Origin of the sequence: Paraburkholderia fungorum (assembly GCF_003610895.1) — a bacterium.
Classification (GTDB): domain Bacteria; phylum Pseudomonadota; class Gammaproteobacteria; order Burkholderiales; family Burkholderiaceae; genus Paraburkholderia; species Paraburkholderia fungorum_B.
The window spans coordinates 1-114,451 of record NZ_MCAS01000009.1 but is presented as its reverse complement, the minus strand read 5'-3'; the positions used below and the strand labels follow the sequence as shown (position 1 = coordinate 114,451).

The 114,451-nt window shown below is 62.9% G+C and carries 109 protein-coding genes and 5 tRNA genes (1 of these 114 cut by a window edge); 48 read left to right on the top strand and 66 right to left on the bottom strand.

Going from position 1 to position 114,451, the window contains the following annotated elements; genetic code table 11:
• On the top strand, positions 1–28 hold the 3' end of the coding sequence (locus BCY88_RS10735) for an ABC transporter ATP-binding protein (protein WP_120344226.1). 1,850 nt of this gene lie to the left of the window's left edge; the window shows 28 of its 1,878 coding nt (coding positions 1,851–1,878); the start codon falls outside the window, past its left edge; it ends in the stop codon at positions 26–28.
• 103 nt (positions 29–131) lie between these two features.
• On the opposite strand, the gene BCY88_RS10730 is transcribed toward BCY88_RS10735, so the two are convergent.
• From BCY88_RS10730 to BCY88_RS10720, 3 genes are all read right to left on the bottom strand, one after another.
• On the bottom strand, positions 132–596 hold the full coding sequence (locus tag BCY88_RS10730) for a DUF2214 family protein (protein ID WP_120344225.1): 465 nt from the start codon (positions 594–596) through the stop codon (positions 132–134).
• 158 nt (positions 597–754) lie between these two features.
• On the bottom strand, positions 755–1,609 hold the full coding sequence (locus BCY88_RS10725) for a hypothetical protein (RefSeq protein WP_120344294.1): 855 nt from the start codon (positions 1,607–1,609) through the stop codon (positions 755–757).
• A gap of 278 nt (positions 1,610–1,887) precedes the next feature.
• Positions 1,888–2,952: a glycosyltransferase family 4 protein gene (locus BCY88_RS10720; RefSeq protein WP_120344224.1), complete on the bottom strand. Its 1,065-nt coding sequence runs from the start codon at positions 2,950–2,952 to the stop codon at positions 1,888–1,890.
• A gap of 695 nt (positions 2,953–3,647) precedes the next feature.
• On the opposite strand from BCY88_RS10720, the gene BCY88_RS10715 reads away from it, so the two are divergent.
• The gene (locus tag BCY88_RS10715) at positions 3,648–5,483 is read left to right on the top strand and encodes an ABC transporter ATP-binding protein (RefSeq protein ID WP_120344293.1); all 1,836 of its coding nucleotides are present in this window, start codon (positions 3,648–3,650) and stop codon (positions 5,481–5,483) included.
• A 113-nt stretch (positions 5,484–5,596) separates the two neighbouring features.
• On the opposite strand, the gene otsA is transcribed toward BCY88_RS10715, so the two are convergent.
• Entirely contained in the window at positions 5,597–7,057 is a 1,461-nt protein-coding gene (gene otsA, locus BCY88_RS10710; protein WP_120344223.1) for an alpha,alpha-trehalose-phosphate synthase (UDP-forming), read from the bottom strand.
• Positions 7,058–7,112: 55 nt separating this feature from the next.
• Positions 7,113–7,862: a trehalose-phosphatase gene (gene otsB / locus BCY88_RS10705; RefSeq protein WP_120344222.1), complete on the bottom strand. Its 750-nt coding sequence runs from the start codon at positions 7,860–7,862 to the stop codon at positions 7,113–7,115.
• A 473-nt stretch (positions 7,863–8,335) separates the two neighbouring features.
• On the opposite strand from otsB, the gene BCY88_RS10700 reads away from it, so the two are divergent.
• Genes BCY88_RS10700 through BCY88_RS10690 form a run of 3 tightly spaced genes read left to right on the top strand, consistent with a single transcriptional unit; the run spans position 8,336 to position 10,279 of the window.
• Positions 8,336–8,905, top strand: coding sequence for an SCO family protein (locus BCY88_RS10700; protein WP_120344221.1), 570 nt, complete (start codon positions 8,336–8,338; stop codon positions 8,903–8,905).
• A gap of 18 nt (positions 8,906–8,923) precedes the next feature.
• Entirely contained in the window at positions 8,924–9,385 is a 462-nt protein-coding gene (locus BCY88_RS10695) for a copper chaperone PCu(A)C (RefSeq protein WP_120344220.1), read from the top strand.
• A gap of 9 nt (positions 9,386–9,394) precedes the next feature.
• The gene (locus BCY88_RS10690) at positions 9,395–10,279 is read left to right on the top strand and encodes a cytochrome c oxidase assembly protein (protein WP_120344219.1); all 885 of its coding nucleotides are present in this window, start codon (positions 9,395–9,397) and stop codon (positions 10,277–10,279) included.
• Positions 10,280–10,367: 88 nt separating this feature from the next.
• Here the strand turns inward: BCY88_RS10690 and BCY88_RS10685 are convergent, their stop codons facing one another.
• The 9 genes from BCY88_RS10685 to uvrC all read right to left on the bottom strand — a co-directional run bounded on the left by BCY88_RS10685 (position 10,368) and on the right by uvrC (position 17,280).
• The gene (locus BCY88_RS10685; protein ID WP_120344292.1) at positions 10,368–10,874 is read right to left on the bottom strand and encodes a GNAT family N-acetyltransferase; all 507 of its coding nucleotides are present in this window, start codon (positions 10,872–10,874) and stop codon (positions 10,368–10,370) included.
• A 94-nt stretch (positions 10,875–10,968) separates the two neighbouring features.
• Positions 10,969–11,727, bottom strand: coding sequence for a TraB/GumN family protein (locus BCY88_RS10680; protein ID WP_120344218.1), 759 nt, complete (start codon positions 11,725–11,727; stop codon positions 10,969–10,971).
• A 55-nt stretch (positions 11,728–11,782) separates the two neighbouring features.
• Positions 11,783–12,187, bottom strand: coding sequence for a hypothetical protein (locus BCY88_RS10675; RefSeq protein ID WP_120344217.1), 405 nt, complete (start codon positions 12,185–12,187; stop codon positions 11,783–11,785).
• Positions 12,188–12,290: 103 nt separating this feature from the next.
• Complete coding sequence (locus tag BCY88_RS10670) at positions 12,291–13,025, bottom strand: hypothetical protein (protein ID WP_120344216.1); 735 nt, start codon at positions 13,023–13,025, stop codon at positions 12,291–12,293.
• A gap of 616 nt (positions 13,026–13,641) precedes the next feature.
• Positions 13,642–13,715 (bottom strand) — tRNA-Cys (locus BCY88_RS10665).
• A gap of 104 nt (positions 13,716–13,819) precedes the next feature.
• Positions 13,820–13,895, bottom strand: a tRNA-Gly gene (locus BCY88_RS10660).
• A 62-nt stretch (positions 13,896–13,957) separates the two neighbouring features.
• Positions 13,958–14,033, bottom strand: a tRNA-Gly gene (locus BCY88_RS10655).
• A 234-nt stretch (positions 14,034–14,267) separates the two neighbouring features.
• On the bottom strand, positions 14,268–14,861 hold the full coding sequence (pgsA, locus tag BCY88_RS10650) for a CDP-diacylglycerol--glycerol-3-phosphate 3-phosphatidyltransferase (protein ID WP_028199185.1): 594 nt from the start codon (positions 14,859–14,861) through the stop codon (positions 14,268–14,270).
• Between the two features lie 187 nt (positions 14,862–15,048).
• Positions 15,049–17,280 carry an excinuclease ABC subunit UvrC gene (uvrC, locus tag BCY88_RS10645; RefSeq protein ID WP_120344215.1) on the bottom strand — a complete coding sequence of 744 codons (2,232 nt, stop codon included), beginning with the start codon at positions 17,278–17,280 and terminating at the stop codon, positions 15,049–15,051.
• Positions 17,281–17,577: 297 nt separating this feature from the next.
• Here uvrC and earP point away from each other — a divergent pair, with 297 nt between their 5' ends.
• The 3 genes from earP (at position 17,578) to BCY88_RS10630 (ending at position 21,653) form a co-directional block, all read left to right on the top strand.
• On the top strand, positions 17,578–18,771 hold the full coding sequence (gene earP / locus BCY88_RS10640; protein WP_120344214.1) for an elongation factor P maturation arginine rhamnosyltransferase EarP: 1,194 nt from the start codon (positions 17,578–17,580) through the stop codon (positions 18,769–18,771).
• A gap of 278 nt (positions 18,772–19,049) precedes the next feature.
• Entirely contained in the window at positions 19,050–19,607 is a 558-nt protein-coding gene (gene efp, locus BCY88_RS10635) for an elongation factor P (protein ID WP_120344213.1), read from the top strand.
• A gap of 663 nt (positions 19,608–20,270) precedes the next feature.
• A complete protein-coding gene (locus tag BCY88_RS10630; RefSeq protein WP_120344212.1) occupies positions 20,271–21,653 on the top strand; it encodes a sigma-54-dependent transcriptional regulator in 1,383 nt (460 codons plus the stop codon).
• A gap of 150 nt (positions 21,654–21,803) precedes the next feature.
• On the opposite strand, the gene nagZ is transcribed toward BCY88_RS10630, so the two are convergent.
• From nagZ to BCY88_RS10515, 22 genes are all read right to left on the bottom strand, one after another.
• Positions 21,804–22,832, bottom strand: coding sequence for a beta-N-acetylhexosaminidase (gene nagZ / locus BCY88_RS10625; protein WP_120344211.1), 1,029 nt, complete (start codon positions 22,830–22,832; stop codon positions 21,804–21,806).
• A 70-nt stretch (positions 22,833–22,902) separates the two neighbouring features.
• Positions 22,903–23,346, bottom strand: coding sequence for a holo-ACP synthase (gene acpS / locus BCY88_RS10620; protein WP_120344291.1), 444 nt, complete (start codon positions 23,344–23,346; stop codon positions 22,903–22,905).
• 16 nt (positions 23,347–23,362) lie between these two features.
• The gene (pdxJ, locus tag BCY88_RS10615) at positions 23,363–24,127 is read right to left on the bottom strand and encodes a pyridoxine 5'-phosphate synthase (RefSeq protein ID WP_120344210.1); all 765 of its coding nucleotides are present in this window, start codon (positions 24,125–24,127) and stop codon (positions 23,363–23,365) included.
• On the bottom strand, positions 24,124–25,053 hold the full coding sequence (gene recO / locus BCY88_RS10610) for a DNA repair protein RecO (protein WP_120344209.1): 930 nt from the start codon (positions 25,051–25,053) through the stop codon (positions 24,124–24,126). The genes pdxJ and recO overlap by 4 nt, the downstream gene beginning before the upstream one ends.
• Complete coding sequence (gene era, locus BCY88_RS10605; protein WP_120344208.1) at positions 25,040–25,939, bottom strand: GTPase Era; 900 nt, start codon at positions 25,937–25,939, stop codon at positions 25,040–25,042. Before era ends, recO begins: the two co-directional genes overlap by 14 nt.
• A 55-nt stretch (positions 25,940–25,994) precedes the next feature.
• Complete coding sequence (gene rnc / locus BCY88_RS10600; protein WP_120344207.1) at positions 25,995–27,287, bottom strand: ribonuclease III; 1,293 nt, start codon at positions 27,285–27,287, stop codon at positions 25,995–25,997.
• Positions 27,288–27,461: 174 nt separating this feature from the next.
• A complete protein-coding gene (gene lepB, locus BCY88_RS10595; RefSeq protein WP_120344206.1) occupies positions 27,462–28,355 on the bottom strand; it encodes a signal peptidase I in 894 nt (297 codons plus the stop codon).
• Between the two features lie 18 nt (positions 28,356–28,373).
• Positions 28,374–30,167 (bottom strand): translation elongation factor 4, encoded by a 1,794-nt coding sequence (lepA, locus tag BCY88_RS10590; protein ID WP_120344205.1) that lies wholly within the window; start codon positions 30,165–30,167, stop codon positions 28,374–28,376.
• A gap of 234 nt (positions 30,168–30,401) precedes the next feature.
• Complete coding sequence (locus BCY88_RS10585; RefSeq protein WP_120344204.1) at positions 30,402–30,680, bottom strand: glutaredoxin family protein; 279 nt, start codon at positions 30,678–30,680, stop codon at positions 30,402–30,404.
• Positions 30,677–32,194, bottom strand: a complete 1,518-nt coding sequence (locus tag BCY88_RS10580; protein ID WP_120344203.1) for a DegQ family serine endoprotease — start codon at positions 32,192–32,194, stop codon at positions 30,677–30,679. The genes BCY88_RS10585 and BCY88_RS10580 overlap by 4 nt, the downstream gene beginning before the upstream one ends.
• A gap of 37 nt (positions 32,195–32,231) precedes the next feature.
• Positions 32,232–33,275: a MucB/RseB C-terminal domain-containing protein gene (locus BCY88_RS10575; RefSeq protein ID WP_120344290.1), complete on the bottom strand. Its 1,044-nt coding sequence runs from the start codon at positions 33,273–33,275 to the stop codon at positions 32,232–32,234.
• A gap of 4 nt (positions 33,276–33,279) precedes the next feature.
• On the bottom strand, positions 33,280–33,906 hold the full coding sequence (locus BCY88_RS10570; RefSeq protein ID WP_120344289.1) for a sigma-E factor negative regulatory protein: 627 nt from the start codon (positions 33,904–33,906) through the stop codon (positions 33,280–33,282).
• 82 nt (positions 33,907–33,988) lie between these two features.
• The gene (gene rpoE, locus BCY88_RS10565) at positions 33,989–34,588 is read right to left on the bottom strand and encodes an RNA polymerase sigma factor RpoE (protein ID WP_006051939.1); all 600 of its coding nucleotides are present in this window, start codon (positions 34,586–34,588) and stop codon (positions 33,989–33,991) included.
• Positions 34,589–34,689: 101 nt separating this feature from the next.
• A complete protein-coding gene (locus tag BCY88_RS10560) occupies positions 34,690–35,121 on the bottom strand; it encodes a protein YgfX (protein ID WP_310796116.1) in 432 nt (143 codons plus the stop codon).
• 69 nt (positions 35,122–35,190) lie between these two features.
• Positions 35,191–36,429, bottom strand: coding sequence for a beta-ketoacyl-ACP synthase II (fabF, locus tag BCY88_RS10555; protein ID WP_120344202.1), 1,239 nt, complete (start codon positions 36,427–36,429; stop codon positions 35,191–35,193).
• Between the two features lie 329 nt (positions 36,430–36,758).
• Positions 36,759–36,998 (bottom strand): acyl carrier protein, encoded by a 240-nt coding sequence (gene acpP / locus BCY88_RS10550; RefSeq protein ID WP_004197638.1) that lies wholly within the window; start codon positions 36,996–36,998, stop codon positions 36,759–36,761.
• A 151-nt stretch (positions 36,999–37,149) separates the two neighbouring features.
• Positions 37,150–37,899 (bottom strand): 3-oxoacyl-ACP reductase FabG, encoded by a 750-nt coding sequence (gene fabG / locus BCY88_RS10545; RefSeq protein WP_120344201.1) that lies wholly within the window; start codon positions 37,897–37,899, stop codon positions 37,150–37,152.
• Between the two features lie 105 nt (positions 37,900–38,004).
• On the bottom strand, positions 38,005–38,940 hold the full coding sequence (gene fabD, locus BCY88_RS10540; protein ID WP_120344200.1) for an ACP S-malonyltransferase: 936 nt from the start codon (positions 38,938–38,940) through the stop codon (positions 38,005–38,007).
• Positions 38,941–39,051: 111 nt separating this feature from the next.
• Positions 39,052–40,041, bottom strand: a complete 990-nt coding sequence (locus tag BCY88_RS10535) for a beta-ketoacyl-ACP synthase III (protein ID WP_120344199.1) — start codon at positions 40,039–40,041, stop codon at positions 39,052–39,054.
• Entirely contained in the window at positions 40,041–41,147 is a 1,107-nt protein-coding gene (gene plsX / locus BCY88_RS10530) for a phosphate acyltransferase PlsX (RefSeq protein WP_120344198.1), read from the bottom strand. The genes BCY88_RS10535 and plsX overlap by 1 nt, the downstream gene beginning before the upstream one ends.
• A 172-nt stretch (positions 41,148–41,319) precedes the next feature.
• Entirely contained in the window at positions 41,320–41,499 is a 180-nt protein-coding gene (rpmF, locus tag BCY88_RS10520) for a 50S ribosomal protein L32 (RefSeq protein ID WP_120344197.1), read from the bottom strand.
• A 101-nt stretch (positions 41,500–41,600) separates the two neighbouring features.
• On the bottom strand, positions 41,601–42,245 hold the full coding sequence (locus tag BCY88_RS10515) for a YceD family protein (protein ID WP_120344196.1): 645 nt from the start codon (positions 42,243–42,245) through the stop codon (positions 41,601–41,603).
• Between the two features lie 234 nt (positions 42,246–42,479).
• Between BCY88_RS10515 and BCY88_RS10510 the strand changes: the two genes are divergently transcribed.
• Positions 42,480–43,097, top strand: a complete 618-nt coding sequence (locus BCY88_RS10510; RefSeq protein ID WP_120344195.1) for a Maf-like protein — start codon at positions 42,480–42,482, stop codon at positions 43,095–43,097.
• A complete protein-coding gene (locus BCY88_RS10505; protein ID WP_120344194.1) occupies positions 43,094–43,813 on the top strand; it encodes an SAM-dependent methyltransferase in 720 nt (239 codons plus the stop codon). The genes BCY88_RS10510 and BCY88_RS10505 overlap by 4 nt, the downstream gene beginning before the upstream one ends.
• Before the next feature lie 108 nt (positions 43,814–43,921).
• Here BCY88_RS10505 and BCY88_RS10500 read toward each other — a convergent pair whose 3' ends face one another.
• Genes BCY88_RS10500 through BCY88_RS10485 form a run of 4 tightly spaced genes read right to left on the bottom strand, consistent with a single transcriptional unit; the run spans position 43,922 to position 47,047 of the window.
• The gene (locus BCY88_RS10500; RefSeq protein ID WP_120344193.1) at positions 43,922–44,926 is read right to left on the bottom strand and encodes a S49 family peptidase; all 1,005 of its coding nucleotides are present in this window, start codon (positions 44,924–44,926) and stop codon (positions 43,922–43,924) included.
• A gap of 33 nt (positions 44,927–44,959) precedes the next feature.
• Complete coding sequence (locus tag BCY88_RS10495; protein ID WP_120344192.1) at positions 44,960–45,352, bottom strand: Rieske (2Fe-2S) protein; 393 nt, start codon at positions 45,350–45,352, stop codon at positions 44,960–44,962.
• A gap of 8 nt (positions 45,353–45,360) precedes the next feature.
• Positions 45,361–46,020, bottom strand: a complete 660-nt coding sequence (locus BCY88_RS10490; protein WP_120344191.1) for an HAD-IIIA family hydrolase — start codon at positions 46,018–46,020, stop codon at positions 45,361–45,363.
• The gene (locus BCY88_RS10485) at positions 46,013–47,047 is read right to left on the bottom strand and encodes an RluA family pseudouridine synthase (RefSeq protein WP_120344190.1); all 1,035 of its coding nucleotides are present in this window, start codon (positions 47,045–47,047) and stop codon (positions 46,013–46,015) included. The genes BCY88_RS10490 and BCY88_RS10485 overlap by 8 nt, the downstream gene beginning before the upstream one ends.
• 735 nt (positions 47,048–47,782) lie before the next feature.
• Here BCY88_RS10485 and BCY88_RS10480 point away from each other — a divergent pair.
• From BCY88_RS10480 to BCY88_RS10455, 6 genes are all read left to right on the top strand, one after another.
• Positions 47,783–51,130, top strand: a complete 3,348-nt coding sequence (locus tag BCY88_RS10480) for an Rne/Rng family ribonuclease (protein ID WP_120344189.1) — start codon at positions 47,783–47,785, stop codon at positions 51,128–51,130.
• A gap of 231 nt (positions 51,131–51,361) precedes the next feature.
• Positions 51,362–52,471: a GTP 3',8-cyclase MoaA gene (gene moaA, locus BCY88_RS10475; RefSeq protein ID WP_120344286.1), complete on the top strand. Its 1,110-nt coding sequence runs from the start codon at positions 51,362–51,364 to the stop codon at positions 52,469–52,471.
• Positions 52,472–52,484: 13 nt separating this feature from the next.
• Entirely contained in the window at positions 52,485–53,099 is a 615-nt protein-coding gene (gene mobA, locus BCY88_RS10470) for a molybdenum cofactor guanylyltransferase MobA (protein WP_120344188.1), read from the top strand.
• A 77-nt stretch (positions 53,100–53,176) separates the two neighbouring features.
• Positions 53,177–54,478 carry a molybdopterin molybdotransferase MoeA gene (moeA, locus tag BCY88_RS10465; RefSeq protein ID WP_120344187.1) on the top strand — a complete coding sequence of 434 codons (1,302 nt, stop codon included), beginning with the start codon at positions 53,177–53,179 and terminating at the stop codon, positions 54,476–54,478.
• A gap of 111 nt (positions 54,479–54,589) precedes the next feature.
• The gene (locus tag BCY88_RS10460) at positions 54,590–54,865 is read left to right on the top strand and encodes a hypothetical protein (RefSeq protein ID WP_054036190.1); all 276 of its coding nucleotides are present in this window, start codon (positions 54,590–54,592) and stop codon (positions 54,863–54,865) included.
• On the top strand, positions 54,865–55,353 hold the full coding sequence (locus tag BCY88_RS10455; protein ID WP_120344186.1) for a GNAT family N-acetyltransferase: 489 nt from the start codon (positions 54,865–54,867) through the stop codon (positions 55,351–55,353). Before BCY88_RS10460 ends, BCY88_RS10455 begins: the two co-directional genes overlap by 1 nt.
• Before the next feature lie 53 nt (positions 55,354–55,406).
• On the opposite strand, the gene BCY88_RS10450 is transcribed toward BCY88_RS10455, so the two are convergent.
• The 5 genes from BCY88_RS10450 to pncB all read right to left on the bottom strand — a co-directional run bounded on the left by BCY88_RS10450 (position 55,407) and on the right by pncB (position 61,445).
• Positions 55,407–56,855: a DNA recombination protein RmuC gene (locus tag BCY88_RS10450; protein ID WP_120344185.1), complete on the bottom strand. Its 1,449-nt coding sequence runs from the start codon at positions 56,853–56,855 to the stop codon at positions 55,407–55,409.
• The gene (locus BCY88_RS10445) at positions 56,852–57,841 is read right to left on the bottom strand and encodes a 2-hydroxyacid dehydrogenase (protein WP_120344184.1); all 990 of its coding nucleotides are present in this window, start codon (positions 57,839–57,841) and stop codon (positions 56,852–56,854) included. Before BCY88_RS10445 ends, BCY88_RS10450 begins: the two co-directional genes overlap by 4 nt.
• A gap of 67 nt (positions 57,842–57,908) precedes the next feature.
• Complete coding sequence (locus BCY88_RS10440) at positions 57,909–59,336, bottom strand: sodium:proton antiporter (protein ID WP_120344183.1); 1,428 nt, start codon at positions 59,334–59,336, stop codon at positions 57,909–57,911.
• Between the two features lie 75 nt (positions 59,337–59,411).
• Positions 59,412–60,074, bottom strand: a complete 663-nt coding sequence (locus BCY88_RS10435; protein WP_120344182.1) for a LutC/YkgG family protein — start codon at positions 60,072–60,074, stop codon at positions 59,412–59,414.
• A 171-nt stretch (positions 60,075–60,245) separates the two neighbouring features.
• The gene (gene pncB / locus BCY88_RS10430) at positions 60,246–61,445 is read right to left on the bottom strand and encodes a nicotinate phosphoribosyltransferase (protein WP_120344181.1); all 1,200 of its coding nucleotides are present in this window, start codon (positions 61,443–61,445) and stop codon (positions 60,246–60,248) included.
• Between the two features lie 279 nt (positions 61,446–61,724).
• Between pncB and fdxA the strand changes: the two genes are divergently transcribed.
• The 8 genes from fdxA to BCY88_RS10385 all read left to right on the top strand — a co-directional run bounded on the left by fdxA (position 61,725) and on the right by BCY88_RS10385 (position 66,486).
• Positions 61,725–62,048 (top strand): ferredoxin FdxA, encoded by a 324-nt coding sequence (gene fdxA, locus BCY88_RS10420; protein ID WP_020069367.1) that lies wholly within the window; start codon positions 61,725–61,727, stop codon positions 62,046–62,048.
• 117 nt (positions 62,049–62,165) lie between these two features.
• A tRNA-Asn gene (locus BCY88_RS10415) sits at positions 62,166–62,241 on the top strand.
• Between the two features lie 62 nt (positions 62,242–62,303).
• Positions 62,304–62,379: transfer RNA gene (locus BCY88_RS10410), tRNA-Asn, on the top strand.
• A gap of 314 nt (positions 62,380–62,693) precedes the next feature.
• Positions 62,694–63,170 (top strand): CreA family protein, encoded by a 477-nt coding sequence (locus BCY88_RS10405; RefSeq protein WP_120344180.1) that lies wholly within the window; start codon positions 62,694–62,696, stop codon positions 63,168–63,170.
• A gap of 129 nt (positions 63,171–63,299) precedes the next feature.
• Positions 63,300–64,127, top strand: coding sequence for a helix-turn-helix transcriptional regulator (locus tag BCY88_RS10400; RefSeq protein WP_120344179.1), 828 nt, complete (start codon positions 63,300–63,302; stop codon positions 64,125–64,127).
• Between the two features lie 182 nt (positions 64,128–64,309).
• On the top strand, positions 64,310–65,149 hold the full coding sequence (locus BCY88_RS10395) for an AzlC family ABC transporter permease (RefSeq protein ID WP_259461363.1): 840 nt from the start codon (positions 64,310–64,312) through the stop codon (positions 65,147–65,149).
• Positions 65,146–65,469, top strand: a complete 324-nt coding sequence (locus BCY88_RS10390) for an AzlD domain-containing protein (protein ID WP_120344178.1) — start codon at positions 65,146–65,148, stop codon at positions 65,467–65,469. The genes BCY88_RS10395 and BCY88_RS10390 overlap by 4 nt, the downstream gene beginning before the upstream one ends.
• Before the next feature lie 246 nt (positions 65,470–65,715).
• Positions 65,716–66,486 carry a DUF4088 family protein gene (locus BCY88_RS10385; protein WP_120344177.1) on the top strand — a complete coding sequence of 257 codons (771 nt, stop codon included), beginning with the start codon at positions 65,716–65,718 and terminating at the stop codon, positions 66,484–66,486.
• 17 nt (positions 66,487–66,503) lie between these two features.
• Here BCY88_RS10385 and BCY88_RS10380 read toward each other — a convergent pair whose 3' ends face one another.
• Positions 66,504–68,717 (bottom strand): ATP-dependent helicase, encoded by a 2,214-nt coding sequence (locus BCY88_RS10380; RefSeq protein WP_120344176.1) that lies wholly within the window; start codon positions 68,715–68,717, stop codon positions 66,504–66,506.
• Positions 68,718–68,852: 135 nt separating this feature from the next.
• Positions 68,853–69,308, bottom strand: coding sequence for a hypothetical protein (locus BCY88_RS10375; RefSeq protein ID WP_120344175.1), 456 nt, complete (start codon positions 69,306–69,308; stop codon positions 68,853–68,855).
• Between the two features lie 316 nt (positions 69,309–69,624).
• Here BCY88_RS10375 and BCY88_RS10370 point away from each other — a divergent pair, with 316 nt between their 5' ends.
• The 5 genes from BCY88_RS10370 (at position 69,625) to fumC (ending at position 76,222) form a co-directional block, all read left to right on the top strand.
• On the top strand, positions 69,625–69,843 hold the full coding sequence (locus BCY88_RS10370; RefSeq protein ID WP_011489423.1) for an RNA-binding S4 domain-containing protein: 219 nt from the start codon (positions 69,625–69,627) through the stop codon (positions 69,841–69,843).
• A 257-nt stretch (positions 69,844–70,100) separates the two neighbouring features.
• Entirely contained in the window at positions 70,101–71,513 is a 1,413-nt protein-coding gene (locus BCY88_RS10365) for an MATE family efflux transporter (protein ID WP_120344174.1), read from the top strand.
• A gap of 307 nt (positions 71,514–71,820) precedes the next feature.
• Positions 71,821–72,780 (top strand): ketopantoate/pantoate/pantothenate transporter PanS, encoded by a 960-nt coding sequence (gene panS / locus BCY88_RS10360; RefSeq protein ID WP_120344173.1) that lies wholly within the window; start codon positions 71,821–71,823, stop codon positions 72,778–72,780.
• 411 nt (positions 72,781–73,191) lie between these two features.
• Positions 73,192–74,778, top strand: coding sequence for a phospholipase D family protein (locus BCY88_RS10355; RefSeq protein ID WP_120344172.1), 1,587 nt, complete (start codon positions 73,192–73,194; stop codon positions 74,776–74,778).
• A gap of 43 nt (positions 74,779–74,821) precedes the next feature.
• Positions 74,822–76,222 (top strand): class II fumarate hydratase, encoded by a 1,401-nt coding sequence (fumC, locus tag BCY88_RS10350; RefSeq protein ID WP_120344171.1) that lies wholly within the window; start codon positions 74,822–74,824, stop codon positions 76,220–76,222.
• Positions 76,223–76,320: 98 nt separating this feature from the next.
• On the opposite strand, the gene BCY88_RS10345 is transcribed toward fumC, so the two are convergent.
• The 4 genes from BCY88_RS10345 to BCY88_RS39815 all read right to left on the bottom strand — a co-directional run bounded on the left by BCY88_RS10345 (position 76,321) and on the right by BCY88_RS39815 (position 79,600).
• Positions 76,321–76,827 carry an acyl-CoA thioesterase gene (locus BCY88_RS10345; RefSeq protein ID WP_120344170.1) on the bottom strand — a complete coding sequence of 169 codons (507 nt, stop codon included), beginning with the start codon at positions 76,825–76,827 and terminating at the stop codon, positions 76,321–76,323.
• Positions 76,828–76,956: 129 nt separating this feature from the next.
• Positions 76,957–78,000, bottom strand: coding sequence for a GlxA family transcriptional regulator (locus BCY88_RS10340; RefSeq protein ID WP_120344169.1), 1,044 nt, complete (start codon positions 77,998–78,000; stop codon positions 76,957–76,959).
• Entirely contained in the window at positions 78,000–79,310 is a 1,311-nt protein-coding gene (locus BCY88_RS10335) for an MFS transporter (protein ID WP_120344168.1), read from the bottom strand. The genes BCY88_RS10340 and BCY88_RS10335 overlap by 1 nt, the downstream gene beginning before the upstream one ends.
• A 137-nt stretch (positions 79,311–79,447) precedes the next feature.
• On the bottom strand, positions 79,448–79,600 hold the full coding sequence (locus BCY88_RS39815; RefSeq protein WP_183081333.1) for a hypothetical protein: 153 nt from the start codon (positions 79,598–79,600) through the stop codon (positions 79,448–79,450).
• A gap of 255 nt (positions 79,601–79,855) precedes the next feature.
• On the opposite strand from BCY88_RS39815, the gene BCY88_RS10330 reads away from it, so the two are divergent.
• Together BCY88_RS10330 and BCY88_RS10325 are read left to right on the top strand one after the other, a co-directional pair.
• Entirely contained in the window at positions 79,856–80,569 is a 714-nt protein-coding gene (locus BCY88_RS10330; RefSeq protein ID WP_120344167.1) for an ArsR/SmtB family transcription factor, read from the top strand.
• Between the two features lie 183 nt (positions 80,570–80,752).
• The gene (locus tag BCY88_RS10325; protein ID WP_120344166.1) at positions 80,753–83,182 is read left to right on the top strand and encodes a DUF6600 domain-containing protein; all 2,430 of its coding nucleotides are present in this window, start codon (positions 80,753–80,755) and stop codon (positions 83,180–83,182) included.
• A 137-nt stretch (positions 83,183–83,319) separates the two neighbouring features.
• Here the strand turns inward: BCY88_RS10325 and BCY88_RS10320 are convergent, their stop codons facing one another.
• Positions 83,320–84,291: a thymidylate synthase gene (locus BCY88_RS10320; RefSeq protein ID WP_120344165.1), complete on the bottom strand. Its 972-nt coding sequence runs from the start codon at positions 84,289–84,291 to the stop codon at positions 83,320–83,322.
• 140 nt (positions 84,292–84,431) lie between these two features.
• A complete protein-coding gene (locus BCY88_RS10315) occupies positions 84,432–85,826 on the bottom strand; it encodes a sigma-54 dependent transcriptional regulator (protein ID WP_120344164.1) in 1,395 nt (464 codons plus the stop codon).
• A 536-nt stretch (positions 85,827–86,362) separates the two neighbouring features.
• Here BCY88_RS10315 and BCY88_RS10310 point away from each other — a divergent pair.
• From BCY88_RS10310 to BCY88_RS10270, 9 genes are all read left to right on the top strand, one after another.
• Positions 86,363–86,914 carry a hypothetical protein gene (locus BCY88_RS10310; protein WP_120344163.1) on the top strand — a complete coding sequence of 184 codons (552 nt, stop codon included), beginning with the start codon at positions 86,363–86,365 and terminating at the stop codon, positions 86,912–86,914.
• A 62-nt stretch (positions 86,915–86,976) separates the two neighbouring features.
• Entirely contained in the window at positions 86,977–87,456 is a 480-nt protein-coding gene (locus BCY88_RS10305; RefSeq protein WP_120344162.1) for a hypothetical protein, read from the top strand.
• Entirely contained in the window at positions 87,453–88,103 is a 651-nt protein-coding gene (locus tag BCY88_RS10300; RefSeq protein ID WP_120344161.1) for a hypothetical protein, read from the top strand. The genes BCY88_RS10305 and BCY88_RS10300 overlap by 4 nt, the downstream gene beginning before the upstream one ends.
• Positions 88,104–88,132: 29 nt before the next feature.
• Positions 88,133–89,521 carry a hypothetical protein gene (locus tag BCY88_RS10295; RefSeq protein ID WP_120344160.1) on the top strand — a complete coding sequence of 463 codons (1,389 nt, stop codon included), beginning with the start codon at positions 88,133–88,135 and terminating at the stop codon, positions 89,519–89,521.
• 191 nt (positions 89,522–89,712) lie between these two features.
• Positions 89,713–90,327 carry a C39 family peptidase gene (locus tag BCY88_RS10290; RefSeq protein ID WP_259461362.1) on the top strand — a complete coding sequence of 205 codons (615 nt, stop codon included), beginning with the start codon at positions 89,713–89,715 and terminating at the stop codon, positions 90,325–90,327.
• 6 nt (positions 90,328–90,333) lie between these two features.
• Positions 90,334–91,134, top strand: a complete 801-nt coding sequence (locus BCY88_RS10285) for a peptidase C39 (protein ID WP_120344158.1) — start codon at positions 90,334–90,336, stop codon at positions 91,132–91,134.
• Between the two features lie 112 nt (positions 91,135–91,246).
• On the top strand, positions 91,247–92,686 hold the full coding sequence (locus tag BCY88_RS10280) for a hypothetical protein (RefSeq protein WP_259461361.1): 1,440 nt from the start codon (positions 91,247–91,249) through the stop codon (positions 92,684–92,686).
• Positions 92,687–92,710: 24 nt separating this feature from the next.
• A complete protein-coding gene (locus BCY88_RS10275; protein WP_259461360.1) occupies positions 92,711–94,321 on the top strand; it encodes a sigma-54 dependent transcriptional regulator in 1,611 nt (536 codons plus the stop codon).
• Positions 94,322–94,518: 197 nt separating this feature from the next.
• Entirely contained in the window at positions 94,519–95,019 is a 501-nt protein-coding gene (locus BCY88_RS10270; protein WP_120344156.1) for a dihydrofolate reductase, read from the top strand.
• A gap of 168 nt (positions 95,020–95,187) precedes the next feature.
• Here BCY88_RS10270 and pmbA read toward each other — a convergent pair whose 3' ends face one another.
• Positions 95,188–96,558, bottom strand: a complete 1,371-nt coding sequence (pmbA, locus tag BCY88_RS10265) for a metalloprotease PmbA (protein WP_074282596.1) — start codon at positions 96,556–96,558, stop codon at positions 95,188–95,190.
• Between the two features lie 351 nt (positions 96,559–96,909).
• Between pmbA and yjgA the strand changes: the two genes are divergently transcribed.
• Positions 96,910–97,521 carry a ribosome biogenesis factor YjgA gene (gene yjgA / locus BCY88_RS10260; protein ID WP_120344284.1) on the top strand — a complete coding sequence of 204 codons (612 nt, stop codon included), beginning with the start codon at positions 96,910–96,912 and terminating at the stop codon, positions 97,519–97,521.
• Positions 97,502–98,182 (top strand): molybdopterin adenylyltransferase, encoded by a 681-nt coding sequence (gene mog / locus BCY88_RS10255; RefSeq protein ID WP_120344155.1) that lies wholly within the window; start codon positions 97,502–97,504, stop codon positions 98,180–98,182. The genes yjgA and mog overlap by 20 nt, the downstream gene beginning before the upstream one ends.
• Positions 98,183–98,285: 103 nt before the next feature.
• On the opposite strand, the gene orn is transcribed toward mog, so the two are convergent.
• Positions 98,286–98,894: an oligoribonuclease gene (orn, locus tag BCY88_RS10250; protein WP_120344154.1), complete on the bottom strand. Its 609-nt coding sequence runs from the start codon at positions 98,892–98,894 to the stop codon at positions 98,286–98,288.
• Positions 98,895–99,063: 169 nt separating this feature from the next.
• Between orn and BCY88_RS10245 the strand changes: the two genes are divergently transcribed.
• The 3 genes from BCY88_RS10245 to BCY88_RS10235 are packed head-to-tail and all read left to right on the top strand — an operon-like array spanning position 99,064 to position 101,612.
• Positions 99,064–100,323 carry a M48 family metallopeptidase gene (locus BCY88_RS10245; RefSeq protein WP_120344153.1) on the top strand — a complete coding sequence of 420 codons (1,260 nt, stop codon included), beginning with the start codon at positions 99,064–99,066 and terminating at the stop codon, positions 100,321–100,323.
• Entirely contained in the window at positions 100,320–101,261 is a 942-nt protein-coding gene (rsgA, locus tag BCY88_RS10240; RefSeq protein WP_120344152.1) for a ribosome small subunit-dependent GTPase A, read from the top strand. Before BCY88_RS10245 ends, rsgA begins: the two co-directional genes overlap by 4 nt.
• Before the next feature lie 30 nt (positions 101,262–101,291).
• On the top strand, positions 101,292–101,612 hold the full coding sequence (locus BCY88_RS10235; RefSeq protein WP_120344151.1) for a putative signal transducing protein: 321 nt from the start codon (positions 101,292–101,294) through the stop codon (positions 101,610–101,612).
• 109 nt (positions 101,613–101,721) lie between these two features.
• On the opposite strand, the gene BCY88_RS10230 is transcribed toward BCY88_RS10235, so the two are convergent.
• The 6 genes from BCY88_RS10230 to rpsP all read right to left on the bottom strand — a co-directional run bounded on the left by BCY88_RS10230 (position 101,722) and on the right by rpsP (position 106,028).
• The gene (locus BCY88_RS10230) at positions 101,722–102,660 is read right to left on the bottom strand and encodes a CobD/CbiB family protein (RefSeq protein WP_120344150.1); all 939 of its coding nucleotides are present in this window, start codon (positions 102,658–102,660) and stop codon (positions 101,722–101,724) included.
• A 114-nt stretch (positions 102,661–102,774) separates the two neighbouring features.
• Positions 102,775–103,491 carry a CoA pyrophosphatase gene (locus BCY88_RS10225; RefSeq protein ID WP_120344149.1) on the bottom strand — a complete coding sequence of 239 codons (717 nt, stop codon included), beginning with the start codon at positions 103,489–103,491 and terminating at the stop codon, positions 102,775–102,777.
• Positions 103,492–103,584: 93 nt separating this feature from the next.
• Positions 103,585–103,974 (bottom strand): 50S ribosomal protein L19, encoded by a 390-nt coding sequence (gene rplS / locus BCY88_RS10220; RefSeq protein WP_012433948.1) that lies wholly within the window; start codon positions 103,972–103,974, stop codon positions 103,585–103,587.
• A gap of 155 nt (positions 103,975–104,129) precedes the next feature.
• Positions 104,130–104,897, bottom strand: coding sequence for a tRNA (guanosine(37)-N1)-methyltransferase TrmD (gene trmD / locus BCY88_RS10215; RefSeq protein ID WP_120344148.1), 768 nt, complete (start codon positions 104,895–104,897; stop codon positions 104,130–104,132).
• 24 nt (positions 104,898–104,921) lie between these two features.
• Entirely contained in the window at positions 104,922–105,656 is a 735-nt protein-coding gene (gene rimM, locus BCY88_RS10210; RefSeq protein WP_120344147.1) for a ribosome maturation factor RimM, read from the bottom strand.
• A gap of 117 nt (positions 105,657–105,773) precedes the next feature.
• Positions 105,774–106,028, bottom strand: a complete 255-nt coding sequence (rpsP, locus tag BCY88_RS10205) for a 30S ribosomal protein S16 (protein ID WP_006050280.1) — start codon at positions 106,026–106,028, stop codon at positions 105,774–105,776.
• A gap of 172 nt (positions 106,029–106,200) precedes the next feature.
• Between rpsP and BCY88_RS10200 the strand changes: the two genes are divergently transcribed.
• Positions 106,201–107,403 (top strand): PQQ-dependent sugar dehydrogenase, encoded by a 1,203-nt coding sequence (locus BCY88_RS10200; RefSeq protein WP_120344146.1) that lies wholly within the window; start codon positions 106,201–106,203, stop codon positions 107,401–107,403.
• Between the two features lie 119 nt (positions 107,404–107,522).
• On the top strand, positions 107,523–107,990 hold the full coding sequence (locus BCY88_RS10195) for an NINE protein (protein WP_120344145.1): 468 nt from the start codon (positions 107,523–107,525) through the stop codon (positions 107,988–107,990).
• Positions 107,991–108,006: 16 nt separating this feature from the next.
• Here the strand turns inward: BCY88_RS10195 and BCY88_RS10190 are convergent, their stop codons facing one another.
• Positions 108,007–109,149, bottom strand: coding sequence for a PA0069 family radical SAM protein (locus tag BCY88_RS10190; RefSeq protein ID WP_120344144.1), 1,143 nt, complete (start codon positions 109,147–109,149; stop codon positions 108,007–108,009).
• Positions 109,150–109,249: 100 nt separating this feature from the next.
• The gene (locus BCY88_RS10185; protein WP_054036112.1) at positions 109,250–109,738 is read right to left on the bottom strand and encodes an Lrp/AsnC ligand binding domain-containing protein; all 489 of its coding nucleotides are present in this window, start codon (positions 109,736–109,738) and stop codon (positions 109,250–109,252) included.
• Positions 109,739–109,898: 160 nt separating this feature from the next.
• Between BCY88_RS10185 and BCY88_RS10180 the strand changes: the two genes are divergently transcribed.
• Complete coding sequence (locus BCY88_RS10180) at positions 109,899–111,185, top strand: D-amino acid dehydrogenase (RefSeq protein WP_120344143.1); 1,287 nt, start codon at positions 109,899–109,901, stop codon at positions 111,183–111,185.
• Between the two features lie 159 nt (positions 111,186–111,344).
• Here the strand turns inward: BCY88_RS10180 and BCY88_RS10175 are convergent, their stop codons facing one another.
• The 3 genes from BCY88_RS10175 to BCY88_RS10165 all read right to left on the bottom strand — a co-directional run.
• Entirely contained in the window at positions 111,345–113,135 is a 1,791-nt protein-coding gene (locus tag BCY88_RS10175) for an acyl-CoA dehydrogenase (RefSeq protein WP_120344142.1), read from the bottom strand.
• A 103-nt stretch (positions 113,136–113,238) separates the two neighbouring features.
• Complete coding sequence (locus BCY88_RS10170; protein WP_120344141.1) at positions 113,239–114,174, bottom strand: electron transfer flavoprotein subunit alpha/FixB family protein; 936 nt, start codon at positions 114,172–114,174, stop codon at positions 113,239–113,241.
• A gap of 13 nt (positions 114,175–114,187) precedes the next feature.
• The coding region (locus tag BCY88_RS10165) for an electron transfer flavoprotein subunit beta/FixA family protein (RefSeq protein WP_404935684.1) at positions 114,188–114,451 on the bottom strand (264 nt) is incomplete at its 5' end.

Below are 114,451 nucleotides of genomic sequence, written 5' to 3'. Positions count from 1 at the left end.
TGATTCAAGCCTGGTGGTCGAGAAGTAAATTGCGGAGAAGCGTGCGGAACGTCATGCGCAAGGCGCCGGTAACAGGCGTTTTCCGCTGGCGTGACGCACGCCCCTGCAAACATCAGCTCAACGCGCCGCGGCTAAACCACGCCCGTGGGCAGCCCAATACCGCGCGCCATGCCGCTAGCCGCAAACACCATCAACACCAGCAGCACGGTCTGGATCACGCTGAAACGCGCATACGTACGCGCTTTCTTCAAGTCGGGCGGAGCGCCGTTTCTGATCGCGGCACGCCAGCGCATCAAGCCGAGCATCGTCGGCACTTCAAGGATGAGGATCAGCACGAGCAGCGTCATCTTGGCGTGAAAAAGCGGCTCGTGAAGGTAATAGTCGGCGCCCTTTTCGAAACCACCGAAGGCGCGCATCAGACCGGTGACGATCAACACCAACGCTGAAAGGCCCCACCGGGCGTCGGAGCGAAATACGGATCGCAAAGCAGCGGGCACGCTGGCTCGTCGCAATGACCAGGTGCGCCGGAGAATCGACGCGAGGGCAAAACCATAAGCCAGCAGATGAATGGCGGCAAGCAACCAGCGAACCAGCATAGCGACTCCTGGAAACGACGCAATACGATCGATGTGTGTCTCACCCACCACCGAAACGCCGGGCTGCATGCGGGTGACACGTCTTATTGTCAGCTACCCGTTACTTTACGATGCCTGCTGCGACCGTGGGGCGTGACCAACGGCACAAAGCGACAGATTCAGACCTGCCGCAACGAGGTGTCGAGCGCGCGCGCGGCGACCCGGTCACCTTCGGTAGTCAAAGCAGTGCGGAACACGGTTTGCCGATTGTGGCCCGCCGCAGCCGGCGAATCCCACAGCAACTCGATTTTTGGACGCCGGCCGAAGGTACCGCGAGTCAACGCAGGTGCGCCGACCGGGCCAAGCGGCGCCGCAGAGCCACCCGGCTCGCCGGCAACACCGAACGCCACGACGGGGGCAGGCGTGGGCGGCGCGCTCGCGCCCGGGGCCGCCGCCCATCGCACGGACAATTCGCGAGCATCGTACTGCCCCACCTTGCGACGCTCGGCCCATACGATCACGGTGCGCGTGGCCGGATCGAGCGCGACCGCATAGCGGCCGATCGCAAAGCGTCGCGCGGCGATATTGGTTCGCCACAGCGCGCGCGGCCGGCAGATCCACACGACCGCCGCGTACAACGCCGGCGCTGCCACCAGCCAGCCGTTGGTGGCAGCCACCGCCTGCACGGCGCGGCGCCAACCCGCACTCGTTACAAACGCGCCAACCGACCAGGCGGCAAACAGGAATCCAAGGAAAGCAAACAGACGCAGCGCCTGCCGAAGCCATTGCGGCAACGGATGCAACGGGCGCTCGGCCACGGCGCGCGCGCCCGGCAGGAAGATCAGCAGGAACAGGAACACCAGGTTCACGCACGCCCACGGCGAGGACACCATCGCCGACAGCGACGCGCCCAGGTCCATCTGCGCCATCGAAAAAAGCCAGCGAGCGAGGAGCACGAGACCGATGGCGCGCAGCGCGAAAATCGTTCCGGCGCCGGGCGCCGCGTTCGCGCGCGTCTCTTTCGTTCTCGCCAAGGCATCCTCCTGTCGTCGGCGGCGCCGCAGCCAAATTTGCGGCAGGGCCATTATAGGGATATTACGGAGACTGGCTCATTCTTGCCGGTCCCAAAACAGCACTTTCTGCCACACACCGGCAAAAACGCTGCGCGTATGCAACAACGCCCCGCGGGCGAGATGCACGTGGGGCGTTGCTGGGGGGGTGCAGCCAGACCATCGGATAGCTGGGGGCGCCTGGCTGGGGGATGCTCAAGGCGCTCCGGCAAGCCGGCCCGACTGCTTTTACTGACCGCGTATTAGCTGGCGTTGACTTCGCGCAGCACCGTGCGATGCTTCTGACGCAGCAGCTCTTCGTAGGTGGCAACGTAGTTCTTTGCCATCACTTTCGACGAGAAGCGCGCTTCGAACGCTGCACGCACCTTGGCGCGCGGCAGCGTGTGCAGGCGCTTCACCGCGGCAACCGCGCTGATTTCGTCTTCGACGACAAAGCCCGACACGCCGTTTTCGATCACTTCCGGCACCGAACCGCGGTTGAACGCGACGACCGGCGTACCGCACGCCATGGCTTCGATCATCACCAGGCCGAACGGCTCCGGCCAGTCGATCGGGAACACGAGGGCATGCGCGTTGCCGAGAAACTCACGCTTTTCGGCTTCGCCGATTTCGCCAATGTATTCGACGTGCGGGAGCGCCATCAGCGGCTTGATCACTTCTTCGTAATAGGCACGGTCGGCCTTGTCGATCTTGGCGGCAACCTTGAGCTTCATGCCTGCCTGGCCGGCGATGCGGATCGCGCGGTCAAGACCCTTCTCCGGCGAGACACGGCCGAGGAATGCGAGGTAGCCCGGCTCGACGTCCTTGATCGGCGTGAGCACGTTTTCCGGCAGACCGTGGTAAACGGTTTGCAGCCAGTTCGCCTGCTGCAGCGGAATGCGCTGGTTGTCCGAAATCGACACCACCGGCACGTCGCTGAACGTATTGAAGATCGGCTGCAGTTCCGGCAGATCGAGACGGCCATGCAGCGTGGTCAGGAACGGCACCGGCTGACGCGCGAACAGCGAGAACGGGTAGTAATCGATGTGGAAATGCAGCACGTCGAATTCGTCCGCACGGCGGCGCACTTCTTCGAGCAGCAGCATGTGCGGCGCCATCACGTCGCGAATGGTCGGGTCGAGGCGCAGTGCCTGCGGCCAGAACGCTTCGAGCTTTGCCGAGGTTTGCGAATCGCCGCTTGCGAAAAGCGTGACGTCATGGCCCTGCTCAACCAGCGCTTCGGTCAGGTAGGACACCACGCGTTCCGTCCCGCCGTAAAGCTTGGGAGGAACCGCCTCGTGCAAGGGAGCGATTTGAGCGATTCGCATAATGAAGAACTCCTCGTAAAAAATCAGGCAAAAGTACTGCGTTTGGTAAAAGCGACTCGCTTGCTCGCCAGGGCAGTCTGGCCGGATATGCCGGCGCGGGCCTGATTCTTTCGAGAAATCCTGCGATGGATCGCTTGGGTAGTGAGCCCAGATCAACAGTTCGCTGTCTGCGCATGTGCCGGTAAACAACGCACACCAGGCACCTACGTTGACAAACTGTCAGAAATTTCGGCGGGCCGACAGAGCATGCATTATCGGTGCCGGCCGTCTCGCTGCACCACGACATTTCAAAGTCTTTACGTTGTTACAAAGGCGAAACACTTTACAAACCCTTGTTTTATAAGACAGTTCTACAGTGAGTACTGGCTTGCAACGCTGGCCCGAAGGTGGCAACCCCGGGCTCCCATGCCAACGGTGCCGGCAGACATTGAAGAAATGCCGCGCCGCAGTTGAATGGAATTTGTAATTATATCTCGAAATTTTCCGCAGCCTGCATGAACTGCCGCTCTATCGGCAGGTCGAGCAATAGCAGGGCGCGGTCGTCAATCGCGAAATCAGTCGCGCCATCGCCCGGATACACAGGGCGCAATCGCTTTTGCATGTTTACAATGCGAAGCATCGGCTTCGCGGCGAACGCTTTGGCTGTGGCCCATGCCTTGCATGAACAACCTGAAACACACCGACCTTACGATCAATTGGAACACTTAACCATCGCCCAGCGTAATGCCCAGAACGCAAAGCTCGCGAGCTATGCGCACAGGCCGCTTGCGTTCCTTTTCCGCTTTATTCGCCGCCATCCGCTCGCGCATGCGATCGTCCTGTGTAGCGTGTTTGCGGCCGTGGGCTGTGCGCTCGCTTCGCAATACGCGATCAAGCACCTGATCGACGTCCTCGGCGAAGGCCGTCATCACCCGGGTCCGCTGTGGGGCGCGTTCGCCATCCTGGTCGGCCTGATCGCCGCCGACAACCTGCTGTGGCGGGTCGGCGGCTGGGTTGCCGCGCATACGTTCGTGGCCGTGACCGGCGACTTGCGGCGCGACCTGTTCCAGTATCTGAGCGGCCACTCGCCGACTTACTACTCCGAGAAACAGCCAGGCATGCTGGCAAGCCGCATCACGGCGACCTCGAACGCGGTCTACACCGCCGAAAACACCACCGCCTGGAACGTGCTGCCGCCGTGTATCGCGGTGCTCGGCGCGATCGTCATGATCACCGCCGTCAATCCGCTGATGGCGGGCGGCCTGATGCTGTGTTCGGCCATTCTGTCGGTCGTGCTTTACAAGCTTGCCGGGCGCGGCTCGGCCCGGCATCACCATTTCGCCACAAAAGCGGCTTCGGTGGACGGTGAGCTGGTGGACGTGATCAGCAACATGGCCCTCGTGCGCGCCTTCGGCATGACGTTTCGCGAACAGCAGCGTTTCGGCGCGACGGTTAAAGCGGAAATGGAAGCACGCCAGCAAAGCCTGTTGTATCTGGAAAAGCTGCGTCTGCTGCATGCGGTGATCACCGCGCTGCTGTCGGCCGGCTTGCTGGGCTGGGCGCTGTGGTTGTGGGATCAGGGCAAGGCGACCTCCGGCGACATCGTGCTGGTCAGCTCGCTCGGCTTCACGATCTTGCACGGCACACGCGATCTGGCCGTCGCGCTCGTGGATGTGACGCAGCACGTCGCGCGGCTCGCGGAAGCCGTTCGCACCCTGCTCGAGCCGCACGGCATGCCTGACCGCGACGGCGCCACCGAACTCGTGCCGCAAGGCGGCCGGGTCGATTTCGAGAGCGTGACGTTTGCCTACCCGCGCCGCCGGCCGATTCTCGATCACTTCGACCTGCATATCGAGCCGGGCCAGCGGGTCGGTCTGATCGGCAAGTCGGGCGCGGGCAAATCCACCGTGCTGGCGCTGCTGCAGCGTTTCTACGAGACGCAGGGCGGCGCAATCAAGATCGACGGGCAGGATATCGCCGCCATCACCCAGGACAGCCTGCGCCATACGATCGCGCTGGTGCCGCAGGATATCTCGCTGTTCCATCGCTCGGTGTACGAAAACATCGCTTACGGCCGCCCCGAAGCGAGTCGGGAAGAAGTGATCGCCGCCGCGCGCGAAGCCCGTTGCAGCGATTTCATCGAAGCCATGCCGGAAGGTTACGACACTATCGTCGGCGACCGCGGGGTGAAACTCTCCGGCGGACAGCGCCAGCGCATCGCGATTGCGCGCGCCGTCCTGAAGAACGCGCCGATCCTGCTGCTCGACGAAGCGACCTCGGCGCTCGATAGCGCGTCGGAAGAAGCAATCCAGAAAGCGCTCGACCGGCTGATGGTGGGCCGCACGGTGATCGCGATCGCACACCGCTTGTCGACACTGAACAACTTCGACCGGATCATCGTGATGAGCCAGGGCAAGGTGATCGACGACGGCAGCCCGGAGGAATTGCGTCAGCGGCCGGGCCTGTACCGCGACCTGCTGTCGAAGCAATACGGCAAGGGCACCACGCTGCACGTCGGCGGCAAGAAGGTGGACGAGCAGCACGTGGTCTAGGCAACGCACGCCCCCTATTACGCCTGCAGGTAACAGAAACAGAAAAGCCGCTTTCGAGCGGCTTTTCTGTTTCGAGGCACGTTGCAAGCGGCCCTGATCGCCGAATTATCCGACTATCCGACGGTGGTCTCGCGCACCGCCTTCTTACCCGATCCGGCACGTACCTTCACGGTCCGGGGGCGCTTCACACCCTGCGCACCCTGAAGATCGCGCATGAAGTTGTCGCGCCACACCGACACGTTGTTCTCGCGCAGTTGCGCCATCATGTCGCGATGACGCGCCTGGCGCTCCACCAGCGGCATCTCCAGCGCGCTCGCGAGCGCCTCGGCCATGCCGTCGATATCGACTGGATTCACGATCAACGCGCCGTCCAGTTCCTGCGCGGCGCCGGCAAAGCGTGACAGCACGAGTACGCCCGGATTCTCCGGGTCCTGTGCCGACACGTACTCCTTCGCCACGAGGTTCATGCCGTCGCGCAACGGTGTGACGTAGCCGACATGCGCCGTGCGAAACAGCGCGGCCAGCACCGAGCGCTCGTATTGCTTGTGGATGTACAGGATCGGCGTCCAGTCCAGTTCCGCAAAGCGGCCATTGATGCGCCCCGACTCCCCTTCGAGCTGCAAGCGGATGTCCTGATAAGCGTGCATGTCGGCACGCGTCGGCGGTGCGATTTGCAGGAACGACACCTTGTTGCGTTGCGCGGTGAAATGTTCCAGCAGCCGCTCGAACGCACGGAAACGCTCGACCAGCCCCTTCGAGTAATCCAGGCGGTCCACGCTCATGATGAGCTTGCGGGAATGCAGTGTGGCCTTCATCGTGCGCACCGGCTTGCCTCGCTCGCCCGCTTTCGCGAGCTCGGCGATTTCGTCCGGATAGACGCCGATCGGATAAGCCCCCGCACGCAATGTCCGGCCGAATGCATGGACGCTCAGCGGGCCGCTGGCCGACGCTTCGACCGTGCCGTTCGCCTCGTTGACGATGTAATCGCAGAACGCGCGCAAATCCGGCGCGGTCTGGAAACCGAGCAGATCGAACGAGCACAGCGCCTCAACCAGCTCGCGATGCGGCGGCACTGCCAGCAACACCTGCGAAGCCGGAAACGGAATATGCAAAAAGAAGCCGATGCGATTTTTCACGCCCGCCGCGCGTAACGCCTGGGCGAACGGAATCAGGTGGTAGTCGTGCACCCAGATCACGTCGTCTTCACGCAACAGCGGGACGAGTTGCTGCGCGAGCCACGCATTGACGCGGCAATAGCCGCCGAAGTCGTGCCGGTCATACTGCAGCAGATCGGCACGATAGTGAAACGCGGGCCATAGCGTGGCGTTCGAAAAGCCGCGGTAGTACTGGTCGTAATCGCGACGCATCAGCGCAATGGTCGCGAAAGTCACCGGCCCGCGCTCTTCCACCTTGATCTGCGGCTGGCCGGAGCTGAGTACATCGCCGCTCCAGCCGAACCACATGCCGCCGGTTTCCTTCAGCGCGTCGTATACGCCGACCGCCAGGCCGCCCGCCGCCGGGCCACCCTCCGAGATCGGCGCAACCCGGTTCGATACGATGATCAGTCGGCTCATGAAGCGCGATTCCCGATGCAGTAAGTCATGGTCGTTGGGCGATGCGGCGTCACCATCACGCTCCGCGCGCGGCGGTGACGATCGATTCCAGCCAGTCGAGCAGCGCCGTAACCGACTCGACGCGCGTATGCGCCGTCGTGTCACCTGCGCCCACCTTGATCGACAGGCCGCCGCGCTCATTGGCGACGGCAAAGCCCTTCTCGTCGGTCAGGTCGTCGCCGGCAAATACCGGTGTGCGGCCGACAAACGGCGGCTCGTCCAGGAACGCGCGCACCGCGCGGCCCTTGTCGACATCCTTCGGCTTGATTTCGTAGACCATCTTGCCCGGCTGCAACACATACGAGCCGGGATAGTCGGCAACCAGCCGCTCGGTGGCCTCGCGCGCCACCGGCTCGCGGTCGGGTGCGTTGCGGTAGTGCAGCGCAAGCGCCGCGCCTTTGATCTCGAGCAGCATGCCGGGATGCTCGTTGACAACCTGCGCGAGCACCTGCTCCATGCGCAACAGACGCTCGTCGTGAAAGCCGATGCGCTGCGTGTCGCCATTCGAGTCGCGCCGCTCGGCGCCATGCAAGCCGGCGATCGGCAGATCGGGCATGCCCAGAAAACCATCGATGCTTTCAATACCGCGGCCCGATACGATCGCGACCGCGCCGTTCGTGAGATTGCGCAACTCGGTCAGCAACGCGATCACGCGCGGTTGCACCAGCACGCCATCCGGCGTGGGCGCAAGCTCGACGAGCGTGCCATCGAAGTCGAAGAAAAATGCCGTCTCACCAGGAGACAGGACAGCCGGAAGTGCTTGCATCGGTTAATTTTGCCTTTCAGCCTTCTGCGGCCGGAAAAGTGTGCGCATCTTACCGCGCATCCGTCAATTTTTCGAGAAAGTAAGCCGGGACATAAGCCTGGCTGGGCGGTACGGCCGATGCCGCTCACGATTGCGTTCAAAGAGACAACAATCCGGCTTCAGCCAGCTTTCATCGGCCTGCGTCAAATTGCCTCGCAAAGCGCGCGCCCAGGGGCGCTGCGCGACGTCGCCGGGAATTTTGCGATACAGTCGCAGCCACGCAGACCGATGCGGTGACGCACCATATTTGCACACTATGACCGGCCGCGCGCTTTGCACGAACCACGCCGCGTCCATTCGCGGGCAGCGTCACGTGCCGCTCTTCAATCGAGTAATTGAACCCTGCTTTGTTCCCCATTATCTCGTCCCGCCCGCAACCGAACCTCGTAACGCCACGCCGGCCCTGGTCCCGGCGCGCGGCCGCGCTGACCGTCATGATGGGCGTGCTCGGTGCGCTAGCCGGTTGCACGCATCCAGCCGAACCGTTCCAGTTGACCAACGTGACCGGCCACCTGCCGGATCTCGATTTCACGCTGACCGGCGACGACGGCCGCGCCGTAACCGGCGATTCGTTCAAAGGCCGCACCTCGCTCGTCTACTTCGGCTATACGCATTGTCCGGACGTCTGCCCCGAGACGATGGGCCGCCTGATGCAGGTTCTCGGCAAACTCGGCCCGGACGCGCAAAAGGTGCGCATCCTGTTCATCACCGTCGATCCGGCGCGCGACACGCCCAAAGCCTTGCATGACTACGTCGGCGCTTTCGATTCGCAGCACGCCGAGGGCCTGACCGGCACCGACTGGCAGATCGAGTCGCTTGCCAAGCGCTACCGGGTCGCCTATCAGATGGAAAAGCGCGACCCCAGCGGCAACTATGAAGTCACGCATAGCTCAGCCGTCTACGTGTTCGATCAGCAAGGCCATGCGCGCCTGCTCGCCACCGACCACGATACTCCCGATGCGATCGCACAAGACCTGCGCCGCATCATTGATGACCGTTCCTGACCTTTCCCGAGTTTATCCATGTCGATCAAGATCAAAACGTTCGCCGCACTGGGCTGCACCCTCGTCCTCTCATGCGGTTTCGCATCGGCCGCGTTTGCCGCCGGGGCCAACGCGATCAGCGCCAAGGACGCCTGGGTGCGCTGGCTGCCGAACAATCTCCCCGCCGCCGGTTACGTGACGCTGGTGAACGCGAGCGACAAGCCGGTCGATCTCGTCGATATTTCCAGCAACGACTATGGCGACGCGATGCTGCATCAAACCGTGTCGAATGGCTCGACGCAAAAGATGGTGATGGTCGACAAGCTGACGGTGCCCGCGCACGGCCAGGTGGCGATCGCGCCGGGCGGCTATCACGTGATGCTCGAAGACGCGAAGCACAAGGTCGCGCCGGGCGACACCGTACATCTGACGCTGAAGTTCTCCGACGGCGAGACGCTCGACACGCCGTTCGCCGTCAAATCGCCCGCCCAGACCAAGTAACGCCCCGCGATGAATCTGCTCTACTGGCTCGATCCCTGGGAGTTTTCGCCGACCGTCGTGATCGCCTTGCTGGTTCCGGCGATCCTTTTCGTGCGCGGCGCACACAAGGCGAAGATGTCGATTCGCCGGCGCATTTCCTTCTGGTTCGGGCTGGTCGCGCTATATGTCGCACTGCATACGCGGCTCGATTATTTCTTCGAGCATGAGTTCTTCATGCATCGCGCGCAGCATCTGGTGCTGCATCACCTCGGACCGTTCTTTATCGCGCTCTCTTACCCGGGCGCCGCGTTGCGCGCGGGCATTCCGTTCAGCTGGCGGCAGCGCTTCGTGCGCCCCGCGCTGCAGACGCCAGTAGTCCGCAAGCTGCTCGACGTGGTGATGCATCCGGTGGTCGCGGTCACGTTGTTCGTCGGCTTGATCTACTTCTGGCTGATGTCGCCGATTCATTTCGTGGCGATGCTCGACTGGCGGCTTTATCGCGTGATGAACTGGAGCATGGTGATCGACGGCCTGCTGTTCTGGTGGCTCGTGCTCGACCCGCGGCCCGCACCGCCGGCGCGTTTGTCGCCCGGCAAGCGCATATTGGTCGTAATCGCCGCGATTCCGCCGCAGATCATGCTCGGCGCGTTTATCTTCTTTACGCCGCGCGAGCTCTATCCGATCTACTCGATTTGCGGTCGCGCGTTCACGTGGCTGAGCCCGATACGCGATCAGCAAATCGGCGGACTGTTGCTGTGGATTCCAGGTTCGATGATGAGCGTGATCGGCGCGCTGGTGGCGTTGCGTCATTGGATGCGGCTGTCCGCACGCGGGCGTCTGCGTAACGAGCGGCACGTAAAGACGGCACCAGGCGTCGCGCAAGCGGCAACAGCACCTGCGAGCAGTCACCGCTAAGAATTTCGAATCTATTGAATTTGAAGAAGCCGCTGCGTTTGCAGCCGGCCGGCGCGCACGCGCCGAGCCCGGTGGCCTTCTTACCTGGTTAGACGGAACGCATCCACACGTGCGGGATGCCGTCCTCGTCGTGAATCTCCGACACCGGCGTGAAGCCGAACGCGCCATAGAAGCCTTGCAGATGCGCCTGCGCATGCAAGCGGATCGGCGTGCCGGGCCACTGTGCCCGGATATGCGTGAGCGAGCGTTCAAGCATCGCGTTGCCAAGGCCAATGCCGCGGAAGTCCACGGTTGTCAGAACGCGGCCGATGCGGATATCGGCGTCATCGGCATCCGGCAGCAACACGCGCAGATAGCCCGCGAGCGGCGCACGTTTGGCGTTGGATGCCTCGCCGGGACCAAACGCGAACAGATGCCAGGCCTCTGAATCAAGTCCGTCGATATCGCCATACACGCAGTTCTGCTCGACGACGAACACGGCGCTGCGAGCGGCCAGCATGGCATAGACTTCGGCGGTCGTGAGCTCGTCGAACGCTTTCCAGCGCCAGTCGAGTTGCGCCAGTCGCGTGGCGGCGGTTTGCTGCGGTTCAGTCATGGCAATCTTCAAGGGAAGCACGCCATTAACAGGCGGCGGCAATGGAGAATTATGCCGCGCGTGGCGGACTTAGGCTATGCCGCCGGCAAATCCTCTAGCTGCTGACAAAAACCGGCTCGACGGGCTGCGCCAGACATTCGATCAGGTTGCCGGGACCGCACAAATGCAGCGCGCCCACCACGACCAAGGTCCGCTCGGATCGTCCGAGCAGCGCCTTCACGCGCGCCGCCCACGCACGATTGCGGGCATCGAGAATGGCGTCGCGGATGCCGGGCAGATTGAACATCGGCGACTCGACGGCGATCTGGTGCACGGCCGGCAAATCGCCATGTAGCCAGGCGGCGTGCATCCGCTCGAGCGTGCGCTGCGGTTCGTCGAGATCGGACAGCAGCATGCCGAGCGCGGTGCCAATTGCTTCGAGCGGAATCGACTCGAGCGATGCCGCCAATTCTTCCGCGGTCTCGAGATACTCATACGGCTTGGCTTGCGTCAGCGCCGAGCGCAGCATGCGCGGCTCGACACCCTCGACGACTTGCTGGAACAGCGTCGGCGCGACGATCAGCGCTGCCCACGGCCGCAGATCGACGAGCGGCGCTAATGGCCCCTGGGCGGGCCACACAGCTTGCAGCTGATTCCAGACATCGACGGATAGCAAAGGCTGCAGTTGACCGGCGCCGCCCTGCGCAGGCGCCTTCAGAAACGGCAGGATCGTCGGCGGATCGGATTCGAAGACCAGCGCTTCAGCCCAGTCGTAGGTTTCTGCGATCCATGGCGGCGTTCTGCGGCTCGCCGCCGGAAACAGATGCATCGAGCCAAGCAGACGAACGTTGGTGCCGGTGAGTTCCAGGTACATGCAGCCTCGTGTGAATGAGCAATTGCACAAAGCGGCGCTCGGGTAATCGGATGATTCAATCGACGGCGCGCAACGCGGCGGATCGTCCCGCGATCCCTCTCCACGCGGTTCGAACGGTCACTCCGACGAACAGCAGGAAGACGATCTGTGACAGGTACAGGTCCATACGAATCGGATAGTGCAGTGCGAACCATGAATTGTGCACCACGTCCGTCACGATAACGGCGACGCAGAGAATCAACCCTGCTCGCGGGCTCAGCATCAGGAGCAGTGCGGTGAGCGGATCGATGAAGAGGAGTGCCGTCCAGTAGATTCGCGTGAACGGCGCAGCGCCGCCGTAGTCCCACCAGAGCCCGTGTACCAGGGCTACTTGCAGATGTGTCCAGGTGGCGCCGCACAGGCATAGCGCGTAGATCAGGCGCAGATAGAAGGAGCGGCGTTCGAGGTTTGGGATAGGCATGCAGGGTCAGCTTTGCAATAAACAGATGTTGGAAAAAAGCCCCGGCTCCCGGGGCTTCTTTCTCACGCGGCAAAAGCTGACAGTTTAATCGCCCACACTCCACTCACTCCGTGCTTCTTTTGTACGACTCCAATTCACCCGTATAGCGCTCGTTTCGCACGCCATTACTACCGTAATACTCTTCCACTGATTTCACCCAACGGCCGATCTCAGGCACATACCAGAATGCTTTATAGGTACGTCCCGTCAGTTGAGTAGGTCCGGTTTTCTGCGCATGCGTGATCATGGCGGTATCGCCCTGCTGGGTCTGCACGGCTTGAGTGACGGTTTGCGTCGGCTCCAGTTGCGCAACCCAATCGCCTTCCGCCTCGATTTTAATTGCCTGAAACTTTCCCGCCGGTACTTCGACCGTTTCAACACCTACCACGCGATATTGACTGCTCCACTTTTGCGAGGCGAAGACCTTGTTCGGATGCTGCTCCGTATATTCCAGGTTCCAGGTTTTGCCCGTCGATAGCGGGAAAACAAACGGCCGATTGACGACCACGTCCGCGCCATTCACATTTCGTTCGCGGCTCCAGTCGGCGCCCGCGACCACCTCGCTCGGCGCCTGGGTCGAACCTGCCTGTTTCGACGTGTAGTAGATGTGGGAAGGCGTTGCGCGTATGACTGTCACTTCGTCGTGCGATTGGCGCCACGTTGAAGGCGCCTTCTCAAACGTGTTGACGTAGGTCCACGAATCCCCGCCTTTAATCGCGGGCGGCGGCGCCGATTGTGCGATCGCCAGTAATGGCAACCCAACGGTAAACAGCACAGCAGCAGTGATGATTTTTTTCATTGGTCGAATGTTGTATTAATAGCGGGTTTGCCCTGCCCCGTGTTTTCGCGCCGGGAGATATCAAGACCATTGCATCGTATCTCTAACGATGCCTCTAAATACGCGAAATGGCATGGGATACTGTACATGATCGACAGCGAACTGCTAACGGTCAATGCTTCATTCGGGGTTTCTAAAAATCAACAAAAAATGAATTGAAAGATAGAAAATAAAAATTGAAAGGAAATGAGAGGCGATTGGTAAATCAACTTTTGCCACAACGACCACCGACTACCGGGTCTACTACCAGAACAACGGCGGGATCTACGCAGGCTACGTGATCAAGGACGGCACGACATTGCAACTCGCACCGCTCGGCGGCGGAACGCCGCAAGACAGCTACTACTTTCTGAACGGCGCGGCACTTCAATCGATCAAGTCGGCGATTGTTTTTTGAGTCGATGACGAGGGGGAGGCATTGGTGTCTGCTTGCCGCGTCGGACGCACGGATGACTGCGCGGGCGCGCGAGCTGAAATGCGTAGCCTCGCGTTGAAATGCGCCTGGTCGATGTCAGCGAAAATGACGCCGAAAAAAGAAAAGCCCCGACAAGTCGGGGCTTTTCTTTACATCAACTACTGGAGGCGCGAGCCGGAGTCGAACCGGCCTAAACGGCTTTGCAGGCCGCTGCATAACCGCTTTGCTATCGCGCCGCAAGCGGACTGGAATCTAGCTGCAGACTCTCAGATCTGTCTGGTGGGTTTCCGTAAGGACCGGCCCACCAAACAAAAAGGGAAGCGCTGCTTCCCCTTATGTATGGAGCGGGAGACGAGGCTCGAACTCGCGACCTCAACCTTGGCAAGGTTGCGCTCTACCAACTGAGCTACTCCCGCATTGCCCTACTTCACAACGCCTTGCACTTTTACTTCGCCAAACAACGCGTTGCTTCAAAAATTGGAGCGGGAGACGAGGCTCGAACTCGCGACCTCAACCTTGGCAAGGTTGCGCTCTACCAACTGAGCTACTCCCGCATCGTGCTGCTTTCACCAACTAACTGCTGCCTTGTTACTGCAACTACAGGCTTACTGCCACCGGCGCTTCAAACTGCGTGCATCGGAGAAACGAGATTATGGAGAAACGACCGAAACGTGTCAACCCCTTTTGCGAATGTCTTTAACGGAAAAGATTTCACTCACGCTCGTGCGAGGTGCGGACACGCTTCATCCGTGTACGTCGCATCTCGATCGCGCTTCGATCAGACACAATCAGGCGACGCCGCCCCGCTCGCGAATCTGCGGCCAGGCGAGTTTCATGTAATAGAGCATCGACCAGATCGTCAGGAACGCGGCCAGATAGATCAGCCACAAGCCCCACACACGCGTATCGACAGAGACGCCGCCGCCGAACGGCAACGGCCCGTAGAACAGCAGCATCGGGATCGCGACCATCTGACACACGGTCTTGAACTTGCCGAGCGAATTCACCGCGACGCTCTTCGATGCGCCGATCTGCGCCATCCATTCGCGCAGCGCCGAGATGGCGATCTCGCGCCCGACGATGACCAGTGCGATTGCCGAATCGATCCGCGCGAGTTGCACCAGCACCAGTAACGCTGCCGTCACCATCAGCTTGTCGGCGACCGGATCGAGGAACGCGCCGAACGCCGAAGTCTGATTCCATTTGCGGGCCAGAAAGCCATCGAACCAGTCGGTGAGCGCTGCCAGAATGAAGATCGTGGCGGCCGCCAGATTGCGGTGTGCCGGGCTCATCATCATGTCAGGCAAATAAAACACGCCGACGACGAGCGGAATCAGAACGATCCGCAGCCAAGTCAGGAAAATCGGAAAATTAAACGGCATGGGCAGGCGCAGCGTCTGACAAGGGAGATGCAATTGTGCCGTGTCACAAGACCTGCCACAAGCAAAGCGGCGCGCGAAGCCTGGCACGCGCAACGCCGGAGCACGGCTCACCGGCCGCCGGGCGGCGGCTTCAGTCCCATTTGTCGACTGTCCAATGCGGCGCCCCGGGCAGCCGGGCACGCCGCGATCAGTGCAACTGCCGGTAAATCTGTTCGGCCAGCGCCTGCGAAATCCCTTCGACGCTCGCCAGATCCTCGACGCTTGCCGCGACCACCCCACGCAGCCCGCCAAAGCGCGCCAACAGCCGCTGACGCCGCTTCGCGCCCACGCCTTCGAGCTCTTCGAGCCGCGAGGTCTGGCGTGTCTTGCCGCGCTTTGCACGCATGCCGGTGATGGCGAAACGGTGTGCCTCGTCACGAATTTGCGCGACCAGCATGAGCGCCGCGCTTTCCTTGCCGAGTTCGAGCGGCGCGCGGCCGTCCGCAAAAATCAGCGTTTCCAGACCGACTTTGCGTCCCTCGCCCTTCGCGACACCGACCAGCATGCCGGTATCGAGACCCAGTTCGGTGAACACCTGACGCGCGATTTCGACCTGCCCCTTGCCGCCGTCGATCAACACGATGGTCGGCAGGATGCCGCCAGCCGCAGCCGGCTCCGCGGCATCCGCGGCGAGCGACGGATCCGCAGCCGCGTCGGTTTGCAATTCGGCGGCCTCATCAGCAGCATTCGCCGCCGCTTGCGCCACCATCTTCTCGTAGCGGCGCATGAGCACCTGGCGCATCGCCGCGTAGTCGTCGCCCGGGGTGATGCCGGTGATGTTGTAGCGGCGGTATTCGGACGACTGCATCTTGTGATGGTGATACACCACGCACGATGCCTGCGTTGCCTCGCCCATCGTGTGGCTAATGTCGAAACATTCGATGCGCAGATGCGCGAGGTCGTCGCACTCCATGCCGAGCGTGTCTGTGAGCGCACGCGTGCGGGCCTGCTGCGAGCCTTGCTCCGAGAGCAGGCGCGCGAGCGCGAGCCGCGCGTTCTGCTCTGCCATCGCCAGCCACGCGCGCCGTTGACCTTGCGGCTGGCGCAGCACCGTCACCTTATGACCGGCTTGCTCGATCAGCACGTCGACCAGCTCGCGCGTGCTCGGCGCGTGACTGACCACGAGCACCGGCGGTACACGGTTGCCGATGTAGTGCTGCGCGATGAACGCCTCCAGCACTTCGGATTCGATGCCGCCAGCAATTGCACGACCCTTGCGCGGCGTTGAAGATTCGGACTCTTCGGATTCGGACTCGCCTGCATCACCCGCCTCTGCCTCGAGCGCAGTGTCTTGCTCGTCGTCGCCCCCGTCTGCGCCCTCGTCGTCGCTCTCTTCGGCACCCATCTCCTCAGCAATCGCGAGCGCGTCAGCCGCATCGGACGATGCATTCGCACCGGTTGCGCCTTCGTCAGACACCGATCCCTCGCCGGCCGCGACATCGGCGAGCAACTCATCTTCGCCGCCCTCTTCAAGCCCGCCCTCGCCGATCGTCAGGGCGCTTTCCACATGCGTCGGGAAATACGCCTTGTCACCGAGATGCCGCCCGCCTCGCACCATGGCGAGGTTCACGCACACGCGCCCGCCGAGCGCGACGACCGCGAGAATATCCACATCGCTGTCGCCGCCGACTTCGATCGCCTGCTGATGCAGCACCGTCGACAGCGAACTCATCTGATTGCGCACCGCCGCGGCCTGCTCGAACTTCAGCTCGCTCGCGAAGGCGTGCATTTTCTGCTCGAGCTCCTTCATGACCTCGCCCTGCCGGCCGAGCAGAAAGCGCGACGCATTGGCGACGTCGCGTGCGTAATCCTCTTCGCTGATCGCCGCGACGCAGGGCGCCGTGCAGCGGCCAATCTGATGCAACAGACAGGGCCGCGTGCGGTTGTTGAACACGGAATCCTCACACGTGCGCAACTGGAAAACGCGCTGCAGAATCTGGATGCTCTCGCGCACCGCCCACGCACTCGGGAACGGCCCGAAATACTGATTCTTGCGATCCACCGAGCCGCGGTAATACGCCATGCGCGGAAACTTGTGGCCCGTCAACTTGAGATAGGGATACGACTTGTCGTCGCGAAACAGAATGTTGTAACGCGGCGCCAGCGCCTTGATCAGATTGTTTTCGAGCAGCAGCGCCTCCGCCTCGGAGCGCGTGACGGTCGTCTCGACGCGCGCAATGCGCGTCACCATCATCGCGATGCGCGGCGACAATTGCGTCTTCGTAAAGTAGCTCGAGACGCGCTTCTTGAGATCGCGCGCCTTGCCCACGTAAAGCACCGTGCCCTGCGTATCGTAATAGCGATAGACGCCGGGCAGATGCGGCAATTGGGCGAGCAGTTTCTTCGGCTCGAAAACGTCGGTTGCTTCGGGTTCGGTCATGCAGAATCGATTGGCTGGAACAGTGTCGCGAAGCCTCTGCCCGCGTGCTGCGCGCTGAGCGGTCGTGTAGACGCGAAACCGCCGTTGAGTGCTTTAGAATCGCCAGTTTAGAGCATTCCGCGACCGTTCGAACGCTGCGGCATCGACTGGCTCAAAGCTGCGTTGCCAGGCCGGCCGCTGAATCTGATTGCTTTACCCGTCTGGCTCACCCGGCGCGGCCACCCACCTGGGTCGCCCGCCGGCAAGACGTTGCGCAACCCACTGCGCCACCCGTTCCACTCAGCGATCCACGCCATCATGTCCTCCGCCACGCCGCCGTCCGACCAACCCGTTGCCGCGCCCACGGCAATTGCCTGCGATATCTTTTGCGCGGTGATCGACAATTTCGGCGACATCGGCGTGTGCTGGCGCCTCGCTCGCCAGTTGGCGAGCGAGCACGGCTGGCAGGTGCGCGTGTTCGTCGACGATCTGCATGCGTTTCAGAAGCTGTGCCCGTCGCTGGAACTGGAGCGCGCGCGCCAGGCGATCGACGGCATCGTTATCGAACACTGGCATGAGCCAGCCCATGCGGGCGATACGCTTGAGGTGGCTGACGTCGTGATCGAAGCATTCGCCTGCGAGTTGCCGCCGATCTACATCGCCGCGATGGCGCGGCGCGGCCGCGCACCGGTCTGGCTCAACCTCGAATATCTGAGTGCCGAAGACTGGGTTGCGGATTTCCATCTGCGGCCCTCGCCGCATCCGCGCTATCCGCTGACCAAGACCTTCTTTTTCCCCGGACTCAGCGCCGGCACGGGCGGCGTGCTGAAGGAGCGGCATCTCGATGCCGCACGCGCTGCCTTCGAGGCATCGCAGCCGGCGCGCGAGGCGTGGTGGCTGAATGCCACCGGCCGCGCGCCGCCACCCGCCACCGCCACGGTCGTCTCGCTGTTCGCCTATGAAAATCCGGCCGTCGGCAGCCTGCTCGAACAATGGCGCGACAGTGCCGAGCCGGTCGTTCTGCTGGTACCGGAAGGCCGCATCTCGGGTGCGATTGCGCGCTTTTTCGGTCTGGCTTCGTTTGCCGCCGGTTCCCACGCCGAGCGCGGCGGCCTCAGCGTCCACGCGCTCGCTTTTACCGCTCAAGCCGGCTACGACCCTTTGCTGTGGGTCAGCGACGTCAATTTCGTGCGTGGCGAAGATTCGTTCGTGCGCGCCCAATGGGCCGCCAAACCCTTTGTCTGGCACATCTACCCCCAGGCCGACGACGCCCATCTCCCGAAGCTCGACGCCGCACTCGCCCACTACGCCCGCACCCTGCCCACTGCGGCTCGGGACGCCCTCGCGCGCTTCTGGCATGCATGGAACGGCGCGGGGCAGCCAGACTGGACGGAATTCCAGCATCACCGCGCAGCGCTCAGGCAGCGTGCGGCTGAATGGGCCGGCGAACTGGCCGAGGTAGGCGACCTCGCCGGAAATCTGGCCTTGTTCGCAAAAACTCAGTTAAAATAAGCGGTTATCCAACGGCCGACGCTGCACGCGCGGCCCGATTGCAGCCGAATAATGACCAAACAGCGGCCCAATCGCAGCGATGGAGTTGGCAAACTCGTTGGCAAATTAGCTGACAAAAATCGTCTGGCAAATTTGAATTCGTCTCGCGAATTGGTCTGGCAAACCCGCCTGACTGACTGGCCTGACTAATTCGCGAGGCACACCTAGCAGGCCATTCTGCTTGCGCCGTATGCCGTTGAGCAAAAGTTGAAGCTACTTATTTCGTACAGGACAGTTTTATGAAGACCGCACAGGAACTCCGCACCGGCAACGTAGTCATGATCGGCGCAGACGCGATGGTCGTGCAAAAGGCCGAATACAACAAATCGGGCCGCAACTCCGCCGTCGTCAAGATGAAGTTCAAGAATCTGCTGACCGGCGCAGGCATGGAAAGCGTGTACAAGGCAGACGACAAGTTCGACGTCGTCCTGCTGGAACGCAAGGAAGTCACGTACTCGTACTTCGCTGACCCGATGTACGTGTTCATGGACGCCGACTACAACCAGTTCGAAGTCGAAGGCGAAATGATGGGCGACGCCCTTCATTACCTCGAAGACGGCATGGCTTGCGAAGTCGTGTTCTACAACGAGAAAGCCATCTCGGTCGAACTGCCGACCACGCTGGTCCGTGAAATCATCTACACGGAACCGGCAGTCAAGGGCGATACGTCGTCGGGCAAGGTGTTGAAGAACGCCAAGCTGACCACGGGTTTCGAATTGCAAGTGCCGCTCTTCTGCAACATCGGCGACAAGATCGAAATCGACACGCGTACGCACGAGTACCGCAGCCGCGCCTAAGCGCCTGCAGCCTGAATCCTGCGCGGGAGCAAGTCCGGCGCAGCGAAAAAAATGGCAAAAAAAAGCGCCCACATTGGGCGCTTTTTCTTTTTTGTGCCGCCGTGTATGGTTGAGGAAAACTTTACCGGGAATCTTCTAAAAAATACCTGTTCACTGCGTTTACCTTCCGTGCCTACGCCAAACAAACCATTGATAAACTTAAGTAATTGACTTTGGCATACTCCATGCTTCTCTCAGGCAAAGGCCACCAAGGCTTTATTTCCCTAATTCGTGAGATGCGGCATGAATCACAACATCGCAGACGACAGGTGTAGATGTAGATAAGGCGTTTCTTCGGCGCCGACCGGGATTTCTAACCGGTCGAATGAAGGAAATACCGGTGTCCGCCCACGCGTCAGGTCGTGTACGCGGGCATCCACTGAAAAGGAAAAGGATCTAGAACTCAATGAGTCGAATCGCCCTAGCTCCGCTCGCACGTCGTGTCCCGCGACCAGCGCCGCGCGCATGCCAATTGGCCCGTGGCGGTTGCGCCGCCACAGCCGGCGTTGCCCGCGCGGTACGGCGTTCGACCGACAGTACCGGCCAGCCATCGCACCCAGGCCGCACGCCAGAGCATCGGCGCGTCGTTCCGGATATTCCGTCCATCTAAAAATAGCGCTCGCCATGCCACATGCCCTGATTGTTGAAGACGATCCCAATAGCCTGTCTGGCCTGTCCGCCATCCTCGCCGCCGACGGCTTTTCCGTCGACACCGCGACCACCATCGCTGAGGCCCGGGCCGCGCTGACACGCTTCATTCCCGACGTCGTGCTGGTCGACCTGAATCTGCCGGACGGCAGCGGGCTCGACGTGCTGCAGCACCTGCCCGCGCACCCACCCGGCGGCGCCTTGCCCGTGATCGTGATGACCGGCAATGCAACGGTCGAGAGCGCGATCGAGGGTCTGCGGCACGGCATCTGGGATTACCTGCTCAAACCGGTCAACATCCCGCGTCTGCGCAGTCTGCTCGCCCGGATTCCGCGTCCGTACGAGCTGACCGAGGAAGTGCAGACCCTGCGGGCAACGCTGCGGCAACTCGGCCGTTTCGGCTCCCTGCTGGGCCGCAGCGGCGCGGTCCAGCATGTGTACGACACGATCGAGCACCTCGCGCCAACCGAAGCGGCCGTACTGATTTCCGGCGAAGCCGGCACGGGCAAGCAGATTGCCGCGCGCACGCTGCACGACATGAGCCGGCGCCGCAAAGGGCCGTTTGTCACGTTCGATTGCCGGAATGCCGGCAGCGTCGCGGCGTATCGCTCGCTCGACAGCGTACTGTTCGGCCACGAGCGCGGCGCATTCAGCGGTGCCGAACAGCGCGAACCGGGACTATTCGAGCAGGCCAGCGGCGGCACGCTGTTCATCGACGAAATCGCGGAACTGCCGCGTGCCCAGCAGGAAGCATTGCTGCGCGCCCTCGATTCGCAGACTTTCATGCGGGTCGGCGGCACGAACCAGGTGGTAACCGACTTCCGGCTGATCGCATCGACACGCAAAAACCCGCGCGCGGCGGTTGCCGACGGCAGCTTGCACCAGGACCTCGCGCTGCGTCTCGAAGCGGCCGCGATAACCCTGCCGCCGTTGCGCGAGCGTGGAGACGATCCTGCGTTGATCGCGCAAGCCGTTGTCGATGAACTGAATCACGAAGCGATCTCGCGCGGCACGCCGGAAGTGGCCAAGCAGATCGGGCCGAACTTCCTGCGCGAGTGTCTTTCGTACGAGTGGCCGGGCAATGTGCGCGAGTTACAGGATCGTGTGCGCCGCGCCTATCACGCGTCTGGCGACGTGCTGGAATCGCTGCGCGCCGATGAAGCGGGCTCGGCAAACGGGCGCGACCTGAACGGCAGCCGCGTGCAGGTCACGGTCGGCACCCCCCTCGCGGATGTCGAGGAAATGCTGATCCGCGCGACGCTCGACGCTGTCGGCGGCACACGCCATCGCGCGGCATCGCTGCTGGGAATCAGTCCGAAGACGCTGTACAACAAGCTGCAGCGGATGCGGCTGAACTGAGCGGATGAGGCCGGCCTCGCGGCAGGCCTCGCCTGAATGGAAAACGGCGCCTGAGAAAAGGCGCCGTTTTTTTGCCCGATGCAAACGCATGAGTCGTTGATCCGCGATCCTCAACCTGCTAACGGTTGCTTCCGGATTGCCCCCGGCCGCTCAGGCGAACGCGCTGCGCAGCAAGGCTTGCGCCTGCAGATACTGCGGCTCGGCAACCAGCTTGCTCCACTTGAGCGCCTTGCCGCGCGGCCGCATCCGCTTGAGCCGCTGCTGCGACTCCTTCGACGGCGTGAAACGCAGCGCTTCCAGCACCTTTTCCGCTTCGTCCGGTTGATTGCAGATCAGCACCATGTCACAACCGGCCTCCAGTGCGGCGCTCGCGCCTTCCGTCAGCGTGCCGCCCTGGCGCGCGGCTTCCATCGAGAGATCGTCGCTGAAGACCGCGCCCTCGAAGCGCAATTTTTTGCGCAGGATGTCCTGCAGCCAGACGCGCGAAAAACCCGCCGGCTTCGCGTCGACCTGGGGATAAACCACATGGGCGGGCAGCACGGCCCCGAGCGACACACCAAGCCAGTCGTACGGCGCCACGTCCTCGCGCAGGATCGCCTCGAGCGAACGGTCGTCGACCGGCATCGCGACGTGCGAGTCCGCCTGCGCGAAGCCGTGCCCTGGAAAATGCTTGCCGCAATTACTCATGCCGGCCAATGCAAGGCCGTGATTGAGGCTCTTCGCCAGCAGGGCCACGACTCGCGGATCGCGATGGAACGAGCGATCGCCGATCACCTGCGACTGGCCGTAGTTCAGATCGAGCACCGGCGTAAAACTCATATCGATGCCGCACGCGCGCAATTCTGCCGCGAGGATATAACCGACCGCGGTCGTCACCTTGGTGGCGTGCAATACGTCACTGTCCCACAGCGCGCCGAGCTTGCCCATTGCCGGCAGCGCGGTGAAACCGTCGGTGCGAAAGCGCTGCACGCGGCCGCCTTCGTGGTCGACGGCGATCAACAGATCGTCGCGGATCGCGCGGATCGAATCGGTCAGCGCGATCAATTGCGCGCGGCTCTCGTAGTGGCGCGCGAACAGAATCACGCCGCCGGTCATCGGATGCGCAAGGCGCCGTTTATCGTCGTCGTTCAGCGTGGTACCGACCACGTCGAGCATGACCGGTCCGGGAGTGGTTTTCATCGAATTCCGCTAGAAAGAAGCCTGAGAGCAAAGAGAGACACGGCCGACGTGCGCCGCGTTCAAGATTTTTTTATTCGTCGCTGGCGGGCGCGCGCGGGGCGTCCGGCGCTCGCACCGCATCCCCTGTTTCAGCAATCACGAACGACACGGCGTAATCGCGTTCATCGCTGATGGTCACGCGCGCCGTAATGCCGCGCGCGTCGAGCCATTCAGCCAGCTCGCCCGAGGCCACCACCATCGGTTCGCCGCTCGGCTTGTTCAGCGTTTGCAGCGCGCGCCAGGTCATCGGCCAGCGCATGCCGAGGCCAATCGCTTTCGAGAATGCTTCCTTGGCCGAGAACCGCGTGGCGAGAAATGCGAGTCCACGCGCCGCCGAACGCGCGTGGCGAGCGTGATATACGCGCAGCTCGTCCGGGCCGAGCACCTTCTCGGCAAAGCGGCCGTTGGTGCGTGTCATGACCGCAGCCACACGGCTGACCTGAACGATATCCGTACCGATGCCGTAGATCGTCATGAGTGGCGCCGCGGCGTTACGCGTTTGCGCCGAGACGGGCGGCAACCATGATCGCCTTCATCTCGCGCACGGCGTTTTCCCAACCGGCGAAAATCGCATGCGCGACGATCGCATGGCCAATATTCAATTCGACGATGCCTTCAATTGCGGCGATCTGCTGAACATTGGTGTAGTGCAGGCCGTGACCCGCATTGACCTTCATGCCGAGCGTCGCACCGAATTCGACGGCACGCACCACGCGCTCATATTCGCGCTGCTGCTCGGCCGGATCGTGCGCTTCGGCATAGCGGCCCGTGTGCAGCTCGATCACCGGCGCGCCCGCTTCGTGCGCGGCGCGAATCTGCGTTTCGTCCGGATCGATGAAGAGCGATACGCGCGAGTTCGCTGCGGCGAGTTGCTTGCACGCGGCGCGCACGGCTTCGAACTGGCCTGCGACATCGAGACCGCCTTCAGTCGTCAGTTCCTGACGCTTTTCCGGCACGAGGCAAGTGTCGTGCGGCTGCACCTCACACGCGATGTCGAGCATCTCCTGGGTGACGGCGCATTCCAGATTCATGCGTGTTTTCAGGAGCGGCCGCAGCTTGCGCACGTCGGCGTCGACGATGTGGCGGCGGTCTTCACGCAGATGCAGCGTGATTACATCGGCGCCGGCCTCTTCGGCCATCAAGGCGGCGCGGATCGGATCGGGGTAAGAGGTGCCGCGCGCGTTGCGCAGCGTGGCGACGTGATCAATATTCACGCCCAGGTCAATCACATTCGGCGAGGTAAGAAAGAAGCTCATAAGTTCTGCAAGTCGATCAGTATCTGGCGCGTCGCGAGCGGCGTGCCGCCAAGGTAGGTATTGAGCAGAAAACGCATCAGCGTTTTGCTTTGCGACACGGTCTGGGCTCGATGGTAATCGTCCTTTTCCATATCGAGCAAGGTCTGTCCGGCGATCACCGGCCATTGGGCTGGCAGATCGTCCGATGCTTCGCGCACGCCGCGCTCCGGGTCGAATACGTAGCGCCCATCGGCCTGCACGGCTTTGCGCGCGACGGTGCGATCGAGCGCCATCGCATAGCCGGTTTCCCGCAGCAACACACGTTCGAACGAACGTAACACCTGCACGGGCGGTTCGTCATGCGCGAGACGCGTCATCGTGACGACGTAGTGGTGGAAAAGTTGCGGATGCGGATCTTCGCGTGCGCAGAATTTGACCAGCAGTTCGTTGACATAGAAACCGCACAGCAGCGCATCGCCCGCTAAAGGCAACATGCCGCCAACCCATTCGGCGCCGGTCAGCGTGCGCACTTCGGATTTGCCGGACCACGACAATGCGAGCGGCTGGAAGGTCTGCAGCACGCCGCGCAAAGCGGAGTGCGGACGTTTTGCGCCCTTCGCGACGAGCGCGAGACGGCCATGATCGCGCGACAACACGTCGATGATCAGACTGGTCTCACGGTGCGGATAGCTGTGCAGGACGAAGGCAGGCTGCTCCGCGATCCGGTAATCGGAAGCGGAAGTGCGCGCGGTGCGGCGCGCGGGCGCTTTGCGCGGCTCGCCTTCGGCGCCTTCTCCGCGTTGAGCGGCCTGAGCGCCTTTGGTATTCGATGAGGTTTTTTTGGTAGCGCGAGCGGGTTTGGACGACTCGCGTGCCGGCGCTGCCGGCTCCAGGTCGTCCGGGTCAGCGTCGGAATTCAGCGTCATCCACGCGTCATTCGTACCCATATGCACGGAGTCCGGCTTCGTTGTCAGCCCAGCCGCTCTTCACCTTGATGAAGGTTTCCAGATACACCGGGCCGTCGAACAGCTTTTCCATATCGAGGCGAGCCTCAGTGCTGATCTGCTTCAGCTTGGCGCCTTTCTGGCCGATGATCATCGCTTTGTGCATATCGCGATCGACCATGATGGTCGCGAAAATGCGGCGCAGGCGGCCTTCGGTTTCGAACTTGTCGATCAGTACGGTGCTCGTGTACGGCAGTTCGTCGCCAGTCCAGCGGAACACTTTTTCGCGCAGAATTTCAGCGGCGAGAAAACGCTCGCTGCGATCGGTCAGGTCGTCTTCGCCGTAGATCGGCGCGCCTTCCGGCAGGAACGGCTTGATCGTTTCCATCAAACGCTTAATGTCTTCCGCATTCTTCGCCGACAGCGGCACGATCTCGTTGAACTGGCGCAGCGCCGCCACCTGCTGCATGAATGGATACAGCGAATCTTTATCCGACACGCGATCGAGCTTGTTGGCGATCAGCAGCGTGGGCACCGACGGCGGAATCAGGTCGAGCACTTTCTGGTCGTCCGGTCCGAAGCGGCCGGCTTCGATCACGAACAGGATTGCGTCGACCGACGTCAGCGTGGACGTGACCGCGCGATTGAGCGAACGGTTCAGCGCGCCGCTGTGCTTGGTCTGAAAACCCGGCGTATCGACAAAAATGTACTGCGCGTCTTCAAGCGTATGAATGCCGGTGATGCGATGGCGCGTGGTCTGCGCCTTGCGCGAGGTAATGCTGACTTTCTGGCCGACCAGCGCGTTCATCAGCGTGGACTTGCCGACATTCGGGCGGCCGACGATCGCGACCATGCCGCAGCGAAAACCAGTGGGAGTGGGAGCGTTCATATTCGGGTTACGGCAAGTTCAGATCGACACGCGAGCAACGGCGTGCCGATGGCAATCAATGGCCCGCATCGGCGACACGGGTTTGCACCGCGTCGGCTACGCCGGGTTCGTCTTCGATGGGTGCCTGCACGCCGGTCGTGGGCACGGCTGCGCCAGGTGTGGTGTCCCGGCTGCGGTGTTTGTCGGCGATGCGCACGGCGGCGGCTTCCGGTTTGGCGTCAACGGGCTTTGCTTCTGTGGGCTTCGCTTCTGCAGGTTTTGCATCTGTGGGCTTCGCATCCGCAGGCTTCGCGCCTTCGGATCTGGCTTCTGCGGATTTGGTGTCCAGCTTTTCGGCTGCCTTATCCGCTGCTGCCTTGTCCACCGATCTGTCGCCCGGATGGCCGATTGCCTTGTCCGCCCTTTCCGCGCGCTCCGACTTGTCCTGTCCGCTGTATTCCACATGCGCGGCGCGAATCACAGCCAACGGCGCGGACGTCGCAGTCACAGCCGGCCGCTCCTCCGCCGCAGGCGCGTTGCGAACCTCGCCCCGAGCGGCACCACGCTCGCTCTTGCGATCCGGGCTGCGCAAATCGAGCGCGGCCTGTACACCGGTCACACCGGGCACGATCTCCTGCTCGGCATTCTTCGCCGCACGAGCGCCCTTCGAGCGCTTCGGCTTGGCGACCACCGCGGGTGCGGCCGCCATCACCTCGTCGAGCGCCTTTTTGGCCGCAGCCTGCTCGGCCGCACGACGGCTCGCGCCGGAGCCGGACACTTTGACGTCCAGCTTGGGCACCGTGCATTCGACTTCAAATTGCTGATTGTGCGCCGCACCATGAGTAGCGACGACCGTGTACGTGGGCAACGCGATCTTGTGACCCTGCAGATACTCCTGCAGTAGCGTCTTGGCGTCTTTGCCGAGTGTGCGCGGGTCGATGTGATCGAGAATCGGCACGTAAAGGCGCTTGATGACCGTCTGTGCCGCATCGAACCCGCCGTCGAGGAACACCGCGCCCAGCACGGCTTCCAGCGTGTCAGCCAGGATCGACGGGCGGCGGAAGCCGCCGCTGCGCAGCTCGCCCTCGCCGAGACGCAGGCCTTCGGAAATATTCAGGGCCTGAGCGATTTCGTAAAGCGACTGCTGTTTGACCAGATTGGCGCGGACGCGCGACAGGTCGCCTTCGTCCAATTTGCCGAAACGTTGGAACAAAAGCGCAGCCACCGCGCAATTTAGAACGGAATCGCCAAGAAACTCGAGCCGTTCGTTATGCGTGGAACTATGACTGCGGTGCGTTAAAGCCTGGCGCAACAATTCCGCATTGCGAAATTCGTAGCGCAGACGGCTTTCCAACGGAGATAGGGGCATGGGCAGAGTATAACGCGGGCGCCTGCCCCGGCGAAAACGCGGGACGGCCAGCGGAAAAAGCGTAGTGAAGCGACGTTACCGCAGATTCTTAAAGTAGCGTCACAACACGCCGCGACCAGGATGACCGAAGAGTGGGCACCAGCGCGACGTGTCGTGCGATCGAAGCAAGCGTGCTCAGTGGAATGAGCCGATGCGTTTCAGATCGCTGAAGTTCATCCAGATAAAAAATGCGCGACCCACAATATTCTTGTCCGGCGCAAAACCCCAGTAACGGCTATCCGCGCTGTTGTCGCGGTTGTCGCCCATCATGAAGTAATTGCCGGGCGGCACTTTGCAGATCACGCCGCGTGCGTTGTACGTGCAGTTATCGCGATACGGATAGTCTTCTGCGCCGACGATGAACGGCGGCACGGCCGGGTTGTTCAGAATCGCGTTCTTGCGGCCGTCGAGATCTTCTTCAAATTGCTTTGCGTAGCCGAGGCGTTCTTCGTCGAGATAGTCAGGCAGCGGGGTTTCCGGCACCGGCTTACCGTTGATCGTCAGTTGCTTGTCCTGATAGGCAACGGTGTCGCCCGGCAGGCCGATCACGCGCTTGATGTAATCGACGGATTCGTCTTTCGGATAGCGGAATACCACCACGTCGCCACGCTCGAGCGGACGGCCTTCGGTGATTTTCGTGTTGACGATCGGCAGACGGATACCGTAGTCGAATTTATTGACGAGGATGAAGTCGCCCACCAGCAGCGTCGGCACCATCGAACCCGACGGAATCTTGAACGGCTCGACCACAAACGAGCGCACCACGAACACCACCAGAATCACCGGGAAAAAGCTGGCCGAATACTCGAGCCACCACGGTTGACGCAGCTTGTCGTCACGCAGACGGGCACGGGTTTGCGCCGCGTTTTCGTCGGCGAAACGCTCACCCACGCGTGCCTGCTGGCGGTCGAACTCGGCGACCACAGCATCTGCCGCGCGGCGCCGTTGCGGCATGAAAACCAGTTTGTCTGCGACCCATGCGACGCCCGTCAAAATGACGAGCACAAAAAGAATCAGCGCAAAATTCATAGGGTTCCGTTGTTCGTCTTATTTGTCTTCGACACGCAGAATCGCGAGGAAAGCTTCTTGCGGAATCTCGACGGACCCGACCTGCTTCATTCGCTTCTTGCCTGCCTTTTGCTTTTCCAGCAGTTTCTTCTTACGGCTAATATCGCCGCCGTAGCATTTTGCCAGCACGTTCTTACGCAACGCTTTAATGTTCTCGCGCGCGATAATGTTCGCGCCGATCGTGGCCTGAATCGCGACGTCGTACATTTGACGCGGAATCAGTTCACGCATTTTCGACGCCACTTCCCGGCCGCGGTACTGGCTTTGCGAGCGGTGCACAATGACCGACAGCGCGTCCACCTTGTCGCCGTTGATCAACATGTCGACCTTCACGACATCCGCCGCGCGGTATTCCTTGAACTCGTAATCCATCGACGCATAGCCGCGCGAAATCGACTTCAGACGATCGAAGAAGTCGAGCACGACTTCGCCCATCGGAATTTCATAGGTCAACTGCACCTGGCGGCCGTGATACTGCATGTTGATCTGCGTGCCGCGCTTTTGCGTGCACAGCGTAATCACCGAGCCGACGTAATCTTGCGGCATGTACAGATTGACGGTGACGATCGGCTCACGCACTTCCTCGATCTTCGAAGGCTCCGGCATCTTGGCCGGATTTTCGACCATGATGGTCGTGCCGTCGCGCTGCAGGACTTCGTACACCACGGTCGGCGCCGTGGTGATCAGGTCCATGTCGAACTCGCGCTCGAGCCGCTCCTGCACGATTTCCATGTGCAGCAGGCCGAGGAAGCCGCAGCGAAAACCGAACCCGAGCGCCTGCGACACTTCCGGCTCGTACATCAGCGAGGCGTCGTTCAGCTTCAGCTTTTCCAGCGAGTCGCGCAGCGCATCGTACTGGTTCGCTTCGACCGGATAGAGACCGGCGAACACCTGTGGCTTCACTTCCTTGAAGCCTGGCAGCGGCTCAGGAGCAGGGCGATTCACCAGCGTCACGGTGTCACCCACCTTCGCGGCAGCCAATTCCTTGATGCCGGCGATGATGAAACCCACCTGCCCCGCCGACAGCGATTCAAGGTTCTTCGACTTCGGCGTAAATACGCCGATATGCTCGACCGGGTACTGCGCACCGGTCGCCATCATGCGGATCTTGTCTTTGGGACGCAACGTGCCGTTCACGATGCGCACGAGCATCACGACGCCCACGTAGTTGTCGAACCACGAGTCGATGATCAACGCTTGCAGCGGCGCTTCCGTGTCGCCCTTAGGTGGCGGCACCTTGGCAATCAGCGCTTCGAGCACGTCTTCCACGCCGAGGCCGGTCTTCGCGCTGCAATGCGTGGCATCGGTTGCGTCGATGCCGATCACGTCTTCAATTTCCGCGATTGCGTTCTCGGGATTGGCGGCCGGCAAGTCGATCTTGTTGAGCACCGGAATCACGTCGACGCCGAGCTCGATCGCCGTGTAGCAGTTGGCCACGGTTTGCGCTTCCACGCCCTGGCTTGCGTCGACAACCAGCAACGCGCCTTCACAGGCCGACAGCGAGCGGCTGACTTCATACGAGAAGTCGACGTGGCCCGGCGTGTCGATCATGTTCAGGTTGTAGATCTGCCCGTCACGGGCCTTATACGTCAGTGCGGCGGTTTGCGCCTTGATCGTGATGCCGCGCTCGCGCTCGAGATCCATCGAGTCGAGCACCTGGGATTCCATCTCGCGGTCGGACAAGCCACCGCAGATCTGGATGATGCGATCGGCGAGCGTCGACTTGCCATGGTCGATGTGCGCAATGATCGAGAAGTTACGAATATGATCCATTCAGTGCCGATCAAGCAAAAAAGGCGCGCTCGGACAATAGCGGAGCACGCCTTGTAAGTAGGTGAAAAACCTATCTATTTTAGCCGAAAAGGCTGTCGCCCGGCGCATCTTGCGAGGCTCGGGCGGAAAAGACGGCTCAGGAGAAGCGTGAAACGGGGTGTGAACGGCGCACGTTCGCGCCCGGTTTGAGCCCTTAATCAGGCTCCGAATATATGGACTCCAAATGCATGACCGCTAACATCTGGATTCCGAATGCGCTGCCGCACAGCGTGCGGTGAGTGCGGCACGAACCCTCGCTGCGTCGAGATGATAGTGACACAGTTCGACGCCGTCGCAGACCAGAACCGGCACCAGTTCGTTATAACGGGCTTCCAGCACCGGATCGGTGTCAATGTCGATCACGACGAGCTGCGCGCCGAACTCGGCCAGCAAAGGTGCCAGTGCCGCATGCATGTCGTCGCACAAATGGCACCACGCGCGCCCGTAAAGCGTGAGCGGCGCCACCCCGGTCATTTCTGGGCGCTGCGCGGGCGAACCGGGACGAACTGCGTGTTCTCGCCGCGACGAACCAGCAGCGCAACCATCTTCTGCGGGTCGAGGTGAGAAATCACGTCGTCGAACTGCTTCGCGCTTGTGATATCCGTGTCGCCCACACGCAAGACGATGTCGCCCTTTTGCAGCCCGACACGCACGGCCGGGCCGTCTACCGCGTCGATCTGCACGCCGTTGTGCAGCTTCAGCGCCTTCATCTGGTCAGCCGGGATATCGCTAACGGCAAGACCCAAAACGTTCGTAGCGCGCTGCTTCGGCGCCGGCGGTTTTTTGTCATCGGCCTTGGCAGTCTTGTCCGGCTGCATCTCGGCGATCGTGACCGGCAGATCGCGCGTCTGACCCTTGCGCCAGATCGTAATCGTCGACTTGGTGCCCGGTTTCGTATCGCCGACCATGCGTGGCAGATCCGTTGCCGTGTCGACCGAATGGCCATTGAACTTCAGGATGATGTCGCCAGGCTGCACGCCTGCCTTGTCCGCCGGGCCGCCCGGCTCGACGCTGCTGACCAGCGCGCCCTGCGCTTTCGGCAGACCGAGCGAATCGGCCACGTCCTTCGTCACTTCACCAATCGCCACCGCGATCCGGCCACGCACGACCTTACCCGAGGTTTTCAGCTGATCGGCCACGCGCATCGCCTCGTCGATCGGAATCGCGAACGAGATACCCATGAAGCCGCCCGTGCGACTGTAAATCTGCGAATTGATGCCGATCACTTCGCCCTGCATATTGATCAGCGGACCGCCCGAGTTCCCCGGATTAACGGCCACGTCAGTCTGGATGAACGGCAGATAATCGCCCGTGTCGCGCCCCTTGGCGCTAACGATACCGGCCGTCACCGTGTTCTCAAGACCGAACGGCGACCCGATCGCGACCACCCATTCGCCCACGCGGACCTTGTTAGAGTCGCCGATCGTGATGGTCGGCAAATTGGCGGCACTGATCTTCACAACCGCAACATCGGTCCGATCGTCCACGCCGATCAGCTTGGCTTTGAACTCGCGCTTGTCCGTGAGGGTGACGTAAATCGTATCCGCGTCGTCCACGACGTGCGCGTTGGTCATCACGTAACCGTCTGCCGACAGAATGAAGCCCGAGCCGACGCCACTGTTCTGTTCAGCATCACTGTTGTCAGGCGAATCCTGGCTGCCGCCGCTACCGCTCCCACCGTTATCCCCACCGCGCGGCGAACCCGGCGATTGGGGCGACTGCGGCAACGGAATGCCGAAGAAGCGGCGGAAAAACTCCGACATATCGCCGTCGTCCATGCCTGGCGGCAATCCGCCACGGGCACCGCTGTTCGACACCCGCGTGGTTGTGCGAATGTTGACGACGGCTGGGCCAACCTTGTCGACGAGGTCAGTGAAGTCGGGCAGATTGGCTGCTGCGGGAGCCGCCGACGCCGTGTGCGGCATGAGCGGCAAACACGCCACTACCACCGCGGCCGCGAGGAATTTGCGCACCGAGAAAGTCGTCATATCGTAGCAAGCCGAGGGATTCGAGTGATTCGGAAGATTACTTCGGAGCTTTATATTCTATGGCAGACGCAAATTGCTGCAATGTGGTCTGGGGCACTTCACCAAGCAGAGTAATCCAGAAGTCGCCGCGCCGCTTGACTAGCACGTGTGTGGCGCCGCTGCTGCCCGCGCCTTCCTTGCGGGTGTTGTTCTCGACTGGCTCAACGAACACCGAAATGGCCGCGAGGCCATCGGAGAATACCGCCTGATCGACCGGAATGGTCGGCTGGCCAGCGTCCCGCGCAGCCATGGGGCGACGCAGTTCGCGAATCTTGTGGAAGCCCGGCACGGTCGGCGTGATTTGCCAGCCTTGCGCGGCCATATCGACCGGCTCGACCGGCGGACGCACCACCGTCCAGCCCGTCAAATTACGAATGCCGTTGGCGATGGCGGTTTTGTCGACCGGCACGCCAATGCGAATCTGCGAAAACGATAGCTGCTCGAGGACCTGGCCATTCGGGTCAAGCGTCTGCGCGCGCAGCAGCAGACCCGTCTTCTTGTCGGCCCATAGCTTGTAAGCAAAGCGGTACGCGTCTTTCGGGTCGAGCTCGATCACCTGGCTGTCGATACCCGCAACGCGGTCGTCGCCGAGCAGCTTCGGCTCGTATACGGACAGCACCTGCTCACCGCTAACGGCCAGCAGCGCGGGGAATGAATCCTTGTTCTGGCGCTTCTCGACCACGCACAGATGCCGCTCGGGCACGAACGTGTAGAGATCTTCGTTGTGGCGAAGCATTTTGCGCGGCTTGCCGTCGAGGCTTTCGAGTTGCTCGAATTCGCCGTCAGTGCGGGTCGCATAGTGCGCGATCCGCGACGTCTGCACGAAATTGCCGCGCTGATAGACGAAGGCGCCCTCGTAGTTCTGCTGCTGGGCGGCTTGATGAATCCGATCGAGCAGCTCCGCAGCCGTGCGACGGGCGACGAGCGGATCGTCGGTTTGGGCAAAGACCCGCGGTGTGGCGGACAACAATACGGCTGCGCAGAACAGAAATGCCGGCAGCCGCCCCCAGATAGTCGTTTTAATCAACCGCGGAGTCTGCATCAAACTATTGGCCTTGCGTAGAAACAGCGGCAGCGCGAATCAGCGGCATCGAGCCCGGCATGACCGGTTGTTGCGCGAATTGCTGGTGAGCTTCCAGATACTGATCGAGACTTGCGTCACGAATGATGTTGGCGTCTTGCGCAACGGGCTGAACCGTCGCAACGGGCACCGACGCCATGGCCACGCGCTGCAGCGAATCGCCATGCGACTGGAGCGACGCCATTTGCGCGCCTCCAGGGCCGCCCGGCACGCCTTGCAGTTGCGGCACGACAATCCACGTCAGCGTGGCAGCGGCAGCGGCGACAGCAAAGGCCGGCACAACGCGGCGGCGCAGCGCCAGCAAACGGCGCGCAACCGGCATGGCTGCAGGTGCGAGCACGTGTGGCTCATTGTCGAAACGTGCGGCAAAACCACTCAGGAACGCGCTGCTCGCCGCCGGGCTGACCGCCAGATCGTCAGAACGCAACGCGTCGCCGATCAGGTGATAGCACGACCAGGCGGCGCGATCCTCGCCGTCCAGTTCAGAAACAAACGTGTTCAGATGCTCTTCGCCGAACAACTCGCCGTCGACAAAAGCGGACAGACGCTCGCCGCGCGAGCTGGCTTGCGATTGCATCGAGACCGACCCCATGATGCTCCCCATCTTACGAATACCCCGTAGTGACACCACTAATCCAGATATTGCACCCGCGCCCCGCCCGGCGGACTGGTGTTTACCAGCGCTTGCCTTCAGGTGTGTCAAGCAACGGACGCAATTTTGCCGCAATGGCTTCGCGAGCGCGGAAAATTCGTGATCTGACTGTGCCAATTGGGCAACCCATCATCTCAGCGATTTCCTCGTAGCTCAAACCTTCAATTTCACGAAGAGTAATGGCGGTGCGCAACTCTTCCGGTAAAACCGCCATCGCAGCATTGACCGTCTCGGCGATCTGCTTGCTCATCAACATCGACTCAGGCGTGTTGATATCCCTTAGTTGGTCGGCGTCCGAGAAAGTTTCAGCTTCTTCAGCATCTGCTTCGGTCGAAGTCGGCGCGCGCCGCCCTTGGGTTGCAAGGTAGTTCTTAGCCGTATTGACGGCAATCCGGTACAACCACGTATAAAAAGCCGATTCCCCACGAAACTGCGGCAACGCCCGGTACGCCTTGATAAAGGCGTCCTGGGCGACGTCTTCCACTTCGGCTGGGTCACGCACGAGGCGCGAGATCAGCCGGAGAATCTTACGGTGGTATTTGGAGACCAGAAGCTCGAACGCGGCCTTGTCGCCCTTCTGGACGCGCTCGACCAGCACCTGATCAATTTCTTTTTCGCTCACCTGATAAATCCGTTAACTATAGGGCGCATGGCGGGGGACCATTGTAGCGTCCCCATCATCGCGGCACGTTACTCCGGTAACAGCGGTTACAGTCGTTACAGTCACGCACCGGCGCCACGCCGGCCCAGCACGGCGAGTTCCCGGAAAACCCGCGCTGGCAGCGCGTCGGCCGCAAGAAGCAGCGTGCGGGCGCGACCATGGTCCGGCACCAGCGCCAGAACAAGCAGGCGGCCACTCCATTGCGAACAGCCGGCAATGCGGCCCTGCGTCAGCAAACCGCCTGCGCGGTTCCACGCAGACAGGCCATCCGGGCCGATTTTCAGCGCGACGGGCTGCGCTTGCTCATGTTTTACCGCACACAGCGTCAACAGCACCCAAACGGCAAACGTCAACGGAGCCGCCTGCCACGTCCCCAGATGCGACGCGAAACAGCGATAGGCGGCCAATGTCGCGATCAGGATGAACACCCCTGAAGCGGCGCGCATGGCGAAGGAGCGGCGCAACGTAATCCGTTGCGCCGCTCCTTCGGGCATTGCCGATTCGGGAGAAAGCGCCGGGCAAACCGGCGTTTCTGACTGGCAGGTCACCAAACGATCGGACAATCAGGCGCGCTTGAAGACCAGCGTGCCGTTCGTACCGCCGAACCCGAACGAGTTCTTGAGCGCGATATCGATCTTCATCTCCCGCGCGGTGTTGGCGCAGTAATCGAGATCGCAGGCCGGATCCTGATTGAAGATGTTGATCGTCGGCGGCGATATCTGATGATGCACGGCCAGCACGGTGAATACGGACTCCAGACCGCCGGCGCCGCCCAACAGGTGACCGGTCATCGACTTGGTCGAATTCACGACCATGTCTTTGGCGTGGTCGCCGAAAGCGCGTTTGATACCGGTGGTTTCAGCCAGATCGCCGAGCGGCGTGGAGGTGCCGTGCGCGTTCAGGTAATTCACCTGGTCGGCGTTGACGCCCGCGTTCTTCAGCGCGGCCAGCATGCAGCGGCGCGCGCCGTCGCCGTCTTCCAGCGGCGCGGTCATGTGATAGGCGTCGCCGCTCATCCCATAGCCGCCGACTTCGGCGTAAATCTTCGCGCCGCGGGCCTTCGCGTGTTCGTACTCTTCGAGCACCATCACGCCGGCGCCTTCGCCCAGCACGAAACCGTCGCGATCTTTGTCCCACGGACGGCTCGCCGTTGCCGGATCGTCGTTGCGCTGCGACAGCGCACGCGCCGCCGCAAAGCCGCCGATACCCAGCGGCGACACAGTGGATTCCGCACCGCCTGCGATCATCACGTCGGCGTCGCCGTATTCGATCAGGCGCGAAGCCTCGCCGATGCAATGCAGACCCGTGGTACACGCGGTCACGATCGCCAGATTCGGACCCTTGATGCCGAACTTGATCGACAGATGGCCCGAGATCATGTTGATGATGGACGCCGGGACGAAGAACGGCGAAATACGGCGCGGGCCGCGGTTCAGCAGTTCGGTTTGCGTCACTTCGATCATCGGCAGACCACCGATGCCCGAGCCCACCACCACGCCAATGCGCTCCGAATTTTCGTCGGTGACTTCGAGGCCGCTGTCCTGCATCGCCTGGATGCCGGCTGCGACGCCGTAATGGATGAACGTATCCATGTGGCGCGCTTCCTTACCGGGGATGTAGTCCTCGATATTGAAGCCCTTCACCTCGCCGGCGAAACGAGTCGAAAAGTTCGACGCATCGAACTTCGTGATATTGGCAATACCCGACTTGCCGGCGACCAGATTGGCCCAGCCGTCGGCAACATTATTGCCAACAGGCGAAATCAGCCCCAGGCCTGTAACAACAACACGACGGCGGCTCACGGTAACCCCTTTTTCATAGATGACAAAAGCACAAAAGCCACAGCGGCCACAGGAACCTGCCCTGTGTGCCCTGTGGCTGTTAGCCGCCCCTACCCCTGGCGCTGCGCGCCAGGTCCCCCCAAGGGGGGCAATCCCCCAAGGGGATTTCCTTCGGGGCGGAAAACGCGGGGCGGCCCGGCGTTTTCTTGAAAGTCGGCAATCGCGCGAAAAGTTGCGCTGTCAACATCGCTGGCTCCTGCACGGCAAAAAGCGCCAGCCCTGCTGGCGTCGGAAACCGACACGGCAGGGCGTCATACGCCGCCAACGCAGAAACGCAGGCGCGAATGACTTTAGGCCTTGACGTTCGCGCGAGCGTAGTCGATCGCTTGCTGAACGGTGGTGATCTTCTCGGCTTCTTCATCCGGAATTTCCATGCCGAATTCGTCTTCGAGGGCCATCACGAGTTCAACGGTGTCGAGCGAGTCGGCGCCGAGGTCGTTCACGAACGAAGCTTCGTTCTTGATCTCAGCTTCTGCAACGCCCAGTTGTTCTGCGACGATCTTCTTGACGCGCTGTTCGATATTGTCCATTACCCCTCCAAGGGAAAAGAAGTTCAAAAATACAGGTGCGCGCATTTTATCAGGTTTGACCCGGCAAAAAAGCGGCGCATCGGGTTCCTGTCAAGGCATGCGCCTTACGCTTTTGCAAACGCATCAAGGCGCGGATAGTAACCGAATTTGGTTACGACATGTACATTCCGCCGTTCACATGCAGTGTCGTGCCGGTGATATACCCCGCTTGCGGCGACGCGAGGAACACCACGGCATGCGCGATATCGTCCGGGCTGCCAAGGCGGCCGAGCGGAATCTGCGTCTTCAGCGCGGCTTGCTGCTCTTCCGGCAGGGTCTTGGTCATGTCGGTATCGATAAAGCCCGGCGCGACGCAATTGACGGTGATACCGCGGCTGCCGATCTCGCGCGCCAGCGCGCGCGTCATGCCTGCCACACCCGCTTTCGCGGCTGCGTAATTGACCTGCCCCGGGTTGCCGGCCGAGCCGACCACGGACGTGATGTTGATGATACGGCCGCCCTTCGCCTTCATCATCGGACGCAGCACCGCGCGCGACAGACGGAAGACCGACTTGAGATTGGTGTCGATCACCGCGTCCCAGTCGTCGTCCTTCATGCGCATTGCCAGCTGGTCTTGCGTGATGCCGGCGTTGTTCACCAGTACGTGCAGCGCGCCGAATTCCTTCACGGTGCCGTCGATCAGCGCTTCGGCTGCGGCGGCGTCGTTGACGTTGAGCACCGCGCCACGGCCGTTCACGCCGGCCGCGTTAAAGGCTTCGCTGATCGCTGCCGCGCCGCTTTCGCTGGTTGCCGTGCCGATCACCGTCGCGCCCTGGCGCGCCAGCTCCATCGCGATCGCACGGCCAATGCCGCGCGACGCGCCCGTCACGATTGCAATTTGCTTGTCGAGAGTCTTTTCCATCTGTCAGTCCGGATGCCCTTTCGGAGGGCTGATTGATTCTTGATGTCGCGCTTGCGGCTTGCTCGCGCCCTGCTTGCACCCTGCTTGTACCTTATGACGCGGCGTTCAGCCCGCCGTCACCAGCTTGAGCGTTTCTTCAAGCGTTGCCGGATCGAACACCGAGGCGCCGACCAGATTGCCGTCGATGCGCTTCGTCAAGCCCGCGAGGACCTTGCCCGGACCGCATTCGATCACGTGCGTAACGCCTTGCGCCGCCATTGCCTGGACGCTCTCGACCCAACGCACCGGACCTGCTGCCTGACGCACCAGCGCGTCCTTGATCCCGGCCGGTTCGTTGACCACTGCGACGTCGACATTGTTGATCACCGGAATCGACGGCACCTGCACGTCGACGCTCGCCAGATACTCGCGCAACTGATCCGACGCCGGCTTGAGTAGCGACGAGTGGAACGGCGCCGAGACCGGCAGCGGCAACGCACGCTTTGCGCCCTTCGCTTTCGCGACTTCGCAAGCCTTTTCGACGGCCGCCTTGTGCCCGGCGATCACAACTTGCGCCGGCGCGTTGAAGTTCACCGCTTCGACGACACCCGCGACCGACGCTTCGGCGCAAACCGCGCGCACCGTGTCGTCATCGAGGCCCAGAATCGCGGCCATGCCGCCAACGCCAACCGGCACCGCGGTTTGCATGGCTTGCGCACGAAAACGCACGAGCGGCACAGCATCGCGAAACGCGATCGCGCCCGCCGCGACCAGCGCGGTGTATTCGCCAAGGCTATGGCCGGCGACGATGGCCGGCTTCGGGCCGCCCGCCTGTAGCCATGCGCGATAAACCGCATACGCGGCGGTCAGCATGACGGGCTGGGTATTGGTGGTGAGATTCAGATCTTCGACAGGGCCTTCGGCGATCAGCTTGCCGAGGTCCTGATTGAGCGCATCGGAAGCTTCCTGAACCGTTTCACGCACGATCGCGTGATCGGCGAATGCGTTGAGCATGCCGACCGACTGCGAACCTTGCCCAGGAAAAACGAACGCAAATTTCATATCGTCCCCAAAATCGATGTTGTCAGATGTGGGTGGCGCGCCCGGTAGAATGCGAGCGCGCTCAAGCGTAGCCGAGCGCCGCGAAGAGCGCCCGCCATAGCGTCGCCGCTATCAGTAGCGGATAACCGACGCGCCCCACGTGAAGCCGCCGCCGACGCCTTCGATCAGCACGTTCTGGCCGCGCTTGATGCGGCCGTCGCGCACGGCGACGTCGAATGCGAGCGGAATGGACGCAGCCGACGTATTGCCGTGTTCGCCCACTGTGACGACCATGCGTTCCTGCGGCAAGCCGAGCTTGCGGCAGGTGCTTTGCATGATGCGGATATTGGCCTGATGCGGGATCAGCCAGTCGATCTGCTCAGCCGACAGATTCGCTTTTGCGAGTGCCTCGACCGCGACCTTTTCGAGCACATTGACCGCGAGCTTGAATACAGCCTGCCCATCCATATGCAGAAACGCGCTGCCCTCGATCACGCCGCCGTTCACATTGCCCGGCGTGCAGAGAATGCTCGAATGGCTGCCGTCGGCGTGCAGAGCGCTTGCCAGCACGCCCGGCTCTTCGGACGCCTGCAGGATCACTGCGCCCGCGCCGTCGCCGAACAGCACGCAGGTGGTGCGGTCCTTGAAATCGAGAATGCGCGAGAAGGTTTCCGCGCCGATCACGAGCGCTGTGCGATGTTGACCGCTGCGAATGAAGCTGTCCGCTGTGGCGACCGCATAAGCGAAACCCGAACAGACGGCCTGTACGTCGAATGCCGCACCGTGGTTCTTGATGCCGAGCTTGTTCTGCAACAGACACGCCGTACTCGGAAACACAAAGTCGGGCGTGGAGGTTGCAACGATGATCAGATCGATGGATTGCGGATCGATATCAGCCGCTTCGATCGCGCGCTGCGAGGCGATCAGCGCCAGATCGCTGGTGGTGACATCGGGTTCGGCGAAGTGCCGCGCATGGATGCCCGTGCGGGCCACGATCCATTCGTCGCTCGTCTCAACGCCTTCTCTGGCGAGACGCTCGGCCAGATCCTGATTGGTGACGCGCCCGGGCGGCAGATAGCTGCCGGTTCCCAGCACGCGGGAATAAATTGTCGATTGAGCCATTATGCCTTCGAGGATTGCGCAGCGTAGGGCTCGGCCGGCTGGCCTGCGATCGGGCTTGCCTGCCCCGCACCGCTCGCGTCGCGCGCAGCCTGTTCGAGAGAACCTGCATTCTCTTCCATTGCTCGCGCAAGGCGTTCCAGCACGCCGTTTTTGACGGCATCATACCCGCGTTTGATAGCCCACTCAAACGCATAGGCATCTGCCGAGCCGTGGCTTTTGATGACCAGCCCACGCAGGCCCAGCAGCGCGGCGCCGTTGTATTGCCGGTGATTGACCCGTTTCCTGAAACGCATCAATACCGGCAATGCGAGCACCGCCATCACCTTGGTGAGCCACGAGCGGCCGAACTCTTCCTTGATGATGTCGGAGAGCATCTGCGCGAGGCCTTCCGACGTTTTCAGCGCGACGTTGCCGACAAAACCGTCGCAGACGATTACGTCAACCGTGCCTTTGAAGATGTCGTTGCCTTCAACGTTACCGTGAAAGTTAAGTGTACTCGCGCGCAGCAGTTCGCCGGCACGTTTGATGGTGTCATTGCCCTTGATGACTTCTTCGCCGATGTTGAGCAGGCCGATGGTGGGCCGCTCCTTGCCTTCGAGTGCGGACACGAGCGCGTGCCCCATCTCCGCGAACTGCAGCAGATGCTGCGGCTCGCAGTCGACGTTCGCGCCCAGGTCGAGCATCGTCGTGTAGCCAGTGGGATTGGGCATTGCAAACGCGATGGCCGGGCGTTCGATGCCCGACAGCGTTTTCAGCACATAGCGCGAAACCGCCATCAGCGCGCCGGTGTTGCCGGCGGAAATGCAGGCTTGCGCCTCGCCTTCCTTGACGCGGTTCAGCGCCACGCGCATGGAGGAGTCTTTTTTCTTACGCAGCGCGACTTCGACCGGATCGTCCATGGCGACGATCTCGGAAGCGGGTACGACGGTCAGCGCCGGCAGGTCTTGAGCCTTCAACTTCTTCAGCTGCGCGCGAATCGCACTTTCAATGCCGACGAGCAGCAGCTCAGCATCGGGATGCGAACGAACGAAGTTGACGGCAGCGGGAACGGTCACGGACGGGCCGTGGTCGCCTCCCATGCAATCTATCGTGAGCTTTACTGTCATGGAGTGCGACGAATTTCAGGCGCCCTGCATGGGATCGCAGCAAGCGCTAAAGCACCAACTGCGATCGACACAAAAAAGCGGCAATTCAATGCCGCCTTTTTGCCGAGCCGGGAAAATGTCAAGCGAGCTGATCGCCACGCGAAACGCCAAGGGGCGCAACGCAGTGAAACGATTAGTCGTTCTTCGTCTTGACGACTTTCTTGCCGCGATAGTAGCCGTTCGGGCTGATGTGGTGACGCAGATGCACTTCACCCGTGCTCGGCTCAACGGCCAGCGGCGCTGCCGACAGGAAATCGTGCGAACGGTGCATACCGCGCTTCGACGGCGACTTCTTATTTTGTTGAACTGCCATGACTAACTCCTAAAAATTTTCCGAATTCTAACACAGCCCGGCCCGGTGTCCGCCATCGACCGAATGGCCAATGCGCCCGAATCGCGCTCCCATGCAACTGTTCAATGCTTCTTGTCGCCCGGCTCACCGCGCTTGAGACTTTCGAGCGCCGCAAACGGATTAGGCCGTTCGGGCTCACCGCCCTCAGCAGCTTCGTCCGGCGCAGCCTCGTCGCCCTCGCCCTCTGTTCCGGCCACACCAGAGACGAGACTCTCGTGCACTTCGGGACACACCTCGTGCTTGGGCACGAGCGGCAAGGAAAGCAGCAACTCTTCTTCGATCAAGTCGATGAGATCGAACTGGCGCGAGCCCACGATCACCTCGACTTCATCCTCGTCGAGCGGAAACTCTTCGGCTTCCGCCTCAGTGTTGACGATCCGGTAAGTTGCATCGACATTGAACGTCTGCAGATACGGTGTCATGCACCGCTGACATTCGAGCCATGCGGCGCCGTGAATCGCCAGCCTCAAATAAGGCTGCGGACCCTCGGTGCCGTCGTCCTGCAATTCCGGCTGCGTCGCCCCTTCGGCTTGCCAGGTGAACGCGGTATCGCGGTCTGGCGCTTCTGCCGGGACTTCGTTTAACATGCGCGGCAGTTGCGAGACGCGCACGACACCCGCGGCCTGACGCCCACTCCGCGCAAATTCGAACAGATCGAGATCGTGCGGGTCGGACAGACCAGCAGGGTTGCCAGGATGTTGAGTCATGTGCGCTCCTGCGTCGGCAAGGATTTCGCCGGGGGTAAATCGGTTTGCAAAGTAGCCCGCGGACCTCGTGCGTGCCGCATATTGCCCACACGGCAGGGCCGTCTACGCAATAGCATACCGATGAAAAGCCCGAAATCATATCCGTTTTGTCTTTTCGAGTCAAACACTTAAGCCCGTACACGTGCGAACTTCGCACAACCCCGTACGACCCGTCTCTCTAGCCGTTGGTTGCACATGTCAGATTCCCTCAATCGCCCGCCACGCCTGATTCTGGCGTCGAGTTCGCCCTATCGCCGCGAGCTGCTCGAACGCCTGCGCGTTCCGTTCGACGTCATCGTGCCGGCGATCGACGAAACGCCGCTCGCCGGCGAAACGCCCGAAGTCACCGCCCTGCGCCTCGCCGAGGCGAAAGCCCGTGCGGTGACAGACAAGCTCGGCGCTGGCGAGACCGCGCTCGTCATCGGCTCAGATCAGGTCGCCACCTACGACGGCCTGCAGATCGGCAAGCCCGGCACGCACGACAAGGCGCTCGCCCAACTACAGGCAATGCGCGGCCGCGAAGTGCTGTTTCATAGTGCCCTCTGCCTGTTCGACAGCCGCTCGGGTGCGGCGCAATCGACCGATGTCATTACCCGCGTACAGTTTCGCAATTTGCCGGATGCCGCGCTCGAAGCCTATCTGCGCGCCGAAACGCCATACGACGTCGCGGGCAGCGCCAAATCCGAAGGCCTCGGCATTGCGCTGCTCGAAGCCATTCATTCGGACGACCCAACCGCGCTGATCGGGCTGCCGTTGATCGCCCTCTCACGCATGCTGCTCGCCGCAGGTTATCCACTTCTGGGGGCGCGATGAGCGGCACTTTATATCTGATCCCGAACACGCTCGGAGAAGGCGATGCCGACGCGCTCGACGCCGTGCTGCCCGCGCCGGTGCGTGCGCGCGCCGCGTCGCTCAACTATTACATCGGCGAGAACGCGAAAACCACCCGCGCCTTCCTGAAGAAGGTCGGCACCGAAAAGCCGATCCAGGAAATCGAAATTCGCGAGTTGAACGTCAATACACCGGCCGGCGAGATCGACAAACTGCTCGCGCCTTTGCTGGCGGGCACGGATGCCGGCCTCGTATCCGAAGCCGGCTGCCCGGCAGTCGCCGATCCGGGCGCCCTGCTCGTGCGTCGCGCGCATGAACGCGGCGTGAAGGTCGTGCCGTTTGTTGGACCGAGTTCGATCCTGCTTGCGTTGATGGCTTCCGGCCTGAATGGTCAGAGTTTTGCGTTCCACGGCTATCTGCCGGTCGACGCCATCGAACGGGCCAAGCGCCTGCGCGAACTCGAACAGCAGTCGCGCAAAGCAAAGCAAACGCAGATCTTTATCGAAACGCCCTACCGGAATCGCGCGCTGCTCGACACGCTGCTGGCGACGTGCGCGCCATCCACGCTGGTATGCGTTGCCGTTGATCTGACGCTGGAGACGGAAACCATTGCCAGCCGCAGCGTGGCCGACTGGAAGAAAAAGCCGGCCATCGATTTGCACAAGCGGCCCGCAATTTTCCTGATACTCGCCGTCTGAGTGCTGCCGCGCATCAAGCTGCAGAACCCGCCGATTCCTGTTTAGCGGCACAAAAAAAGCCCGCGCGATCGAGAAAACTCGACCCCGCGGGCTTTTTCTCCCAGCCGATTACCGCAGATTCATCTTCCCGCCGAGCGCCATGGCATGAACGGCGCCACTGCCAACCGCCGCGCCGAACTTGCGCGCCACGCGATCGGTAATGCTCTCCTTAACCGTGTAGTCAACGATATCCGGCGCCTTGAACAGGTCGCGCGCGACGTAATCCGCGTCGCCGAAACCGTCAGCCAGGCCCAATTCGACACTCTTCTGCCCGGTCCAGAACAGGCCCGAGAACATGTCCGGCGTTTCGTGCAGACGCTTGCCGCGGCCCTGACGCACCGCGTCAATGAACTGCGCGTGAATCTGATCGAGCATGTCCTGCGCATGTTCGTCCATCTTCGGCGTTTCCGGCGAAAACGGATCGAAAAAGCCTTTATTCTCACCCGACGTGTGCAGACGGCGCTGAATCCCCAGCTTGTCCATCAAGCCGGTGAAACCGAAGCTGTCCATCAGCACCCCGATCGAACCGACGATGCTCGCCTTGTCCACGTAGATCTTGTCTGCCGCCGCGGCCGCGTAGTAGCCGCCCGATGCGCACATGTCGCCGACCACGACATATAACGGGATCGACGGATACTTGGCGCGCAACCGGCGAATCTCGTTGTAGATAATGCCCGCCTGCACCGGGCTGCCGCCCGGGCTGTTACAACGCAAGATCACGCCGGCCGTGCCGGCATCATCGAACGCGCTTTCCAGGGCGGTGTTGATATCTTCCGCGTTCGCATTTGTATCGGCGGAGATTTCGCCGTCAAGCGTCACCATTGCCGTGTGCCGGCCGGTGGTCGAAACCTTGTCGCCGGAGAAATCGAACGCGCCCCATACCGCCACGAGCAAAACGATCAGGAACACAAAACGGAAGAAAATCTTCCAGCGGCGTGCCGCGCGCTGCTCGGTGATCGCCGCAAGCGCGATGCGCTCGAGCGCGGCACGCTCCCAGCCCGGCTCATCGGCAGGCGTGCGGGGGCGGCCTGTCAAGGACGGTTCCTTCGGTTCGGGAGTCAAATTGTCTGACATGCGGTGCAGTGGAAAGATCGAAGAGGAGAAAAATCAGGGCGTGGCCGGGCGTAATTCGCCGTCCGGCAGCCAGAACACGGCGCGGCCTTCAGGTGTATCCCGTTCGTCAACCTGGACGGGACGCAAGCGGCCGCCGCGGCACGGGCCACCAACGCATTTGCCCGTATCAGGCGCGTAAATCGCGCCATGTGTGGCGCACATCAAGTATAAACCGGACGATTCGAAGAACTGCCCTTCGGCCCAGTCGAGCTCCATCGGCACGTGAGCGCAACGGTTCAGGTAGCCGTATGCGCGGCCATCGTAGCGAACAAAAAATACCACGGCATCGCCGCCGCCGAACGTTGCCGCACACCGTACGCCCGCGCCGCCGTCGACCAGTTCCCCGGATGCGCAAACGCGAACCGCCTCGGTCGCCGCGTCGGTCATACCCGTGCTCATGCGTTCTCTCGCAGCCAGCCGGACAGCGCGCTCACGCTGGAGGCGACGAATTTCGGCGACAGCGCGCTCAGCGAGCCCGCAGGATGCGCGCCGTATGTGACACAAATACCCGCGACGCCCGCGTTGATCGCCATCTGCAGATCGTGCGTCGTATCGCCCACCATCACCGTGCGGCCCGGATCCTGCCCCAGTTCACGCGTAAGCTCGTGCAGCATGGCCGGATGCGGTTTCGAGAAGGTTTCGTCCGCACAGCGGGTGCCGTCGAACAGGCTCGTCAGCCGCGACTGGTCGAGCGCGCGGTTCAGCCCGACGCGGCTCTTGCCGGTCGCCACCGCCAGCAGATACCCCTGATCGCGCAATTCCTGCAGCATTTCGCGCACGCCGACGAACAACTCGGTGGTCTGGTCCTTCACCAGATAATGGAAACGGTAGCGTTCCGCCAGACGCGGGTAGTCGGCCGGATCGAGCGTGGGTGCGGCGATTTGCAGCGCGTCGCGCAAGCCCAGGCCGATCACATAACTGGCGGCCTCATCGGCGGGAACCGGCAGACCGAGATCGCGGCATGCTGACTGGATGCTGCGCGTGATGTGCGCGGTCGAATCCATCAACGTTCCGTCCCAGTCGAAGACGATCAGGTCAAATTGCTCTCTAGCCATGCGGTGTCGTCTCCGGGTTTGACCCACTTCGTGATTCACGTAATTCATTGAGCTGCGCAACGAAACTGCGGCAGTCGGCCGGCAGCGGCGCCTCGAACTGCACGGGCTCGCCGCTTGCCGGGTGTGTCAGCTTCAGACGGTATGCGTGCAGGAACATGCGCTTCAGGCCCGGCTTCGCGTTGGCGCGAGCCAGCGCCTTGTTCAGCGCGAAGTCGCCGTATTTGGCATCGCCGACGATCGGCAGTTCCAGATGCTGCAAGTGGACGCGAATCTGATGCGTGCGGCCGGTCTTCAGTTCCGCTTCGAGCAGCGCGTACTCCGGCCAGCGGTCGATCAGATTGAAAACCGTGTGCGACGCAAGGCCGTCGGCCTGCACGCGCACACGCCGTTCGCCGTCCGCGGTCAAATACTTGTGCAGCGGCTCCTTGACCGCGCGGCGGCGGCCCCAGTCGCTCGCCCACTCGCCGTGGACGCACGCATAGTAGCGCTTATCCATCTTGTTCTCGCGAATCTGCTCGTGCAGATTGACCAGCGCGGAGCGTTTCTTGGCGAGCATCAGGATGCCGGACGTCTCGCGGTCCAGCCGATGCACCAATTCGAGGAATTTCGCCTGCGGCCGCGCTTCGCGCATCTGTTCGATCACGCCGAACGCAACGCCGCTGCCACCGTGGACCGCCACGCCGGCAGGTTTATCGATCACGAGCATGTGCTCGTCTTCAAAAATAATCCTGAAATCGGCGCTCGGCACCGGCGCCTGGGCGATCGCCTCGTTCGGTTGAGCAACGCGAATGGGCGGCACACGCACCAGGTCGCCCAGTTCGAGGCGGTACTGCGCGTCTATCCGGCCCTTATTCACCCGCACTTCCCCGCTGCGCAGGATGCGGTAAATATGGCTTTTGGGCACGCCCTTACAGACGCGCAAAAGGAAGTTATCAATGCGCTGTCCGGCCGCACTGTCGTCGATCTCGATCATCGAGACCTGGTCGCTTGCGACCGATTTCTGGGATATTTTGCCTAACTCTTTCATTATGAATATAATTTGCCCAGCAGTCTGCGGCGGCCGGCGCAGTGTCCGGAATTCGGGCGGATTGCGCAGGCGCAAGCGATAAACCGTTATTTTACTTGCGCCGGGGTCTGGTTGCTCACCCTGAAAATGAGATGCAACATGTTGCACGCACGAGGTCAGTACCCGGCAGGGACGGCGCCCACAGGCGCGTTCGGTCAAGGTCGGCTTCGACGGTAACGGAATTTTGGTAAAAAAGAATTTAACTTTCAGCTTCGGTATCGGGCGGTCTGACGCCCTGCTGTAAGAAGCTGCGAGTTGCGAAAATACGGCGTGCGCCCGAGGCGTCTTGTAGAAAGTACAAGACATGGCGACGTCAAAATGAGGCGAGACACCCCCAGCGAGAAAAGACGCGCCGACTGCGCGAACTTCCCGCTGCGGCATGACCGCAGCCTTCGACCCTCCGGTCACGCGTCCAGTTGGCGCACCGGCGCGAGTGGACGCAAGGCTTATGAAGGTCTGCTGGCAGAACCCGCGGCGTGTCGGGTCGTTATTTGAAGCCGTGTTCGCATGTGCCCTGCGGCACCGTGCCCATTTTTCAATGGGGCCGGGCCCTCTCAGGCAATTCTCCCGCCATTTTTCCCGCTCCAGCGTGCTTGTGAAAACACAATAAGGCGCGGCATGCCGCTGCCCGCCTGGCTCTCGCGACTGACAACCGCGCAGCCAGGGGGTCTGGCTAAGCCGCTCTGGAGCCGTTCAATGAAACGAATGTTGTTCAACGCGACGCAGCAGGAAGAACTGCGCGTTGCCATCGTCGATGGGCAAAAACTCATCGATATCGACATCGAAACCGCCGGGCGCGAACAGCGCAAAGGCAATATTTACAAGGGCATCATCACTCGCATCGAGCCTTCGCTCGAAGCCTGCTTCGTCAACTACGGCGAAGACCGCCACGGCTTCCTGCCGTTCAAGGAAGTCGCCCGTCAGTATTTCCGCGACGGTGTGGACATGCGCTCCGCGCGCATCCAGGACGCCCTGAAAGAAGGTCAGGAACTGATCGTTCAGGTCGAAAAGGAAGAGCGCGGCAACAAGGGCGCGGCCCTCACCACCTTCATCTCGCTCGCCGGCCGGTATCTGGTATTGATGCCGAACAACCCGCGCGGCGGCGGTGTGTCGCGCCGGATCGAAGGCGACGACCGTCAGGAACTGCGCGAAACCATGGCGCAGCTGCAATTGCCCGAAGGCATGAGCATCATCGCGCGCACGGCCGGCATTGGCCGCAGCGCCGAAGAACTGCAATGGGACCTGAACTACCTGATGCAGTTGTGGCGCGCCATCGAGGCCGCGTCGCAAAGCGGTTCGAGCGGCCAGCCGATGCTGATCTATCTCGAATCGAGCCTGGTAATCCGCGCGATTCGTGACTATTTCCAGCCGGATATCGGCGAAATCCTGATCGACACCACCGAAATCCATGACCAGGCCCGCGCCTTCATGGATATTGTGATGCCGGACAATGTCAGCAAGGTGAAGCGGTATCACGACGATGTGCCGCTGTTCTCGCGCTTCCAGATCGAACACCAGATCGAAACCGCTTACTCGCGCACGGTGCCGCTGCCCTCGGGCGGCGCCATCGTGATCGACCACACGGAAGCGCTGGTCGCAATCGACGTGAACTCGGCGCGCGCCACCAAGGGCGCCGACATCGAGGAAACGGCGGCACGCACCAACCTCGAAGCCGCCGACGAAGTCGCCCGCCAGTTGCGCCTGCGCGATCTGGGCGGCCTGATCGTGATCGACTTCATCGACATGGAATCGGCCAAGAGCCAGCGTGAAGTCGAACAACGCCTGAAAGACGCTTTGAAGCACGACCGTGCGCGCGTCCAGATGGGCAAGATCTCGCGCTTCGGCCTGATGGAACTGTCGCGTCAGCGTCTGCGTCCGGCTTTGTCGGAAGGCAGCCATGTGACCTGCCCGCGCTGTAACGGCACGGGCCACATTCGCGACACCGAATCGTCCGCGCTGCAAGTGCTGCGGATCATTCAGGAAGAAGCGATGAAGGAAAACACCGCGGCGATCCATTGCCAGGTGCCGGTCGAAGTCACCGCCTTCCTGTTGAACGAAAAGCGCGCGGAAATCAACAAGATCGAGTCGCGTTTCAAGGTCAACGTCGTTCTGATCCCGAACAAGCACCTCGACACGCCGCACTACAAGCTCGAGCGTCTGCGTCACGACGACGCGCGCCTCGACGAGCCGCGCGCCTCGTGGAAGATGGCCGAAGAAGCAGCCCGTGAACTGGAATCGGAAACCGGTTACAGCAAGCGTGCCGAGGAAGTGAAGCCGAAGCAGGAAGCCGCGGTCAAGGGCATCACGCCGGAGAAGCCGGCGCCGAGCGCGCCGGTCCGCCCGGCAACCCCGGCTCCGGTGGCCGTCACTCCGGCCAGCGGCGGCTTTATCGGCTGGCTGAAAAATCTGTTCGGCATGCAGCCGGCCGCGCCTGCGCCTGTCGCACCGGCTACGCCCGAAAAGCAGACGCGTCCGCAACGCGGCGAACGCACGGAGCGCGGTGAGCGCACTGGCGAGCGTGGCGGCGATCGCAACCGCAATCGCCGTGGCGGCGCAGGCACGCGCGACGCCGCAGGCCGAGGCGAAGGCACGAGCGGTGCTCGTCCGGCTCAAGGTCAGCAACCGTCGCAACGCCGTGAGGAACGCGAACCGCGTGAAGGACGTGAGGCACGCGAAGGCCGCGAGCCGCGCGAAGCTCGTGAATCGCGCGAGCCGCGTGGTACCCGTGAGCCGCGTGAGGCCCGTGAAGGCCGCGAACCGCGCGAGGCCCGTGAGTCGCGTGAAGGTCGCGAGGGTCGCGAGGGTCGCGAGCGCGACAATCGCGGCAATGACCGTGCAGAAGCCGTCGACGGCGCACCGCGCGCCGAACGTGGCGAGCGTCAGGAACGCGGCGAACGCCGTGAACGTGGCGAGCGCGCTGAACGCGGCGAACGCCGCAAGCAGCAGCCGGAAGCAGCCGAGGCACTGACGCAAAGCGACTCGCAAACGGCGGAAGAACTGGCGCAAAACCAGGCCGCTCTGGGCGAAAACGGTGCACCGGTCGATCAGGAAGCAGTGGCGCGTGAAGGTGAAGAGCGCCGTCGCCGCCGTCGCGGCCGTCGTGGTGGCCGTCGTGAGCGTGAAGAAGACGTGAACGGCAATCTGGCTGCAGACGTCGCGGAAGCTGAAGGTGACAGCGCCAATGTGGCCGACGAAGCACCGGTGCGCACCGCGCATCAACCGGTCGAGCACAAGGCGGAAGTCAGCGAAGCAAGCGCAGTGAAGCCGGTGGAAGTGGTTGTCGCTGCTGTCGCGACGCAAACCGCTGTTGTCAGCGAACTGCATGCTGCAGCCGAAACGCCGGTCCTGGCAGTCGAACAGGCAGCGAAGACGGAAACGGCTGTGCTGGTTGCGGAAGCACCGGTGGCGCCGGTCGCGCCAGTTGCGGTCGAGCAAGCCGTGGAAGCGCCGGTGGCGCAAGCCGCTGCAGCGCCGATCGAAGCTGCGCCAGCCGTCAGCGAGACGGTTTCGCTCTTCGAACCGGTCGCTCATGCTGAAACTGCGGTTGAAGCGCCGCGTGAAGCTCGCGTCGAAGCACCGGCTGAAGTGCCGCCGGCAGTGACCCCGGTCGCAGAAACGCAAGTTGCCCCCGCTCCGGTGGAAACCGCGGCGCCGGCAGCAGTGGTCGAAGCACCGGCCGTCCAGCCGGCACGGCAAGCCGATATCTTCGAAGCGCAACCGGCCGTTGCAGAAGTTGCCCCGGCAATTGCTCCGGCTGCTCCGGCAGTCGAAGCGATCGTTGCGCCGGCTGCAGTCGAAGCGGCGCCCGTCGCAGCTGCGCAGCAAGCACCGCGCAGCGCCGCTGTTTCGGCCGAAGCCCTGAAGCCCGTGCTGGAACAAGCCGGCCTCGTCTGGGTGAACACCGACGCCGACAAGCTGCGCGCCGCACAGGAAGCTTCTGCGCAAGCGGTCAAGCCGGTCCGCGTGGGTCGCGAGCGTAAGGTGTTGCCGCCGGTCGAAACCGCGCCGATGCAAATGGTGGAAACCGGTAAGCACCCGCAGTAAGCAAACCGCCCTCCAGGCAAAAGCCCGCCCTCACCGGCGGGCTTTTTTATTTTGCGCGCATCGTGCACTCGCCCGGTCGCAGGCTGCATGTCATGTCCCTTATACCCGGACGGCACCCGCAGACGGGCAGCGGCCCGGTGCATTTCCGCTAGAATGAAGATCCAGGTTGCAATCGCAGCACCGGTCAGAGCACCTAAGCAGCCCAAAACGAAGCATCAAGCGAAGCAATTCATGTCCCGACGCATCATTCCTGTTGCCGATCTCAGCGCGGTGCCGGTCATATCCGGCCGCGTGCAGGCGCCCAGCGGCGCGCTGCACGACACGCTGGCGCGCCCGCTGCGCGATCTGCGCATCTCGGTGACGGATCGCTGCAATTTCCGCTGCGTCTACTGCATGCCGCGGGCGGTGTTCGACAAGAATTATGCGTTTTTGCCGCATAGCGCACTGCTCAGCTTCGAAGAAATCGAACGGTTGGCGCGGCTCTTCGTCGCACACGGCGTCGAGAAAATCCGCCTGACAGGTGGCGAGCCGCTCCTGCGCAAAAATCTGGAACACCTGATCGAACGGCTCGCGCGGCTCACCACGCCGGAAGGCCGCCCGCTCGATCTGACGCTGACCACCAATGGCTCGCTGCTGGAGCGCAAGGCGCGCGATCTGAGAGACGCCGGCCTGACCCGCGTAACGGTGAGTCTCGACGCGCTCGACGACACTCTGTTTCGCCGCATGAACGACGCCGACTTCGCGGTCGCCGACGTCCTGGACGGAATCGCCGCCGCCCACGCTGCAGGCCTCGCGCCGGTGAAGGTCAATATGGTCGTCAAGCGCGGCACCAACGACGGCGAAATCGTACCGATGGCGCGTCACTTCAAAGGCTCGGGCACGGTACTGCGCTTTATCGAGTACATGGACGTCGGAACCTCGAACGGCTGGAACATGACCGAAGTGCTGCCTTCCGCCGACGTCGTGACGCGCATTGCCGGGCATTTCCCGCTCGCGCCGCTCGAAGCGCATAGCGCAGCCGAGACCGCCCAGCGCTGGGGTTATGTAGATGGCGGCGGCGAGATCGGTGTGATTTCGAGCGTGACACGCGCGTTTTGCGGCAGTTGCACGCGCGCGCGTCTGTCGACGGAAGGCAAGCTGTACCTGTGCCTGTTCGCGTCGTCCGGTCATGACCTGCGCGCGTTGCTGCGCGACGGCGCGAGCGACGCCGATATCGCGACCGCCATCGCCGAAATCTGGCAAGGCCGCGGCGACCGTTATTCGGAATTGCGCGGCAGCGGCGCGGCCACGCCACGCGAGCAGGACGGCCGCCGCGTGGAAATGTCGTACATCGGCGGCTAACACAGTCAATCCCATGAATCCGGCACGCGAACATATCACCGGTCTGGTCCTCGCGGGTGGCCGCGGCATGCGCATGGGCGGGGTCGACAAGGGGCTGCAAACGCTGCACGGCGAACCGCTTGCCGCCCATGTACTGAAACGGCTCGCACCACAAACCGGCGCCCTGCTGATCAGCGCCAATCGTCACCCTGAGGTCTATAGCGCGCTCGGCGCGCCGTTCGGCGCCACGGTGCTGGCCGATACCCTGCCCGGTTTTCCCGGCCCCCTCGCCGGGCTGCTCGCCGGATTGCGCGCGGCCGGCACCGCGTACGTGCTGAGCGCGCCCTGCGACACGCCCGGGCTGCCCGCCGAACTCGCCGAACATCTCGCGCAGGCGCTCGAGTCGAATCACGCCGATATCGCCACCGTCACGACCACCGACGGCGGGGGCCAAGTCTCGCTCCATCCCGTGTTCGCGTTGCTGCACACGCGCCTCGCAGACGACCTGGCCGCCTTTCTGGACGCCGGCGAGCGCAAGGTCCGCGCGTGGTACGCGCGCCACAAGACAGTCGAAGTCGCCTTTACCGATGAGCGCGCGTTTTACAATATCAATTCGTTACAAGAACTCGCCGACCTCCAGCGTTGCTGAGGCCCGGTTGAAATCCTGCTCCGGCCGCACGGCAACAGCCAGCCGCGCCCGCCTCCGGTCGCGACGCTCAGCCCTCCATGACCACGCTTAACGAATTTTCCCGCTGCGTCGCGCAGTACGATCCTCACGCGCTACCTGTTTCGGCCGCCCAGGCGATCGTCCGTCAATGGGCCTCGCCCATCACGGCAGTCGAACGCGTGCCTTTGCGCGATGCGCTCGACCGGGTGCTGGCGGCCGACATCGTCTCGCCGATCGACGTCCCTTCGCACGACAACTCGGCGATGGACGGCTACGCGTTCAATCGCGCCGCATTGGAAATGAATGAGTCGACGGTCGAGTTGACGATCGCCGGCAAAGCGCTGGCCGGCCATCCGTTCGCGGGCCACGTCGGCACGACACAATGCGTACGCATCATGACGGGTGCCTGCATGCCGGCTGGCTGCGACACCGTCGTGCCGCAGGAGCTTGTCGAGCGCGGCGCCGATTCCCTCTCGATCCGTTTTGCGGCCAACGCTGTGCGAGCCGGCGCCAACCGGCGCCTGGCCGGCGAGGACCTCGCCCGCGGCCATGCCGCGCTACGCGCCGGCCGCATCATGCGCGCGTCGGATCTTGGCTTGCTGGCTTCGCTCGGCATTGGCGAAATCAACGTACGGCGGCGCTTGCGCGTCGCATTTTTCTCCACCGGCGACGAACTGCGCTCGCTCGGCGAGCCGCTCGACCCGGGTTCGGTGTATGACAGCAACCGCTACACGCTGTTTGCCATGCTTCGGCGCCTGAACATGGATACGCTCGATCTCGGCGTGGTGCGCGACGAGCCCGCCGCGCTCGAAGCCGCGTTGCGCAGCGCCGCGGCCAGTGCCGACGTGGTGTTGACCTCCGGCGGCGTCTCGGTCGGCGAGGCGGATTTCACCAAGCAATTGCTGCAGACGTTCGGCGACGTCGCGTTCTGGAGTCTCGCCATGCGTCCAGGCCGGCCACTCGCCTTTGGCCGCGTCTGGTCCGGCGACCATCCGGGTCTCGGGCTGCCCGCGCTATTCTTCGGCTTGCCGGGTAATCCAGTGGCCGTGATGGTGACGTTCTACCAGATCGTGCGCGAAGCGCTGCTGCTGATGTCTGGCGCGACAACGCCGGCACTGCCGGTGTTGCGCGCCGCCAGCCGCCAGCTCATCCGCAAGCGCGCGGGGCGCACCGAGTACCAGCGCGGTGTTGCCGGGCAGGATGCGCACGGCCAATGGCATGTCACGCCAACCGGCTCGCAAAGCTCCGGCGTGCTGAGTTCGATGAGCGAAGCAAATTGTTTCATCGTTCTCGGGCACGATGAAGCCGATATTGCCGAAGGCGAGCACGTCGATATCATGCTGTTCGACGGTCTCATCTGACGCCTGACGGAGCGCTTGCGCAGCGTCTTTTTGCAAGCGCTCCTGCGACCACTTTTACGGCCTGATTTGCAGGTTCACCCATTACCACTACGACACACGGGTTCGACTTACATGAAAAAACAGATCTCGTTCATTGCACCGGGACAAACCGCCAAAGCGCTTATCCTCGTGTACCTGACATTCTCGGTGCCAATCGTGCTGCTCGGCGTACTGGTGGCATTCATCCGCTACGGCTCGGTCGAACTGAGCACGGTGTTCAGCGCGTTGCTGCTGAACGCGATTCTCGGCTTCATCCTGCTGTGGATTGCATGCCACGCGTACAACTGGGTGGCCTCGCGCTTTGGAGGCATCGAGATTCAGCTGACCGACGCGCCGGAAGAAGCGTAATGCCCGCGACGATCCGCGCCGCGACGCCTGACGATACCGGCGCGATCTTCGCGTTGACGTACGAGCTGGCCGAGTTCGAAAGCCTCACGCACGTATTTACCGCGACCGAAGACGGCTTGCGCGACGCGCTGTTCGGCACGCGGCCCGCGGTCGAAGCGCTCGTGGCGGAAAACGAAGAACGCATCGTCGGCTATGCGCTGTTCTTCCACAATTATTCGAGCTTCGCCGGTAAGCGCGGGCTGTATCTCGAAGATGTCTACGTTCAGCCGAGCCAGCGCGGCAGCGGGCTAGGCGCCGCAATGCTCGCCCGGCTGGCAGCGCTGGCAGTCGAGCGCAACTGCGCGCGCTTCGAATGGACGGTGCTCAACTGGAACAAGCAGGCCATTAGCTTCTATGAGAAGTTGGGCGCGAAGGTCATGCCGGATTGGCGTGTCGTGCGCCTGATGGGCGACGCGCTCGAGCAGCTAGCCGCAACGGCCCGCTCCTGAGTCGGGGCCGCGGCGGCTCTCCCGAGATTCAGCTCAAACGTGCAGCTTCAGCCCTACTGTTCATCGGGATCCACACCCGATAGTGCGTCGCCGAGCAGCCCGCTCGCCTCTTCGCCTGGCAACGCCTCCACATCACGCAGCTTGCGTCCCATGACACGGGTGCGTGTTTCAGCGGCTTCGATCGAACGCGTGACGGTTTCGAGTTGCGCCTTGGTCTTTGCCAGCACGTCACCGAATTTACCAAACTCCGTTTTTACTGCGCCGAGCACTTGCCACACCTCGCTCGAGCGTTTCTCGATCGCAAGCGTGCGGAACCCCATCTGCAAACTGTTGAGCAAAGCGGTGAGCGTGGTCGGGCCGGCAATCGTTACGCGATAGTCGCGTTGCAGCGTATCCGTCAGACCCGGCCGGCGCAGGACTTCCGCGTACAGCCCCTCGGTCGGCAGGAACAGCAGCGCGAAATCAGTAGTGTGCGGCGGCGACACGTACTTTTCCGCGATCGTGCGCGCCTCGGCGCGTATCCGTGCTTCGAGCGCGCGCGACGCCTCTTCCACCGCAACGGGATCGGCGCGTTCCTGTGCTTCGATCAGCCGCTCGTAGTCTTCGCGCGGGAACTTGGCGTCGATCGGCAGCCAGACCGGCGTGGCAGGACCACCCGTCTCCGCGCGGCCCGGCAGTTTGATCGCGAATTCGACGCGATCGGCGCTCTTCGGCACGGTCGCGACGTTTTTCGCATATTGATCCGCGGTGAGCAGTTGTTCGAGCAACGCCTCGAGCTGCACTTCGCCCCATGTGCCGCGCGTCTTGACGTTAGTGAGCACCTTCTTCAGATCGCCAACGCCCGCAGCCAGCGTCTGCATCTCGCCCAAACCGCGATGCACCTGCTCCAGCCGGTCCGACACCAGCTTGAACGATTCACCCAGGCGCTGCTCGAGCGTGGCATGCAGTTTTTCGTCGACCGTGCGGCGCATCTCTTCGAGCTTGGTCGAATTGTTCGCCTCGATGTCTTTCAGACGCTGCTCGATGGTCGCGCGCACCTCGGCGAAGCGGCGATCGTTCGCCTCGGTGAGTTGGCCCAGCTGCAAGGCCAGCGTCTCGCCAAACTGCTTGAGTGTGCGCCCCTGCTCATCGCGTGCCTGCTGCGCCTGCTGCTGCAGGCTGTGACGCACCGCGTCGAGCTGCTGCGCGAAGCCGTCGATCTTGCCGCCCTGCACCGTCGTCATGCTGCTGAATTGCGATGCCAGCGTTTGCTGAAACTGCGCGAAGCCGCTGCTCTGCTCGGTACGCGAGACACGCGCCGTTTCGGTGATGTCATTGCGCAGTTGCCGTTCGAGCCGCTCATAGGCGTGAGACTGCGCATCCGCCGCCGCGTCGATACGTTCGCTGAGAATCTCGAACTGTTCGCTTACGTCGGCGCGACTGTTGCCTCGCATCAGCAATGCCAACGCAATGACCAATGCGACCGCCAGCACCGCAACGGCCGCCACCAGAATCATTGTCATGAACGCGCCTTGCCGATGACCTCAGGGTTGATCGGATTCGGCGGCTGGCCGGCGCGCGGCCCTTCACCCAGTGCCGCGATCAGATTGTCGGCGGCGAGGTTCGCCATGGCGCGGCGTGTTGCTTCAGTTGCGCTGGCGATGTGCGGCGTGAGCACGACATTCGGCACGGTCAACAGATCCGGATTCAGATTCGGTTCGCCTTCGTAGACATCCAGGCCCGCTGCGGCAATCTGCTTGGTGCGCAGCGCCTCGACCAGCGCCGCATCGTCGACGATGCCGCCGCGTGCGATATTGGTGAGCGTTGCGGTTGGCTTCATCTGCGCGAGTTCGGCTGCGCCGATCGTGTGATGGTTTTCCTTCGTATACGGCAGGACCAGCACCACGTGGTCGGCACGTTTCAGCAGATCCTGCTTCGACGCGTATTCTGCATTGAGCTCTGCCTCGATCTCCGGTGCGACGCGCGAACGGTTGTGATAGATCACCTGCATGTTGAAGCCCTTCGCGCGGCGCGCCAGTGCCTGGCCGATCCGGCCCATGCCGATCACGCCAAGCGTCGAGCCGTACAGGTCCGTGCCGAGAAAACCGTCATAGGCCCACTTCTGCCATTTGCCCGCGCGCAGCCAGTGCTCCGATTCGGCAATGCGGCGCGCCGCGGCCATCATCAACGCCCAGCCGAAATCCGCGGTCGATTCGTTCAGCACGTCCGGCGTATTGGTGCCAAGTACATTGGCTGCATTGAACGCGGCCATGTCGAAGTTGTTGTAGCCCACCGCCATGTTCGACACCACGCGCAAACGCGGCGCCGCGGCAAGCGCCGCCGCACCGACCGGATCGCCCGCGGTCAGCGCGCCGTCTTTGTCCGCGAGACGGCGTGTCAGCTCCTCCGCGGACAATACGTCGCCCTGGTTCCACTCGACGTCGAAATACTGTTTGAGCCGCTCGATCACATCGGGAAAGATCGGACGGGCGACGAGGATCTTCTGCATTGCAATTCTCCGAATAGCGCGTCGAGTTCAATTGCCTCGGCGTCGAAAATAAGAGGGAAATCAGACGTCAAAAAAACAGCCAGCCTGTGACGAGAAAGACCGGCACGAGCACCGCAACCGACCAGCCGAGATACGCAAAAAAGCTCGGCATGCGAACGCCGCGTGACTCCGCGATCGCTTTCACCATGAAATTCGGCGCATTGCCGATATACGTGTTGGCGCCCATGAACACCGCGCCGGCCGAGATCGCCGCGAGCGTGGTGGCGCCGGCGGTCATTAGCGTCTGCGCGTCGCCACCGGCCAGGTTGAAGAACACCAGGTAGGTCGGCGCATTGTCGAGAAACGACGATAGCAGGCCGGTCGCCCAGAAGTACATCATGTCGTGCGGCTGGCCGGCCGGATTGACCAGATGGACGATAGCGGCGAACGCGCCCGCCTCGCCGGCGCGCAGGATCGTGATGACCGGCGCGATCGTCACGAAGATGCCGGCGAACAGCTTGGCGACCTCTTCAATCGGCGCCCAGTTGAAGTCATTGCCCGCGCGCGCAGCGCGCGGCGTCAACGCCAGCGAGAGCAAGGTCACGCCGATCAGCGCAACATCTCGCACCGCATTTTGCAAGGCGACGTGCGTACCGAAGACGTCGAACACGACCTCGGACTTCCACAGGCCGCTCATCAGAACCAGCGCAATCACGGCCGCAAGAAGCACGAAGTTGATCTTCCCTTCAATGCCCAGCGGCGGCGAATCCGGAGTCGGGTCGAGAAAGCGCGAGCGCTCTTCTTCACGCCGGTGAAAATAGTACGAATCCAGTGCATAGAAGGCGGTGAGCAGCACGACGCAGACGAACAGCATCGGCAACGCGAGATGCGTGGTGGTCCAGAAAAAACTGACACCCTGCAGGAAGCCGAGAAAGAGCGGCGGATCGCCGAGCGGTGACAACGAACCACCTGCGTTCGCGACCAGAAAAATGAAGAACACCACCACATGAACGACATGCTTGCGGTTGTCGTTGGCGCGCAGCAATGGGCGGATCAGCAGCATCGCCGCGCCGGTCGTACCCATGATGCTGGCCAGCACGGTGCCCAGAGCAAGAATGGCCGTATTCAGCCGCGGCGTGCCATGCAGATTGCCGCGCACGCAAATGCCGCCTGCGACCGTATAGAGCGCCGTCAGCAAGACGATGAACGGAATGTATTCTTCGAGCAACGCATGGACCAGCGTACCGAATGCAATGCCGGTGCCGAAGGTCAGCGCGAACGGCACCAGAAACAGCAGCGCCCATGCAGCCGCGATCTTGCCGAAATGGTGATGCCAGAATGTCGGCGCGACCAGCGGAAACACCGCGATCGACAAGAGCACGCCTGCAAACGGCAGGCCCCAGAGCGCCGACAAGGTCGCGCCGTCGAGCGTGGCTGCGGCGGCCAGTTGAGGCCACACTGCCAGCGTCAGTGCAGCGGCAAGCACCATGCTCGCCCCTACGGCATGTCGTTTCATATTTTTTAAGTCCTTGTTATCGCGGATGGCGGCGCGCGCCGCGAAGATGCACCAACAGGCATCGACGCGCGCCGCTCAGGCGCCGCGTACGACGATCACATGGACCCGGTACGGCCCATGTGCGCCAAGCACGATGGTCTGTTCGATATCGCCGGTGCGTGAAGGCCCTGAGACGAAGTTGACCGCACGCGGAAGTTCACCGCGTTCGCTGCGGATCAGCGCGAAGGCCTCTTCGTGCCCGGAGACGATGCGCGAAGCCGGCACGATCGCAATATGCGTTTCCGGCAGCAAGCCTGCCGACGCGTAGGTTTGCGCTCCGGACAACAGCACGAGGGTGCCGGTCTCCGCAGTCGCGCAGAAGCAGCCGGTGAGCCCGACCACATCGCCCTCTTCAGGTTTGCGGAATTCGACGTTCAAACCGGCTTCGCGCCATTGCAGATCTCGCAGGGTTTGCCAGGCGATTGCCTGCAGCGGCAAGGCGTGTTCAGTGAGGTAGCGATGCGCGGCTGAAGGCACCTCGTTCAGCGTTTCGACCGTATCGACCGTGGTCGCCATTTTTCGCGCTTCTTCAATGAAGCGCGTGGTCAGATCGGCCGGCATCTCCGGACGCGGCCCCTGGGGATGGCGCGCCAGATAGTCCGCAGCGGCCTCGCGCTCGGCAGCGGACGGTTCAGGCTCGCGCCCCTGCGCCGCGCGGATGCGCGCCAGAATGTTACGGCGGGCAATCGATGTATCCATATGCGAAATCCTCGTGTCGACAGCCGTGCGATATGGCGAGAATTATACCGGCCACCCTGCGCGCGGCCACCCTGGCCGAACGGCCTGGCGCCGCCTCTCAGGCACACGATCTGCGCAAGTCTGCGTGAGCTCCCGGCACAGGAATCGCACATGAGCCGCGAGGGCGCCACATTACTTCGCAGCGCTGTCTTCCTCGGGCTGAGCAATGCCGAACACCTGGCGCAAATACGCGAGATAGGCCTTGTCTTCGCACATGTTCTTGCCCGGCGAATCCGACAGTTTCGCCACCGGCTGGCCATTGCAGCGAACCATCTTGATGACGATCTGCAACGGGTTGTAGCCAAGATCGTTTGTCAGATTGGTTCCTACACCGAATGCCAGCTTGCAGCGGCCACGGAAACGCTCGTACAGTTGCAGCACCTTCGGAATGTCGAGCGCGTCGGAAAACACGAGGATCTTGGTGCGCGGATCGCAGCGGTTCGCCTCGTAGTGCTTGAGCAGGCGCTCGCCCCAATCGAACGGGTCGCCGGAATCGTGGCGCGCGCCGTCAAACAGTTTGCAGAAGTACATGTCGAAGTCGCGCAGGAACGCCTCCATGCCGTACACGTCCGACAGGGCGATACCCAGGTCGCCGCGATACTCCTTTGCCCACATTTCGAAGCCGTAGATCTGCGAGTCGCGCAGCCGCGGGCCGAGCGCCTGGCACGCCTGCAGGTATTCATGCGCCATCGTGCCGAGCGGCGTGAGGTTGTGCTTCATCGCGTAAAAGACGTTGCTGGTGCCGGCGAATTGCTCGCCCAAGCCGTCTTTCAGCGTGAGAATCACTTCTTCGTGCCACTGTTTCGAGAAGCGGCGCCGCGTGCCGTAGTCGGCGATCTTGCAGTCGGCGAATTCCGGGCGCGCGCCCAGCAGCTTGATCTTCTCGACGAGACGGCCGCGCCCTTCGCTGTAGTCGGGCTTTTGCTGGGTGTTGCGGAAATAGACCTCGTTGACGATTGCGAGCATCGGAATCTCGAACAGGATCGTGTGCAGCCACGGCCCCTTGATCTCGATGTCGATTTCGCCGTTGCCCTTCGGCGACGGCGAAATCGAAATGTATTTCTCGTTCAGATGGAACAGCGCGAGAAACTCGATGAAGTCGCCCTTGATGAAGCGCATGCGCCGCAGGTAATCGAGCTCGTCATCGGTAAAGCGCAGGTCGCACAGCTTGCGCACTTCATCGCGAATCTCGCTGATGTACGGCACGAGGTCGACATTCGGCGTGCGGCAGCGAAACCGGTATTCGACATTCGCCGCGGGAAAGTGATGCAACACCACTTGCATCATCGTGAACTTGTACAGATCGGTGTCGAGCAGCGAAGTAATAATCATGATGGTGCGAACTGGACTGCGGGAAAAACGGAAGGCTTGGCTCGACCAGACACGTCAACCCATGCGCGTGTGGCGCGCCCCGTGCGCACCGGCCTCACGCATGTTACCCGAATGCGCCGGGATTCAGCGTGCCGCCGGGCGGTCGCGCCGGACGCCATAAACTAATCACGAAAACGTATAAAAGGCATAGCCCGATGGCATATGCGGCTCTTGACGTTACGTTACAATAGCGCTTTTGGCGTTTCGCCTCCCCTGATTCCGCATGCAGGAGCTGCCTGAATGACTCACGTTGTGACCGAAAGCTGCATCAAGTGCCGCTATACCGACTGCGTCGATGTGTGCCCGGTGGACTGCTTTCGCGAAGGTCCCAACTTCCTCGCGATCGACCCCGATGAATGCATCGACTGCGCCGTGTGCGTAGCCGAGTGCCCGGTGAATGCCATCTATGCCGAAGAAGACGTGCCGGGCGACCAGCAGAACTTCATCGAGCTGAATGCCGATCTGGCGAAGAACTGGCCGAGCATCACCAAGACCAAGGCGCCGCTGCCGGAAGCCGACGAATTCAAGGACGTGAAGGAAAAGCTGGCCCTGCTCGCACGCTGAGCGGCGCGGCCCACCTGCCGCCTTGCCGGATTCGACCCAAATCGAGATGAACGCAAGGTATTGACAGGTGCCTAAGCTGCCCCTACAATTTCGCTTCTCTGCTGTTTGTTGTTCTGTTCCTCGATAGCTCAGTCGGTAGAGCGCCGGACTGTTAATCCGTAGGTCCCTGGTTCGAGCCCAGGTCGAGGAGCCAAGAATTGCAAAAGCCCGTTAACCAATACGGGCTTTTTTATGTAGATCAAGTTGTACTGCTGTTCCTCGATAGCTCAGTCGGTAGAGCGCCGGACTGTTAATCCGTAGGTCCCTGGTTCGAGCCCAGGTCGAGGAGCCAAAAAATTTGAAAGGCCCGCATTCGTGCGGGCCTTTTTGTTTTGGCTGCGCGTTTTGGCCGGACTACCTGACGCGGCTCGGCGTGGCTCGTTTCAACGCCGGATCAGGTCGCTGAGCCGGGGGAGGACCGTTTTTGTTCCAGCTGGAAAATAGCGCACGATCCAGGGCATTTGCACCGCCCCTTTGACACACATGCCGTTATACGATGCTGCCTTATCGGCGCAACACCTTAGCGGCGCAACACCTTAGCGGCGCAACACCTAAGCGGCGCAACGCCCTCTCGCGCTCAACCCCACACTCTTTCCCGGCCAGCTCATGAAACAGACCTTGTCGCGCATTGCGCTTGCAGCTACTGCCACCCTGCTGCTGTCCCCAGCACACAGCGAGGAAGTCGGCAGTGTCAATACCAACTTCCGCGTCACGGGCTCTGACCGCGTGGTCGTCGAAGCCTACGACGATCCGGTGGTCCAGGGTGTGACCTGTTACGTGTCGCGGGCGCGCACCGGCGGCGTGAAGGGCACGCTCGGCATCGCCGAAGATCCGACCGAAGCGTCGATCGCCTGCCGTCAGGTTGGCGAGCTTCATTTCACCGGACCGGTGAAGAAGCAGGCCGACGTGTTCTCCGTGAGCATGTCGCTGATCTTCAAATCGCTGCATGTGGTGCGTGTGGTCGACACGAAGCGCAACACGCTGGTGTATATGACCTATAGCGACCGGGTCGTCAGCGGCAGCGCGAAAAACAGCGTGACCGCCGTGCCGATGCCGGCCGGCACGACGATCCCGGTCAAATGATCGCCGCCTACGACAAAACCCACTACGCAAAGGCCTACGCCGCATGATTAACAGCACCTGCGACGGCCACGGCGCGCTACACTGAGCGGTCCAGCCGGCCACCGGTATGCCGGTCCACGGACTTTCACCATGACCGCCCATCGCTTCCAGGATTCCGCCCACTACTGGCGCACGCCGCTTCTGCCCGGCGCGGATCTGCTCACGGCCGAATATCACGATCACGAGTTCACACCGCATTGGCACGATGCGTACACGATTCCCGTGATCGTCGCGGGCGCCGAGGGTTATCGGTATCTGGGCTCGGACTACGTGGCCGAAGCGGGCAGCGTGCCGATCATCAATCCCGGCGAGTTGCACACGGGTTCGAAGGCTGTCGAGGCAGGCTGGCGGTATCGCGTGATGTACGCGCCCGTGCCGTTCATCCACGAACTGGCCAACGAGGTCGCCGGCAAACCCCAAGCCTTGCCGTGGTTTGCGCCGGGCGTGATCCGCGATCCCGATCTGGCGCGACGGCTGGCGCACGCGCACCGCCTGCTGGAGGCCGGCGACGATCCGCTCGCCGCCGAGGCCGCGATGCTCGACGCGCTCTCCACCCTGCTGGTCCGCTACTCGCAAACGCGCCCGCAAGCGTCGCGCCCCGCCACCGACGACGCCCGCGTCGCGGCAATGCAGGAGCACCTGACGGGCAACCTCGCCGAACCCGTCACACTGGCCGAAGTCGCGCTGGCAGCGGGACTGTCGCCCTTTCACGCGGCACGTCTTTTCACGCAGACAACCGGCTTGCCGCCGCATGCGTGGCGCAACCAGGTGCGCCTGCAACGCGCGCTCGCGCCTTTACGCGCGGGCGTTTCCGTCACGGAGGTCGCCGCGGCCAGCGGTTTCACGGATCAGAGCCATTTCACGCGCCATTTCCGGCGCATGTTCGGCGTGCCGCCAGGACGCTGGCAAGGCACCTGACGCAAAACACCAGGGGGCCGGACACCTGCAACGCTGCCGGTATTCAGGTCTGCCCGCGCAAGCGCCGTCAAATCGGCCCGAGCGGCCGAAACGCATGATCCGCCCCGCCTCACTTTCACCGCAAGAACGTACAAGCGCCACCCGACCCCGGTCGCTATGCTTCCCCAATCAAGGAGGCACGATTGACCCATTCCAACCCCGGCCAGCCCTCAAGCACAGGCCACTTAAAAGAATTCACCGCCGGCGCGCGCGACATCATCCCGATGATGGTCGGCGCGGCGCCCTTCGGCGTGATTTTCGGCACCCTGGTCGCGTCCGGCCCGCTGCATCTCTGGCACGGGCAGCTAATGTCGCTCGTCGTATTCGCCGGTTCCGCACAGTTCATCGCGCTGGGCCTGATCGCCGGCCACGCCAGTTTTGCGGTGATCTGGGCGACCACGCTCGTCGTCAACCTGCGTCACGTGCTGTACAGCGCGACGCTTGCGCCGCACGTCGCGCATCTGTCGGCACGCTGGCGCTGGGCGCTCGGCGCCCTGCTCACCGACGAAGTCTTCGCGGTCGCATGGGAACATTACCGGCATCGGGAGCCCGGCACGGTCGGCCCGCACTACTTCTTTGGCGCGGGTCTGGCCATGTATCTGAACTGGCAGCTCTGGACCATCGCCGGCCTGCTCTTCGGCGCGACCTTTCCGGGCCTGCAGTCGCTCGGACTCGACTTCGCGATGGTCGCGACCTTCATCGCGATTGTCGTGCCGCAGCTCGTCGCGTTGCGCTATATCGCGGCGGCGGCCACCGCCGGTACGCTGGCTTTCTTCTGGCAGGCGTGGCCGTACAAGCTCGGCCTGCTCGGCGCGGTATTCGCGGGCGTGGCGATCGGTGTCGTGCTGTCGGCGCCGCGATTCGGGCGAGGCGTGCGGGAAAAGCGCGAATCGTCCCAGGACGCGTCGCGCGAACAGCCGCAGGAGCGCCAGCGGGAAACGCCGCGAAAAGCCTCGCAGGAAACCCTGGAGGTATCGCGATGAACTACGTCGTTCTGATCCTCGGCATGGCCGCCATCACGTGGGTGATCCGCGCCGCGGTCTTCGTGCTCGGCGACCGGCTGGTGTTTCCGCCGCTCATGCGCACCGCGCTGGGTTTCGTCCCCGTTACCGTGCTGACCGCGATCATCGTCCCGATGGCGGTCTCGCCGCACGGCACCAGTGCCGAATTGACCTGGCGCAATCCCCAGCTGGTCGGGGCGCTGGCGGCCATCGCGGTCAGCGCGTTGACGCGGCGGCCGCTCCTGACCATCGCGGTGGGTTTGACCGTCTTTTTTGTCTGGCAAGGCGTCGTGCTTAAATAAGCGCGCCGGGCGCGGCGCTTCCAGGCGACTCATCCCTCTAAAGCCACCGCCAAAACTTCGCGAACCCTTAAGTTTCCCTTTAATCCGCCGATATGCAGTCGAGGTCCGCTCATCGGGATACCTCCGCTGGTTACGCGGCAACAGGCAGGAAGCAACCGCGCCGGCATTTGGCGTCACGTCTAACTGGGCCCGGATGCAATCGGGCGACGTGACGAGGCCGCGCGGCAGGACCAAACGGGATAACACATGGGTCAAATCACCCTCACGCTCAAAGACGAGACTATTGCGACACTGCGCAAGGATTTCGAAGCGTTTCTGCGGGTTTCGCTGAAGCTCGATCCGCAGTTCGCGACGCCGTCGTTCGAGGACTTTTTGCGCGCCAAGCTGCTCGACAACATGGTGCCGCTGACGGAGCACGCGGTTCAGCGGATGTTGCAAGGCGGTCAGTACGCATGGGCGAAACGCACACTGGACAAGGAATTTCCGGACGTCGTGGCGATTCTGATGCGGCAGGCGGGGGAATTTGGTTTCGGCTTTGCTGCCCGCTCGGAATGGACACCGGAAGAGCTCGCCAAGCACTGCCGCGACTGGGCGGCGGCGATCGTCAAGGAAGCGGAAGGCGACACCGCGCTGATCGACCCGCTCGCGGCGCAGATCAAAAGCGCGGCGCAGGACATCCAGGCACTCGAGGAAATCATGCAAACGCCGGCCTGGCGTGTGGTGGAATCGCTGCGTCAACGTGTCTACGAGGCCAAGGTGGCGTGCGAAACGAGCGTGGGCAGCACCGCGCGCGAGAAGCTCGGTGAGCTGCGTGGGCTGTTGCGCCTGGGCATTTCGCATGGCTCGTTCCAGAAGCAGGAAGCGCAGCAGATCATGGAATACCTGCGCTTGCTGAAGCCGGAGATTTTCGTCGAAGAACCGTATGACGTGTTTTCACGTCTTGCCGCATGGCTGCGCAATTTCTTTGTGCCACCGCGGCCGGTGCCGCAACAGCAACAGCAGCGGCAGTCCCGTTAAGCCCGGTAAGCCCGGGGTCAATCCCACATCTTCCTGAGCCTCGCGCCAATCTCGATCTTCGCCTGCGCCGCCGCGGCGAGCCCCGCCGCTGTCGGCGCGCACGGCACCGGCACGCGCGGCCAGGCGTAGGCATCGAACAAGGGCATCAGATGCGCCGGAATGAACCGCGTGCGCGACGCCCACACATGACGGTCGCCCATATGGGTCTGGTTGTGCACGTAAAAGCGCTGCGGCACGACGATATGCAGGTCTTCCTTCGCGCGCGTCATGGCCACGTATAGCAGACGGCGCTCCTCGTCGATGTCCTCTTCGCTGCCGGTGCCGAGATCGGACGGAATACAACCGTCGACGCCATTCAGCACGAACACGTTGCGCCACTCCTGCCCCTTCGCCGAATGAATCGTGGAGAGGATCAGGTAGTCCTCGTCGATCAGCGGCACGCCGGATTCGTCGCTGGTGGCGTCAGGCGGATCGAGCGTCAATTCGGTCAGGAAACGCTCGCGCGACGCGTACGTGCCCGCGATGCTTTCCATCTGCAACACGTCCGCGTGACGGATCGACGCGTCCTCGTGATTGCGTTCGAGATGCGGCTCGTACCAGCGCCGCACCATTTCGAACTCGGCCGGCCACGGCGTCTGCCGCCCATATACGCTCGACATCAGCTTGACGAACGGATGCCAGTCTTCCCGCGTGCGAGCCGGCGGCGCAAAGGCGGCCAGCGCGCCGCCGGCGCTATGCGTGAAATCGGCCGGATTGCCGGCGCCCACCCGGGCCACGACCTCGTCCAGCACCTTCGCGGCGGTGGCGGGACCGACGCCCGGCAGCAACTGCACGACCCGGAAGCCCGCGACACGATCGCGTGGATTCTCCGCCCAGCGCAGCACGGCGAGCACGTCCTTGACATGCACCGAGTCGAGAAACTTCAGGCCGCCGAACTTCACGAACGGAATATTGCGCCGGGTCAGTTCGATCTCGAGCGCCGCGCTGTGATGCGCGGCCCGAAACAGCACCGCCTGCGACTTGAGCTTCATGCCCTGCTCGCGCGCTTCGAGCACCTGTTCGACGATGTAGCGCGCCTGATCCGCTTCGTCGGCGACCGTCACCAGACGCGGGCGCTGCGCCGAGGCCTTGTCGGTCCACAGATTCTTTGTGTAGCGTTCGCTGGCCAGCTCGATCACGGCATTCGACGCCGCCAGAATCGGCCCGGTCGAGCGGTAATTGCGCTCTAGCGTGATCTGCTTTGCGGGTGGATCGAAGTGCGCCGGGAAGTCGAGAATGTTGCGCACGGTCGCGCCGCGAAACGAATAGATCGATTGGGCGTCGTCGCCGACCACGGTCAGGCCGCGGCCATCGGGTTTCAGCGCGAACAGGATCGACGCCTGCAGGCGATTGGTGTCCTGGTATTCGTCGACCAGCACGTGATCGAAGCGCGCCGACAGATCGGCCGCGATTGCCGGCTCGGCAGCCATATGCGACCAGTAGAGCAGCAGGTCGTCGTAGTCGAGCACGCTCTGCTTCTGCTTGGCTTCGACGTACGCGGCGAACAGCCTGCGCAGATCGGCTTCCCACTCGCTGCACCAGGGAAACGCGCTGCCGAGCACGTCGGCGAGCGACGCGCCCGTGTTCACCACGCGCGAGTAGATCGCAAAGCACGTGCCCTTGGCCGGAAAGCGCCGCTCTTTCGCCGACAAACCGAGCTCGTGGCGCACCAGATTCATCAGGTCGGCGGAATCTTCACGGTCGTTGATCGTGAAGGCGGGCGCGAGGCCGATCAGATCGGCGTATTCGCGCAGGAGCCGCGCGCCGACGCTATGGAAGGTGCCGGACCACGTCAGCCCTTGCGCCAGCGCGGCTCGCGTACCGAGCGCCGCACCGGCAATGCGCGTGACGCGGCGGGTCATTTCGAGCGCGGCGCGGCGCGAAAAGGTCAGCAACAGGATGCGGCGCGGATCGGCGCCCTTCACCACCAGATTGGCGACCCGGTGCGCCAGGGTATTGGTCTTGCCGGAGCCGGCCCCTGCTATCACCAGTAACGCGCCCGGCGGCGCGCCGGCGCTGTCGGCACCGTATTCGACGGCTTCGCGCTGTGCGTCGTTGAGTTTGGCCAGCCACTCGGCCGCGTCGAAATGGGTAGCGGAAGCGGACGGTGGCGGCGGGGATTCGGCGACGGAGAGCACGTTGGATTCGGGCCTGAGATGGAGTGGATGCGGCGACGCATACTGTATATCCATACAACCCGCGGAGACAAGCGGCCCTTTTTTCCATGCCGCACACGAAAAATGGCCCGGAGCGCAGTTGCGGCCCGGGCCATTTTTATCCGGTGCGACGGCCAGACTCGCCATCACACCCGTTGCGCCAAGGGCGGCTTAGTGTTTGACGTCGGCGCCGTTGTCCTGATCGGCGGCCTGGCCTTGCATGTTCATCTTCATTTCGTTGTTGGCTGCCTGCTTGTCAGCCTTCTGGTTGATCTTGGCGTCGTGCACCTGCTCCTTGTATTGCGACTTGGCAGCCTTTTGCTGCTGCTTCAACTCTGTCCTGGACGCCTTCTTCGACGCCTTGTATTCGGCATTGACCTGCGCATTGGCCTCGCGCTTCTGGACCAGCGGATCGGCCGAGCCCGATGCCGTCAGACGCGTCGGTGCCGGCGTGACCGGCTGCACACCCTGCGCGGCCGGCGCTGCGGGCGCGGCATCGGCGCCTTGGGTCTGGATCTGTGCCTGGCCGTTCATCCCCGCGGCCGGTTGCGCGGTCTGCGCGAAAGCGGCGGTAGCAGCAAAAGCAGTCAGGGCGGTACCGATCAGGAGCGTACGAATCTGAGTCATGGCTAAATCCTCTCTAAAATTGTTGTGACGCGGGCGTCGTATCCGGTGCGGCACATTGACAGCGCTTCATGCCTGCTTCATGCCTACCTCGCCCGGTCTATTCGCTGCAAGAAAAATCCAGCAGGCTTTCCTACAGACCCGCACTTTACGAGTGAAGTTCGTTATGTACGACCCCTGTTACGGAACGTTTCATTTTCTGACAACTGCATAACATCTGCTTGCAATTGCCTGTGCGACGCCCGGTATCACGCGAGCTTTCGCTCAGAGCAAGCTTCTGGCTTATCATGCGAACCCTTTGCCTGAAGGCGCAAACGCCATGCCCAACCTCGATTTCACACTGACCGGCGACTACGTCGAATTGCACAATCTGCTGAAGATAACGGGGCTTGCCGACAGTGGCGGGTCAGCCAAAATGATGGTCGCGGACGGCGCGGTGACCGTCGACGGCCGGGTCGAAACACGTAAGACCTGCAAGATCCGCGCGGGCCAGGTCGTGCTGCTCGGCGATACGCGAATCGCGGTGCACGAAGCTTGACGCACCTCGTCTGAAAACGAGTCCGAGAACTCGGAAGGCCGCACGCACCAAAATCGTGCCTCCTCCATCGACATCCCCGTGCTGAAGCAATAAGCTGTCAGTTTCGACAGACAAACAATCGGCTGACAGCCGCCCTACGCCCGCGGTGAGCCGCCCCGTCCGCCCTCCGCCGGCGGCACACAGGCCGCGGGAGTCGCGTGATCCGCGCGGCTTACGCCTGCCGCCACGCTGTCGCCTCTTCCGCGTCCAGGCGCCCCATGACTCAATCCGGCTTCACCCGGGTGGCCGCCCGGCCGCCGACGCTGTCCCGCCACGCCGCCGATACCGCCCGGCTCGCGGCTCCGCTCGCCATCGCACAACTGGCGCAAATGGCGATGGGCGTCACCGACACGATCCTGCTCGGCTCGCTCGGCCCCGACGCGCTTGCCGCCGGCGGCCTCGGCGCCAACCTGTTCTTCGTCGTGGTCACCTTGCTGCAGGGCGTGCTCACCTCCGTCAGCGTGAGCGTGTCGCATGCGCGCGGCGCGCAGGACGAAGGCCGCGTGCCGCATATCTACTGGACCGGCTTCTTGCTGTCGGTTCTGCTGTCGGTGCCCGCGTTCTTCCTGCTGTCGTTCGCCACGCCGATCCTGCTGGCGTTCGGCGAACCCGCACTGCTCGCGCACAACGTCGGCGAATACGCGGCGGTCCTGCGCTGGGGCTCGCTCGGCAGCCTGATCGGCGTGGGCTTGATGCGCTCGTTCCTGCCGGCCATTGGTGCGGCGAAGCGCCTCCTGTGGGTGTCGATCGTCAGCGTGTTCGTCAACGGGTTCCTCAACTACGGGCTGATTCACGGCGTCTACGGCTTGCCGCGCCTCGGCTTTCTCGGTTCGGCGGCGGCTACCTCGATCACCGTCTGGCTGAGCGCGCTCGTGCTGATGGCCCTGTTGCATCTGCGGCCACGCTATAAACATTTTGTCGTCGCAACGCGGCCGAACGTGCCGTTGATGGGCGAACTGTTCGGCATCGGCTGGCCGGTCGCGATCACCTACGGCGTCGAATCCACCCTGTTCCTCGCCACCGGCCTGATGGTCGGCCTGCTCGGCGAGTCGCAACTGGCCGCGCATCAGATCGCGTTGAACGTCGCCTCGGTGGCCTTCATGGTGCCGCTCGCGATTGGACAGGCAGCCAATGTCCGGGTCGGCTACTGGTCCGGCGCCGGGCAGCCGCTCGCCGCGCGCCACGCGGGTTTCGTCGCGCTCGCGCTCGGCGTCGGCTTCATGACGCTGTCGGGCATCGTGCTGATCGCCGCACCGCACTGGATCGTCGGCTTGTACCTGCATCTCGACGATCCGGCCAATGCGGCCACGGTCACCCTGGCGAGTTCGCTGCTTGGTGTCGCCGCGATCTTCCAGATCGTCGACGGCATGCAGACGGTCGGCTCAGGCTGCCTGCGCGGCCTGAAGGACACGCGCGTGCCGATGATCGCCGCGACCTTCGGCTACTGGGTGATCGGCTTTCCGACCGGTTACGTGCTGGCCTTTCACTTCGGAATGGGCGCACGCGGTTTGTGGTGGGGGCTCGCCGCCGGCCTCGCAAGCGTTGCGCTGCTGATGACGCTGCGCTTTCACAAGCTGAGCTTGCGGCGCGTGCCGGTCACTCCCGGCACGCCGCCCGCCACGTCGGCCTGACGTCCTGACGCCCTGACGCTCGCCTGGGCCAGGCAACACAACGCACCCCGGATGGTTGCACGCGCAACCATCGTTTCCCGGCAAACGGGCTGCGAACGGTAAAATGCGTGCGTTGGCAAAACTGCGCGCACCCGCGTAATGCCACTCGCGCGCCTCACGAAGACCCGCGCCGCCCGGCGGCCCGACACCGGCCGTCGGGGCCTGCCGCTCCTTGCGAGCGGCACCCCGAGCATGCACCGCACCTTGCCGCATGCCGTTCGACCGACCTCCAATTCTCGCTATAAAACATAACCAGGGACCACCCGTCATGCTTGCCCGCGTCACCCGTTTATTCCCGCTCTGGGCCGTGCTTGTTTCGTTTGCCGCGTACTTTTCACCGGCCTCGTTCACCAGTATTGCGCCGCATGTCACCACGCTGCTGACGATCATCATGCTGGCCATGGGCGTCACACTGTCAGTGGCCGATTTCCAGCGCGTCTTCACGCGGCCCGCGCCCGTGGTCGCCGGCATCGTGCTGCACTACCTCGTGATGCCGCTCGCCGCATGGGTGATCGCCAAGGCACTGCGCATGCCTCCTGATCTGACTGCCGGCATGGTGCTGGTGGGTAGCGTGGCAAGCGGCACGGCGTCGAACGTCATGATCTATCTGGCGCGCGGCGACGTGGCGTTGTCGGTGACAATCAGCGCGTTGTCGACGCTGGTCGGCGTGTTCGCGACGCCGCTGCTCACACGCCTTTATGTGGACGCATCGATTGCCGTCGACGTGCACGGCATGTTGATGAGCATCCTGCAGATCGTCGCCTTGCCGATCGTGGTGGGGCTCGTGGTCAACCAGCTGTTCAACAAGGCCGTGCGCAAGATCGAACCGATTCTGCCGCTGATCTCGATGGTTGCGATTGTGCTGATCATCGGCGCGGTGGTGGGTGGCACGCAGAAGAGCATCGCGTCGGTGGGCCTCGTGGTGATGCTGGGCGTGGTGTTGCACAACGGCATCGGTTTGCTCGGCGGTTACTGGGGTGGCCGTCTGCTCGGCTTCGACGAAGCCGTCTGCCGCACGCTCGCTATCGAAGTGGGCATGCAAAACTCGGGGCTCGCGGCAACGCTCGGCAAGCTGTATTTCACGCCGATCGCGGCGTTGCCGGGCGCGTTGTTTTCCGTCTGGCATAACCTGTCGGGCTCGCTGCTCGCGGGTTATTGGGCGGGCCGCCCCGCGAAAGGGTCGACGCACCCTGATGGCGAGCGCGCGTTGAACGCCGAGCGCGGGTAATCACCCGCCAAAGACCGGCAAGTCACAACCCGGCGATCGCGAGGCACTACGTGTCGCCGGCCTTCTTTGCTCTGTCCGCGGTATCTGTCTTCACGTTCGCCGCGTGCGGACAGATACCGACAGATACCGACAAATACCAATCCGCAGACAAACAGACCAGGCCCCAACCCCACGCCCCGGTCAAACCGAAGAACAAAGCTCGCCCGCCTGATTCCCCTTAGAATGCATTTCTCGACAGCGCGATCAAGCCACACGCGCTGCCGCCAGGAGAGGCCTGCAAACGGGAGAAACAGCGTGCCGTGGCATCAAGACGAGAATCAGACCGCACTGCATCGCACGTCCGCGTCAGGCACGCCCTGGAGACCGCTCTGCGCCGCGAAGGCATTCCCCCTGCGGGACTGGAGATCGGCGATGCGTCTTTTCCTGCTGTGCTTCGCAGCGGCATGTTTGACCGCCTGCGCCGCCAAGCCTCCCGCCACCGCATTCGACCGTCCGGTCACCCACGCACTGCCCGTCACCGACACAACGCCGCTTCGCACGGCCCTCGCGCCACTCGAAGCCGCGCATCCGGACGAGTCCGGCTTCCGGGTATTGTCGAGCGGCACTGACGCCTTGCAGATGCGTATTGCCCTCGCACGCGCGGCGACGAAAACGCTCGACATGCAGTACTACATCGCCAATGAGGACACCACTGGCAAGCTGCTGCTCGGCGCCGCACTCTACGCGGCCGATCACGGTGTGAAAGTGCGCATGCTGGTCGACGATCTGAACTTCAAGGACATCGATCGCACGATGGCGGGCCTGAACTCGCATCCCAACATCGCGATCCGCGTCTTCAATCCGTTCGGCAGCGCGCAGGAAGGTGTATTCCAGCGCACCACCAACGTGTTCACGCAGATCGATCATTTCACGCGCCGCATGCACAACAAGTCGATGATCACCGACAACCAGTTGGCCATCGTCGGCGGACGCAACCTCGGCGACGAATATTTCAGCGCCAGCGAAACGCTGCAGTTCCGCGATCTCGACGTACTCGCGGCCGGTCCGATTACCGCCGACATCTCCGCGAGTTTCGACAACTACTGGAACAGCAGCATCGCTTATCCGCTGCAGGTGCTGAACAAACAGAAGTTCGAAGCTAACGAACTCGACCAGACGCGCGACGATTTGCGCGCGCATTGGCGCGCCAACGCCGATCCATACAATGCAAAGCCGCTGAACGCCACACCGCTCGCCTCGCAGATTGCCCAGAATCAACTCGGCTTGACGTGGGCGCCGGCTGAATTCAAGGCGGACCTGCCGGAGAAAATCGAACATCCGTCGCCGGACTATGTCAGCCCGCCGATGCAACGATTGGCCGAGCTGATGCATGACGCGCAGAAAGATTTTCTGATCATTTCGCCCTACTTCGTACCGCACGAGAGCGGCGTCAAGGCGGCCGGCGAACTGACGCGGCGGGGCGTACGGATTGTCGTGCTGACCAACTCGCTCGCCGCAACCGACGCGGTGGCCGTGCAAGCCGGCTATAGCCCGTTTCGCGTGCCGCTGCTGCAGCAGGGCGTGGAGTTGTACGAATTCAAACCGCAGCGGGACGCGCCACGCGCGCGTTTGATCGGATCTCACTCGCGCGTCAGCCTGCACGCCAAGACTTATGTGATCGACCACAAGATTCTGGTGATCGGCTCAATGAACCTCGATCCGCGCTCGGCCAATCTGAACACCGAACAGACGCTGGTGATCCATAGCCCCGCGCTCGCCGAACAGGTCGCGCAACTCTTCGAACATGCCATCGCGCCCGACGCGAGCTACCACGTCACGCTCGCCGACCCGGCGCAACTCGCCTATCTGCGCTCGATCGGCGCCCCCCTTTCGCCGCTCGTCTGGACCGACGTCGAGGACGGCACGCGCCGTACCTATATCTTCGATCCGCAAGCGGGTTTTTACCGGAACGCGCTAACGGGTCTATTCTCCTTATTGCCGGTTAACGCACAACTTTGACGCACAACTTTAGACGCACAACTTTGAAAAGCGGAGTTGAACCATGACTGAAGACGTACGAATGGAGCGCGACACGTTCGGCGAAATCGCCGTGCCGAACGCTCGTCTATGGGGCGCGCAGACCCAGCGCTCGCTGCAGAATTTCCGTATTTCGTCCGAGAAACAATCGCCCGAACTGATCACTGCGCTGGCCGTCATCAAGCGCGCCGCCGCCGAGGTCAACCAGGGTCTGGGCGTGCTCGACGAGCACAAGGCGAAGGCGATCATGCAAGCGGCCGATGAGATCATCGACGGCAAGCATCCGGAGGAATTTCCGCTTGCCGTGTGGCAAACCGGCTCCGGCACGCAGACCAACATGAACCTCAACGAGGTGATCGCGAATCGCGCGAGCGAGCTGCTCGGCGGCGAGCGCGGCGAAGCGCGCAAGGTGCATCCGAACGACGACGTGAATCGCGGCCAGTCGTCGAATGACGTGTTTCCGACGGCGATGCACGTGGCCGCCGCCTACGGGATCGTCAAGCACCTGCTGCCCGCGCTGAAGACGCTGCGCGACACGCTCGACAGGAAAGCCAAAGCCTTCGCCGACGTCGTCAAGATCGGCCGCACGCACCTGCAGGACGCCACCCCGCTGACGCTTGGCCAGGAGTTCTCGGGCTACGTCGCGCAACTCGATCACGGCCTCCGTCATCTGGAATCGGCGCTGCCGCATCTGTACGAACTCGCGCAGGGCGGCACGGCGGTCGGCACGGGCCTGAACGCGCATCCGCAATTCGCAGACAAAGTGGCGGCAGCGATCGGCAAGCTCACCGGCCTGCCGTTCGTCTCCGCGCCGAACAAATTCGAAGTCATGGCCGGGGCCGATGCGCTGGTGTTCGCGCACGGTGCATTGAAGACGGTGGCGGCGAGTCTGAACAAGATCGCCAACGACATCCGCTGGCTTGCTAGCGGCCCGCGCTGCGGGCTCGGCGAACTGTCGATTCCAGAAAACGAACCGGGCAGCTCGATCATGCCGGGCAAGGTCAATCCCACCCAGTCCGAAGCGCTGACGATGCTGTGTTCACAGGTGTTCGGCAACGACGTCGCGGTGAATATCGGCGGCGCGAGCGGCAACTTCGAACTCAACGTGTTCCGGCCGATGATCGCGCACAACGTGCTGCAGTCGATCCGTTTGCTCGCCGACGGCGCGCACAGTTTCAACGACAACTGCGCGGTGGGCATCGAGCCGAATCGCGAGCGCATCGATACGCTACTCAACGAATCGCTGATGCTGGTGACGGCGCTCAATCCGCACATCGGCTACGACAAGGCCGCTCAGATCGCGAAGAAAGCGCACAAGGAAGGCACCACGCTGAAGGCAGCGGCGCTCGCGCTCGGCTACGTTACCGAGCAGCAGTTCGACGAGTGGGTACGGCCGAAGGATATGGTCGGGCATTCGGCAGGGTGATCCGCGGATTACTCACGTGGACTGATCACTCGCCTTGAACGGCACGCCGTGCGAACGCAATCATCGCGCGGCGTGCCTGGATGGCTTAAACGCGCGGCTTAAACCTTACCCTGCGCCACTTCTTCCGGCTTCAGCTCGACGATTGCGTCGAGCGCCTGCTTCACGTCCATCGCGTACTTGGCGAGGCGCTTCTGTTCCTCGGTTTCCGGCACGAAGGCCGGCACCGGCACCGGGTGGCCGTTCTCATTGACGGCCACCATCACTACCAGGCAGTCCGTGGTTTGCAGCAGCTCGCCGCCCTTCGGATCGCCCGCCTGCACCGACACGTGGATATGCATGCTGGTGCGGCCCGTCGCCACGACGCGCGCGCGCAGTTCGACCAGATTGCCGACCAGGATCGGCCGGCGAAAGCGAATATTGCCGACGCTGACCGTCACGCAGTAGCGCCCGGACCAAACGGCCGAGCACGCATAGGCGGTCTCGTCGATCCATTTCATCAACGCGCCGCCATGCACCTTGCCGCCAAAGTTGACCGAACTGGGTTCGGCGAGAAAGCGAAAGGTGGTTTCGGAACGGTCCAACGGCGCTAAGGCAGGGGTGCTCATCTTGACTCCGGTCAATCGGATGCATTAAAGGAGGCGATTATACGAGCGCAATATTGCCTCCGTCGCCAGTTGGACCGGGTTATCTTGCCGAATTTCGGCCTGAACAGCCGCCCTCCTTTCGTCGAGCTTTCATTGACGCCGCGGCACGGCTGTGGAGTCAAACCGCTCCCGGTACTCGAGCGGCAACACGCCGAAACGCCGCACAAACGCGCGCCGCAAGTTCTGCTCGCTGCCGAAGCCGCAATCGAGCGCAATCCGCTTGAGCGGCCGGCGTGATTCGGCGAGCCCCCGTGCGGCCGCCTCCAGACGCAGTGCCGACACGGTTTTAGCCGGCGTGCGGCCGACCTCGTCGACGTAGCGCCGCGCGAATGTCCGCGGACTCATCCGCGCATGCTCGGCCAGACGCTCGACCGACAAGTCGTCGCGTAGATTGGCCGCCATCCAGCTGTGCAGCGCCTCGAATGGCCCGCCCGCCGAAGCCTGGGCCGCCAGCGCGGCGCTGAATTGCGACTGGCCGCCGGGCCGCTTCATAAACACCACAAGCCGTCGCGCCGCCTGCATCGCGACGGCGTGACCGACATCTTCTTCGATCAGCGCCAATGCCAGATCGATCCCCGCTGTCACCCCCGCCGAAGTCCAGACGACGCTCCCGCCTTCCCCGTGCCCCACATCGCGGATGAAGATCGGATCGGCGTCGACCCGCACGTTGGGAAAGCGGCGCGCGAGGTGCGACGCTTCACCCCAATGGGTAGTCGCGCGGCGCCCGTCGAGCAGACCGGCCGCCGCAAGATAGAAGGCCCCCGTGCAGACCGAGCACACGCGCCGTGCCTGCGGCGCACGGCGTCTGATCCACGCGACCAGTTCCGGCTGCAAGGTGCAATGCTCGTCGATCGGGACGCCCGGGACAATCAGTGTGTCGATCGGCTGGTCGTCGAGCGAATCGAGCCGCTCCGTGACGACCGGCAAACCCGGGAAGGTTTGCAACACACCGCCGTCGATCGACGCGACGGTCGTGCGATAGGCGACCGGCCCGGCGGGCTGGCCAGGCTGACTGGTTGAGCCAGCCGCGGCCGCCATCGTCAACTCGGCGCGCCAGAACGCTTCGAGCGGCCCGCAGGCATCGAGCAACACGAGCTCAGGCGCGACCGCGAAAACAATATGACGTGCAGCCATCAGGACACCTCCTCCGAGCGTTGCCGCCTGCTTGACCACGCATACGCCAGCGTAGCCAGTGCGGCTATCGCAAGCGGCGGAAAAATCGCGGCGTTGATCGTTGCCCAGCCGAAGCGCGCCAGCAATTGCCCGGCGAACAGCGAGCCCAGCGCGGAGAACGCGAAGGTCGTGAATTCGCTGGTTGCCTGCGTCTTGGCCCGTTCGGAGGGCCGGTACGATTGCGCGAGCAGCGTCGATCCGCCGACGAACATCAAATTCCAACCCACACCGAGACACGCGAGCGCTGCGTAAAAGTGCGGCAGATCGGTCGAGCGCAACGCCAGCACGCCGCACAGCGCGGACAGCACAATCCCCGCGCCGATCACCGGCAGCACGCCGAAGCGCCTGATCAGCCCTGCGGAAAACAGCGACGGCGCGAACATGCCGACCAGGTGCCATTGAATGATCGCCGCGCCATCGCCGATCGTGTGGCCGCAGGCGACCGCCGCAATCGGCGTCGCGGTCATCACGAACATCATCACGGCGTAGCCGAGCGCATTGTTGGCGAGCGCGGCGGCAAAGATCGGCTGCCGGACGATTGCGCCGAGCGGCCGGGCCGGTTCGTGAGCCACCGCCGCACTCGCGTGCGGCGCCGCGTCGCGATAAAGCAGCGCCAGCATGACAATCGATACGAGCCCGAAACCGGTGACAAGCGCATAGGAGCCCGCGAACGCGACCGGCGCGAGCCAGTCCTTGCTCCATGCGGCGAGAAGCGGCCCGCAGACGGCAGCCACCACGCCGCCGGTGAGCACGGTTGAAATCGCCCGGCTCTTGCCTTCGATGCCGACGGCATCCGCGGCCGCCAGCCGGTAGTACTGGGCGAACGCCTGGAACACGCCGACCGTCGCCGTGCCGGTACAGAACGCCCAGAAACTGTGATGAAAGATCGCCCAGACGGAGACAGCCCCGCCCAGCGCGCCGACGCCCGCGCCGAGCACGAAACCCGCGCGCCGGCCGATGCGCGCCATCAGGAACGACGCAAAGATCGTGGTCAGCGCGGCAGCGACGGTAATCAGCGAGAACGGCAGCGTCGCGAGTGCCTTGTCGTCGGCAAGCGTGTAGCCGACCAGACCCGTCAAGGTCAGATCGATCGAAACCGACGAGGTGTAGAGCGCCTGGCAAACCGCCAGCACGCGCGCGGCGCGCCGGCCGTTGGGATCGGAATGGTCGGAGCCGCTTTGACGGGCGGCGAGGGGAGCAGCGGTAACGGTGGAAGATGCGGTGGAAGGTACGGCGGAAGGTGCGGTGGAAAAAACAGCGGGCGGCGGCATCGGCGGGCCTCGGTCGGCGAAAGTGGCGATGCTCCGATCGTCACATGGCCGGTGGTGGCAGAAATGACAATGATGCATCAATTCCAGCCAGCCGACGCGCTCACCCGCCTGAAAAAGCGGCCGCGGCCGCGTCGGGCTTACTTGCGGACCGTCACGCCCTCGTCGATCGTGCCGTACATCGTGATGCTGCCGGTGCCCGCACCCGAGTTCGAACCGGAACCGCCCTGCGCGCACGCGCTCAACAGCAGAACCGCGCTAGCGGTGGCAACGGCGGCAAGAAGAAGTTTCATGACAGCGTGTTCCTGCAAGGACAGGCTTCGATTTTAGCCTGGCGGCCTGGCGCGACGCCGAAGCGACGCCGGACCGGCACCGGACCGACGCCGGACCGACGCCAAAGCGCCACCAAGGTACACAGCCCGCTCGCGCCACCGCGTTTTCGTAACCGCTGCATTCGACGATTCACGCTAAGCTGAAACATCGAATACGGCAGCCCGGTACAGTGGACTGCATGGCGCCCTGCCCGCGCCGCCAACCGGAGACGCGCAATGCCCGCAATCCTCGCAGACGAGCAAAACCATTTTCCAGGCTTGAGCCGTATCGGAGCGCTGCTTGCCGACCCCGGGCGCGCCGCGATGCTGTGGGCGCTGATGGACGGCAGCGCCCGTCCGGCCGGCGAACTGACGATGATCGCCGGGCTCTCGCCCTCGGCGGCCAGCGCTCATCTGGCGCGCCTGACCGACGGCGGCCTGCTCGCGCTCGAAGTGCGTGGCCGGCATCGCTATTTCCGCATCGCCTCGCCGGATATCGCCGCGTCCATCGAAGCGCTCGCCAACGTCGCGCAGGTGAGCGCGCCGCAACGCACCGTGCCGCGGCCAGTGCGCACCGTGCCGGTCGACATGCGCTACGCCCGCACCTGCTACGACCACATGGCGGGCGAATTGTCCGTGCAGGTGTTCGAGCGGATGGTCGAGCGCGGTCTGCTGACGCTGCACGGTTCCTCGCTCGAAGCCACCGCCGACGGCGCCGCGCGTTTCGCTGATTGGGGCATCGACATGTCGGCCCAGAAAAGCCGCCGGCGCCGCTTTGCCTGCACCTGTCCCGACTGGAGCGAGCGGCGTCCGCATCTGGGTGGCGCGCTCGGCGCGGCGCTGCTCGATTCATGGTCGGCGCATGGCTGGGTCGAACGCACGGACCGCCCGCGGATCTTGCGCATCACACCGTCGGGCCACCGTCATTTCGACGCGTTTCTCGCCGTTTGAAGCTCGCCTAACTGACTGACGCAATTACATAATTTGTTCGATCAGCTTACGAAATGCCTTATCGAGACCTTTTGTTACATGCTTGCGAAAGGGCCTTACAAAACTGGGGGCCTTGAAACAAACCGTACGGGTAGAGTGGTTCTCACGGATGCTGCACAATGCCGCGTCCGTCGGAGATAAACCATGAGAACAGTGACCACACCCCAACACTCGAAACGCCGGATGACCGGCTATACGCTGATCGCCGCCGCGGCATTTCTGTTCGCGGCGCAAGCCACTTTTGCACAGGAAGCCGAACAGGCGCCGCCGGGCGCTGCAACGCAAAATACCGATCCGCCGGGGCGCGTGGCGCGTCTGAACTACACGGCCGGCGCCGTGACCACCGAACCGGCCGGCGCAACCGACTGGTCGTACGCACAAATCAATCGCCCGCTCACCACCGGCGATCAATTGTGGAACGACCAGAATGCGCGCTCCGAATTGCATATCGGCTCGACCGCGGTGCGCCTCGACCAGTCCACCAGCCTTGACATCCTCAATCTCGACGACAACAGCGCGCAGCTGAAGGTCGCCCAGGGCACGTTGTCGGCGCGGGTGCGCCAACTGGCGCCCGGCTCCTCCTACGAAATCGACACACCGAACCTGGCGCTCGGCCTGAACGGCCCCGGCGACTATCGCGTCGACGTGGCGCCGGACGGCAGCAGCACCACCGTCACTGTGCGCAGCGGCAGCGCGACCGTGTACGGCGACAGCGGCCAGGTGCCGATCTCGGCCGGCCAGCAGATCCGCTTTGCCGGCACCAACCTGCAACAGGTCGCCGATAACGGCGCACCTGGCCTCGATGCCTTCGATCAATGGGCGGCAAGCCGCGACGCAGCGGAAGACCGCTCGGTGTCGGCACGCTACGTATCGCGCGACATCCCCGGCTATCAGGATCTCGACGCCAACGGCACATGGCAGAGCAGCCCGCAATACGGTGAAGTGTGGGTGCCGCGTGCGACACCCGTCGGCTGGGCGCCTTATCACGACGGCCATTGGGTGTGGCAAGCGCCGTGGGGCTGGACCTGGGTCGACGACGCGCCGTGGGGTTTCGCGCCCTACCACTATGGACGCTGGGCCTATGTCGACGACTCGTGGGCGTGGGTGCCCGGACCGATCGTGGTCAGCGCGCCGCCGGTCTATGCACCGGCCCTGGTTGCCTTCGTGGGCGGCGGTGGCGGTGGAGTCAACTGGGGGGTCAGTCTGGCGATCGGCGGCGCTGTCGCAGCCGGGGTGGCGTGGTTCCCGCTCGGCCCAGGCGAGCCGTGGCATCCGAACTGGGGCGGTCACAACAACTGGAGCCCGGGTTACTACAATCGCGTCAACAACACGACTGTCGTCAACAACTACAACCGCAACATCAACGTGACGAATGTGAATGTGACCAACATTCACAACACGTACATCAACTATCGCGCGCCGGGTGGCGTGACCGCGGTGCCGGCGACGGCTTTCGTGCAAGGTCAATCGGTTGGCCGCTTCGCGCAGAAGGTCAATCCGCAGCAGTGGCACAACGCGCAGATCAATCCGGGTGGTCCGGGGATCGCGCCCGTGAAGCAAAGCTTCGGACCGGGTTTGCGTAACGCGAACTACCGTCCGCCGGCAGCCGTGATGGCGCGTTCGGTCGTTGCCACGCGCACGCCGGCTGTTCCGGCTGCGTACCACGACACGCTCGCGCAACGTTTTGCGCAGAGCGGCGGACGGGTGCCGGGTGCGGGCGAGCCGATCGTGCGGACCTCGGTGCCGGCGCACATGGTGGGCGCTCCGGGGGCCGTGCCGGCCCAGAACGTGCGCGTCGTGCAGTCGCATATGGCCGGGCGGACGCCGGGCGCGGCGCCGGGTGCGCCTAATGGCATGCAACAGGCTGGTCAGCGGCCCGGCGAAGCGCCGAACGCTCAACCGCAGCGTGGCGGCGAGCCGCAAGCCCGCCCGGGCACGCCGGCGCAAACGGCCAATCTGCACGAGCAACCAGGCGAGGCCGCGCGTCCGTCCAATGGCGTGCCGCATCCGCCGCAAGCGAACGGCGCCAACCCGAACGCTTACGCCCAGCAGCACGGTGCACCGGCGCAAGCGGGTCAGCAACCCGGCGCGGAAGCACGGCGTGAACCGGCATGGACGCAGCCGCACACGCCGATGGCTCAACAGGCGCAGCAACATGCTGCCCCGCAGGAGCAGGCACGTCAGCCGGAAAGTCGTCCTGAACCGCAGCAGGCTCAGCGTCAGCCGGAAGCGCAGCCGCCGCACGCACCTGAAGTGCACGCCCAGCCGCAGGAGCCCCGCCCGCAGCCGATGCAACCGGCGCAACAGCAGCCGCGCGAGGAATACCATCCGCAGCCGCAACAGGCACAGCAGCCGCGTCCTGAACCGCGTCCGCAACAGGTACAGCAACCGCGCCCCGAACCGCGTCCGCAACAGGTGCAGCAGCCGCGTCCTGAACCGCGTCCGCAACAGGCGCAGCAGCCGCGTCCTGAACCGCGTCCGCAGCAGGTGCAGCAGCCGCACCCCGAGCCGCATCCGCAACACGAGGAGCAGCATTCGAACAGCGGCAATCGTGACGAGCACCACAAAAGCTAAGGGCGACGCACGCAGCTAGATGCGCGTGCAACCTGCCTGCCTGAAGCCGATAAGAAAAAACCCCCGCGATCTGCATCGCGGGGGTTTTTCTTTGAACGGTCTGCGCGCCGATGCCCAGACCCGTATTCAGGCAGGGTTCAGACCGCCATTGGCGCAGTGAGCGGCTCGTGATGACGGTAGCCGACGAGCGAAAAGTCCGACGGCTCGATTTTCTCGAGCCACTCCGGCTCGTACACGCCGGTTTTCGCATAGTCGGGCACCCTGTCCGAAATCGCGAAGGCCGGGCTTTCGTACGGCTCGCGCGTGAGCTGTTGCTGCAACATATCGAGCTGGTTTTCGTAGATATGCGCGTCGCCGATGAAGTAGGTAAACCAGCGCGGCGTATAGCCCGTCAAGCGGCCGACCAGATGCAGCAAAGCCGCGCCTTCGGTCAGATTGAACGGCGTGCCAAGGCCGACATCGTTGCTGCGGATGTACAAACACAGCGAAATTTCACGGCGCGCGACATTCGGCAGGAACTGGTAAAGCAGGTGGCAAGCCGGCAGCGCGATCTGGTCCAGCACGGCGGGGTTCCACGCATGAAACAGAATTCGCCGGTCGGCGGGGTTCTGCATGATCGTGTCGAGACACTGCCGCAATTGGTCGATCGCCTTGTATAGCAGCACTTTGCGGCTGCCGTCTTCGTCGAACTCCGTCACCACCTGGAAGCCGCGCGCGGCGGCATCGGCCAGTTGCGCTCCCGCGTCTGCGTCCAGCACCTTGTAGGCCGGCCATTGGCGCCATTGCACGCCGTACACGTCGCCGAGGTCGTCCGGACCCTGGCGATACGGATTGGCGAGCCATTGCGGGTTCTGATTGGCGTTCGCGTCCCACACCTTGCAGCCCAGATCGCGAAAATCCGCGGCGCTGCGCGAGGCGCGCAAAAACCCGACCAGTTCGCCCACCGCCGACTTGAATGCCAGTTTTTTCGTGGTGACGGCGGGAAAGCCCTGCTGGAGGTCGAAGCGCAACATGGCGCCCGGCATGCTGATGGTGCGGATGCCGGTGCGGTTCTCCTGCCACGTGCCGGTGTCGAGAATCGTGCGGACGAGGTCGAGGTATTGTTTCATGCGGGTTCCTTCGACGCGGCGCGCCCTTGAGTCAGGGCAATGCGCCACGGAGATTGAGCGGAAAACCCGATTTTAACAAGCGCGGCCGCGCGGCGCCCGGTCGGCGCGCGCGGCGGAGAAAATAACGGCGGAAAAGCGCGTCAGAGATGCGGCACCGAGGCCGGCAACTCGCCGTGCGGCGTGGCCATCGGTTCGCCTTCCATATGGCGCATGCCGTGTGAGCAAAGCAGGCGGTACAGCGTCACGCGCGAGATGCCGAGTTCCTGTGCGGCGTCGCCGAGACGGCCGCGATGCCGCAGAAGCGCAAGCTCGATGGCTTGACGTTCTGCCGCTTCGCGCGCCTGGGCGAGCGACACGGGCACGATTTCCACGTATTCGGCCAGCTCGAGATCGCGCGCCGTGATCGCGCGCCCTTCCGACATCACAATGGCGCGCCGCACACGATTGATCAACTCGCGCACGTTGCCCGGCCAGCCATAGTTATGCAATGCCGCGATGGCGTCAGGCGCGAAACCGCGCAGACGGCGGCTTGCATCTTTCTTGAAACGTTCCAGCATGTGCCGCGCAAGCAGTTCGATATCCTTACCACGCGCACGCAACGGCGGTTCGTCGATTTGCAGCACGCACAGACGGTGATACAGATCGGAGCGAAACCGCCCTTCGATCATCGCCGCTGTCATATCCACGTGCGTTGCCGAAATGATGCGCACGTCGACGTCGATCGAGCCGTGACCGCCCAGCCGCTCCACTTTACGTTCCTGCAGGAAACGCAGCAGGCTCGCCTGGCTTTCGAGCGGCAGATCGCCGATTTCATCGAGGAACAGCGTGCCGCCGTTGGCCGCTTCCACCCGGCCGATCTTGCGCTGATTGGCGCCGGTGAACGCGCCGCGCTCATAGCCGAATAGTTCGGATTGCAACAGATGTGGTGGAATCGCGCCGCAGTTGATCGGCACAAAAGGCGCATTGCGGCGTGCCGAGCGTTCATGGATCGCGACTGCGGTCAGCTCCTTGCCCGTGCCCGATTCGCCCGAGATGAACACCGGCGCGTCGGTCATCGCCACTTTGCGAATCGAACGGAACAGCGCGAGCATCGCGTCGCACGAACCGACCATTTCGCCTTCGGCGCCTTGCGATCCATCGTTCGAAGCCGGCTCGCCAAGCGAGATCATGCCGTATGCATGACCGACCGAATCGACGATCCTGTCGCCCGAGTAAGGCACCGTTACATAGTCGAAACAATAGTCCCGGACGAGCCGGCGCAAGGCCGCGTCCTGCAGTTGTCCGGGCGTGGTGGCCGCAACCCAGCCGACGTTCGGAATAGTCAGACAGGACTCAAACGCGGCGATCTCGTGTGGCTGAAATTCACTAGACAGATCGAGCAGGCCGCCCGCCGCCATTCCGGCGCGGACAGCACGGCGCACGTCGCGCGCCGACCCCACGACTTCAACGTGCCAGCCGCGCTGATGAAAGCGCGTATTCAGTTCCGCGCTCGGATCGCGTGAAACGTAAATCAGTTGCCGCGTTGCGGGTTCCATTATTCAGATCCTCTCGTCAACGAACGTTAAGGATGACGTACGCACCTGAACCGCGGTTCAGACACGCTGACTCATCCGGGATTCGCGAAATAGCAAAACCCGAACGGTCATTCCATTCCGTGCGGACAGCTGATCCCCAAGAAAGCGGCGTGTGTGTTTGAGACGGCCCGTTAGCGGGCTTTTTTAAATCTGAAGCTGTTTTCGAGAGCTTACTATACGCGCGCCACTTGGAAAACAATTATGCGAATTTAATCGGGGACTCCTTGCCCAGCAAGGCCAGACGGGCGATCAAAACTTATTCAGCTTATGAATAAATGCATTGTGGAAGCGCTTTTCCTAGCGTTGACCCCAAGGTAGTTCATACCGTCATATTTAACGAATTATAGGTATTTTCTGCCTGCCGTTTCAGCACTGAAACGTTTTTGTCCGATTTCTCAGTTGTTTCTCCGCGGTATGCGGGTCGCCTCCAGACGCATCAATGGATTGCGACTCATGGCACACGTTTCGCTAAATGCTGTGCACCAAGGAGACACATCATGCGACTCGCTTTCCGCATCGACCTGAACAACATTGCGCTCGGCACCGCACTATGCGCCGCCGCGATGGCCTTGATCGTGCTGCCAGCTGGCGTCAATGCACAGGAATTCACCCTGCCTCAATCAGCCACGACGGCCGAAACCGCCGATGCGGGTTCCGCCACCCTCGCGAGCACGACGCTCGCAGCGGTGACGATCCCGGACACGGCGGCCATTCGTACGGCGAGCGCGGCTGCGGTAGACAACAAGGTCGCCAGCACGAACGACAGCGCCACGTCGCGCAGCGATCTGGCCGGCAACGCGCTGAGCATTCCTGCCGACACCGCGTCCGTGAACAACCTCGTGCTGGACGATCAGGCGCTGTCCAGTCAGCGCGGCGGCTTCAGCGGCATGTTGATGGTCGCGGCCACCCCGCAGATGATGCGCAGCTTCAACAGCGGTGGCAATGGCGTGACGCTGTGGGACGAAATTGCTCCGCCGTCGCAGTTGCCGGTTCCCGTCGACGTCGCCCGCTCTGCACAAGGCAACGTCACGAGCTACCAGAGAAATTAGCGCGGCGATCCGTGCGCCGCCCAGGACCGTACCGGCCGATCGTCCGCCAGCAAGGAGCTGACATGAACGCCTCAACCCAGATGCCGAGTAGCCGCCGCGTGGCGCTACTCTCCGCGCTGCTCGGTGTGCTCGCCGCGGGTGCCGTGACAGGTGCCGCCGCGCAGCAGGTAACCCAGCCGGGCAACCTGATCATCGAACGTGACATCACACCGCGCGATGCGTTCGTGCCGGTGCCGAAGAACCAGGATCCGATTGCCGTGCAGATCCAGACCTTCCCGAGCGCAACGTTCGACGGCGTGCTCGGCTCGACCGCCAGCGATCTCGATCTGAACGGCGCGCACGCCGCTTCCGGCATCGTCGGCAACGGCTTCATGCAGGCGCTGGTCGGCACAAACGGTATCCAGCACATGCTCGCGGGCAATGCCGTGCCGGTCGGCGCAGGCGCCAGCTTCGGCGGCGCCGGCGGAATCGGCGGCACGATCGCCCAGTCGGTCAACAGTGCCCTCGCCCCGCTCGGCGCTGCTTTGGGAGCCATGAAATGACGATGACACACGCCCCGGCAGCGCAGCGCCTTCCGTCACGCAAGCAGTCACGCTGGCCTCTGATGGTCTGCGCGTTCATCGGCCTTGCGAGCGTCGCGGCACACGCCCAAACGCCGCCCGCGATCGTCGACGCGCTGTCGGTGATCGGCAACGGCGCGGCCAACGGTGCAACTGGGGTCGTTGCCATCAACGAAGCAGCGGGACTCGACAACGTGCAGGCAAATCAGGGCGTGCTCGCCAACGGGCAAGCCCCTCTCAATCTGATCAGCAGCTCGCAGAGCGCGTCCACGAACGCGAAGACGACGGCCGCGAAAAGCACGATCAGCAACAACGCATTTTCAAACACCTCTGGCCTTATCGAAGTGAATCAGTCGGCGGGTGTAGGGAATCTTCAGCGGAACAGCGCCGTAATCGGTTCTGGACCGCTTGAAGCGGAGATCGTAGCGGATGGGGTGCTATCCGCTACGACCGCCAAGGGCGGCAGCCTGGGAAAGGCTAGCGATAACCACGACGCACGCGAGGTATCTATCGGTGCGGACGCGCTCAAAAACGTCAGTGGGATCGTCCAGATCAACCAGACTGCCGGCTCAGGTAACGTCAGTTCAAACAGTTTTGTGCTCCGTCCCCCGGCGGGCACCTTTTTCTAACGAGCCACACTCTTTATCGGAGCGTCATCATGAAGCGCACAATCATTGCAGCGGCTGTCCTGTCGACGATGGCAGCAAGCTCGGCTTACGCCGAATGCACGGCTGGTTGCGACCCGGCTGAGCTCTTTACCGCAACCAACATCTATACCGACATCGGCGAGTTCGGCTTCATCACGCTGCGCGGCCACGTCGATGTGGGGAGCAGCTCCGGCGCCACGGTCAACAACACGCAAAACGTGAGCGTGGCCGGCGTGAAAATGAATACGCCGCCGCAGAGCTACACCACCGGCCACGTGACCACGACGATCAACACGACGGATAGCTGGAACCATGCAAGCGGCAGCGGTGGCGGCTGGGGCGTGAGCCAGTCGTATAGCAGCAACGCCTGGGCCTATGACAAGAGCAACACGCAGACCAACACGGCCTCGTCGAGCGCCGCGTTTATCGCAGGCGGCGGCTTCGCAACCGGCTTCGAAGGCTCGGTCAAAGGCTACAACTATGCGAACACGCATGCCTCCGCGAACGGCTTCCTCGCAGCGGGCTTTATCGCCGGTCTCGGCGGCGGCCCCGGCGTGATCTTCGGCGGCCTCGCGGCAGGCTTCGCTGGCGCACTCAACACCCACGTCTCGAGCAACTTCGGCGCCGGGCTTGAAGCGCAGGCAGCCGGCTACGGCGTGGCATACGGCGGCTACTCGGCAGCCAGCCAGAACACGGCGACGGAAACCCGCAGCGGCTATGGCGGCAAGGTCAGCGAAAGCTACTCCGAAGGCAGCCACGCCTACGGATGGGCCAATAACTACGACGACAACAAGGGCTCCATCACCGTCACGGGCAGCATCACCCAGCACATCGACACCGAAAAACCGACGACGATGTCGGCCGGCATCGGCAAGGACGCGCTGGATACGGCAAACGGCAACATTGGCGTCAACATCTCCACCGGCGTCAACAACGCCCAGTCCAATGACGCCGCCCTGTCGAACATGGATGTCGGCCCGGTGTTCGGCAGCGCGCAGATCTACTCGACGCAGGCATCGAGCGGCTCGGCGACCGTGGGTGACTTCAACTTCGTGGCTTCCGTCGGCGCCAAGGCACTGGCCAATGCGACCGGCAATATCGGTGTGAACGTGGCCTCGGGTGCCGGCAACGTGCAGAACAACAGCCTGGCAGCATCGGCTACGACGGACAGCAGCAAGGCAGGTCACGGTCGTGACAGCATGCAAGGTGGCGAAGTCATCGCCAGCGACCAGAACTGCCAGACCGCTGCCGCAGGCGTCACGGGCGAGTTCACCGGCTCGGCGATGCTCGGCGCCGGCGCGCTCAACCATGCTGACGGCAACATCGGTGTGAACATCGCGTCGGGCGTAGGCAACCTGCAACACAACGGCCTTGCAATCGCCAGCGTGTCGCATCAGTAATCAGTAGTCGGTAATCAGCAACTAAAGCTGTATAGCAGGAAGACAACCGGTCAGCCTTCGGGCTCACCGGTTGTCTCCCCTGGGGGGGATAGACCATGTTCGGGGTGAGCAGGGCAACGCATGGCTTTTTTGCGGCGCTCTTCGCTGGACTCGTGTTGTCACAAACGGGTCATGCGCAGAGTGCCCTTTCCATGAATGCCGCAGCGGGCGTGCCGTTCGACGTGAACGTGCGCTCGATCCGCGAGCTACGCTACAACCACATCGTTTCGCAGCGTTACGACTACAGCTGCGGCTCGGCCGCTCTCGCCACGCTGCTGAAGTACGGCTACGGCATCGACATTCCTGAAACCGAAATGATCCGCCGCATGATGGTGTTTTCGACACCGGAGGTGGTGGTCAAGAACGGCTTCTCGATGCTCGACATGAAGAAGTTCGTCGAAACGATCGGCCTGCGCGGCCGCGGGTTTCGCGTCACCGCCGAAGCGCTTTATCACCTGCAGATTCCCGTGCTCGTGCTGATGAACAGCGACGGCTACGAGCACTTCGTCATCGTCAAGCACGCGGAAGACCGCCGCATCTTCATTGCCGACCCCGCCCTCGGCAACCGCATCGTCATGGAAGACGACTTCGTCAAGAAGTGGAACGGCCTCGTATTCGCGGTCGTCGGCAAGCCATTCAAGGAGGATTCTCCGCTCTTGCAAGGCAACGAGTCGCTCGCGCTCAAGCTGCGCGAACGCGCGCTGGAAAACGGCACGGCTGCGACTCCCTTTGTTGAATACGGTTTGATCAAGGCAGAGTTGTTCTGACTCATCATGGACCGAAACTTACTCACCATTGGCTGTGCGTTGTGTTTCACGACGTGCGGCCTTGCACCAGTCGCGCAGGCCGCCGAGCAGGCGCCGACTGTGTTTGAAGACGTCGGCGCCCTCAAGCTGCAACCCGTCGACGACACCGTCCTCGCCAACCAGACCGGCAAAGGCATTGTCGGGGACATCATCTCGGGCGTCGTCATTACCCTGCTGTCGCAATGGCAGTTGCCGAACGGCGCCACCGCTGCCGCCTCGGGCGCGCTCTCGATCGTCACCAACGCGCTCAACCAGCCGAGCGTCCAGTTCAATTCATCGGCCTCCGTGACCGGCCCGACCGGACCATCGGGCAGCGGAGCCAACCACAACGCCAGCGCGAGCGGCGGGCAGAACGTCAACGTCAACGGCGTCTCGCAAATCGCTCAGGTGGCCGGCAACGGCAACCTCGGCACCAACCAGGCGCTGATCGATTTCGACGCCTCGCCGGGCAGCCTGACGGGCGGCGCCTATAACAACGCAACGGCGGCGGCCGCAAGCAATGCGAACGGCTCGGTGAAAGCCTCCGTGAGTCTCGCCAACGGCGGTATTTCGATCGCGCTGCAAACGCCGGCCGGTATCGCCACCCAGACCATCGCGCCGAGCAGTGCACAACAAGCCGGCATGATCGCCCAACTCTTGCAGATCGCAGGCAATAACCAGCAAGTCGCCAACCAGTTGCAATTGCATTTGCAGACACAGCAGATGTCAGCCGCGATGCTGCGCCAGTTGGGGGCCCTTCAAGCCCTGCAGAACACCGTAAGGAGATAACACGGGCCGCCACCCGCTCAAGACAGAGACCAAGCACCAAAGCAGTACCAAAACGACCGCGCGAAGCTAAGGAGACATGCGACACGTGGTCAGAATACCGGGGGAACAAAAAATGATCAGATTCTCAAGGACCGGTACGCCACGCATGGCGTTAGCGGCCATTCCGGCCGCAGCCATGCTGTTTGCGCTATCGCAGGGGGCCAGCGCGCAGGCGCTCGCCGATCAATCCGTTGAAGACCGGCTGAACACGCTGATGCGCGTCGTCAGCGAACAGCAGAAGCAGATCATCTCACTCGAACGGCAGGTCACGAATCTCGAGATGGCGCAACGCGGCCGCGGTGCGCCGGGCTATGGCGAGCCGACCGGCGACGCCGCGGTCGCCGAGCAACCCGGCGCGGACGGCCTGCCTGTGCCGCTGCCGCCACTGGCCCAGGTGAACCCGGGCACACCCGCGCCCGGCAGCGCCACAGGTACCGCGACGGGCGTGCCTGTCAATCCGCCGGTGCCTGACAACGGCGGCGGAGGCAGCCTGCCGGCTGCAACCGACGGCAGCGGCGCGGTCGGCCAGACGCAGAAAGCCGCGCAACCGGTGCGCACGCAGGCCGAAGACGCCGTGGTGCAGAACCAGCAGCACACGCCGCTGTTCGAGCACAAGCTAACCATGGACTGGGGCATCAGCGACACCTACTACGATCGCCGCCAGTTGCAACTGTCCGGCTTCCTCGCGCTCGACGCGATTTTCCTCGGCAACATCAACCTCGGCGAAACCAAGTCGCACCAGGTGATGGCCGACCTCGATACGCGCTACGGTCTGACCGACCGCATCAGCGTCGACGTCGACGTGCCCTACGTCTACCGGCACAGCAACTTCATCGTCGGCGGGGCTGGCGGCGCCGCGAATACGGTCTCGGACGCCTCGGCGAATTCGAGCGACATTGGCGACGTCAACTTCGGGATTTACTACCAGATCCTGAAGGAAACCAACAGCCTGCCGGACCTGGTCGGCAGCCTGCGCATCAAGGCGCCGACCGGCTCGTCGCCGTTCGGCATCAAGCTGGCGCAGGTGGATGCCGACAACACCAACCTCGTCGCGCCCACCAAGCTGCCCACCGGCACCGGCTTCTGGAACATCACGGCGGGTCTGTCGGTGTTGAAGACCTACGATCCGGTCGTGCTGTTCGGCAGCGTTTCGTACACCTATAACATTGCCCGCTCGTTCTCCGACATCTCGTCGGTGATCGGCCAGACCGAACCCGCGACGGTCAAGATCGGCGACGTCGTGCAGTTCGGCGGCGGCGTCGCCCTGGCATTCTCGGACAAGGACTCGGCCAGCATCTCGTACACGATGGCGCTGGAACCCGAGTCGCAAACCAAGGCGCCAGGCGGCACTTATTCGAAGGTGCCAGGCAGCGAAACCACCGCCGCCGCATTGACCTTCGGCCTGAATCACGTAGTGAACAAGCACTTGACGATCAACGGCTCGGTGTCGGTCGGCCTCACGCCCGACACGCCGAACTTCGTGATCGGCGTGCGTTTTCCCTACACCTTTTGACGTGCCAACAATACGAGGCTGATCGTGCGCGAATCACCCCATCTGAGCAGCGTGGCCTTGCCCTCCGGCACTCATCTGTCGATTGCCCGGGCGCCGGAAGGTCCTGTGACACGAGCAACGGGCGTCCTCGGGGGACGCCCATCGGAAGTCTCTTTGGCGCGTCCTCAGGAGGCCGTTGTGGAGCGCTTGCACGAACCCTCTACCACCGCGAAAGGGAGCGGTCTGCCGCACGCGCAGACCGAGCGGACACTGCTCTACGTCGCGCGCACGCCGGACGAGGGGCTCAGCGCGCATCTGAAAAGCCGTGGCTGGCACGTGATGGTGGCCCGCTCGGCGCATGAGGTTGCGCGCCTGCTCAAGCCGGACGTGGTCTGCGCCGGCATCGCCGACCTCGCCAGCTTTGCGCCGCGCGATCTTGGCGGACTCGAAGCGAGCTTGCGTCAACAGCAGATTGGCTGGATCGCGCTCGTTACTTCGGAGCGCCTCGCCGACCCGGGTGTGCGGCGCCTGATCCGCCACTACTGCTTCGACTACGTCAAGACGCCGGTGGCCAACATCACGATCGACTACCTCGCCAGTCACGCATTCGGCATGGTGACGCTGTGCGATGTCGACGAGATTCCGCCTGCCGCGCCCGCCGCGGCAGACGACGAAGACGAAATGGTCGGCACCTGCGAAGCGATGCAGCAACTGTTCCGCACCATTCGCAAAGTCGCCAATACCGACGCCAGCGTGTTCATCTCGGGCGAATCCGGTACCGGCAAGGAACTCACCGCGCTGGCGATTCACGAGCGCTCGCCGCGCCGCAAGGCGCCGTTCATCGCGATCAACTGTGGCGCGATTCCGCATCATCTGCTGCAGTCCGAACTATTCGGCTATGAACGCGGCGCGTTCACCGGCGCGAACCAGCGCAAGATCGGCCGGGTCGAGGCGGCGGACGGCGGCACCCTGCTGCTCGACGAAATCGGCGACCTGCCGATGGAAAGCCAGGCAAGCCTGCTGCGCTTTTTGCAGGAAGGCAAGATCGAGCGGCTTGGCGGGCGCGAATCGATCCAGGTGGATGTGCGCATCATCTCGGCGACTCACGTGGATCTCGAGGTCGCGATGCGCGAAGGACGGTTCCGCGCCGACCTGTTTCACCGCCTGTGCGTGCTGCGTGTCGACGAACCGCCGCTGCGCGCCCGCGGCAAGGACATTGAGATTCTTGCGCATCACATCATGCACAAGTTCAAGACCGACAGCGCGCGCAAGATCCGCGGCTTTACGCCGTCCGCGATCGAGGCGATGTACAACTACAGCTGGCCCGGCAATGTGCGCGAACTGATCAACCGGGTGCGCCGCGCGATCGTGATGGCGGAAAACAAACTGATTTCCGCCGACGATCTCGACCTCGCGCAGTTCACCGAGCAACAGACGATGAGCCTCTCGCAGGCGCGCGAAGCCGCCGAGAAGCGCGCGATCGAAGCCGCGCTGCTGCGGCATCGTCACCGGTTGAACGAGGCGGCGACCGATCTGAACATTTCGCGCGTCACGCTATACCGGCTGATGGGCCAGCACGGCTTGCGGGATCCGAGCGCCGCCGACGAGAAAGCGTCGCTCGAGGCGTTCGCCACCGGCGAGCCCGCGCATGAATGAGGGGGAGCCTGGCTGGGCGCACCTGGCCGGGGGCACCTGGCTGGGCGCACCTGGCGGGAGCACCGGCTAGGCGCGTCTAGCAGGGAGCGCCTGGGCGGAGGCGCTCAGCCGGTCGCACCAGGCCCTGGCGGCTGACGTAGCAGCGCCGTCTTTCACCTCAGGTAGAATCGTCCTGGTTACGTTCCCCTTTCCATTCGATGACGACGCTCACCCTGATCGTCGCTCGCGCCAATAATGGCGTGATCGGCCGCGACAACCAGTTGCCCTGGCGACTTCCCGAAGACCTCGCGTTCTTCAAGCGCACCACGATGGGCGCGCCCATCATCATGGGCCGCAAGACGCATGAATCGATCGGCCGGCCGTTGCCGGGACGCCGCAACATTGTCGTGACACGGGACGCCACGCGGCGCTTCCAGGGCTGCGACGCGGCTACCACGCTCGAAGACGCGCTCACGCTCGCCGCTCAGGACCAGGCACCGGAAGCGTTCCTGATCGGCGGCGCGCAGCTGTATGCGGAAGGCCTGCGTCAGGCCGACAAACTCATCATCACCGAGATCTCAGCCGACTTTGAAGGCGACGCCACATTCCCGGATCTCGACGAAAACGAATGGGAAGAAGTCGCCCATGAGACCCATCGTGCGGACGCGCCGAACGACTTCGATTACGCGTTCGTAACGTACAAGCGCAAGGGTGCATGAGGGTTGTTGCAGGTTGTTGCACCGAGCCTGAGCGACGGCCCACGCTTCTGGCGTGAAGATTCGCGCATTCATCCTTTGCCCTCAGCCACCACGCGCGCATAAAAAACGCCACGCAGTTGCATGCGTGGCGTTCTGGTTTCCAGCCTTTTTAGCGCTCTTTCCAGCCGCTTACTGACCCGCGATCGTCATCCGTTCGATCAGCACCGAGCCCGTTTCCTTGGTGCCGCGCGTGATCGTATCCGCGCCGATTGCGACGATATGCCGGAACATTTCCTGCAGCGTGCTCGCCACGGTGATTTCCTCGACCGGATACTGGATCTTGCCGTTCTCGACCCAGAAGCCCGACGCGCCGCGCGAATAATCGCCCGTCACGTAGTTCACGCCCTGCCCCATCAGTTCGGTCAGCAGCAGGCCCGTGCCGAGCTTCTTCAGCATTTCTTCGAAGTCGTCTTCCGGACGCGTCTTCGAGCTGCGCAGCGACAGATTGTGCGAGCCGCCGGCGTTGCCGGTGGTCTGCATGCCGAGCTTGCGCGCCGAGTAGGTGGAGAGGAAATAGCCTTCCACCACGCCGTCCTTCACCACCGAACGTTGTTTGGTGCGCACGCCTTCTTCGTCGAACGGCGCGCTGCCCATGGCACGCGCGACATGCGGATCTTCGACCACCTGGATGTGCGGCGCAAAGACCGGCTTGCCGAGGCTATCGACGAGGAACGACGTCTTGCGATACAGCGCGCCGCCGCTGGTTGCCTGCACGAACGCGCCGAGAATGCCGGCGGCGAGCGGCGCTTCGAACAGCACCGGCACCTTGCGCGTGTCGAGCCCGCGCGCGCCGATGCGCGACAGCGCCCGTTGCGCCGCATAACGGCCCACTGCTTCCGGGTCGGCCAGGTCTGCCGCGCTGCGGGTCGACGTGTACCAGTCGTCGCGCTGCATGTTGCGGCCGCTGCCGGCGATCGGCGCACACGCGATGTAGTGGCGCGAGTACGGATAGCCCGCGAGGAAGCCACGCGAGGTGGCCAGCACGAATTGCGAGTGCTGCGCGGAAACGCTCGCACCCTCCGAATTCTTGATCTGCGGGTCGGTGGCGAACGCTGCGTCTTCCGAGCGGCGGGCGATTTCGACCGCTTCGTCCGCGGAGAGATTCCACGGGTGATACAGATCGAGATCGCGCGGTGCGGTTTCGAGCAAGTCTGCTTCGGCGAGACCCGCGCAGTCGTCTTCCGCCGTGAAGCGGGCGATGTTGTACGCCGCCGCGACCGTGTCCTTCAAGGCCTGCGACGAAAAGTCCGAGGTGCTCGCGTTGCCGCGCTTGTTGCCGATGAACACCGTCACGCCGACCATCTTGTCGCGGTTGTGTTCGATCGTCTCGACTTCGCCGCGCCGCACGGAGACCGACAGGCCGTCGCCTTCGGAAATCTCGGTCGCCGCGTCGGTGCCGCCGAGCGACTTCGCGTGACGAAGGATGTCCGAGGCGATTTCCTTCAGTTCATCCTGGGTATGCGGAAAAAAGCGCTGCTTGACGTCCATGTCTGCTGCCATTGTCGTTGCCGTCCTGTTCGGGGCCGCGCGGCCCTGTGTGTTCGCCCATGCCACGCAAGTGCGCCCGCATTTTTGCGCGCGCCTTTTGCGTGCCCGGTTGCATGCTCATTTGCGTAGTGTTTGCGTAGTCACGCATCCCGCGATCATAGCAAGGTACGCGAACCTGTACCTGGCATTCGCTGAGCGTTGTTTTGCCTCGGCGTAGTGGCGGCGCCGTCGTCGCATTGCGATGGCTTTGTGCCGGTCTGGTCCTGGATGACCGGGCTGGGCGGGCTTGCAAAAAACCGCGCCGGAAGCCTTGTGCACAGCAGCACGGCGGGTTGGGAGGGCGCGGCACGCTACAATATCGGTATGACACGCAAAACCCGCATTCAACCCATCGAATCCGCCGAGCCGGAAGTCGACGAGAACGGCTACGACCGCCCCAGCAAGTCCCAGCTCAAGCGCGAAATGCACGAGCTGCAGGAACTGGGCTCGGCGCTGATCGCCCTGCCCAAAGACGCGCTCAAGCGCATGCCGATGCCCGAAAAGCTCGACGACGCCGTGCGTGAAGCGCGCCGCATCACCGACCACGAAGGCAAGCGCCGCCAGGTGCAGTACGTCGGGCGCGTGATGCGCTCGCTGCTGGAAGAGGAAACCGCCGCGCTGCGCACCGCGCTCGACACCTATAACGGCGTCAACAAGGCGGAAACAGCCAAGCTCCACTGGATCGAACGCACCCGCGAAAAACTGCTCGCCGACGACGCCGCGCTGACCGAATTCATCCGCCAGCACCCGAACGCCGATCCGCAGCAGGGCCGCACGCTGATCCGCAACGCCCGCAAGGAAGCGCAGCAAAGCAAGCCGCCACGCTACTTCCGTGAGCTGTTCCAGTGGATCAAGAACGCCGACGGCCCGTCCGCCGACACCGATTCCGAGGCAGAAGACGCGCAGGAAGACGACGATGACGACCGCGACGCCTAATGTGGCAACTGATGTGACAAGCGGGGCCGCACGCCAGGCGACACGCCGGCATCCCGATGAAATCGTGATCGGCCTGGTGTCGATCAGCGACCGCGCGTCTACTGGCGTGTACGAGGACAAAGGCATTCCGGCGCTGCAGGAATGGCTCGGCGCCGCTTTGAGCTCGCCGTTTCAGGTGCTCACGCGCCTGATTCAGGACGACGCGGCCACGATCTCCGCCACGCTGATCGAACTGGTCGACGAAGTGGGTTGCGATCTGGTGCTGACCACCGGCGGCACGGGTCCGTCGCGCCGCGACGTGACGCCGGAAGCGACTCTCGCGGTAGCGACGAAGGAAATGCCGGGTTTCGGCGAGCAGATGCGGCAAATCAGCCTGAATTTCGTGCCGACCGCGATTCTGTCGCGCCAGGTGGCCGTGATTCGCGAAACCGCGCAACACGCGGCGCTGATCATCAATCTGCCCGGCCAGCCGAAGTCGATCAAGGAAACACTGGAAGGTTTGCGCGACACCGAAGCGGGCGGCGCTGTGAAGGTGCCGGGCATTTTCGCCGCGGTGCCCTATTGCATCGACCTGATCGGCGGCCCGTATATGGAAACGAACGCCGACGTGGTGAAGGCGTTCCGGCCGAAGAGCGCGGTGCGCGCGCCTCGGCAGGCTTGAGTCCGACGCTGCTGCGGCGCGGCGTTATTGCACCGTCAGTCAGCATCGTCGTAGCTGCGGCAGCGTGAATTCCGCCGCCGCAGTACCCGGAGCCGTGACGGGTTTACTCCGCCGCCGCCCCTTCCGGCGCTGCCGGAATCAGGAAGTGTTCGCGGTAGTACTTCAGCTCGTCGATCGATTCGTGGATGTCGGCCAGCGCCGTGTGCATCGCGCGTTTCTGGAAACCCTTGTAGATCGCCGGCTGCCAGCGGCGGCACAGTTCCTTCAGGGTGCTGACGTCGAGATTGCGGTAATGGAAGACGCGCTCCAGATCCGGCATCCAGCGCGCCATGAAGCGACGGTCCTGACAGATCGAATTGCCGCACATCGGCGACTTGCCCGGCGGCACATAAGCGGCCAGAAAGTCGCGGATCTGCTCGGTGGCGTCGGCTTCGCTCACCGTCGACGCCTTCACGCGGTCGATCAGACCCGAGCGGCCATGCGTGTTCTGGTTCCACTGATCCATTCCGGCGAGCGTCGCGTCGCTCTGATGAATCGCCAGCACCGGTCCCTCGACCAGCCGGTCGAGCGTCGAATTCGTCACCACCACCGCGATTTCGATGATGCGGTCGGTGTCCGGTTCGAGTCCGGTCATTTCCATGTCCAGCCAGACGAGATTCATGTCGCTGCGCACGAGCGGCGGCTGTTCGGTGGATGCGAGGATGTCAGTCATGAAGGCAACCCTGAGGGCCGGGCAAACCGCTTCACTGGAAGCAGATTCGCCGCGGCGATTGTTCGTATGAGATTGGCTTGAGCCGGTTTGGGCCGATTTTGGCTTACCGCTCCCGCCGCCAGGCGGGAAGAAACATATAATTCTCGCATAGTTACCACGGAATCCCCGGATGCCCACCCTGTACTTCACTGTTCTGTTCGTCGTCGCCGTCGTGGCGATGGTCGGCACCAAACTGTGGCTCGCGTCGCGGCAGATCCGCTTCGTCGCCGGCCATCGCGACCAGGTGCCGAGCCAGTTCTCCGGCACCATCGCGCTCACCGCGCACCAACGCGCCGCGGACTACACCATCGAACGCACCCGGCTCACGATGATCGAGGTCGTCGTCGGCGCCGCCGTCCTGATCGGACTGACCCTGCTAGGTGGCGTCCAGGCGCTCGATCTGGCGATCTCCGACTGGTTCGGCCGCGGTTATGTCGGCCAGATCGCGCTGGTCGCGGCGGTGATTGCGATCACCGGCCTGCTCGATCTGCCGTTCGAGTACTACCGGCAATTCGTGGTCGAGCAACGCTTCGGCTTCAACCGGATGAGCAAGAGTATTTTCTTCACCGACCGTATCAAGGGCGTGCTGCTCGGCGTGGTGCTGGGCCTGCCGCTGCTGTTCGTCGTGCTGTGGCTGATGGACCAGGCCGGCAACCTGTGGTGGTTGTGGGCGTGGTTCGTGTGGGTGGGATTCCAGCTGCTGGTGCAGTTCATCTTCCCGACTTTCATCGCGCCGCTCTTCAACAAGTTCGAGCCGCTCAAGGACGAGGCGCTTGCCGGTCGTATCGAAGCATTGATGAAGCGCTGCGGCTTCGCGGTGCGCGGCCTGTTCGTGATGGACGGCAGCCGCCGCAGCGCGCACGGTAATGCCTATTTCAGCGGTTTTGGCGCCACCAAGCGGATCGTCTTCTTCGACACGCTGCTCGCGCGCCTGTCCGGCAACGAGATCGAAGCCGTCCTCGCGCACGAACTCGGCCACTTCAAGCGCCGCCACATCCTCAAGGGGATGCTGGTCGCTTTCGCTATTAGTCTGGTCATGCTCGCCCTGCTCGGCTGGCTGGTGCAGCAAGTCTGGTTCTTCGAGGGGCTAGGTGTGCGGCCGTCGCTGCTCGGCGGCAACGGCGGACTCGCGCTGGTGTTGTTCCTGCTCGCGCTGCCGGTGTTTCTGTTCTTCGTCACACCGCTTGGCAGCCTCACCTCGCGCAAGCACGAGTTCGAAGCCGACGCCTTCGCTGCCACGCAAACCGATGCACAAGACCTCGTGAACGCGCTCGTCAAGCTGTATGAGGACAACGCGTCGACCCTGACGCCCGATCCGCTCTACACCGCGTTTTATTATTCGCATCCGCCGGCGTCGCAGCGAATCGACCGCCTGCTGCGGCACGCATGAGCGGCCGCTCCCCGAAAGCGCCGCGCGCGCCGTCCAGCACACGCGTGGGCGGCCTCGTGATTGCCGCTCATGGACGCCACTACCTGGTCGCGCCGGAAGACGGCAGCCCGATGCTCCAGTGCTTCCCGCGCGGCAAGCGCAGCGAGGTGGCCGTGGGCGATCGCGTGATTTACGAGCCGACCTCGGCCGATCAGGGTGTGATCGTCGAGATCGGCGAACGCCGCAATCTGTTGTATCGCTCGGATCAGTACAAGTCGAAGCTGTTTGCCGCGAATCTCGATCAGTTGCTGATCGTGCTCGCGACCGAGCCGCATTTCAGCGAGGACCTGCTCGGCCGCGCACTGGTGGCCGCCGAGGCGAACGAACTGAAGCCGTTGATCGTGCTGAACAAGATCGACGTGACCGGCGCGCTGGAGGGCGCGCGCAAACGGCTCGAATCGTATCGCGCGCTCGGCTACACGGTGGTCGAGGTATCGATCAAGACGCAGCCCGAGGCCGCTCGCGCTCTTCTGATCGAGCATCTGCAAGGCCATTCGACGCTGCTGCTCGGTCAATCCGGCATGGGCAAATCGACCTTGGTGAACCTGCTGATTCCCGATGCCGAAGTCGCCACCCGCGAGATATCGACCGCGCTGAACAGCGGGCGGCATACCACGACTTTCACGCGGCTCTACCCGTTGCCGGGCAGCCACGGCGGCGCGCTGATCGATTCTCCGGGCTTCCAGGAATTCGGTTTGCATCATCTGACCGAGGGCCGGCTCGAACGCGCGTTCCCCGAGTTCCGGCCGCTGCTGCCGAACTGCCGCTTCTACAACTGCCATCACTTGCAGGAGCCGGGCTGCGCGATTCTCGAAGCGGTCGCCGATGGGCAGATCCGGCGTGAACGGCATGCGCTCTATGCGCAACTGGTGCACGAAGCCAGCCAGATCGTGCGCTAACGCGCGTCGCCATCAACCCATGGATTCACGATGAAATTGATGCGCGCGCCGAATCTGATCATCGGGCAACACTGGGTGAATGTACTGGAGGCGGCGGGCATCGCCTGTGAGTTGCATAACCGTTACCTGAACGGCGCACTCGGCGATATTCCGGCGGATCAATGCGCGCCGGAGCTATGGCTCGTCGACGAGCGCGACGAAGCGATGGCGAGACGTTTGATAGATGCGGCCTCGCATGGACCGGCGCCAGGTTCGCCTTCATGGCAATGCCGCCAGTGCGGAGAGACGCTCGAAGCACAGTTCACCGTGTGCTGGCAGTGCGGGACGGCGCGCAATCCGCTGGATGGGTGAAGCCACCTGGACTCTGGCGCCAGACCTTAAGGTCATTGCGGCATAAGCAAGAAAGCCGGGTAAGAACCCGGCTTTCTCTATTGCATCATGCGTTAGCTGCCCCGCGGCTTCAGGCCAGCCACACCGCGATCGTCAGCATCAGCAGCAGGATCATCCATAGCACCACCGCGCGCCAAACGAGACCCACGGCCGATTGCAGCGTACGCGGCGTGCAGTCGTCGCCGACCTGCATCGGGCCGCCATCGCCGGTGGCGAGCGCGTCAAGGCTCGACTGCTCGGCGAGCGGACCGCTCAGACGCGCACCGAGCGCCCCACTGCCCGCGGCCAGCAGCACGCCGTCGTTCGCATCCGGCCATTGACGCGCGTGGTTGCGCCACGCATAAATCGCGTCTTCGAAATTGCCGACAATCGCAAAGCCCAGCGACGTGAGCCGCGCCGGCACCCAGTCGATCACGAAAAAGGCACGCTGCGCGAAACTCGAAAACGCGACTGTGCGATCGTCGACCGGCCGGGCCCATGCACGTGCCAGATACTCGGCAATCCGATACAGCACCGCGCCCGCCGGCCCAACCGGAATCAGGAACCAGAAGAACACGCCAAACACATGCCGATGCGAGGCAACCACCGCGTGAATCAGCGTATGACGCACGATTTCACTGACGGGCATGTCGACGGTATCGAGCCCGGTCCATTCATTCAGGATCTCACGCGCGCGCGGCACATCGTCGTTGTTCAACGCGAGGTGGATATCCGTGAAGTAGTGGCTGAACTGCCGGAAGCCGAGCGTGAAGTACAACACCGCGACGTTCCACAGGAACGCCAGCGCAAAGTGGATGTGGTAAAGCACGTAGTAGACGAGCGCGACAGCCAGTGTCCACGGCACCACCACCACGAGCCACGCGAGCAGGCCGTGCTTGGGTTTGCCGGCATCGAATCCGTGCGCCGCCGACTCCGCATGGTATTGAAGCAGCGCGGACACCGGATTGTTCGGCGACAGTGCGCGTACCTGTTCAATGATCAGAGCCAGCAATACGGAGAAAAAAGTCATGCGATGCGCCGTGCTTTTCGAGTTTTACGATTGTTTTATAACGATAGCACAGGGTCGGATGCGACTGAGCGCAGACGTTGACAAACACTCAACAACTGCACAGGTCGCCGCGGCCTATGCCGCGAGAAAGCGATAGAAGTTGCGCAGCATCGCCGCTGTCGCGCCCCAGATGAAATAATGGCCGCCCATTTGTACCTCGCGATCCCCAGCATCCACCGACGCCGCCCGCGGATAAGGCATGGCGAAAAAGCGCCGCTCGCCGCCTTCGTAACGAAACACGCGCTCTTCGTGATGCGCGGGGTCCATCAGAAAAGCCAGCGGCACTTCAAACACATCGGCTACTTCGAGTGCATCCACTTTCAACGCGAAGGGCGGATGCACAAGACTGATCACGGGCGTCACGCGAAACCCTGTGCCCGTCAGATAGTCGGGCAAGGCACCGAGAATTTCAACGCGCGACGGATCGAGACCGACTTCTTCCTGCGCCTCACGCAATGCCGTGGCGGTCGCGTCGGCGTCGAAAGGCTCATGGCGGCCACCGGGAAAGCTCACCTGGCCGGCGTGGTCGTTCAGATGGTCGGCACGTTGGGTCAGGAGCACGGTGAGACCGTTCTCGCGCACGACCAGCGGCACCAGCACGGCGGCAACGCGCGGATCGACGTGCTGATCGCGCCAGGGTGCTTCGATGATCGGCTCAGGCGTCCAACTCAGACGCTGTTCGAAACGCGCGCGCAGGCCATCAGGCGTCAGGCGCGCGGCAACCACCGGCGGCAGATCGGCGCCCGTCGCTTCGACAGGTAGAGTTTCAGGCTCAAAGACGGGGCGGATCAACGGGTTTCTCGGAATGAGCGGATAGGGGACATTCCGCTATTTTGACCTGGCAAACAAAAAAGCACCCGCGAGGGGTGCTTTTTCTTACAGCTTTTACGCTTCCGGAGCAGCGCGGTCTTTCTTGGCGACCAGCTTTTCCTTGATCCGAGCCGACTTGCCCGAACGGTCGCGCAGGTAGTACAGCTTCGCACGACGCACATCGCCACGACGCTTCACGACGATGCTTGCCAGCAGCGGCGAGTACGTCTGGAACGTACGCTCGACGCCTTCGCCCGACGAAATCTTGCGGACGATGAACGACGAATTCAGACCACGATTACGCTTGGCGATCACGACGCCTTCGTAAGCCTGAACACGCTTACGCGTACCTTCAACCACGTTCACGCTGACGATCACCGTATCGCCGGGGGCGAATTCGGGGATGGTCTTCTCGCCGAGGGCGCGGCCGATTTCTTCCTGCTCGAGTATTGCAATCAGATTCATCACTGACTCCTAAATCCATCTTGTCGACGTTCGTACCTGCCTCACGCTGGTTTTACCTGTTGCGTTCGGCTACGGCCCCGATAGAGGATGGGTTCACATCTGGCGCCGTACACGCATGTGCGGCACCGCCTATGTCCGCTCGAAAGACCGAGGCTTTACGCCTTCGACGCTTCCTTCGCGAGACTCGCAAGCCATGCCTCGTCGGCACGGCTCAACATCTTGTTCTTTCTGGCCTTCACGATCAGATCGGGCCGTTTGTTCAACGTGTTGCGCAAGGCCTCACGTCGGCGCCATGCCACGATTTCCGCATGATGGCCGCCGAGCAGCACATCGGGCACACGCACACCGTCGTACTCCTCCGGACGCGTGTAATGCGGACAATCCAGCAGCACGTCGACGAAACTGTCCTGCACCGCCGATTGAGAGTCGTTCAGCACGCCGGGCAACTGACGCACCACAGCATCCATCAAGGCCATTGCAGGCAATTCGCCGCCGGACAGCACGAAGTCGCCGAGGCTGACTTCTTCGTCGACAACACGGTCGAGCAAACGCTGATCGATCGCTTCATAGCGCCCGCACAACAGGATCAGGCCGGGCTCGGCCGCGAACCGCATGACACGATCGTGATTGAGCGTGGCGCCTTGCGGCGACATCATCACGACGCGCGGTGCGCCGATGCCCTGCTCCGCCTGCGCCGCTTTCGCGGCACCGATCGCGTCTTCCAGAGGCTTGGCCAGCATGACCATGCCGGGGCCGCCGCCGTAGGGGCGATCGTCGATTGTGCGGTAGTTGTCTGTAGTGAAATCGCGTGGATTCCACGTACGCAACCCGTAGCGCTCCTGCTTCGCCGCACGGCTGGTGATACCCCAGTCGGTCAGCGCACGAAACATGTCAGGAAAGAGCGTCACGACATCGAACTGCATCGCTCTCTCCAGTCAGCGAGTTATTTAGTAATCAGCTTCCCAGTCGACGATGATCTGCTTCGCCGCCTGATCCACCGTTTTGACAAAGACGCCGACGAACGGGATCAAACGCTCGCCGGTGACCGGCTTACCGCTTTTGTCAGTATCCGGATATTCGATGCGCAACACCGAATGCGCACCGTTGTCGATCATGTCTGCAACCTTACCGAGGTGAACCCCGGCAACGTTCACCACATCCAGGCCGAGCAGGTCGACCCAGTAGAATTCGTCGGCCCCGAGAGCCGGAAATTCGCTGCGGCTGATATAAACGCGCGTGCCGCGCAATGCCAGCGCCACATCGCGGTCAGAGACGCCGCCCAGATGGGCAACGATACTGTCGCTATGCGTTTTGGCCTGTAATGACGGCGCCGACTTGCGCTCGTGGCCTTTCAGCAACCACCAGCGCTTCGCGCTTAGCAACGCGTCTCCGCCATGTCCGGCATCCGCGTGCGCGGCTACCTTGACCCAGCCTTTGAGGCCGTAAGCGTCGACGATTGCACCGACCTCGACCGCATCGGCCGGCCAGCTTTCCACCGTTTCCACTCGCATTTCTGCGGCGCCGGAAGCGGCGTTTGCAACTTTGGCTTTCGCCTTGCCTTCGGCTCCTTCGACCGGCTTGCGGACGAATGCACCGAACGGCGTCTGATCAGACGTCTTCGCGCGCGGGGCTGCCGCTTTTGCCTTGACGCGACCTGGACCGCCGGAATCACGCTCAGACATAACAGAACCTCACTGCCGACTTCGACGTCTGCTTCAGCAAAACTCGCGCATCGGACTGCTCACGCAAGCTGCGCGAGCCGCCGGCCGAACCGACGACGATACGCATGCTAGCTACCATTAAGCAGCCGGCTGCGCCTTTTGCGCTTCTTTCACGAGACGCTCGACGGTCGGCGACAGTTGTGCGCCAACGCCTTGCCAGTACGTCAGGCGGTCTTGAGCGATACGCAGCGACTCACCCTTCGTAGCGACCGGGTTGTAGAAGCCAACGCGTTCGATGAAGCGGCCGTCACGACGGTTACGCGAATCGGTTGCGACGATGTTGTAGAACGGGCGCTTCTTGGAGCCGCCACGAGCCAAGCGGATGATGACCATATTAGAATCCTTGAAAACCGGGGTGCGGAACGACTGAAACACGCGATTATAGCGGGAAACCGACGCCATAACAAACACTTACGGGGATAAACTGAGTATCCGGGTTGCGCCAGTCATACAGGCGGGTGGCCTGGACCGCGCCAAAACGCCCGAATACCCTGACGGAGCGCCCATGAAACTCCTGCTGCCGCCCGCGTTTTTTTTCGTCACACGCGCCATCTTTCGACCAATCGCCGATTTTTTGCTGCTCAGCGGCGCGCCGCGAGCCATCCGCGTTTGGGCACTGCGGACTGGCATAGCGTTGTTGCTCGCGGCAACTGCCCTGCCGGCACTGGCCGCGCTGCCGGTCGAGCGCATCAAGCTGCCGCCGGGCTTCCATATCGAAGTCCTGTCGGACGCGGTACCCAGCGCACGGGGCATGGCGCTCTCGCCGAAAGGCGTCCTCTATATAGGCAGCCTCGACGGCCACATCTACGCGCTTGAATTGCGCGACGGACGCGTGACAGCGCGTCACGTGATCGCCTCCGGACTGGAAACACCAGCGGGCGTAGCGTGGCGGGATGTCGCACTGTATGTGTCCGCGGTATCGAAAATTCTACGCTTCGACGCGATCGACGCCCATCTGAACGACCCGCCCAAGCCCGTTGTCGTCACCGACAAACTGCCGGCAGAGACGCATCACGGCTGGAAATTCATCGCTTTCGGGCCAGATGGCAAGCTATACGTGCCGCAAGGCGCACCCTGCAACGTCTGCCTGAAAGACCGCGACCGCTTCGGCCTGATTGGCCGCATGGACCCGGACGGCAGCCACTATGAAGTGGTGGCGCGCGGCGTTCGCAACACGGTCGGCTTCGCGTGGCATCCGGTGACGCACGAACTGTGGTTCACCGACAACGGCCGCGATCTGATGGGCGACGACGTACCGGACGACAAGCTCAACCGCGCGCCGCGCGTCGGCATGGATTTCGGTTTTCCGTACTGCCACGGCGGCGACACGCCCGACCCCGAATTCGGCAAGGACCACCCCTGCAGCGCCTTCACGCCGCCGGTTGTCAAACTCGGCGCGCACGTGGCCTCGCTCGGCATGCGTTTTTACACCGGTTCGATGTTTCCGGCCGCCTATCGGGACAGTATTTTTATCGCCGAACACGGCTCGTGGAACCGCAGCAAGAAGGTCGGCTACCGCGTCGTGCGGGTGATCACCGACCCTGACGGCCGCAACGCACGCCAGGAAGTCTTTGCCGAAGGCTGGCTCCAACCGGGCGAAACGGTATGGGGCCGCCCGGTTGACGTGCAACCGATGCCTGACGGTTCACTCCTGATCAGCGACGACTACGCCGGCGCGGTCTACCGCGTGACCTACTCGGCACCTTGACCGTAGCCGCGCTCACCTGTCACGTGAGCGCCACCACACGGCGTGGCGTAGAATGCGCGACGGTCCGCGCCGCCGGCGCGCCGCTCCTTTCGACCGCCTGTCACTCTGCTCTCGCCTACATGTCCACCCTTGCTTCGACTTCCTCGCATTTCAGATCCAAGACGATTACCGCTGCGCTGGCATTCTTCTTCGGCAGCCTCGGCGCCCACCGCTTCTATCTGTACGGCAAGCGTGACATTTACGGCTGGGCTCATCTGCTCGGCACGCTAATCGGGATTCCAGGCGCCCTGCTGGTGGTGGCAAGCGAGCGAGCCTCCATGCCCGGTTGGGTGCTGGCGTTTTTCGGCGCTGTTTCGCTGCTCTCCGCTTTTCTGGCAGCGATCGTCTATGGCCTGCGCCCGGATGAAAAATGGGACGCGCAGTTCAATGCGCACACTCAACGCAAGAGCCGCTCGGGCTGGACCGTCATTTTCATCGTGATCTTTTCCCTGCTGATCGGGGCGTTCCTGCTGATGACGGGCCTCGCAATCTCATTTCAGACTTACTTCGAAAGTCAGGTCCAGGCGGCCAAGGCGCTGTCGCAATGATCTGCCGCGCACCGCGCTAGAAAAGCCTCAACTGGGGATTCTCGCGCGGCGGCTCAGGACGCGCCAATTCGGCCCGACGAAAGTGCGACATATCCAGAATGCCGCGATCGCGCTGGTTTAGCCCGAGCCGGCGTGCGGCCTGATGGAAGCGTTGTTTCAGCAAATCTGCCCATAGCCCCTCTCCCTTCATGCGAGTGGAGAAGTTCGAGTCGTAGTCCTTCCCGCCCCGCATATCGCGCACGCGGCTCATCACACGATCAGCACGATCGGGGAAATGCGCCGCGAGCCAATCTTTGAATAGCGGCGCGACTTCCCACGGCAGGCGCAACACGATGTAGCTCGCATTGCTTGCGCCGGCCTCGGCACAAGCTTCCAGCACGCGCTCCATGTCCTGCTCGGTGACGAACGGAATCACCGGCGCAATGCTCACGCCAACGGGAATACCCGCCTCGCTCAACGTACGGATGGTGCGCAATCGACGCGACGGCGTGGCCGCACGCGGCTCGAGCGTGCGCGCGATATCCGCATCGAGCGTGGTGATGGTGATAGCCGCCATGAACTGCCCGCGCGCCGCCATGGGTGCGAGCAGATCGAGATCGCGCTCGATCAGCGACGATTTGGTGATCGCCGCAAATGGATGACCCCGCTCGCTGAGCACTTCGATCACCCGCCGCGTAAGCCGCAAATCACGTTCGGCGGGCTGCCAGGCGTCGGTAATGACGCCCAGCGCGATCGGCTCGGGTACATAGGACTTCTTCGACAACTCGCGTTCGAGCAATTCGGGCGCGTTGATCTTCGCGTAAATGCGGCTTTCGAAGTCGAGACCGGGCGAGAGCCCCAGATAACTATGCGTGGGCCGAGCGAAGCAATAGATACAGCCATGCTCGCAGCCCCGATACGGGTTCAGCGATACGCTGAACGGAATATCCGGCGACGCATTGCGCGTGAGAATGGTCTTGGCCCGCTCTTCGAAAACCTGCGTGCGCAGCACCTTGGGTTCGCCGTCTTCCTCTGACGACGACAGCCAGCCGTCGTCCACCCCTTCGCGCTGGTCGACTTCGTAACGGCCTTGCATGTTCGTCACCGCACCGCGCCCCTTGCGAGGCGTGGGCGGAGCGATTGGGAATTCGTTCGCTGAGTGGGGGTCGGAATCGGTCACGGCTGGAGCACGCAAAAAACAGGAAACGGCGCAAAACACCTGTATAAATATACAGTGTTTACGCCGTTTGTCGAGCCCAGCTACGGACCTTCGCAGTCACCTAATCGCCAACCGCGATCGTCAGCGTTTCCTTGATCTCTTCCATCACCACATAGCTCTTCGACTGCACCGCGCCGGGCAGTTGCAGCAGGATGTCGCCCAGCAGTTTGCGGTAATCGGCCATTTCGCCAATGCGCGCCTTGATCAGATAGTCGAAGTCGCCTGACACGAGGTGGCACTCCAGCACCTCGGGAATCTTCTGCACTTCGCGGCGGAACTGGTCGAACATGTTGCCGCTTTTGTGATCGAGCGTGATCTCGACGAACACCAGCAGCGCGGCGCCCAGCTCAGCCGGGTTGACACGTGCGTGATAGCCGGTGATCACGCCATCACGCTCCATCCGCTTGACGCGCTCGATACACGGCGTAACCGACAGCCCAACCTGTTCGGCGAGGTCTTTCATCGCCATTCGGCCGTCCTGCTGCAGGAGCCGCAAGATCTTGTGATCGAGTTTGTCGAGAGCCCGGATCGGTTGGCGTTGTGTGCGCATGGTGTTTTTGCTGAAAATTCTGAAAATACAATAACAAAACCTACCTGACTGTTAATAGTATAGCGGTTAACACTGGGTGATCCGCGTTACACCTCGTCAATCGAATGAATGCCAACGAATCGACGAGCGCGGCGCCCTCAGACCTTTCTCTGGAGCAGCTATGCGAGTTGTCGTTTTGGGCAGTGGCGTCGTCGGTGTGACGAGTGCTTATTATCTGGCGCGTGCCGGTCACGAAGTCACGGTGATCGATCGCGAGGCCGGCCCGGCGCTCGAAACCAGCTTTGCCAATGCCGGCCAGATCTCGCCGGGCTACGCGTCGCCGTGGGCCGCACCAGGCGTGCCGCTGAAGGCCGTCAAGTGGATGTTCCAGAAACATGCGCCGCTGGCGATCCGCCTCGACGGCACGCAATTCCAGTTGCAATGGATGTGGCAGATGCTGCAGAACTGCACGTCGTCGCGTTATGCCGTGAACAAGGGCCGCATGGTCCGCCTCGCTGAATACAGCCGCGATTGTTTGCAGGCGCTGCGCGCCGAAACCGGCATCCAGTACGAAGGCCGCACCGGCGGCACGCTGCAGGTGTTCCGCACGCAACAACAGTTCGACGGCGCCGCGAAAGACATCGCCGTGCTGCAGGAAGCCAACGTGCCGTATGAATTGCTGTCGTCGGCCGAACTCGGGCAAGCCGAACCGGCGCTCGCCGCTGTCTCGCACAAGCTGACGGGCGGTCTGCGCCTGCCGGGCGACGAAACCGGCGATTGCCAGATGTTCACCACGCGCCTCGCCGCGCTGGCCGAACAGCTGGGTGTCAAGTTCCGCTACAACACGCCGATCGACGCACTCGCCATGGCGGGCGACCGTATCGCGGGCGTGCAATGCGGCGATGAACTGGTGCGCGCGGATTCGTTCGTCGTGGCGCTCGGTTCGTACTCGACGAAATTCCTGTCCGGCCTCGTGAAGATTCCGGTCTACCCGCTCAAGGGTTATTCGATCACCGCGCCGATCGTCAACGAGGCGTCCGCACCGGTTTCGACCGTGCTCGACGAAACCTACAAGATCGCGATCACGCGCTTCGACGACCGGATTCGCGTCGGCGGCATGGCGGAGATCGTCGGTTTCGACAAATCGTTGCGCGAGGCGCGCCGCGAAACGCTGGAACTGTGCGTGAACGATCTGTTTCCGGGCGGCGGCGATACGTCGAAGGCCAGCTTCTGGACCGGCCTGCGTCCGATGACGCCGGACGGCACGCCGATCGTCGGCCGCACCCCCGTGCCTAACCTGTTTTTGAACACGGGTCACGGCACGCTGGGATGGACCATGTCGTGCGGCTCGGGCCAATTGCTGGCCGACGTGATGTCGGGCAAGCAACCGGCAATCAAGGCTGACGATCTGTCGGTGCATCGCTATCTCGGCGAGACCGGCGGCGCACATCGCCCGGCTTATGCATAAGGATTAACCTGGATTAACGTTTCAACGCTTCGCGAGCGGTTGCGCCGGTTCGTCATCACAGACAGACCGGCCTGACAAAGACAAACGGCGCCCCGAACAGGGCGCCGTTTGTCTTTTTATGCGTGAGCCTTCACTACATGGCTCGACAGCAATGCAGCATCAGAACTGATCTTCGGACAGCGCCAGCACGCTCTCCCCACCCTTCGCCGTGACAATCGACGCTTCCAGGGCCGAAGCCAGCGGCAGCACATGCTCAGCGTAGAACTGCGCGGTGGCGACCTTCGCGCCGTAGAACGACGGATCCTCGGCGCGCTTTTCAGCCGCCACGAGCAACGCGCGCGCCATCTGCCAGCCGCCCAGCACAATGCCCGCCAGCTTCAGATACGGCACACTGCCGGCGAACACCGCGTTCGGATCGCTCTTCGTGTTGGCGACAACGAAATCGATCACCGCGGCGAGCGAACGATGCCCCTGCGCCAGATACGTCTTCATCGATTCGAACGCCGCGCCTTGTTGCGCACCGAGCGCCTCGATCGTTTCGGCGACGCCGGCCAGCAGCGCCTTCGCCACCTTGCCGCCGTCACGCAAAGTCTTGCGGCCGATCAGGTCGTTGGCCTGGATCGCGGTCGTCCCTTCGTAGATCGGCAGAATGCGCGCGTCGCGGTAGTACTGCGCTGCACCGGTTTCTTCGATGAAACCCATGCCGCCATGAACCTGCACGCCGAGGCTCGTCACGTCGATCGACAGTTCCGTGCTCCAGCCCTTCACGATCGGCACGAGGTATTCGTAGATCGCCTGATGTTCGGCACGCCTGGCTTCGTCGGGGTGACGATGCGCGATATCGCAGTGAGCCGCGGCGACATACGCCAACGCGCGCGACGCCTCGGTGAGACCACGCATCGTGGCGAGCATGCGACGCACGTCCGGGTGCTGAATGATCGCCACCGACTGTTTCGCGGAGCCATCCACCGGCCGGCTCTGCACGCGATCCTTCGCATACGCCACAGCCTTTTGATAGGCACGATCCGACACGGCAACGCCTTGCATGCCCACCGCGAAACGCGCCGCGTTCATCATGATGAACATGTACTCGAGGCCGCGATTTTCTTCGCCGATCAGGTGGCCGATCGCGCCGCCGTGATCGCCGAATTGCAGCACCGCCGTCGGGCTCGCCTTGATGCCGAGCTTGTGCTCGATCGACACGCAATGGACGTCGTTACGCTCGCCGAGCGAGCCGTCTTCGTTGACCAGAAACTTCGGCACGATGAAAAGCGAAATGCCCTTGACGCCTTCCGGTGCATTCGGCGTGCGCGCCAGCACGAGATGGGCGATGTTCTGCGCCATGTCGTGCTCGCCCCACGTAATGAAGATCTTGGTGCCGAAGAGCTTGAACGAACCGTCGCCTTGCGGCTCTGCGCGCGTGCGTACCAGGGCGAGATCGGAGCCGGCTTGCGGCTCGGTCAGATTCATCGTGCCGGTCCACTCGCCGGAAATCAGCTTGGGTACGTAGGTTTGTTTCTGCTCTTCGCTGCCCGCCGTGAGTAGCGCCTCGATGGCGCCATCCGTGAGCAGCGGGCACAGCGCGAACGACAGGTTCGACGCGTTCAGCATCTCGATACACGCTGTAGCGATCAGCTTGGGCAGACCCTGGCCTTCGTAGTCGAGCGGATGTTGCACGCCTTGCCAGCCGCCTTCGCCGAACTGGCGGAACGCATCCTTGAAACCGGGCGTCGCGGTAACCACGCCGTCCTTCCAGCTGCTCGGATTGCGGTCGCCTTCCACGTTCAAGGGCGCCAGCACTTCACCGCACAGTTTCGCCGATTCGTCGAGCACGGCCTGAGCCGTGTCGAGGTTCGCGTCTTCGAAGCCCGGCAGCGTCGCGATGTCTTCGAGACCGGCCAGTTCTTTCATCACGAACAGCATGTCCTTGATGGGCGCCGTATAGCTCATTTCAGTTCTCCTCCTGCCTGTCGATAAAAAAAGGGCGCCGGACTTGATAGGTCCTGCGCCCTTTCGTGTGCTGCCAGACGCCTTGTAACCGGCGCTACGGCGCTTAGCCGAGCTCGCTCACGAGTTCCGGCACGACCGTGAACAGATCACCCACCAGACCATAATCGGCGACGCTGAAAATCGGCGCTTCCGGGTCCTTGTTGATCGCCACGATCACCTTCGAGTCCTTCATACCGGCCAGATGCTGGATCGCACCGGAGATGCCGACCGCCACGTACAGTTGCGGCGCGACGATCTTGCCGGTCTGGCCGACCTGATAGTCGTTCGGCACGAAGCCCGCATCGACCGCTGCACGCGATGCGCCCAGCGCCGCGTTCAGCTTGTCGGCCAGCGGCTCCAGCACCTTGGTGTAGTTCTCGCCGTTGCCGAGACCCCGGCCACCCGAGACGATGATCTTCGCCGAGGTCAGTTCCGGACGGTCCAGCTTCGTCACTTCACGGCTGACGAACTGCGACAGGCCGCTGTCGGCGGCTGCTTCGATCTTCTCGACCGCTGCGCTGCCGCCTTCTGCTGCGACCGCATCGAAACCCGTCGTGCGAACCGTGATGACCTTGATCGGATCAGCCGATTGCACCGTCGCGATTGCGTTGCCGGCGTAGATCGGGCGCTCGAACGTGTCGGCGCTGTCCACGGCGGTGATGTCGCTGATCTGTGCGACGTCGAGCTTCGCGGCGATACGCGGCGCGATGTTCTTGCCGTAGGCAGTCGCCGGCGCGAGGATGTGCGTGTAGTTCTTCGCGATGTTCAGCACTGTCGCTTCGACGTTTTCCGCGAGGCCCGCTGCCAGTTGCGGCGCGTCGGCCAGCAACACCTTGCTCACGCCCGCAATCTTCGCTGCCGCATCCGCCGCGGCCTGTGCGTTTTCACCTGCGACCAGCACATGAATGTCGCCACCGATCTTCTGTGCCGCTGCGATCGTGTTCAGCGTCGCGGCTTTGATCGATGCACCGTCGTGTTCAGCAATTACCAGATTCGTCATTTCGTCCGTCTCCTCACAGCACCTTGGCTTCGGTCTTCAGCTTCTCGACCAGCGTCTTCACATCCGGCACCTTCACACCGGCGGAGCGCTTCGGCGGCTCGACAACCTTCAGCGTCTTCAGGCGCGGCGTCACATCAACGCCGAGGTCTTCCGGCTTGACGACTTCCAGCGGCTTCTTCTTCGCCTTCATGATGTTCGGCAGCGTCACGTAGCGCGGCTCGTTCAGGCGCAGATCGGTGGTGATCACAGCGGGCAGGCTCAGCGACAGCGTTTCCGC

Coding starts and splice junctions, on each gene's coding strand:
- BCY88_RS10245 (WP_120344153.1), top strand. CDS start 99,064: ATGCCCACCCTGTACTTCACTGTTCTGTTCGTCGTCGCCGTCGTGGCG.
- BCY88_RS10700 (WP_120344221.1), top strand. CDS start 8,336: ATGATGGGCGTGCTCGGTGCGCTAGCCGGTTGCACGCATCCAGCCGAA.
- BCY88_RS10580 (WP_120344203.1), bottom strand. CDS start 32,194: ATGACGACTTTCTCGGTGCGCAAATTCCTCGCGGCCGCGGTGGTAGTG.
- acpP (WP_004197638.1), bottom strand. CDS start 36,998: ATGGACAATATCGAACAGCGCGTCAAGAAGATCGTCGCAGAACAACTG.
- rpsP (WP_006050280.1), bottom strand. CDS start 106,028: ATGGTCATCATCCGCTTGGCTCGTGGCGGCTCCAAGAAGCGCCCGTTC.
- BCY88_RS10355 (WP_120344172.1), top strand. CDS start 73,192: ATGCGTCTTTTCCTGCTGTGCTTCGCAGCGGCATGTTTGACCGCCTGC.
- BCY88_RS10575 (WP_120344290.1), bottom strand. CDS start 33,275: ATGCAGACTCCGCGGTTGATTAAAACGACTATCTGGGGGCGGCTGCCG.
- BCY88_RS10365 (WP_120344174.1), top strand. CDS start 70,101: ATGACTCAATCCGGCTTCACCCGGGTGGCCGCCCGGCCGCCGACGCTG.
- mog (WP_120344155.1), top strand. CDS start 97,502: ATGACGACCGCGACGCCTAATGTGGCAACTGATGTGACAAGCGGGGCC.
- BCY88_RS10460 (WP_054036190.1), top strand. CDS start 54,590: ATGAAAAAACAGATCTCGTTCATTGCACCGGGACAAACCGCCAAAGCG.
- BCY88_RS10480 (WP_120344189.1), top strand. CDS start 47,783: ATGAAACGAATGTTGTTCAACGCGACGCAGCAGGAAGAACTGCGCGTT.
- BCY88_RS10230 (WP_120344150.1), bottom strand. CDS start 102,660: ATGACTTTTTTCTCCGTATTGCTGGCTCTGATCATTGAACAGGTACGC.
- BCY88_RS10295 (WP_120344160.1), top strand. CDS start 88,133: ATGAAGCGCACAATCATTGCAGCGGCTGTCCTGTCGACGATGGCAGCA.
- pmbA (WP_074282596.1), bottom strand. CDS start 96,558: ATGGCAGCAGACATGGACGTCAAGCAGCGCTTTTTTCCGCATACCCAG.
- BCY88_RS10310 (WP_120344163.1), top strand. CDS start 86,363: ATGCGACTCGCTTTCCGCATCGACCTGAACAACATTGCGCTCGGCACC.
- BCY88_RS10380 (WP_120344176.1), bottom strand. CDS start 68,717: ATGGATATACAGTATGCGTCGCCGCATCCACTCCATCTCAGGCCCGAA.
- BCY88_RS10495 (WP_120344192.1), bottom strand. CDS start 45,352: ATGACCGACGCGGCGACCGAGGCGGTTCGCGTTTGCGCATCCGGGGAA.
- moeA (WP_120344187.1), top strand. CDS start 53,177: ATGACCACGCTTAACGAATTTTCCCGCTGCGTCGCGCAGTACGATCCT.
- acpS (WP_120344291.1), bottom strand. CDS start 23,346: ATGACGATCTACGGCATCGGTACGGATATCGTTCAGGTCAGCCGTGTG.
- BCY88_RS10500 (WP_120344193.1), bottom strand. CDS start 44,926: ATGTCAGACAATTTGACTCCCGAACCGAAGGAACCGTCCTTGACAGGC.
- BCY88_RS10570 (WP_120344289.1), bottom strand. CDS start 33,906: ATGGGGTCGGTCTCGATGCAATCGCAAGCCAGCTCGCGCGGCGAGCGT.
- BCY88_RS10340 (WP_120344169.1), bottom strand. CDS start 78,000: ATGGCTGCACGTCATATTGTTTTCGCGGTCGCGCCTGAGCTCGTGTTG.
- BCY88_RS10280 (WP_259461361.1), top strand. CDS start 91,247: ATGATCAGATTCTCAAGGACCGGTACGCCACGCATGGCGTTAGCGGCC.
- otsA (WP_120344223.1), bottom strand. CDS start 7,057: ATGAGCCGACTGATCATCGTATCGAACCGGGTTGCGCCGATCTCGGAG.
- lepA (WP_120344205.1), bottom strand. CDS start 30,167: ATGGATCATATTCGTAACTTCTCGATCATTGCGCACATCGACCATGGC.
- fumC (WP_120344171.1), top strand. CDS start 74,822: ATGACTGAAGACGTACGAATGGAGCGCGACACGTTCGGCGAAATCGCC.
- lepB (WP_120344206.1), bottom strand. CDS start 28,355: ATGAATTTTGCGCTGATTCTTTTTGTGCTCGTCATTTTGACGGGCGTC.
- fdxA (WP_020069367.1), top strand. CDS start 61,725: ATGACTCACGTTGTGACCGAAAGCTGCATCAAGTGCCGCTATACCGAC.
- BCY88_RS10385 (WP_120344177.1), top strand. CDS start 65,716: ATGGGTCAAATCACCCTCACGCTCAAAGACGAGACTATTGCGACACTG.
- BCY88_RS10285 (WP_120344158.1), top strand. CDS start 90,334: ATGGACCGAAACTTACTCACCATTGGCTGTGCGTTGTGTTTCACGACG.
- BCY88_RS10405 (WP_120344180.1), top strand. CDS start 62,694: ATGAAACAGACCTTGTCGCGCATTGCGCTTGCAGCTACTGCCACCCTG.
- BCY88_RS10325 (WP_120344166.1), top strand. CDS start 80,753: ATGAGAACAGTGACCACACCCCAACACTCGAAACGCCGGATGACCGGC.
- era (WP_120344208.1), bottom strand. CDS start 25,939: ATGAACGCTCCCACTCCCACTGGTTTTCGCTGCGGCATGGTCGCGATC.
- otsB (WP_120344222.1), bottom strand. CDS start 7,862: ATGCAAGCACTTCCGGCTGTCCTGTCTCCTGGTGAGACGGCATTTTTC.
- BCY88_RS10235 (WP_120344151.1), top strand. CDS start 101,292: ATGAAATTGATGCGCGCGCCGAATCTGATCATCGGGCAACACTGGGTG.
- efp (WP_120344213.1), top strand. CDS start 19,050: ATGAAGACCGCACAGGAACTCCGCACCGGCAACGTAGTCATGATCGGC.
- BCY88_RS10670 (WP_120344216.1), bottom strand. CDS start 13,025: ATGAAAAAAATCATCACTGCTGCTGTGCTGTTTACCGTTGGGTTGCCA.
- BCY88_RS10345 (WP_120344170.1), bottom strand. CDS start 76,827: ATGAGCACCCCTGCCTTAGCGCCGTTGGACCGTTCCGAAACCACCTTT.
- plsX (WP_120344198.1), bottom strand. CDS start 41,147: ATGACAGTAAAGCTCACGATAGATTGCATGGGAGGCGACCACGGCCCG.
- BCY88_RS10560 (WP_310796116.1), bottom strand. CDS start 35,121: ATGCCCGAAGGAGCGGCGCAACGGATTACGTTGCGCCGCTCCTTCGCC.
- BCY88_RS10195 (WP_120344145.1), top strand. CDS start 107,523: ATGTCCACCCTTGCTTCGACTTCCTCGCATTTCAGATCCAAGACGATT.
- recO (WP_120344209.1), bottom strand. CDS start 25,053: ATGGGTACGAATGACGCGTGGATGACGCTGAATTCCGACGCTGACCCG.
- BCY88_RS10180 (WP_120344143.1), top strand. CDS start 109,899: ATGCGAGTTGTCGTTTTGGGCAGTGGCGTCGTCGGTGTGACGAGTGCT.
- BCY88_RS10695 (WP_120344220.1), top strand. CDS start 8,924: ATGTCGATCAAGATCAAAACGTTCGCCGCACTGGGCTGCACCCTCGTC.
- BCY88_RS10170 (WP_120344141.1), bottom strand. CDS start 114,174: ATGACGAATCTGGTAATTGCTGAACACGACGGTGCATCGATCAAAGCC.
- mobA (WP_120344188.1), top strand. CDS start 52,485: ATGAATCCGGCACGCGAACATATCACCGGTCTGGTCCTCGCGGGTGGC.
- uvrC (WP_120344215.1), bottom strand. CDS start 17,280: ATGACCGAACCCGAAGCAACCGACGTTTTCGAGCCGAAGAAACTGCTC.
- BCY88_RS10510 (WP_120344195.1), top strand. CDS start 42,480: ATGTCAGATTCCCTCAATCGCCCGCCACGCCTGATTCTGGCGTCGAGT.
- BCY88_RS10680 (WP_120344218.1), bottom strand. CDS start 11,727: ATGTACCTGGAACTCACCGGCACCAACGTTCGTCTGCTTGGCTCGATG.
- nagZ (WP_120344211.1), bottom strand. CDS start 22,832: ATGAAAACCACTCCCGGACCGGTCATGCTCGACGTGGTCGGTACCACG.
- BCY88_RS10585 (WP_120344204.1), bottom strand. CDS start 30,680: ATGACCGGGGTGGCGCCGCTCACGCTTTACGGGCGCGCGTGGTGCCAT.
- BCY88_RS10175 (WP_120344142.1), bottom strand. CDS start 113,135: ATGAGCTATACGGCGCCCATCAAGGACATGCTGTTCGTGATGAAAGAA.
- moaA (WP_120344286.1), top strand. CDS start 51,362: ATGTCCCGACGCATCATTCCTGTTGCCGATCTCAGCGCGGTGCCGGTC.
- BCY88_RS10440 (WP_120344183.1), bottom strand. CDS start 59,336: ATGAAACGACATGCCGTAGGGGCGAGCATGGTGCTTGCCGCTGCACTG.
- BCY88_RS10320 (WP_120344165.1), bottom strand. CDS start 84,291: ATGAAACAATACCTCGACCTCGTCCGCACGATTCTCGACACCGGCACG.
- rsgA (WP_120344152.1), top strand. CDS start 100,320: ATGAGCGGCCGCTCCCCGAAAGCGCCGCGCGCGCCGTCCAGCACACGC.
- BCY88_RS10515 (WP_120344196.1), bottom strand. CDS start 42,245: ATGACTCAACATCCTGGCAACCCTGCTGGTCTGTCCGACCCGCACGAT.
- pgsA (WP_028199185.1), bottom strand. CDS start 14,861: ATGCCGTTTAATTTTCCGATTTTCCTGACTTGGCTGCGGATCGTTCTG.
- BCY88_RS10455 (WP_120344186.1), top strand. CDS start 54,865: ATGCCCGCGACGATCCGCGCCGCGACGCCTGACGATACCGGCGCGATC.
- BCY88_RS10315 (WP_120344164.1), bottom strand. CDS start 85,826: ATGGAACCCGCAACGCGGCAACTGATTTACGTTTCACGCGATCCGAGC.
- BCY88_RS10305 (WP_120344162.1), top strand. CDS start 86,977: ATGAACGCCTCAACCCAGATGCCGAGTAGCCGCCGCGTGGCGCTACTC.
- rimM (WP_120344147.1), bottom strand. CDS start 105,656: ATGTCTGAGCGTGATTCCGGCGGTCCAGGTCGCGTCAAGGCAAAAGCG.
- BCY88_RS10375 (WP_120344175.1), bottom strand. CDS start 69,308: ATGACTCAGATTCGTACGCTCCTGATCGGTACCGCCCTGACTGCTTTT.
- rpmF (WP_120344197.1), bottom strand. CDS start 41,499: ATGGCAGTTCAACAAAATAAGAAGTCGCCGTCGAAGCGCGGTATGCAC.
- BCY88_RS10730 (WP_120344225.1), bottom strand. CDS start 596: ATGCTGGTTCGCTGGTTGCTTGCCGCCATTCATCTGCTGGCTTATGGT.
- BCY88_RS10200 (WP_120344146.1), top strand. CDS start 106,201: ATGAAACTCCTGCTGCCGCCCGCGTTTTTTTTCGTCACACGCGCCATC.
- BCY88_RS10720 (WP_120344224.1), bottom strand. CDS start 2,952: ATGCGAATCGCTCAAATCGCTCCCTTGCACGAGGCGGTTCCTCCCAAG.
- yjgA (WP_120344284.1), top strand. CDS start 96,910: ATGACACGCAAAACCCGCATTCAACCCATCGAATCCGCCGAGCCGGAA.
- earP (WP_120344214.1), top strand. CDS start 17,578: ATGTCCTCCGCCACGCCGCCGTCCGACCAACCCGTTGCCGCGCCCACG.
- BCY88_RS39815 (WP_183081333.1), bottom strand. CDS start 79,600: ATGAAACTTCTTCTTGCCGCCGTTGCCACCGCTAGCGCGGTTCTGCTG.
- pncB (WP_120344181.1), bottom strand. CDS start 61,445: ATGATTATTACTTCGCTGCTCGACACCGATCTGTACAAGTTCACGATG.
- BCY88_RS10485 (WP_120344190.1), bottom strand. CDS start 47,047: ATGAAAGAGTTAGGCAAAATATCCCAGAAATCGGTCGCAAGCGACCAG.
- BCY88_RS10675 (WP_120344217.1), bottom strand. CDS start 12,187: ATGCCTATCCCAAACCTCGAACGCCGCTCCTTCTATCTGCGCCTGATC.
- BCY88_RS10290 (WP_259461362.1), top strand. CDS start 89,713: ATGAATGCCGCAGCGGGCGTGCCGTTCGACGTGAACGTGCGCTCGATC.
- BCY88_RS10335 (WP_120344168.1), bottom strand. CDS start 79,310: ATGCCGCCGCCCGCTGTTTTTTCCACCGCACCTTCCGCCGTACCTTCC.
- rplS (WP_012433948.1), bottom strand. CDS start 103,974: ATGAATCTGATTGCAATACTCGAGCAGGAAGAAATCGGCCGCGCCCTC.
- BCY88_RS10390 (WP_120344178.1), top strand. CDS start 65,146: ATGAACTACGTCGTTCTGATCCTCGGCATGGCCGCCATCACGTGGGTG.
- BCY88_RS10270 (WP_120344156.1), top strand. CDS start 94,519: ATGACGACGCTCACCCTGATCGTCGCTCGCGCCAATAATGGCGTGATC.
- orn (WP_120344154.1), bottom strand. CDS start 98,894: ATGACTGACATCCTCGCATCCACCGAACAGCCGCCGCTCGTGCGCAGC.
- panS (WP_120344173.1), top strand. CDS start 71,821: ATGCTTGCCCGCGTCACCCGTTTATTCCCGCTCTGGGCCGTGCTTGTT.
- BCY88_RS10400 (WP_120344179.1), top strand. CDS start 63,300: ATGACCGCCCATCGCTTCCAGGATTCCGCCCACTACTGGCGCACGCCG.
- BCY88_RS10370 (WP_011489423.1), top strand. CDS start 69,625: ATGCCCAACCTCGATTTCACACTGACCGGCGACTACGTCGAATTGCAC.
- BCY88_RS10690 (WP_120344219.1), top strand. CDS start 9,395: ATGAATCTGCTCTACTGGCTCGATCCCTGGGAGTTTTCGCCGACCGTC.
- BCY88_RS10535 (WP_120344199.1), bottom strand. CDS start 40,041: ATGGCTCAATCGACAATTTATTCCCGCGTGCTGGGAACCGGCAGCTAT.
- fabD (WP_120344200.1), bottom strand. CDS start 38,940: ATGAAATTTGCGTTCGTTTTTCCTGGGCAAGGTTCGCAGTCGGTCGGC.
- BCY88_RS10505 (WP_120344194.1), top strand. CDS start 43,094: ATGAGCGGCACTTTATATCTGATCCCGAACACGCTCGGAGAAGGCGAT.
- rnc (WP_120344207.1), bottom strand. CDS start 27,287: ATGCCCCTATCTCCGTTGGAAAGCCGTCTGCGCTACGAATTTCGCAAT.
- BCY88_RS10435 (WP_120344182.1), bottom strand. CDS start 60,074: ATGGATACATCGATTGCCCGCCGTAACATTCTGGCGCGCATCCGCGCG.
- BCY88_RS10490 (WP_120344191.1), bottom strand. CDS start 46,020: ATGGCTAGAGAGCAATTTGACCTGATCGTCTTCGACTGGGACGGAACG.
- BCY88_RS10630 (WP_120344212.1), top strand. CDS start 20,271: ATGCCACATGCCCTGATTGTTGAAGACGATCCCAATAGCCTGTCTGGC.
- BCY88_RS10445 (WP_120344184.1), bottom strand. CDS start 57,841: ATGCAGAAGATCCTCGTCGCCCGTCCGATCTTTCCCGATGTGATCGAG.
- BCY88_RS10185 (WP_054036112.1), bottom strand. CDS start 109,738: ATGCGCACACAACGCCAACCGATCCGGGCTCTCGACAAACTCGATCAC.
- BCY88_RS10685 (WP_120344292.1), bottom strand. CDS start 10,874: ATGACTGAACCGCAGCAAACCGCCGCCACGCGACTGGCGCAACTCGAC.
- pdxJ (WP_120344210.1), bottom strand. CDS start 24,127: ATGAGCTTCTTTCTTACCTCGCCGAATGTGATTGACCTGGGCGTGAAT.
- BCY88_RS10300 (WP_120344161.1), top strand. CDS start 87,453: ATGACGATGACACACGCCCCGGCAGCGCAGCGCCTTCCGTCACGCAAG.
- BCY88_RS10330 (WP_120344167.1), top strand. CDS start 79,856: ATGCCCGCAATCCTCGCAGACGAGCAAAACCATTTTCCAGGCTTGAGC.
- fabG (WP_120344201.1), bottom strand. CDS start 37,899: ATGGAAAAGACTCTCGACAAGCAAATTGCAATCGTGACGGGCGCGTCG.
- trmD (WP_120344148.1), bottom strand. CDS start 104,897: ATGCAGTTCGATGTCGTGACGCTCTTTCCTGACATGTTTCGTGCGCTG.
- BCY88_RS10450 (WP_120344185.1), bottom strand. CDS start 56,855: ATGACAATGATTCTGGTGGCGGCCGTTGCGGTGCTGGCGGTCGCATTG.